This is a genomic window from Kushneria sinocarnis (genome assembly GCF_003633775.1).
Lineage (GTDB): Bacteria > Pseudomonadota > Gammaproteobacteria > Pseudomonadales > Halomonadaceae > Kushneria > Kushneria sinocarnis.
The window spans coordinates 226,089-311,110 of sequence record NZ_RBIN01000006.1 but is presented as its reverse complement, the minus strand read 5'-3'; the positions used below and the strand labels follow the sequence as shown (position 1 = coordinate 311,110).

The window sequence follows — 85,022 nt, the reverse complement described above, 5'->3', positions numbered from 1 at the left end:
CCATGCCGAACTCGGCAGTGAAACCGCTCAGCGCCGAGGGTAGTGTGGGGACTCCCCATGCGAGACTAGGTCATCGTCAGGCACCCCTTCCGAAAAGCCCCGGCCCCATGGTCGGGGCTTTTTACTGTCCGGCTCATGGCCGGGCCGGCCACGCCCGGCGGGCGCTCGTTGCCGGCGCCTGTCCCACATCCGGCCGCGCTGGTACGTGACATGAGAGGACAGGATTATCGGATGATCCGAACATGAGTACTGCCCATGAGTACCACGGTTGCCAGTGAGCTGCTGTTCTATTGTCGCGCCGGTTTCGAGGCTGATCTTGCCGAAGAGCTGAGCGAAAGGATGGCTCTGGCCGGTTGGCCCGGCTATCCCGTGGCACGCTCGGAAAGCGCGTTGGTGCGCTGGTGCCATACCGGCGCCGGGCGGATCAACGAGGCGCAGCGCGCCGTGCCTCTGGTCGATCTGGTCTTTGCCCGTCAGTCCCTGCTGGCATTGGCACCACTGGAAGAGCTGTCACGTGAGGATCGCATCACGACCATCGTGGAGCACGTGGTTGCCAGTGGCTGGAGTTTCGAGCGACTGCAGCAGGAGACGCCCGATACCAATGAGGCGAGGGCGCTGAGCGGACTGATGCGTTCGCTGCAGCAGCCGCTGGAAAACGTACTGAAAAAACGCGGCGCTCTGCGACGCAAGGCCGGCAAGCGCTGGCTCCATCTGTGCTGGACCGAAGGAGACCGGGTGCAGATCGCCATGAGCTTCCCCGGCAATCGTAGCGATCATCCCGGTGGAATACGCCATCTTCGCTTCCCGAGCGGGGCGCCAAGTCGTTCCACACTGAAGCTGGAAGAGGCCTGGCACACCTTTATCCCGACCGAACGCTGGTCACGGGTACTCAATGACAGCTGCTGGGCCGTGGATCTGGGCGCTGCCCCGGGAGGCTGGAGCTGGCAGCTGGTACAGCGCGGGATGTCGATCTATGCCATTGATAACGGTCCGATGGACGCCGGGTTGATGGCCACCGGCCAGGTCGAGCATCTGCGTACGGATGCCTTTCGCTGGCAGCCACCGCATGCAGTGGAGTGGCTGGTGTGTGATATCGTGGAGCAACCTTCCCGGGTGGCGGCCCTGATGGCTGACTGGCTGACTGCCGGCTGGTGCCAGCGGGCCGTATTCAATCTCAAGCTGCCGATGAAGCGGCGCTGGCCGCACGTGCGGGAGGCACTCGGACTGCTTGACCGGCGTTTGCAGCAGTCCGGCATGGCGGCGGTGGTTCGATGCCGTCATCTCTACCATGACCGCGAAGAGGTTACGGTACTGGTCGAGCCGTCATCGGAGCAGCGGGAGTGATTCGAGCACGACACGGAGAGCATCATGAGTGAGCAACCGGTATGCGATGCCACGCTGGATACCTGCGGTCTCTACTGTCCCGAGCCCATCATGATGATGCACAACAAGGTGCGTGACATGAGTGCAGGCCAGATCCTGGAAGTACTGGCCACCGATCCGGCAACCACGCGGGATATTCCGAAGTTCTGCAGTTTTCTCGGTCACGAGCTGATTCATCAGGACGATGACGAGACGCAGTATCGCTATTATATCCGCCTGACCGGATAGCGAGCCGGACGAGTGTGCAGGACTCGTCCGGGTCAGTGGTGAGCGGCTGATTCAGGCACTTTCAACCATCATGGCCAGCGCCTCGAGCGTTTCGGGATCCTGCTCCCGGATGCGGTTGGCAATGGCCCGCTGAAAGAAATAGACAATGCTGTGCCGGTCCTCGGCGGCATAGAGACAGTCGTCACCCGGCAGCACGGGAGTCTGGATCGGCTGTGACTCGTCCAGCAGCAGGGCTTCGATGCGACCGTCACTGCGAAGCTGCCAGCCATGGACCTGCTTGAGCTGCCACGGCGTGTCATCCGTCTCGTGACACAGGGCATGGGTGCCCTGGGTATCGGGCAGCAGCTGGAGCGGAATACCGGCTTCGCAGGGCTCGTAGTCGAAATAGGCTGCGGCATGCTCGAGTTCCAGCAGCTTGTGCGCAGGCGGCGCATCCAGCAGCTCTTCCGTTTCCGGATCACGATAGCCCACAAAGCAGCCGTGCTCGGGATCATCGATCTCATGGCAGGGGCGGAGCGTATCAAGCCACGGCACCATGCCGACCACTTCGCCGTTGCCCCGCATGGCCCATGCCAGTACCGGCATGGTGTAGAAGGCTTCCTCATCGGCAGACAGCCGATAGAGCATTTCCAGTCCATCCAGTTCGGGCGCCAGGCGCACGATTCGTCGAGAAGCTCGGAGGCGTTCGCGCATGGCCGCCATATCGATCACTCTGGCCGGCCGCGAAGAAGACATTACCTGGCTCATGAGAAGCCTCCTTGTCGACTGTCGGAGTTGTGATGACTACCTCGACCGGATGCCTGTCCTTCACCGAAGACCGCAAAAGGAAGTGACAGTCCGGTATTCAGGCAACCCACATCTGCACTATTAGCACAGCGTCGACCGAAAAGTTAAGCGTCTTTGTGCTCCGTGGGGCCGCTCTCCGCAGCAGGCGTCATCCTGGTCATCGTGTGTCGTGCGGTATGCCATAACCGCCAGCCCAGCAGCAGGGCTGCCACACTGAGCCCGGCAATCAGCCCCAGCCAGTAGCCGTAAACCCCCAGTCCGCTGAAATGGCCGGCCCAGCCCCGGCCCAGCAGATGCCCCCCGCCAAGACCGACGATCCAGTAGGCGAACAGGGTAATGGCCATGATGATCCGGGTATCCTTGTAGCCCCGCAGGGCACCCGCCATGCTCACCTGCAGCGCATCGGAGAACTGATAGAGTATCGCCAGCAGGATCAGCTGGCCGGCCAGCGCACGCACCTCCGGATTGGCGCTGTAGAACGCCACGATCCGGGAGCCGCCCAGCAACAGCACGATATCGATCAGCAGGGCGGCGATCAGGGCGCAGCCGACGCCGTTGAAGGCAACGAAACGGGCCTGTTCGGGGGCGTTGCGACCGATGGCATTGCCGACCCTGACGGTCAGGGCCATGCCCAGCGAGAGTGGCAGCATGAACAGCAGCGACGTGAAATTCAGCGCCACCTGATGGGCAGCCACCACGATGCTGCCGAAGCCGGCCACGAACAGGGCGATCAGGGTGAACAGGGTCACTTCGGTAAAGATGGCGACCCCGATCGGCAGGCCGACCCGCAGCAGTTCAGCGATCCGGCCCGGTTGCGGCAGGGCGGGCGCCGTCCAGAGCGTGACGGTGCGATAGGCTCGCGCATGGCGGGTATACCACACCATGCTCAGGCACATGACCCACATGGCGATCGAAGTGGCCACGCCGCAGCCGACCGCCCCCAGCGCCGGCAGCGTCTGCAGCCAGTCCGGGGTCGCCGCGCCGAGCAGTAGCGTGACACCGTCACCGCCATGGATCAGCAGATAATTGCAGGGGATGTTGACCAGCAGTCCGATCAGACTGATCAGCAGCGCCGGGCGGGTGTGGTTCATGCCATCGGAAAAGGCGCGCAGTCCCTGATAGAGCGCCATGCCGGGCAGGCCCGGCGCTACCGCGTAAAGGTAGTGTGTGGCAAGCCCGGCGACCTCGTCCGGAACTGCCATGACGCCGAATACCGGTGCCGCCAATCCATGCAGCAGCAATGCACTGCCCAGCCCGAGTGCCAGAGCGACCCAGAGTGCCTGGTGTACTGCAGGCCGAATGTCGGTATAGCGGGTTGCCCCGAGGTGCTGGGCAACGATGGGCGTAAGGCCCATCAGGGTGCCGGTCATGAACAGCATCAGCGGCACCCAGAGGCTGGCGCCGACCGACACCGCCGCCAGATCGGCAGCGCTGGCCCGGCCGGCCATCAGGACATCCACCGTACTCATGCCTGCCTGAGCCAGCTGGGCGCCCAGGATCGGCAGGGCGAGCTGCAAGAGCCCCTGGCTCTCGACACGGCTGCGTCGAATCAGTGAAGATGACACCACGACAGTTCCCGGCTGAATGGGGACGCAGAGTCTAGCAGAGCGCAGCCTGTCTACCGAGACCATCGAACGCCGCATGAACCCCTTGAGCCACCTCTCCCTGACGTCCGAGCCGATGACTACCGCCGTACTGCCCGAACCGGAAGCCGAGCAGCTGATGGTACTGTTCGATACCCTGTTTGAAGCCCGCTATCACACCAGGCTGATATGTGGTGACGAAGAACCGCTCTATCGCCCGGCTGCAGGCGATAAAGCGGCCGAAATCATTTTCGCCCACGGCTTTTTTGCCAGTGCCCTGCACGAGGTCAGTCACTGGTGCATCGCCGGCCCGCGCCGGCGCCAGCTGGAGGATTACGGCTACTGGTATCTGCCGGATGGACGCGATCAGGCCGCCCAGCAGGCCTTCGAGCAGGCCGAGGTTGCGCCCCAGGCGCTCGAGTCGCTGTTCTGCGAAGCCTGTGAGCGGCGCTTCAACGTCAGCGTGGATAATCTCGATGGCAGTGCCGAGGTGGATCGCGAGGCGTTCGCCGGGCGAGTGCGGGCACGCGCCGAACGCTACCGGCACGAGGGCCTGCCGCTGCGTGCCGGCGCCTTTCACCGGGCGCTGACGGGCTGCTTTGGCGAGGGCGCGCCGCCCACAGAGGCGGCGCGCGAAGCCGGGTGCTGGCTCGATAGCCAGCGCTAGCCCCGGCCGGCGTTACTCCTCGTCCGCATCCGGACCGAAGCCGGCGCCGGGCAGGGCGCCGCTGTCATCCTCGTCCTGAAAGCGCATGTGCAGGGTCAGCATGACCTGCAGTTCATCCTCGGCACGCAGCGGTTCCAGTCCCAGTTCATTGAAGAGCTCGCCGCGCTGTTCGCGCCACTCGTCCTCGGGCAGCTCCTCATAGAGCTGCTCGGCCGGCATCAGCTCGACGAACGGCTCGGTCCCGCAGCTGGCAAACAGGCTGGCCAGGATGGCCTGCTCATCCACGACACCGGGCGTGTGCAGCGTGGCGCCGTGATAGTCCGCTTCCAGCTCGCGAATGACCTCCAGGGTCGTCAGGCCAAGCGTGTTGAGCTGCTCTTCGCTGTAGTCGCCGAAACTGACGCTGTCATCCTCGAGCCAGCCCGGGTCGGGCTGAATCAGGGTCTGCTTGATGCGACCATCCGGCAGTGACCAGGCGATGGCCACCGGCAGCTCGCCGTCGCCGGCTTCAATCGCCAGGAACCCCGGAAGATCGATGTCGGAAGCGCCGGTATCGGCATTCAGGGCAGTGTCATCCATGGGTGCGAACCTCATCGAGTCCGAAAAAGCGTCGGGCCGTGGTGGTGGTGGCATGAGCCAGCTGCGCTTCTTCGATGCCGCGACAGGCGGCAATCTCGCGCACGATCCAGGGCAGCAGCGCGGGCTCATGACGCCGTCCCTTGAGTTTGGCGGGCAGATTGCGCGGCAGCAAATAGGGGCAGTCGGTTTCGACCATCAGCCGATTCAGCGGAATGTCGTTGACCGCCTCGCGCAGATGCTGCCCGCGGCGCTCGTCACAAAGCCAGCCCGTCTGGCCGATGTGCAGGTCAAGATCCAGATAGCCGTGCAGGGTTGCCTGTTCGCCGGTAAAGCAGTGCACCACGGCCGGGCCGATATCATCCCGCCAGTGCCTGAGCATTTCGAGCATGTCATGTCCGGCCTCGCGCTCGTGCAAGAACAGCGGGCGGCCGCTTTCGGCAGCCAGTTCCAGCTGCGCTTCGAAGGCCCGGCGCTGCACGCTGCGCGGGACCAGATCCCGATGATAATCGAGGCCGCACTCGCCGGCTGCCACGGTGGCCGGCTGGGCGAGGGCATGGCGGATGTGATCGGCCAGCTCGGCATTCCACTGGTCGGCGTGATGGGGATGAACACCGGCAGTGGTATGCAGTGCGACGCCATCGGCACCGCGTTCGCACAGTGCCAGCGCGGCATCGATGCTCTCGCGGTCGGCTCCGGTCAGGATCAGGGTGGTAACGCCGGCTTGACGAGCGCGTGCGATGACATCATTCAGATCGGCGCTGAAGCTTTCATGGGTCAGATTGGCACCGATATCGACCAGCGGTGCCGGTGACGTGAATTGCAGGGCGTCGGGCAGCATGGATCCTTCCATCGGGTAAATGGCAACGGTTGTGCGTATAGCGCTCCCAGTCTGGCTGATCATGGCGCCGTCGTCAGATGCGTTTGGCACCAACCCGACCGATCAATACGCTACAATGGGCCGTTCATATTACTGTGACCGTGGACGCAACGCATGCTGCTGAAACTGGAAGGCCTGCAACTCGCCTATGGCACCCAGACCCTGCTGGATGGTGCCGATCTGACCCTGGAGCGGGGCGAGCGACTGGCGCTGGTCGGACGCAACGGTACCGGCAAGTCGACGCTTTTGTCGCTGATTGCCGATACGGCCCAGCCGGATGGAGGCAGTATCTGGCGCATGGCGGGCTTGCGCGTCGGTACGCTCGAGCAGGCGCTGCCCGATGCAGAGGGTCGTCGCATCTTCGATGTGGTCGCCGAAGGCCTGCCGGAAACCGGTCGCCTGCTGACGGAATACCAGCGCCTGATCGAGTCGGACGAGCCCGACATGAATCGTCTGGCCGCCCTGCAGTCGGAGCTCGAGGCGATGGACGGCTGGTCGTATCACCAGCGCATCGATACCGTGCTGACCCGTCTCGGGCTACCGTCCGACATGTCGATGGAGGGCCTGTCCGGTGGCTGGCGTCGACGCGTGGCGCTGGCCCGGGCGCTGGTGGCCGATCCGGATGTACTGCTGCTGGATGAGCCGACCAACCATCTCGACCTCGATACCATCATGTGGCTCGAGGAGCAGCTGTTGCAGTTCAGCGGTGCCGTCCTGTTCATTACCCACGATCGGGCATTTCTGAAGCGGCTGGCCACCGGCATTCTGGAGCTCGACCGCGGACGGCTGGGGCGCTATCCGGGCAACTACGAGCGCTACCAGGAGCAGAAGGATCACGAGCTCGAGGTCGAAGCGCGCGAGCGTCAGGAATTCGACAAGAAGCTGGCCGCCGAGGAGCGCTGGATTCGCCAGGGCATCAAGGCGCGCCGTACCCGTAACGAAGGGCGGGTACGCGCGCTGCAGCAGATGCGCAGCGAACGCAGCGAACGCCGCGAACGCCAGGGCCGGGCGCGCATGCAGCTCGACAGCGGCGAGCGTTCCGGCCAGCGCGTGGTCGAGCTCGAGGGGGTCAGCCAGCGCTTCGATGATGACTGGGTCATCCGCGATCTCTCGCTGGAAATCCAGCGCGGCGACCGGATCGGTCTGATCGGCCGCAACGGTGCCGGCAAGACCACCCTGCTGAAGATCCTGCTGGGAGAGCAGGAGCCGACCGAAGGGCGGGTTCGCATGGGCACCAATCTGCAGGTGGCGTATTTCGATCAGCTGCGTGCCGGGCTCGACATGGAAGCCAGTGTCCTGGATAACGTGGCCGGTGGCCGGGATCATGTCACCGTGGGCGGGCGTGACCGCCATGTCATGGGCTATCTGCAGGATTTCCTGTTTTCGCCGGAGCGGGCGCGCCAGCCGGTCCGGGCGCTCTCCGGCGGTGAAGCCAACCGGCTGCTGCTGGCACGCCTGTTTACCCAGCCGGCCAACGTACTGGTCATGGACGAGCCGACCAACGATCTCGATGTCGAGACCCTGGAGCTGCTCGAGGAACTGCTGCTGCAATTCGAGGGTACCCTGCTGCTGGTCAGCCACGACCGTGACTTCATGGATAACGTGGTGACCAGCGTGCTGGCCTTCGAAGGGGACGGACAGGTCCGGGATTACGTCGGTGGCTACAGCGACTGGGTGCGTCAGGGGGGCCGCCTGCCGCCGGCGCCCGGCGAGCTTGATCGTCGCGTTGCAACTACCGAGGCGACTTCGCAGCCACCCGAGGAGCGTCCGGCTGCAGACAGGACCTCTTCCGATCACGCTTCCGGCAATCGTCGCAGGCGGGGTTCTTCCGGCAAGCTCACCTCCAGGCTGCAGCGCGAGCTCGATCAGCTGCCGGCGACCATCGAGCGGCTGGAAGCCGAGGTCGCCGAGCTGGAGCGTGAAGTCGGCGATCCCGGCTTCTATCAGCAGGAGAGTGAGAGGATCACGACCCGGCTGGCAGCGCTGTCGGAAAACCAGGCGGAACTGGACAGTGCGATGGAGCGCTGGATGGAGCTCGAGGCGCAGCGCGAAGAGGGCTGAACGAAAGCGGCAGCGCCCCGGTCACCGAACCGGGGCGCTGGGAACAACGGCAGGCCGGGCGATTACTCTGCGGTCTCGCCCTCGGCGCCAACCCGCACTGCCAGGACGTCGCAGCAGGCGCCATGCAGCACGCCGGTCGAGGTGGAGCCCAGCAGCAGGGCGAAGCCGGTGCGGCCATGAGAGCCGACCACGATCAGATCGACGCTGTTGGCCTTGGCAAAGCGATGAATCTCGGCATCCGGCATGCCGACCACGACGTGCTGATCCGCACGCGGTATGTCGTAGGGATCGGCAACCTCGGCCAGCCGTTCGCGGGCATGGTCATCCAGCTGGTCCTGGATGCTGGTCAGATCCATCGGGATATCGCCGCCGTAGGCAAAGCCCAGCGGCTCCAGGGTGTGAATGATGGAAATCTTGGCATCACTGTTGCGTCGGGCGACCGGGAGGGCGCGTTCCAGTACCCGTTTCGAATCCGGGGTCAGGTCCACGGCCACCAGAATGTGGTGATAATCCTGACTCATCGCTGTTTCCCCCTTGCTGTCCATCCGTCGGGCCGGGTTCGGCCCTGTCTATATCCGTGAACCCGAAACGGCTCACCGGGCGAGTATCGGATGGATCAGGTCTCAGAGCAATGCGACGATACGTCACCAATGGCGCAGGCCACGGGACTCGTCGCTGTTACTGGGGGCACGAGCGTGTCAGCAGGCGCTGGCCGTTCTGCTCGATTCGATCCAGCAGCTTTTCGAGCTGATCCTGCTCTTCATCGGGAATATCCGCGAGCATGGCGGTCCGGGCCTCGTTGACCACCACCTCGATCCGTTCCAGCAGGGGGGTGGCCTGCTCGGTCAGATAGACCAGCTTGGTGCGCCGATCCTCATCGCATGAGCGGCGCTCGATCAGGCCCTGCTGGGAGAGCTGATCCAGGGTGCGTACCAGAGAGGGCGCTTCCACCCCGATGGTCCGTGCCAGGTCACACTGGGCCTGGCCATCGCCGTGATGACGCAGGTGATACAGCGTAACCCAGCGGGTCTGGGTCATGCCCAGCGGTGCCAGACGCTGATCGATGATGGCTCGCCACACGCGGGGGACCCGCGACAGCTTAAGGCAGAGGGATTCGTGCATCAGGGGTCGGCTGGTTGTTGATAGAAGCCCAATTGTCACGAATCAGGCGGCGGCCTTGCAAGCAGCAGCAGCGATCAGTCGACGAAAAGGGCTCGTTCAGTGTCCGGTCGGCGCGCTGCGGTCGCCTTCCATGCCGGCCGGATGGAGCCAGCCGATGCCGGGCGGTGTGCGCAGATGACCATCTGCCTGTTCGACCCCGGCCTTGCTGGTGCCGACCCGGAAGCGGATAACCCCGATCTGCTGACCGGCGTCGGTAACCACATCGATGCGCCAGTGACCGGCCACATCGCGACCGAAATTCCGCTTGTGCGACCAGGCACGATAACCGTGGCCGGGCACACCACGAATGGTCAGGGCAATGCGGTCCACCACTTCACCATCGTGACGCCAGACATGATAGATGCGCTCATTGAGCCCGCGGGGGGCATGAATGGCGGTATAGGCATAAAGCCCCCGACTGCGCACGGCTTGCGCGGTCAGTGGCATCGTGCCCCGTGGCCTGCGGGCCGATTCGTCGAAGGCGGGTGAGAGCGCGCTGGCGTCGATCCACAGGGTTGCCGGTGGTATCCAGCCACGACTTAGCCAGGTGCCGGCTCCCAGCAGCACGGCCAGGCCGATCAGTGCCAGCCAGCTGATGATGCCTCGCGGATGAAACAGGTTGGCCAGACTGGGCAGGCTGACCACCGGCAGGGCCAGCGCTGCCAGCAGCAGGCTTTCGCCGGTGGTCAGATGGATCAGCAGGGGCAGCGATACCAGCATCAGTACCAGTACGCAGAGACCATGGAAGGCGAAATAGAGCCAGCGGTGGCGCTCGGCGAGGGCGAAGTAGCAGGGGTCGAGGACCGAAACCAGTGCTGCAAGCAGCAAAAGCCCGGTAAACACTGCCTGCGGGCTGGTCCAGACAGTGGTCACCAGAAAGAAGGGCAGGCAGAAGAACAGGGTCTCCTGGTGAGTCATCTGGGTCAGAAAGGTGGTGACCATGCGCGGCAGCTTCGAGCGGGCGTTGCTCGGCTTACGCCACTGCCAGAGCGCTTCGAGGGTCAGAGCAAGCCAGGTGACCAGCAGCGCCACGGCCAGCCAGGCGCCCAGTGTCTGCTGGCGGTTGACCAGCAGGAAGCTGAAGATGCCGCTGCCGAAGCTGATCAGCGGCCACAGCCGCTGATAGCGTCCGAGACGCTGCCAGAGGGTATTCAGCCATTGTGGCAGGGCAGGCGAGGTCAGCATGGCAACGGTGATCGGCTCAGGGGTGGTTCAGGGCTCGACCCGATAGGCATCGGACCATTCGGTCAGCGGTCCACGGCTGCCGGCCAGGGTCAGTGCCAGATCGGTGATCGCCGGCCAGACCGGCAGCCCGGCACTGCCCTTGATCGAAAGATCGAGCCGCTGGGAAAACAGCAGCAGCTTCTGCAGGCGCTTGATCGGCAGTCGCCGCAGGGCCTGCTGGTAGTGCGGGCGGCGCTTGTCGGGAATCATCGGGCGCTGGGACTTGCAGGCGTGCTCGATGCTCTGGCCCTGATCGAGATGCTGGCGGATCGAAATCAGCAGGCGCAGTTCGCGGGTGATCGCCCAGAGAATGACCGGTGGCTCGACGCCTTCGCCCTGCAAGCCGGTAATGATGCGCACGGCGCGCTCCGGTTCACCCTTCAGACAGGCTTCATTGAGCGTGAAGACATCGAAGCGGGCGCTGTCTTCCACACCGCTGGCGACATCATCGGTGGAAAGCCGCGTGCCGGCCGGATGCACCAGTGCCAGCCGCATCAGCGCCTGATCGGCGGCCAGCAGGTTGCCCTCGATGCGATCGGCCAGCAGACGGGCGGCATCCGGGGCCAGCTCGAGCTGATGGCGGCCGGCCCGGTCACGAATCCAGTAGTGCAGCCGATCGTGATCCACCGGCCAGACCGGGACATGCACGCCGACGCGATCCAGCGCCTTGAACCAGCGGCTCTGCTGGGCCTTGCGATCCAGGCGGGCTGCGCTGACCAGCAGTATGTCGTCGCTGTCTTCCGCACGCTGCGCCCACGCCTCGAGTGCCCGGCCGCCCTCCTGGCCGGGCGACTGACTGCCCAGTCGCAGCTCGACAAGCCGGCGTTCCCCGAACAGCGAGAGATTGCTGCCGGTTTCCAGCAGGGCGCTCCAGCTGAAACCGGTCTCGACATGCAGTATTTCCCGCTCCTCGACCCCGGCGGCACGCGCGCTCCGGCGGATCGCATCGCAGGCTTCCATGTGGATCAGCGGCTCGTCGCCGGAAACGAGATAGATCGGTGACAGCGTCTTGCGCAGCTGCTCATCGAGACGGTCGGGATAGACTCGCATGACCGGGGCCGGCGTCAGAGCGTACCGTTGTCATCAAGCGCACGCAGCCGATCGATCAGCCGCTGGGCCGCCTCGCGGCGCAACTGCTGCTCGAGCTGGCGGCGCTGCTCGTCGCGTGCCAGCAGCTGATCCTCGCTGGTGTAATAGGTGCCATCCACCGAGACTTCCTGCTGGCTGACCAGATAGGCGTTGTCCGAGGTGCGCTGGATCGAGTAGGGCAGCGTGAGTGTGACCTGACGCTCCTGATTGCCCGCGTCACCGTAGGTCAGCTCGGTCTCCTGCTGATCCGGGTTGCCCAGGTTGAGCCGGCGCGGCGCCTGGTCGCTGATGGTGACCCCGGCATCGTTCAGCGCCTGGCGCACCTCGCGGGTCAGATGGTCACGCGGACCACTCTCGCTGCTGGACAGGGCAATGCGCTGCATGCCGAGCTCACCGCTGTTGCCGAGCCCGCGCAGCTGAAAGCCGCAGCCGACCATGCCGGCCATGACCGTGCCGGCCAACAGTGCTGCCAGAAGACTTCTTCGATTCACGCCACTCTCCTTGTTGAGACTTGTCGGTCCGCTAGCCGGCGACGATATTGACCAGCTTGCCCGGCACCACGATGACCTTGCGCACGCTCACGCCTTCCAGGTGCCGCTGTACGTTGTCGGCGGCCAGTGCCTGCTGCTCGATGGTGTCGCGGTCGGCGTCGGCGGCCACTTCGATGCGGGCACGCAGCTTGCCGTTGACCTGGACCCCGAGCTCGAGCGTTTCACGCTTGAGCGCCGTGGCATCGACATGCGGCCAGCGGGCATCGATCACGGGCTCGTCGTGACCGAGTTCGAACCAGAGGGCATGCATGGCATGCGGTGTGATCGGCGCCAGGATCAGCACACAGAACTCGATGGCTTCGCGGGCCACGGCGAGTCCTTCGGCACTGGTGTCATCGAAGCGACCGAGGGCGTTGGTCAGCTCCATGACCGCAGCGATGGCGGTATTGAAGGTAGTGCGCCGGCCGAGATCATCGGTTGCCTTTTCCAGGGTCTCGTGGGCCTTGCGGCGCAGTGTCCGCTGCTCATCGGTCAGTCCGGCCGCCTCGAGCCTGCCCGGGGCCCCGGCCGCCAGATGGTCGGCTGCCAGTTTCCAGAAGCGGCGCAGAAAGCGGTGGGCACCTTCGACCCCGGCATCCGACCACTCCAGCGATTGCTCCGGCGGTGCTGCGAACATCATGAACAGGCGCACCGTATCGGCGCCGAAGCGATCGATCATCGCCTGGGGGTCGACCCCGTTGTTCTTGGACTTCGACATCTTCTCGATGCCGCCCATTTCGACCGGCTGACCGTCCGCTTCCAGCCGGGCGCTGACGGGGCGCCCCCGTTCATCGCGTTCGACACTGACTTCCTGCGGATTGAACCAGTCACGACTGCCATCCGACAGCGGCCGGTAGAAGGTCTCGGCCACCACCATGCCCTGGGTCAGCAGGCGCTGGAAGGGTTCGTCGCACTCCACCAGACCGAAGTCACGCATCAGCTTGTGGAAGAAGCGGGCATAGAGCAGATGCAGGATGGCGTGCTCGATGCCGCCGATATAGAGATCGACCGGCAGCCAGTAGCGGGCGCGTTCATCGAGCATGGCATCGTGGTTGTCGGCGCAGCAGAAACGGGCGTAGTACCAGCTCGACTCCATGAAGGTATCGAAGGTGTCGGTCTCCCGTGTCCAGCCATCGCCCAGATCATAAAAGGCGGGCATGCGCTTGAGCGGTGAACCGGTGGCGTCGATCTCGACCTCACGGGGCAGCTCGACCGGCAGCTCGTCATCGGTCAGCGGCACGGTTTCCCCGGCCGGACCGTACTTGACCGGAATCGGCGCGCCCCAGTAGCGCTGGCGGGCCACACCCCAGTCGCGCAGGCGGAAGTTGGTCTTCACCTCGCCCCGGCCCATCGCTTCCAGTCGTCCGGCAATGGTCTCGAAGGCCGCATCGAAATCGAGCCCGTCGAACTCGCCGGAGTTGATCAGCACCCCCGGGTCGGTCCAGGCGCCGGTGCTGATGTCCGGCGCATGGCCGTCACCATCGGCAATCACCGGCTGAATCGGCAGCGCGTAGCGGGTCGCGAATTCCCAGTCGCGCTGATCATGGCCGGGCACCGACATGACCGCGCCGGTGCCGTACTCCATCAGGACGAAATTGGCCACGAAGATCGGCACGGTGTTGCCGGTCAGCGGATGGATCGCCCGGTAGCCGGTATCCAGCCCCTTCTTCTCCATGGTGGCCATATCGGCTTCGGAGGTCATGCCGCGCCGGCATTCGTTGCGAAAGGCCTCCATGCCGTCGACGCGCGCGCTGGCGGCCTCGGCCAGCGGATGGTCGGCGGCCACCGCCATGTAGGTCACCCCCATCAGGGTATCGGGGCGGGTGGTGAAGACAGTGAGGTATTCGCTGCCCTCGGGGGCCTCGGCGACATCGAAGGTCAGCTCCACACCGCGCGACTTGCCGATCCAGTTGCGCTGCATGGTCTTGACCTGCTCGGGCCAGTCGAGATGATCGAGATCGGCCAGCAGCTCCTCGGCGTAATCGGTGATGCGCAAGAACCACAGCGGGATCTCGCGGCGCTCGACCAGCGCGCCGGAGCGCCAGCCGCGCCCCTCGATGACCTGCTCGTTGGCCAGTACGGTCTGATCGACCGGATCCCAGTTGACGGTCGAGAGCTTCTTGTAGACCAGCCCGTGCTCCACCAGGCGGGCGAAGAACCACTGCTCCCAGCGGTAGTAGTCGGCATCACAGGTGGCGAATTCGCGATCCCAGTCATAGGCAAAGCCCAGTGCCCGAAGCTGGGAGCGCATGTAGTCGATGTTCTGCCGGGTCCAGTCACCCGGTGCCACCCCGTTCTTGAGCGCCGCATTCTCTGCCGGCATGCCGAACGCGTCCCAGCCCATCGGCTGCAGCACGTTCCTGCCCTGCATGCGCTGAAAGCGGCTGATCACGTCCCCGATGGTGTAGTTGCGCACGTGCCCCATGTGCAGCTTGCCACTGGGATAGGGGAACATGCTCAGGCAGTAGAACTTCTCGCGATTGGCATCCTCGACGGCCTTGAAACAGCGATTCTTCTCCCAGTACTGCTGGGCACTGCGTTCGATCTCGAAAGGGGAGTACTGTGCGTCCATCGTCCTGATCCAGAAGCTGATAGTGCGGACCGGCCGCCATTTTGGGGCAACCGGCCGTTGAAGATGCCGATTCGCTGCAGATCGCTCGCGAAAGCATGCTACAGGGCACGCTTTCGCGGGCCACCTGGACGGAGGCCGGGGCGCCCGCCATACTCCAGGCATGGGGATCAAGATCGCCATGGCAGCCGCCGGAGTCAACGGGTTCCCAAGGATACCCGAGTCAACCGGTGACAGATAGGTCCGCAGCCGGTATCGCGGGCCGCCGGGCATATCGACAGGAGAGAGTGCAATGAGCGATTCCCGTGAGCATGATTCTCAAGCACCCGAGGAGCGCACCGAGCATCGGGAGGGCGACCGGCTCGGCAGCGCCTATGACCGCATCATCGGTCGTTTCAGTGAGCGGTCGGAACACCTCTCCCGGGAAGGCTTGCAGCGCGAGCTGGATGAGGCGGTACAGTTCGAGGCCGATGTCGAGGAGTTTACCCGGGATGAGCTGGCGCTGCTGCGCGAGTGGGTTGCCCGCGATCTGGGGGAGCTGCGACGCTATCTGGGCAGCGGCGGCAGCACGGTGGCCGAATGGCTGGGCATCGATCTCGGGGTACTCTCCACCCGACTGCGCAACGGCCTGTTCTCGATCGCCGATCGCACCCCGATCGATCAGCTGCGCTTCGAGGAGGATCTCGAAGCGGCACAGGCGGACTACTGCGAGGGTGAGATCGCCGCGCCGGGGCGCATGACCTGCGTGCACTGTGGCGAACAGACCACCCTGGGGCAGCGCCAGCGGCTGGGACCGTGTCCCGCCTGCGGTCATCGCTGGTTTCGCCGTGATACCACGCCAATCCGCTGATTCCGCCTTCTTGCGTCTGTCGTCAACGGGGAGCCGAGCGCTCCCCGTGTTTTCATCCGTCCACGGCTAGCCTCGGCTCATGCCGCCTTGCACCGGCGACATGCCGGGAGCGGTGTCGTCCGCTTCCAGCGCACGGTGGGCGGTTTCAGGCAGCCGTATGCCTCCTGCCAGCGCCAGCAGCGCGATCGCGATCAGATACCAGGCCGGCGCCAGGCTGCTGCCACTGACATCGATCAGCCAGGTGGCGATCAGTGGTGCGGTGCCCCCGAAGACCGTGTAGGCCAGGTTGTAGCACAGCGCTGACGCGGTATAGCGCACCCGGGTGGGAAACTGCTCGGAGAGCAGCACGGCCGTTACCACCCCGCAGATGACCGCACCGACAGCCATCAGTGCCGCCCCGATCAGCGACTCGACGAAACGGCCGCTGCCGGCCAGCCAGTAGGCCGGAAAGACGGCCACGATCAGGCTGAGACAGGCGGTCATGATGGTACGCCGCCGGCCCACCCGGTCGGTATAGACCCCCATGACCGGACACAGCAGGGCAGCAAGGATCAGCGCTCCCAGACTGGCGAGCAGGGCGGTGGTCTCCGAGGCATGGCCGGCGACCTGCATGTAGGTCGCGAAATAGGTGGTGAACATGTAGAACGAGAGGGCCGTGGCCGAGATGAAGGCGCTCAGGCAGAGAATGGTGGCACCGTGGCCCCTGAGGGTTTCCTTCAGGGGGGCATGGGGCACGCCCTCCTGCTGGCGCAGGGCCTTGAAGGCCGGCGACTCATCGAGCCGCAGGCGCATGTAGAGCCCGATCAGCCCCAGGGGAGCGGCAATCAGAAAGGGCACCCGCCATCCCCACTGCTGCATGCTGGCTTCCGTGAGCAGGGCATTCATGGCAAAGCCCAGCGCTGCCGCCAGGGCAAAGGCGGCGAAGGTCGAAACCGGAATGAAGCTCCCATACCGGCCGCGCTGCTCGCGCGGCGCATGCTCCATCACGAAGGCACAGGCCCCGGCGTATTCGCCCCCCGTCGAAAAGCCCTGGATGCAGCGTGCCAGCGCCAGGGCCAGCGGGGCGGCGATGCCGACGCTCTGCCAGGTCGGCAGCAGGCCGATCAGGGTGGTGGCACCGGCCATCAGCAGGACGGTCAGGGAGAGGACCCGCTTGCGGCCGATGCGATCTCCCAGCATGCCGAAGACCACGCCGCCCAGCGGGCGCAGGGCGAAGGAGACGGCAAACACGGCGAAGGTCTGCAGCAGGGCCAGCGAGGGTTCACCGGGCGGAAAGAAGTGCTGCGAAATGGTGACGGCCAGAAAGCCATAGACGGCAAAATCGAACCACTCGATGAAGTTGCCGATGGCCGAGGCAGTGATGACACGACGCAGGATGGCAGGGGCTACCGGGTCATCGGGAGAGCCATTGTTGTTGTTGGCGGCATTGGCCATGACGCTTTCCTCCAGTGAGAAGGGATGGAAAGGTCATACCTTAGTCCCGGTCGGGCGCGTGACGTACCACGGTCGCGACATGTTTCTGGCTGTCGACGACATCGACGGTTTGCCGGCGTTGTCAGTTCAGCGTCCGGCGAGCAGGCCGAGATACTCATGCAGTGCCCAGAAGCTGTAGCGCAGCGCACGCACGTTGGGGATGAAGCTGCTCGGACCATAGCCGGCGCGGGCCGTATAACCGGTCGGTGCAGCCAGCACCTTGAGTCCCTGATGACGGAAATTGCGTGCCGCGCGTGGCATGTGCCAGGCACTGGTGGCGAGGATGACGGTGTCGATGTCGGCCTGTTTCAGGATCCGGGCACTGTATTCGGCATTCTCGATGGTATTGTGACTGCGGATTTCCCGCCAGCGCGTGGGCACGCCGAAGGAGTGTTCCAGCCGCCAGGCCATCAGATCGCCCTCCGGCGGATCATCGGTGCCCCGCTGGCCGCCGCCCCCCGAGGTCAGGATGGGCAGGCCGGTCAGCCGATGAATGCGCGCAGCGTCGGCCAGTCGCTGCAGCGCCATCGGCGCCACATCGTCGCGACCGTTCAGCTGGGGCTGGCCGAACAGTCGCCCGCCGCCCAGTACGACGATTGCGCCAGCACGCTCCCACTGTTGGGTCGAGGCGATCGGCACGCTGTTTTCAAGCGGCTGCATCAGCCAGCTCGAAACACGGTTGGTCGAGAGCAGCCACAGCACCAGGGTGGCGGCCAGGGCGATGTTGCGTCCCGCGACCGGCCAGCGCCGGCACAGCACGATACCTAGCAGGATGGCGACCAGCAGGCCGCCCGGCGGCAGTACCAGGTGCTGAATCCAGTCCGGCATCAGGCCGCTCTCCTGTAGCGCGCCAGCCCGCCGCCGGCCAGCGCCAGCAGCAGGGCGCCGGCGAGGGTGGGCCAGCTGCCGGTACGGGTGAAGGGGGTTTCGCCCTCGATCGGACGCACGCTGCCTTCGAGCACGGCGGTGGTGAAACGGGGTGCCCGGGCCGTAACGCGGCCGTCGGGACCGACAATGGCGGTAACCCCGTTGTTGGTGCCGCGCAGCAGATAGCGATTGTTCTCGAGCGCCCGCAGCCGGGCCATCTGCATGTGCTGCAGCGGGCCGATGGAGTGGCCGAACCAGGTGTCGTTGGAAACGGTCAGCAGCACGTTGGCGTCCTGCGCCCGCTGACGTACCAGATCCGGATAGACGATTTCGTAGCAGATGGCGACCCCCAGGCGCATAGGGTCAACCTGCAGGGGCGACTGCTCGGCGCCGCCGGCAGCCATGTTCGACATCGGCAGATCGAAGAAGCCGACAATGCCGCGCAGCAGCCCGGCGAACGGCAGGTACTCGCCGAAGGGTACCAGGTGCTCCTTGCTATAGCCCTCGCCGGGCCGGTTCAGCGCGATCACGCTGTTGTAGAACTGCTGCCGTTCGCGCTGCAGGATACCGGTGACCAGGGTGGTCTCGGCGGGCAGTGTGGCCTGGATGCGCTCGAGAAAGGGTCGCGCCTGATCGGCGAACATCGGCAGCGCGGTCTCGGGCCAGATCACCAGGCGCGGCGTGTCATCGAGCTGACGCGTGAGCCGGGCGTAGGTATTGGCCGCGCTGCGCTGGCCCTCGCCGGTCCACTTTTCGAGCTGGGGCTGGTCCCCCTGCACCAGCGCGACCGGCACCGGTGTACCTTCGGGCGCAACCCACAGCCGGGGCAGCAGCATGGGGATCATCCACAGGGCGGCCAGTGCCGGTAGCCACCACCAGCGGCGATCGGCCACGAGCTGCCACAGCAGGGCGCCCGACAGTGCCACTACCAGCGAGATCAGATAAACCCCACCCAGTGGTGCCAGTGAGGACAGCGGCGAGTCGACATGGGCACTGCCCAGGTAGAGCCAGGGAAAGCCGGTGAAGGCCCAGCTGCGCAGGGCTTCGCCCAGGGTGTAGAGGCCGGCAAAGGTCAGCATGTCGAGCCGCGAAGGGGCCAGCCGCCGATAGAGTGCAAAGGTGATGGCCTGGAACAGGGCCAGGGTGACCACGAACAGCAGGGTCAGCAGCAGGGCCACCGGAACGGTGGTATAGCCGTAGTCGTGAATCGACACGTAGACCCAGGAGGCGCCGGAACCGAACAGTCCCACGCCGAACAGCCAGCCGCGCAGCGCGCCCCGGCGCATGCTGCACCCCTCGAGCGCCCCGAACAGCAGCGCCATGCTCACGACTCCCAGCCACCACTGGCCGAAGGGGGCAAAGGTCAGCGTCGTCAGCGCACCTGCCAGCAGTGCCATCAGATGGCCCACCCAGGGGCGTTGCACAAAGGACAGCATGGTCTATTCCTTGAGTCGGGTGGGGCAGGGCCGGCGCCGGGGGCAGCCACCGGCCATCAGCGGCGCCTGGACCGGGTCAGGAAGCGACCCGGTCGTGGGTCAGCAGGTTCAGGGTGCCATCGAGCGGGCTGACCTGCAGCCAGCGGATGCGGCGGTTATCGGCGTTCATGACCGTGAAGCGCCAGCTGTCGAGCTCGGTGGACTCGTTGCGCCCGGGCAGATGACCGAAGCGCTGCATGACCAGTCCACCCACGGTATCGAACTCGTCATCGGGGAAGCGGGCGCCGAAGCGTTCGTTGAAATCCTCGATGGGAGTCAGCGCCTTGACGGCATAGCTGCCATCGCCGAGATCGCGGATGTCATCCTCTTCCTCGATATCGTGCTCATCCTCGATATCGCCGACGATCTGCTCGAGAATGTCCTCGATGGTCACGATGCCGGCCGTGCCACCGTATTCGTCGACCACGATCGCCATGTGATTGCGGGTATCGCGAAACTCCTTGAGCAGGCTGTTGAGGCGCTTGGACTCGGGCACGAATACGGCCGGACGCAGTACGTCACGCAGCGAGAACTCGCTGCGCTGGGTTTCGTCCTGCAGGATCAGCGGCAGCATGTCCTTGACCAGCAGCACGCCGAGAATCTCGTCGAGGCTGTCATCGATGACGGGATAGCGGGAGTGGGCCGTTTCATGAATGATCGGCAGGCACTGCTCGGGACGCTGGTCGGCGCGAATGGCGATGACCTGGGAGCGGGGGATCATGATGTCGCGTACCTGCATGGTACCGATATTGAAGGCCCCCTCGATGATCGACAGCTCATCCTGATCGATCTTCAGCCGGGTTGCGGCTTCCCGCAGAAAGGTCAGCAGCTCGTCCCGACTGCTGGGTTCATCGCTGTCGCCATTGAAGGCATTGATAAGTCGGTCCAGCCAGGATCTGCCATTGTGGCTTCCCGATCGGTCATCGCTCATGCGTGTGGTCTCTCGTCCTCGCCAGCCCCGCCTTCTCCGGCCGGGGCATCCGGTGAAACGGTACGCTCCGCGTAGGGATCATCAATCGCCAGTGAGGCCAGCACCTCTCGCTCGAGAGCTTCCATGCATTCGGCCTCGTGCTCCTCGATGTGGTCATAACCAAGCAGATGCAAGGTACCATGGACCACCATGTGGGCGAAGTGATCCTTCAGCGACTTGCCCTGCTCGGCGGCTTCACGCTCGACAACGGCGGCGCAGATCACCAGGTCGCCCAGCAGTGGCAGTTCAATGCCCGGTGGCATTTCGAAGGGAAAGGAGAGGACATTGGTCGGCCTGTCACGATCACGGTAGTCGCGGTTGAGCGTTCGACTCTCCGCTTCATCGACGAAACGGATGGTCAGCTCGGAACGCAACGGTTCGGCTACCCGTTCGAGCACTGCGGTTGTCCAGCGTTCCAGTTCGACCTGGTCGGGCAGGGCAGCAAAATCGACGGCCCGCTGGCAGTCGACGGTCGCGCCGTTCATGAGCTGCGATCCTCTTCACTCTCCCAGGCATCATAGGCCTCGATGATCCGCGCCACCAGCGGATGACGGACCACATCCCGCGAGTCGAAATGCGAGATACCGATACCGGGCACGTCGCGCAGCACCTGCAGCACGTGAATCAGCCCGGACTGGGTGCCGCGCGGCAGGTCGACCTGGGTGATATCGCCGGTAATCACCGCCGTCGAGCCGAACCCGATGCGTGTCAGGAACATCTTCATCTGCTCACGCGTGGTGTTCTGGCTCTCGTCGAGGATCACGAAGGCATTGTTGAGCGTCCGGCCGCGCATATAGGCCAGCGGGGCGATCTCGATCACCTGGCGTTCGATCAGCTTGTTGACCTGCTCGAAGCCGAGCATCTCGTAGAGGGCATCGTAGAGCGGACGCAGATAGGGATCGATCTTCTGGGCCAGATCGCCGGGCAGGAAACCGAGCTTTTCACCGGCCTCGACCGCCGGTCGTACCAGCAGGATGCGACTGACCTGCTGCTGGTTGAGCGCCTCGACGGCGGCGGCAACGGCCAGAAAGGTCTTGCCCGTACCGGCCGGACCGATACCGAAGTTGATGTCGTGCCTGTGAATCGAGCCGACATAGCGCTGCTGGTTGGCACCACGGGGCTTGATCATGACCCGGGGTGTACGGATCACGGCGCCATCGGCGTCGCCGTCCTCCGCGGTCTCCTCCTCGGCAATGGCTTCCAGTCCGGATTCCTGCAGATAGAGGTGCACGGTATCCGGTGACAGCTCGGCCGCCTCGGTTTCGCGATAGAGGTGTTCCAGCACATTGCCGGCGGCCTTGACCTGGGCGCCGGCTCCGGCCAGCTGAAAGGCATTGCCCCGGTTGCGGATGGTGACCCCCAGCCGCTCCTCGATCAGTCGCAGGTGTTCATCCTGCTGACCGCTGAGGCTGGCCAGTCGCATGGGGTCGTTGGGCTCCAGCGTCAGCTGAAGTACGCGGTGCGCATTGGCGGAATGCTGACTCAATGTAATCTGATTCCTGCGTTGACCCTGATGTTCGGTTCAGCTTACTGCGCCGGGGTCGGGCGTCGCAATGCAGCAGCAGCCATGTGCTGCAGGCCCCGGGCCGACAGCCGGTGTGAGGATGTGCCTGTCGGCCCCGCGGCCGAACCAACGGTAACAGCGTGCCTGTCAGGTCGGTTCAGGCGCTTTCGGGCAGCGTTTCATGCAGCCGACCTCGCAGGGAGTTGGGGTAGGCCTCGGTGATTTCAACGTCGACAAAGCTGCCGATCAGGGCAATCGGATCGGCGGCACGGAAGTTGACCACGCGATTGTTCTCGGTGCGCCCGGAGAGTTCGCCCGGATCGCGGGGCGAGAAACCGGACACGAGAATGCGCTGGGTGGTGCCCACCATTCGCCGCGAGATGCGCATGGCATTGTGGCTGATGTGATCCTGGAGGATCTTAAGCCGCTCCTTCTTGACGGCCTCGGGCGTGTCATCCTCCAGCTCGGCGGCCGGGGTGCCGGGGCGCTTCGAATAGATGAAGCTGAACGAGTGATCGAATCCGATGCGTTCGATCAGCTCCATGGTATCGAGGAAATCCTGCTCGGTTTCACCCGGAAAGCCGATGATGAAATCCGAGGAGAAGCTGATGTCCGGGCGGTTGGCGCGGATGCGCTCCATCTTTTCGATGTACTCCTCGCGCCCGTGACCGCGCTTCATGGCCTTGAGGATGCGATCCGAGCCCGATTGCACCGGCAGATGGAGGTGGCTGACCAGCTCCGGAATCTCGGCATAGGCATCGACCAGCGAATCGGTGAACTCCACCGGGTGGGAGGTGGTAAAGCGGATGCGGTCGATGCCCTCGACGGCGGCCACACAGGCAATCAGTTCGGCCAGGTCGATCTCCTCGCCATCCTCGTCATGACCGCGATAGGCGTTGACGTTCTGGCCCAGCAGGTTGACCTCGCGAACCCCCTGCTCGGCAAGATGGGCCACCTCGTCCATGACGCTTTCGAACGGACGGGAGATCTCCTCGCCCCGGGTATAGGGCACCACGCAGAAGCTGCAGTACTTCGAGCACCCCTCCATGATCGAGACGAACGATGTCACGCCATCGGAGCTGGGCGCCGGCAGGCGATCGAACTTCTCGATTTCGGGGAAGGTAACATCGACCATCGAGATGCGGTCGTTGCGGCCACCGCTGTGACGCGACTCCAGCATGTCGGGAATGCGATGCAGGGTCTGCGGGCCGAATACCATGTCCACGTGCGGCGCCCGCTTGCGGATGTTCTCGCCTTCCTGACTGGCCACACAGCCGCCGACGCCGATCACCAGATCGGGGTTGTCGGCCTTGAGCTGTTTCCAGCGGCCGAGCTGATGGAAGACCTTCTCCTGGGCCTTCTCGCGGATCGAGCAGGTGTTGAGCAGGATGACATCGGCATCCTGTTCGTTGTCGGTCAGTTCAAGCTGATGAGACTCGCCGAGCAGATCGGCCATGCGCGCCGAGTCGTACTCGTTCATCTGGCAGCCGTGAGTCTTGATGAAGAGCTTCTTCGCCATGTCCGCCACTCTGAATCGGTGCATGATCGGCCGCGCCCGACAGCCGCCGTGGCGTGCAGGGCAGGCGCGATGAAATGGCGCGTATTATACGGACCACTGGCGGTAACGACCAGCGTTGCGGCGCCCGTGGGCAGGTGCCACGGTTGTGTTAGACTCGCGGGCTGATCGCGCTGCCGCGGCCCTTGCTGCCGGCGGCAGGACCAGTGGATGAATCAATCGGATCGAGTGCATCGATGGCAGCCAGCCCGCTATATCGCGTGATATTCCTGCAGCAGGGGGAGCTCTGGGAGCTTTATGCCCGTGACATCTATCAGAGCGAGCTGTGGGGGTTTCTGGAAATCGAGGGATTTGTCTTCAGTGATGCCTCGAAGGTGGTGGTCGACCCCAGTACCGAGCGGTTGCGCCGTGCCTTCGAGGGCGTCTCGCGCAGCTATCTGCCGATCAATGCGGTGGTGCGCATCGATGAGGTCGAGCGCGAAGGGACGCCGCGGGCCACGAAGGCAGAGGGCAATGTCACGGCCTTTCCCGGCACCACCGCGTGGCCGCCGCGCGATGAGTAGCGCACGTGGTGCAGCGGCGGTCATTTTTTGAACAAAATGTGTGCCTGCCGGTCATGTCGGTGGCCGAATGACATTTTCAAGACAGTTGTCCTCGGAGTTATCCACAGAAGGTGTGGATGAAGCACCGGGGCACGAAAGGGGCGGTTTCGAACCGGAAGCCGGGACCGGGGTCTCATCACCCTGCGGTACACAAGCGATTGGCACCCCATTCATCAACGAACAGCGACACAATCATGCGACGACAATTCGGACGTGTTTTTCTCGGCCTGCTGCTGGGTGCCACCACCAGCATGGTGCAGGCGGCACCTGATCGCTGGGTCAGCGATGACCTCTCGACCTGGGTGCGCAGCGGCCCGAGCGACAGCTATCGCATCGTTGGCACGGTCAGTTCCGGTGACCCGGTGACCCTGCTGGATAGCCAGGGAGACTACAGCCAGATTCGCAGCGCTGACGGCGACGAGGTCTGGATCAAGAGTGCCGACCTGCAGTCCGAGCCCAGTGTTCAGCAGCGTCTGCCGGAACTGAAGAATCGGGTCGGTGAACTTTCGGGTCAGCTGGATGGCATCAACTCGAAGTGGGAAAACCGGGTGGCCAGCATGAAGTCGACGCTCGAAGCACGCCAGAGCCGCATCGACGAGCTGCAAAAGACCAATGACTCGCTCAATACGCAGCTGAGCGAGGCCCAGAGCGAGGCGCGCAAATACCGGGCCCGACTGGATACCGAGCGCAATGACCTGCTGATGCGCTATTTCCTCTATGGCGGCGGCGTCGCCGGGGCGGGGCTGGTGCTCGGTCTGCTGGTGCCGCACCTGCCGCGGCGTCGCAAGCGTCGCGATCGCTGGTTCTGACAGGTCCGGGCGAGGGCCCGGGGTCGTTTGGCCGGGAGGCCGCATGAGTGATCAGCATGAGCAGTGGCTGGCCCGCTGGCGGGAGGGGCGGATCGGCTTTCACCTTGCCGAGCCGCACCCGCGGCTGGTGGAATACTGGTCCTGTCTGGGGCTGGCGCAGGGCTCGCGCATACTGGTGCCGCTGTGTGGAAAAACACCCGACATGCGCTGGCTGGCCGCGCAGGGGCATGAGGTGATCGGTGTAGAGCTGGCCACCGAGGCGCTGGAAGCCTTCGTGGCCGAAAGCGATCAGCCGGCCGCCCACGACAACGACACCCGCTTCGAGCGCTGGCAGCAGGGCGCCATCACGCTCTACGGCGGTGACTTCTTTCATTTCCGTCCGGCGCTGGCCGGAGAGCTGGCAGGGTTTCATGACCGTGCCGCGCTGGTGGCGCTGCCGCCCTCCACCCGTCAGCGTTATGCCCTGCATCTGGCGCATCTGCTGCCGCCCGGCGCGGCGGGACTGCTGATCTCGCTGACCCACGCCGCAGGCCCCGCCGAGGGACCGCCCTATTCGGTGGACGAGCACGAAATCCGCCGGCTGTTCGATGCCAATTTCCGCTGTGAATGGCTGCGCTCGGATGAGGACGCCCGGGGGCAGGGCATGCGTGAGCATCTCTGGCGGCTGGTACGACGCGGCCCCGGTGCGGCCGAGGCCTGACGCCGTCCTCACAGGCCCATTGCCGAAGAGGTCGAGCGGCGCGGGTCGGCACCGCCGGCAAGGGTGCCGTCAGCGCGGATCAGGATCGACTGGCTGGCCCCCATGGCATCCTTCTTCACCACCCGATGTCCCATGCCTTTCAGCAGTCGAACGGTATCGGGGCTGATGCCCTGTTCGATGCGGATCTCGTCGGGCAGCCACTGATCGTGAAAGCGGGGCGCGCTGACGGCGCTCTGCACGTTCATGTGGTGATCGATCACGTTGCTGATCACTTCCAGGGTGGTGGTGATGATGCGCGAGCCTCCCGGGCTGCCCGTGATCAGGAAGTTGCGCCCATCATGCTTGACGATGGTCGGGGACATCGAGGAGAGCATCCGCTTGTTGCCCTCGATGGCATTGGCCTCGCCGCCCATCAGACCATAGGCATTGGGGACGCCGGGTTTGGACGAGAAATCGTCCATCTCGTTGTTGAGCAGGAAGCCGGCGCCGGCGACGGTCAGTCCCGAGCCGTAGCTGAAGTTCAGCGTATAGGTGTTGGAAACGGCCAGCCCGGAGTCGTCGGCCACCGAGAAGTGGGTGGTTTCATTCGACTCGTAGCGTCCCGGATTGCCGGGGCCGATATCGCTGGCCGGGGTGGCGTGGCGCGGATCGATCTGCTCGCGCAGGGCCCGGGCATAGGCCTTCGAGGTCAGCGCCCCGACCGGGACATCGACGAAGTCGGGATCGCCGAGATACTTCGAGCGATCGGCGTAGGCCCGGCTCATGGCCTCGCTCATCAGATGAATGGTGGCCGCCGAGTTGAAGCCCATGGCGCCGATATCGTCGCCCTCGATGGTGTTGAGGATCTGGATGATGTGTACACCGCCCGATGAGGGCGGCCCCATCGAGTAGATGTCGTAACCGCGATAGTTGCCGTGAACCGGTTGCCGGATGACCGGCTGATAGCGGGCCAGATCCTCGCGGGTCATGATGCCGCCATGGGCCTGAATCGTGTTCACCAGCAGATCCGCGGTCCTGCCGCGATAGAACTCCTCGGCCCCGTGATCGGCGATGCGCTGCAGGGTCTCGGCCAGCTCGGGCTGGCGAAAGCGATCGCCGGGCTGATAAAGGCTGCCATCGCTTTTGTAGAATGTTTTGCGGGTGGCCTCCCACTGTTTGAGCCGGTCGGCGGCCTGCCGCAGGCCCTCGCTGAAGCGGGGCACGACCTCGAAGCCGTTGCGGGCCAGGTCGATCGCCGGTTCGAGCGCCTCGGCCAGGCTCAGGGTGCCGTATCGGCGCAGTGCCAGGGCCAGCCCCGCTACCGTGCCGGGCACGCCGGAGGCGTTGGCGGAAAAGCGTGAACGCTGCGCCACCACATTGCCGTCATCGTCCTGAAACATGGTGCGAAAGGCCCCCGACGGGGCCTTTTCGCGGTAGTCGATCGCAATGACGTCGCCGCTTTCTTCATCCGAGATCAGCATGAAGCCGCCGCCGCCGATGTTGCCGGAGCGTGGCTGGGTGACGGCCAGCGCAAAGCCGGCGGTGACGGCGGCATCCACGGCATTGCCACCCTCGGCAAGTACCCGGTGGGCGATACGGGTCGCCTGCCGGTTGCTGGTGGCGACCATGCCGTGCCGGCCGAGCTCGGGGTTGAAGCGTTCGCCTTCGAGGATCGGCGCATTATCGGTGGCCGCCGGGGCGGCAAGGGCGCAAGCGCTGGTCAGCATCAGCAGCAGGGCCTGAAGCAGTCGGGTCATGACGGGGTCCGTTTGTTGTGTGGGGGCCTTCCGGCATCAGTCTGGCAGATCACCATGACGCCGCTCGGGCGGCAGCGCAATGTCGGCGCCTTTGTTAGACTGGCGCTGGATATCGTTGCGCTGCCTGTGGAGGAAGTTTCGTGCCCGCACTTGAACCGAAGATTGCACCGTCGATCCTGTCTGCCGATCTCGCCCGCCTGGGAGAGGAGGTCAGTGATGTACTGGCCAGTGGCGCCGACATGATTCACTTCGATGTGATGGACAACCATTACGTTCCCAACCTGACCTTCGGCGCGCCGGTCTGCAAGGCGCTGCGTGACTACGGCATTACCGCACCGATCGATGTCCATCTGATGGTCAAGCCGGTGGATGAGCTGATTCATGCCTTCATCGATGCCGGCGCCAGTGACATCACCTTTCATCCCGAAGCCAGTGAGCACATCGACCGGTCGCTGTCGCTGATCCGCGATGCCGGACTGCGCTGCGGACTGGTGTTCAATCCTGCCACGCCGCTGACCTGGCTCGACCATGTGATGGACAAGGTCGACATGATCCTGCTGATGAGCGTCAACCCCGGTTTCGGTGGTCAGTCCTTCATTCCGCATACCATGGAAAAGCTGCGTCAGGCGCGTGAGCGGATCGATGCCAGCGGCCGTGACATCCGCCTCGAGGTGGATGGCGGCGTCAATGCCGACAACATTGGTGAGATCGCCGCTGCGGGCGCGGATACCTTCGTCGCCGGCTCCTCGCTCTTCAAGGCGCGTCGCGAGGATGATCCGCACCGCTATGACACCGTCATCGGTGCCATGCGTCGTGGCCTCGGCAGATAACGCCGGAGCCTGCTGGTGGCTCTATATGCTGGAGACGGCCCAGGGGCGGCTTTATACCGGCATCACCACCGATGTCGAGCGGCGGCTGGCCGAACATCGCGCCGGTGGCCGGCGAGGGGCCCGGGCGCTGCGCGGCAAGGGGCCGCTGGTCCTGCGCTATGCGTGCCGGGTGGGTACCCACTCCGAGGCCCTGCGGCTCGAAGCGGCGATCAAGCGCTGGCCGGCCTCGAAAAAGCGCGCCCTGTGTGGTGCGGCGGCCACCGAGCGCCATGAGGCCGATATCAGGGCTGTACTGGCGGCGGCCATGCCCTGAGTGGCCGCGGCCACGGTGCGCCCCGGAAAGGCCGGGGCGCGTGGCTGCGGATGGGCGCCTCAGCGCCCGAGCTGATCGGCGTTGTAGGGCGCCCGGGGCCGCTGCCCGTTGAGCACCGCCAGCAGGTTGTCGACTGCCAGCTCCGCCATGGCATAGCGGGTTTCGTGCGTGGCCGAGCCGATATGCGGCAGGGCCACCACGTTGTCCATCCGGGCCAGCGGCGAGTCGGCCGGCAGCGGTTCGGTGGTGAAGACATCGAGCCCGGCGGCGCGAATGGTGCCGTTGTCGAGCGCTTCGATCAGGGCCGGCTCGTCGACCACGCCGCCGCGTGAAATGTTGACGAAGATGGCCTGATCGCCCATCAGCTCGAACTCGCGCTGGCCGAACATCTCGCGGGTGGCTTCGGACAGCGGTACGGTCACGCAGATGAAGTCGCACTCGCGCAGCAGCTCATCAAGCTCCCGCCAGCTGGCGCCGAGTTCCTGCTCGAAATCCTCATGACGCGAGCGGTTGTGATAGCTGACCGTCATGTTGAAGCCGAATCGGCCGCGTCGTGCAATGGCGGCGCCGATCCGCCCCATGCCGACGATCCCCAGATGCTTGCCCTGGACATCCACACCGAAGTGCGGCTCGGCGATGCTGCTGGTCCACTCGCCATGGCGGACCATGTTGGCCAGCTCGACGGCGCGCCGAGCGCTGGCCAGAATCAGCAAAAAGGCCGTATCGGCGGTGGTTTCGGTCAGCACATCGGGAGTGTGACAGAGCACGATGCCACGCTCGTTGAGATAGTCGATATCGTAGTTGTCGACGCCGACCGAAATGCTGGAAATGACCTCGAGATTGTCCGCCTCGGCCAGCAGTTCGCGATCCATGGGCACGCTGGAGCCGATCAGGCCGTGCGCCCGCTTCAGCGCCTCGCGGAAGTCGGCGTTGTCACGCAGATTATTCTCGCCGCTGAAATCGAGGACCTCGCACTCGCTTGCCAGCCGCTCGTGCAGGGCCGGCTTGAGCGGACGTTGATAGATCAGAACCGTCTTGCGGGACATGCAGCGTTCTCCTGTCTTGCAGGGAGTGGTGAGGTGCGCCCGCGGGCGCACCCTCGACATCAGGAGTGCGCGGCCGCCTGGGTCGGCCGGGATGGCTCCTGTTCGGTAACCGGGCGAACGAAATGGATCAGCAGCGCCGCAAACAGTAACGAACCGCCCATGGCGATGTAGGAAGCCGCGGGCGTCCCGGTCAGGCCATTAAGATAGCCTACGCCATAGGCCCCCAGAAAACCGCCCAGCGCACCGCAGGAGTTGACCAGCGCGATGGCCCCTCCGGCCACGTTGCTCGGCAGCAGTTCCGGAATGATGGCAAAGAAGGGGCCGTAGGGGGCGTAGAGCCCGAAGCCGGCAATCACCAGCAGGGCATAGGACCACCAGAAGTGGTGGGCGCCCAGCAGATAGGAGCCCATGAAGGCGAGACCGGCAATGGCCAGGGGAGGCCAGACGAAATGGCGCCGGTTGAGCTGCTTGTCCGAGGCCCAGGAGACCAGCAGCATGCCGATGACGGCCGCCAGATAGGGCGCGGAGGAGAGCCAGCCGGTTTCGACGATGTCGAGCTGACCGGCCTTCGAGAGGATCGACGGCAGCCAGAGCACGAAGCCGTAGACCCCGATGCTCCAGCAGAAGTATTGCAGGCAGAGCAGCAGCACCTGGGGCGTTCTGAAGGCCGTGGTGTAGTTGGCGACCGGCTTCAGATCGCGCTGCTCCTCCCGGAAGGTATCGGCCAGTGCCTGCTTTTCATCCCGGTTAAGCCATTTCGCCTGCTCGGGGCGATCATCGACCAGAAACCACCAGCATACCGCCCAGAGGATGCCCGGTGCCCCTTCGATGATGAACATCCAGCGCCAGTCGGTCTGCTCGATGAGGTAGCCGGAGAGCACCGACATCCACAGCACCGTGACCGGGTTGCCGAGGATCAGGAAGGTGTTGGCCCGCGAGCGTTCGGCGCGGGTAAACCAATGGCTGAGATAGACCAGCATCGCCGGCATCACGGCGGCCTCGGTGACACCCAGCAGGAACCGGATCACGATCAGGCCGTAGGCATTGGGCACGATGCCGGTCAGCGTGGCCAGCACGCCCCAGGAGAGCAGGCACCAGAAGATCAGTACCCGCGCGCTGCGTCTTTCGGCGTAGATGGTGCCGGGAATCTGACAGAAGAAGTAGCCCAGAAAGAACAGCGAGCCGAGCAGTGACGACATCGCCGAGGTGATATGCAGATCCTCCGCCATGCCGCTGGCGGCGGCGAAGCTGTAATTGGCGCGATCGACGTACGCCAGACTGTAGGTAATGAAGACGATCGGCATCAGGTACCACCAGCGCCGAACGGGCAGACGTGTTGCCATGGTCCATGCTCCTTGCCGGAAAGCGGCCCCGTCGGGGCCCGGCATGTGGTTGAGAAAAGGGCTTGTCAGACGATCGTGCGGGCCGTGAAGGCCCCGACGCCGAGCTCGTCACGTCGGGGCAGGCCTTCCATGTCACCGGCCACGCCGATGGCGCGGGCACCGATGAGATTGGCGCGTTCGAGACAGGCCTGTGGCGCCAGCCCCTCGAGCCGCGCGCTGATGAAGCCGGCAGCGAAGCCATCCCCGGCGCCGACGGTGTCCACGATCCGGGGAACGCGCTGCGCCGGGCAGTGCCGGGCGCCTTCATGGTTCTGCCACCACGCTCCGTCGGCACCGAGCTTGATGACCACTTCGCGCGCGCCCCGCTCGAGATAGAAGCCGGCGATCGCCTCGGCGGTTTCGAGTCCGGTCAACAGCCGGCCCTCTTCCAGCCCCGGCATGACCCAGTCCGCCATGGCAGCCAGCGCATTGAGCTCGGCTCGCATGGTGGCGGTATCCGGCCACAGTGCCGGACGCAGATTGGGGTCGAAGGAGAGGGTGCCGCCGAGTTCGCGCATGGTGCTCATGGCGTGGCGGGTCAGGGCGCCGGCAGAGTTGCCCAGTGCCGGCGGAATACCGGTACAGTGCAGGTGACGGGCGCCCGCGAGCAGTTCGCGGGGCAGGTCCTCCGGGGCGAGTCGGCTGGCGGCCGAGCCACGGCGAAAGTACTCCACTTCAGGGTCGCCGCCGTCGTCGCGTCGGGCCTTGAACTGGAAGCCGGTGGGGTGTTCGGGATCGATCCGGATCCGGCTGCAGTCGATGCCTTCGCCGGCCAGGGTGTCGATGATGAAGCGGCCGAGACTGTCATCGCCCACCCGGCTGATCCAGGCAACGTTGAGGCCGAGCCGGGCAAGTCCGATGGCGACGTTGCTGTCGGCCCCGGCGATGCGTTTGGTAAAGCGGGTCACGTTGCTCAGCGGGCCGGTCTCTTCGGCCACCAGCATGGCCATCGTTTCACCGAAGGCGACGATGTCATGAGTCGGTGCGTGAAGCGGGGCGGTCATCAGCAGAGCTCCTTCAGGGGCAGATGGCGCAGCCGATCGACCTGTCGGCGCAGGGCGGCCGGGTCGTCGGGCGGGACGGGAAATTCCAGCGCTCGTGGCAGGTCGGCTGGCAATGACCGCCAGAGCCGTGACCACGTCTCGAGCGTGGCGTCATCCGGGGCGCAGGCGTGCCAGCCCTCCCCGTCGTTGCAGGCGTGCTTGCAGTGCATGTAGCCGATCCGGGCGGCCAGCGCGTTGATGCCGTCGGCCGTCGGGTGGCCGTTCCAGTAGCCGTTGCCGAGATCGAAGGTGGTGGAGAGGGCCCGTGGCCCTCCGACGCGCGGTGAGTCGGGCGCCAGCTGCCACAGTCTGCGATGCAGCTGCAGATGGCTTTGCGGGTCACCGCCGCGGCTGGTCTGATCATTTTCGATGGTGATGGCCAGCGGAGTGCGCTCGAAACGTGCCAGCAGCATCTGCAGGGCGTTATCCGCAGGCTCGTCATGCGCAGGCCAGTCTCCCAGCGCGAACTTGATGAACGTGGCGCCCAGCGCTTCGGCGCGTGCCAGCGAGCGGCCGAGGGCTTCGCCATCGGTCGCCCCGTGGCGGTCGAACAAGGGGATGGCGGACGAATAGGCGACTCGCAGGGCGCTGTCAGCCAGCCGCCGACGCAGCTCGTCGAGCGGCTGGTCGTGATGACTCAGCAACTCTTCGCGCAGCTCGATGCCGTCGGCACCGGCGCGGCGGATGTGCTCGATCAGTGCGCCCTGACCCTGCCGGGTCACATGGTCGGCACCGAAGGCCGAAGTACAGATCATGACCGGACCCATGGTGGTCTCCCTGTGGTGGTTGGGAACGATCCCAAAAGCAGCGGATTCAATTCGGCGGGACACCTCATCAGCGTGCTCCCGGGGTCGAGCCGCGCTGGTACAGGGTCGCCGGGAAGGTGTAGTCGCGAGCGTCGCGGGCACCGCCCTCGATGTGGTTCAGCAGACGCTCGAAGGCGAGGCGGCCGATCTCGCCGACCGGCTGGGCGATGGTGGTAATGCCCGGGCCGACCAGGGCACACCAGTCCAGCTCGTCGATGCCCATCAGGCCGGTGTGGGCAAAGGGGTCGGCGCAGTGCCGGTAGAGCGCCTGACAGACGGCCAGGGTCACGACCCCGTTGGCGCACAGGATGGCCCGTCGATGGTGTCCGGCATCAGCGAGAAAGGAGGCAAGGCAGCGATCGAGTTCGGTGGTATCGGGTTCCGGGGTGAAGGCCTGCTGATGCACCCGGCCGGTCAGGGCGTGCCGGGTCACTTCGTGCTGAAAGGCGGCCAGGCGGGTTTCGCGGGAGCTGATGGCCGCCGTGGGCTCGCTGATCATGAGTATGTCGTGATAGCCCTGTTCGGCCAGATGGCCCACGGCGAGGGACATGGCCTGCTCGTTGTCGAGTCCGACCATGTCGCACTCCAGGGTCTCCAGCCGGCGATCGACCTGAACCATCGGCAGCCCGGCCTTGAGCATCTCGCTCAGGGCCGCGGCGTTGTGGCCCGGGGTGTGCACGATCAGCCCCTCGATGCTGTAGCCCTGCAGGACTTCCAGATGGCGCTGCTCGAGGGCATCGTCGCTGTCGGTATTGCAGACCACCAGCGAATACCGGTTCTCCCGGCAGGCGAGTTCCGCGCCGTGCACCATGGCCACGGTATAGGGATTGCGCATGTCGGCCACCAGCATGCCGATCAGGCCGGTACGCCGACCGCGCAGACTGCTGGCGATGCGATCGGGGCGAAAGCCCAGCCGTTCGATGGAGGCTTCGATGCGTGTGCGCATCGACTCCGACAGCAGGGCGCGCTCGGCGCCGAAATAGCGCGACACGCTGGTCTTGGAGATGCCGGCATCACGGGCGACGTCATGAATGGTGGGACGTCGCTGACGGCCGGGACGGTGCTGACCGTGATGGGAGTGATCCGGGGACATGCTCTCTCCGCGGTGAAGACGTTTCTGGGAACGGTCCCAGAAATCGGTGCGTTTGATGGACGAAGAGAGTGGAGCAGTGGGGCGGCGCTGCCCATTGGACCTTGGCGGCAGGAGATGTCGTGGTGCTACAGCGGCCTGGACGAAGGGCGAACGGTTATCGGCGTACCCCCACAACAAAAAAAACCGCTGACCCTCGGGTCAGCGGTTTGACAGGTGAGCCGGATGACAGCCGGCTCAGTGCAGCTTGAGGCGCGGTCGCAGCCAGTTGTTGAGTCGATCGACCATGATCTTGAGCATGGTCCGGAAGCTGCCGTGAATGGCGCGCTGATGCATGCGGTAGAGCGAGGCGTAAAAGAGCTTGGCCAGTGCCCCTTCGACGAACAGGCCGCGGGTCGAAGCGCCCCGCATGACATTGCCCACGGCATCGAAATGGGCCAGCGAAATCAGCGAGCCCATGTCACGATAGTGGAAGTTCTTCAGTGGCCGATCATTCATGGCTGCCACCAGGTTGCCATACAGGGTGTTGGCCATCTGATGCGCGGCCTGGGCACGGGGTGGCACCATCTTCTCTTCGCCCTGCGGACAGGCCGCGCAGTCACCGAGTGCGAAGATGCGCTCATCGTCGATGCTCTGCATGGTCTGATGGACGCGAACCTGGTGATTGCGCTGGGTGGAGAGCCCGAGTTCGCTGAGTATTTCGGGCGCGCGCACCCCGGCTGCCCAGACGGTCAGGTCGGCGTCGATGCGTCTGTCATCGGCCGTGTCGAAGCCCCGCTCGTCGGCCGAGGTGATGCGGGTGTCGGTGTGAATCTGCACGCCGAGCTTGTCCAGCTCGCGGCGTGCCGATTCGCCGATCCGCTCCGGCAGCGCCGGCAGGATGCGTGGCGCGGCCTCGATCAGATGAATCTGCAGCTGGTTGCTGTCGATTTCCGAGTAGCCATAGCTGTTGAGCATCCGGGTGGCATTGTGCAGCTCGGCGGAGAGCTCCACGCCGGTGGCTCCGCCACCGACAATGGCGACCGACAGATGCGAGCGGTCGCGATGGGCCGGATCGCTGTAGCGCAGGAAGGTATTGAGCATTGCCCGGCGAAAGGTCTCGGCCTGTTGGGTGCTGTCCAGGAAGTAGCAGTGGTCGGCCACCCCCGGAGTGCCGAAATCGTTGGAGACACTGCCCACCGAGAGCACCAGATAGTCATAATCCAGCGTGCGCTCGCCCAGCACGACCTCGCCCTTTTCATCGTGCAGCGGGGCAAGCGTGATCCGGCGCGAGTCGCGGTCGAGCCCGCTGAGGGTACCCAGCTGATAGCGATAGCCGTGAGTACGGGCGTGCGCCTGATAGGAAACCTCGTCGAGCCCCTGGTCGAGCGCGCCGGTAGCGACCTCGTGCAGCAGCGGTTTCCAGATGTGGGTGGGGTTGCGATCGACCAGGATGATTTCGGCACGGTTGCGGCGTCCGAGCCTGCGACCCAGACGCGTCGCCAGTTCGAAGCCACCGGCGCCGCCGCCGACCACCACGATACGGGGTACTGACATGAAAGGCCTTCCCTGCAGGAGATGAAAAACGAAAGCGAAAGCGGGTGCGCACCAAGCGCTTGTGCCACCGGGCCGGGACCCGGTCGCACAAGCACTCCGAAGGCCGTGCCGGATGAAAAATGCTCATTGACGTCGAACACGCTACTCTAGCAGGCGCGCGCGCGTCATGGATATGCCCGCTGGCGGCAACCGCCGGGCGCGTCATGTGATGACACTTCCCTTTCTACCGGAGCAGCACGATGCATGCACCCCTCAAGGACATGGCACTGGTCTGCTGGGACCTCGATGGCACCCTGATCGATTCGGCACCGGATCTGGCCACGGCGCTGGATGCCGTACTGGCCGAGCGCGGGCTGGCGCCGGCCGGTCTCGCTGGCGTTCGCGACTGGATCGGCAACGGCGCCCGCCGGCTGGTCGAACGGGCGCTGACGGCACGCTCGGGCAATGCGCCGAGTGCGGCAGAGCTGGAAGCAGCCCACGGGGCGTTTCTTGATCACTATCGGCAGGCCCCCTGTGTCGAGACCCGGCTCTATCCCGGTGTGGCCGCATGCCTGCGCTCGCTTGAACAGCGCGGCCTGAAGCAGGTGCTGATTACCAACAAGCCCGGTGATTTCATCGCCCCGATCCTGCAGGCGCTGGGTATCGGGAGCCACTTCGAGCGGACCCTGGGCGGTGATGCGCTGGAGCGCAAAAAGCCCGATCCGGTGCCGCTGCTGCACATCGCCCGCGAGCTGCAGGTGGCGCCCGAGCGGGCCCTGATGATCGGCGATTCGCGCAACGATATCGAAGCCGGTCGGGCAGCCGGATTCCGTACCCTGGCACTGAGCTGGGGCTATAATCACGGTGAGCCGATTGCCGCAAGCGACCCGGACTACCTGCTTGATTCGCTCGAGGGACTCATTTAGGGTTGCCAGGCGTCGGTTGACACCCTGAACACTGACCTGCGAGCCGTTGCCAAGGCGCTCGCCTGATGCTGGACATGCCAATGCCTGCCGATCGGATTTTCCTGCCGTACTGCTGTCGTTCCGTTGCCCCCGGGCAGGGGCGCTGGCGATGGTAACCGCCCTCCTGGCGGACCCTCCATGCCCGTAACGGGTGTTTGCACTGCAGCGCCCTGCCGAATGCCGAACAGGAAATGCCGATCATGATGACCCCCGAGCGTTTTGCCGAACTCAGTGACGCCGGTTACAACCGGATTCCGGTCTCCCGGGAGATCCTGGCCGATCTGGATACGCCGCTGTCGACCTATCTCAAGCTGGCCGATCAGCCCTGGACCTTTCTGCTGGAGTCGGTACAGGGCGGCGAGAAGTGGGGGCGTTATTCGATCATCGGGCTGCCCTGTCGCGAGCGTCTCGAGGTGCGCGGTCATGTGGTCCGTCATTTTCGCGATGACGAGCCGGTCGGGGCTACCGAGGTTGAGGATCCGCTCGACTGGATCGATCAGTTTCGTACCCGTTTCCGGGTGCCGCCGATCGAGCCCGGCATGCGTTTCAACGGCGGCCTGGTGGGCTACTTCGGCTCCGATACCATCCGGCTGATCGAGCCGCGCCTGCGCGGGGTGGAAAAACCCGATCCCATCGACGTGCCCGATATCCTGCTGCTGGTGGCCGATGAGCTGGTGGTGTTCGACAACCTCTCCGGCCGGCTGACCCTGCTGGTACACGCCGATCCCGAAACGCCGCGCGCACTGGAGCTGGCCCATCAGCGCCTCGAAGCGCTGGAGCGGGCACTGCGCGACACGCCGCTGACCCACTACAGCCCCGGAACCGGTCGCGACAACGTGGCCGAGGATGATTTCTTCGCCAGCTTCTCCGAGCAGGGCTACAAGGAAGCGGTCGAGCGCATCAAGGAGTACGTGCGCGCCGGCGATGTCATGCAGTGCGTGCCGTCGCAGCGCATGACCACGCGCTATACGGCGCCGCCGCTGGATCTCTACCGGGCGCTGCGCAGCCTCAACCCGTCGCCCTACATGTTCTTTTTCAACCTCGGGGATCACCACGTGATCGGTGCCTCGCCGGAAATTCTGGCACGCCTGGAAGGCGACGAGGTCACCCTGCGGCCGATCGCCGGGACCCGCCACCGTGGCCGAAGCGAGGAGGAGGACAGGGCGCTCGAGGCGGACCTGCTGAACGATCCCAAGGAGCGGGCAGAGCATGTCATGCTGATCGATCTGGGGCGCAACGATGTCGGCAGGATTTCCGTGGATGGCACCGTGGATCTGACCGATACCATGACCATCGAGCGCTATTCGCATGTCATGCACATCGTCTCCAACGTGACCGGTCGCCTCAAGCCCGGGCTGGGGCCGCTGGATGTGCTGAAGGCCACCTTCCCGGCGGGTACGCTCTCCGGTGCGCCCAAGATCCGGGCGCTGGAGATCATCGACGAGCTCGAGCCGGTCAAGCGCGGGGTCTATTCCGGCGCGGTGGGTTATCTCTCCTGGCAGGGCAACATGGACATGGCGATCGCCATCCGGACCGGCGTGCTCAAGGATGGTGAGCTGCATGTGCAGGCCGGTGGGGGGATCGTGGCCGATTCCGATCCGGAGACCGAATGGCATGAGACCCTCAACAAGCGCCGGGCCCTGTTTCGCGCCGTGGCCATGGCCGAGCGGGGGCTCGACAGGCTGGACTGAACCGGGTCGATGACAGCCGGCTATCGCCTCCATGAAGGCAGCCTGCTCGCCGTCAGCCCCCGGCATCGCTACAATCCGGTCATCACGGCTTGATGAGACGTGAGGGCGTGCCATCTGCCTGACCCGTGTGATGGCGCGCAAAGAGTGACGACCGCTTCGGCTGCCCGGAGCGGTTTTTTCATGTCGGGTGGTCGGCAGTACGGGGCAGGGTATGGGCGTCAGTGATAATGAAAACTCTTATCATTTGGTTTGACTTGTCATTCTCATGCGTATAGGGTTGTCATTGTGGTGATCGCCAGTCACCACATGATCGGATTCGTTGAGGTCAGGCTTCGTCTCCGGTTATCTCCTCATCAAGCTAGTCACGGTCCTTGTGCCGCCCCTTGCCGGGGCGGCTTTTTATTGCCGCTCACTTCCCCGCTTCGGGCAGACTGCGCCAGCAGGGCTTTAGTGTCCGGCATGGCAATGTGCATGAAAATCGGCTCCGGCGCCCCCGGTGGAGCCGATTCGTTCGCATGGCGTGTCACTCCTGCCGATTTTTCTCCCTTGCGTGGCCCGGGGCAATGGTTGCTCTCCGGTGTGTGCTGTCGCGGATCTGCCTCCGGGTACGGCCCTGAGCGCCATCGGACCGGAGTGTTCGAGCGGCTTCTCATCATGCCCCCACGGGCGACGACATGGTCATGGTGGCGAGGCGTAAGGTAAAATGCATGCAGCAGGCAAGGGCTGTTCCCGCCTCAGGAGCGGTCGCTGCAATCAACACGAAGGTCCGGTCCGGCATTTGACGTCGGCAATACCCGTTTCCCGGGTTCAACAGAAGTGGCAGGGTTTATGAGCGCACGTGTGCTGATGATCGACAACTACGACAGCTTTACCTACAACATCGTCCAGTACCTGGGTGAGCTGGGGGCCGAAGTCGATACCATTCGAAACGACACGCTGACGCTTGAGCAGATCGAGCAGCGCGAATTTTCCCATCTGGTGATCTCGCCCGGTCCCTGCAGCCCCGATGATGCGGGCATCTCACTGGCGGTAATCGAGCGGTTCGCCGGTCGGGTGCCGATATTCGGGGTCTGCCTGGGCTTTCAGGCCATTGGTCAGGTTTACGGTGGTCGAGTGGTGCGCGCCGGCATGGTGATGCATGGCAAGACCTCGCTGGTGACCCATCACGAGCAGGGCGTGTTCGAGGGGCTGGACAATCCGCTCGAGGTCACCCGCTATCACTCGCTGATGGTGGAGGACGAGAGCCTGCCGGAGTGTCTTGAAGTGACGGCACGCACTGTCGATGATGACGTCACGCCCGGCATGGTGATGGGCTTTCGTCATCGTCGGCTCGATGTCGAGGGAGTGCTGTTCCATCCCGAGTCGATCCTGTCACGCCAGGGCCATGAGCTGCTGGCCAACTTCATCAGGCGTGTGCCTGCCGAATCGGCGCGAACCGGTGCAACACCGGCCTGACTGCGCTGACCCATCGCTGCTCACGGGAACGCAAACATGGAACTCAAGGATGCCATCCGCGCGGTACATGCGCGCCGGGACCTGACGCTGGACGAGATGCGCTCGGTCATGTCGACCATCATGAGCGGTGAAGCCGATGCCATCCAGATGGGCGGCTTTCTGATGGGGCTGGCCATGAAGGGGGAGACGGCCGACGAGATTACCGCCGCGGTGCAGGTCATGCGCGAGCTGATGCATCCGGTACACGTCAATATCGAGCCGGTGGTGGACATCGTCGGCACCGGCGGCGATGGCATGGGACTGTTCAACGTCTCGAGCGCGGCCAGCTTTGCCGCAGCGGCCTGTGGTGCCCATGTGGCCAAGCACGGTGGCCGGGGGGTGTCGAGTTCCTCGGGCAGCGCCGATCTGCTGGCCCGGGCGGGCGTGTCGCTGGATCTCGATCCCAGTCAGATCGCCCGCTGCATCGAAGAGGTTGGCGTTGGCTTCATGTTTGCCCCCAACCACCATACCGCCATGCGCCATGCCGTGGCCGTACGACGGGCGCTGGGGGTGCGGACCATGTTCAACATTCTGGGCCCACTGACCAATCCGACCGGCGCGACCCGTCAGGTACTGGGTGTCTACGATCGCTCGCTGGTGCCGCTGCTGGCGGAGTCACTGCGCCGGCTGGGCAGCCGTCATGTGCTGGTCGTACACTCCGCGGATGGTCTCGACGAGATCTCGCTGGCGGCGCCGACCCATGTGGCGGAGCTGAAGGGCGGGCACATCGAGGAGTACGTCATCACACCGGAGGCGCTGGGCATCGAGCGTCAGCCGCTCTCGACGCTGCGCGCCGAGGATACCGAACAGAGTCTGGCACTGGTGCAATCGGCGCTTGCCGGCAGGGGGCCTGAAGCCGATATGGTAGCGCTCAATGCCGGGGCTGCGCTCTATACTGCGGATCTGGTGGACTCCATTGCCGAAGGTGTTGCCCGTGTACGCGCCGCCCTCGATCGTGGCGAGGCGCTGGAACGACTGCACAGCCTGGCCCGCTTTTCGGCTTCGCTGCTATCCGGCGAACGGCATTGAGAGTTTCGGATGCATCCGCCACGGCATGGCATCGGGCCGGTATCAGTCCGGCCCCGTTCAAGGAGAGGGCCGATGAGTGAACTGCCAACCATCCTGCAGCGCATCATTACGCGCAAGCATGAAGAAATCGAAGCGCGCAAGCGTGAAACCGACATGGCCTCGATGCGCGCGCGCGCCGAAGGTGCCGAGCGGCCGCGTGGCTTCGTGACATCGCTGGATACCCGAATTCTGGCCGGTGATCCCGCCATCATTGCCGAGATCAAGAAGGCCTCGCCATCGAAGGGCGTGATTCGTCCCGATTTCGATCCGGTGGCGATTGCGCAGAGTTATCAGATGGGGGGAGCCGCCTGCCTGTCGGTGCTGACCGATCGCGACCATTTCCAGGGCGATGACGCCTACCTGATGGCGGCCCGGGAGGCCTGTCATCTGCCGGTGCTGCGCAAGGATTTCATGGTCGATCCATGGCAGGTCTTCGAGGCACGCGCCATCGGCGCCGACTGCATCCTGCTGATCGTGGCGGCACTGGATGATGCGCGCCTGCGTGAGCTTCATCAGCTGGCCCACGAGCTGGGGATGGATGTGCTGGTGGAAGTCCATGATCGGGAAGAGCTCGAGCGGGCGCTGGCGCTGAATCTCACGCTGGTGGGTATCAATAACCGTGATCTGCGTACCTTTGATACCCGGCTGTCGACCACCTTCGATCTGCTGCCTCAGGTGCCGGATGACGTCACGGTAGTGACCGAATCGGGCATTGCAACCCGCCGGGATATCGAGCACATGCAGGAAAACGGCGTCAATGCCTTTCTGGTCGGGGAACGTTTCATGCGTGAAGAGGAGCCGGGGGCAGCCCTGCGCGAACTCTTCTTCGACACGTCAGCCGGTGGCAGCCGCGCTTCGTCCTTCGCCTGACCCGGGATGTGGTCGCCGATCCGGCTCAGGCCGGGTCGGCGGGTTCGGCAGAAGGGGCGAAATCGTCCCCATCGAACAGTTCCGGACGATCGGTAATCACTGTATCCACGCCGTGCGACCACCAGCGATGGAAACGCCTGGGGTCGTTGACCGTGTAGCAGATCAGTCGCCGGCCACGATCACGGATTTCCTCGGCACGGGCGGGGTCGAGACTCTGCCAGTTGGAATGGATGCTGAAGGCTTCGACCTGCTCGGCATCGGTGACCCAGCCACGCGTCGGGCCATCCTCGTAGAGAATGCCGAGGGCGCAGTTGCCGTCGAGCTCCCGTACCCGCGAGAGAGTGGCCACACTGAAGCTCGAGATCAGCAGGCGCTCCCGGGGCAGCATTGCCACGGCCTGTGGCACCACGGTTTCGGCCAGCAGGTTGTCATCATGGCCGGCGCTCAGCTTGAGCTCGAGATTGAGCCCCAGCCCGAGTTCGCTGATCAGTGCCAGGGCCTCCTCCAGGGTAGCCATGCGTTCACCGGCAAAGCGTTCATCGAACCACCGGCCGACATCCAGACGCTTTGCCTGCGCCAGGGAGTAGTCCCGCAGTAGGCCCTGACCATCACTGCAGCGCACCACATGCGCATCGTGCCACAGCACCGGTGTGCCATCGCCGAGACACTGCACATCAAGTTCGAGCCAGTTCAGACCGGCTTCATGAGTTGCCCGAATGGCGGCGAGGGTATTTTCGGGGGCGTGATGGGAGAGACCGCGATGAGCGATCAGGCGGGGAAGCTCCATGTAGATTCGATCCCTGCTGGTGTACGGGACGATCGTAGTATAGATACTTGCGGCCCTGGTAGGGCGATTCGGCCACCTTCGTACGGCCACTGATCGGCCCGGGCCCGCGACGATACGCGAGCACTACCGATGATGCCGCGCCACGGGCGTTATACGGATTCAGGAGAGTACGACCTTGAAACTGACCTATATCAATGACCAGCGACGCGATGGCTGTCTGGCCTGTCTGTGTGCCGCCGTACACGGTCAGCAGGCCGGCCTGACGCCGCTGGTTGAATTTGCCGGCCTTGACCGGCTGCTCGATCAGGAGAGCGCCCGCATCGTGGCGCTGGTGGATGAGGCCGAGTGTCCGCTGTCACTGGCACTGCTGGTGCTGGATGTCGAAGGGCAGGGGCTGTCGCTGCGCCTGCTGGCAACGCCGGAAGCCCTGCGTGGCCATGGCTACGCGCGCGAACTGGTGACCCGGCTGGCCGCTACCACGGCGATGCGGGTCACGACCCGGGAGCCGCATCTCGAGGCCTTCTTCAAGACCTTCGGGTTTACGCGCTGGTGCCATGCCGATGACGGCGCCCGGGTAGGCTTCAATGAGCGTGCCGGGGTTCATCGCCTGATGGAGGCGCCGGAAACCGTCGATTTCAGCGCCGAGGCCGTCACCCGCGCCTTCAAGCGTGACAACGGCTTGTTCGAGGATTACAAGCAGCGTTTTGTCACCGGTCTGGAGTCGCTGCAGACCGGCCAGTCCCGGCAATAGCAGCCTGATGAGCAGTAGCGGCTGCTGAATGCATGATGAATGCATGAAAAACCCCGCTCGGATGAGCGGGGCGAAAGGCATGGCGCAGGCCGCCCGTAGGGGCCTGCAGAGGATCAGAAGTTGATCCCGAAGTGGGTCTGATAGCTGGTGTGCCAGCCATCGTCGACCGGCGAACCGAAATAGTTCAGGCCGTTCTTGTTGGTAATGATGTCAAACCAGGCGTAGTACGGGCCGGCGGTCAGCTTGAAGCCCAGGTCGTTGAGCTGCGGATCGTTCATGCTGCCGTCGCCGCCATTGATAGCCGAGTAGTCGCCGTCCGGGCTGATGTAGCTGTAGTCGTTGAAGAAGTAGACGTTCTCGATCGGCCCCCAGTCGACATCCATGCTGTAGGCGAGACTGACGTTGTACATCTGCCCCTTGGCCGGGATCAGGTAGTTGAAGTCGAAGGCGCCGATCTGAATGACGTTGTCGGAGATGCCGGTCTCTGACTCGGGGGCATTCTTGGCGTGATACTCGTAGTGCGTGCCCTGCAGCTGCACGCTCCAGTTGCCGTAGTTGCCGTTCAGCCCCAGCGCGGCTGCCCAGTTGTCCCCGGAGTCATTGGTTCGCTCGTTGTAGAGCTGACCGCCCTTGGCGGAGGCGTTGATCTCGGTGGTGTAGTCGGTGTCGTAGCCGAAGGTATAGGCCGCACGTGCCGCCAGCTGGTTTTCCGACTGGTTACCCTGATCGCCGACGCTATCGATGGAGCCGTCATCGTTGAAGGTCGGGTCAGCAGTCCCGCCAGGCGGATTGGCGCCATAGCTGGTATTGGAACTGCCCAGCTGATCGTTCTTGAAGTAGGCCAGGTCGGTGGTCCAGGGGCCGTTCTCGTGATGCCACTTGACGCCCAGGTTCTGGTTGTCGTTGAAGCCGGCGAGATAGGGCAGGGTGCCGTACCAGCCGAGATAGCCGTAATCCATGTTGCCGAACGGCGTCTGTACCAGCCCCACCTTGATGGTGTCGCTGTCGCTCAACTCATAGCCCAGCCAGCCGTGGTGCAAAAAGCGGTAGCCGTCATAGAAGCGGTACTGGAAGGAGTAGAGGAAGTCATCCACCTCGCCATCGAAGCCGAGAATCAGCTTGTTGAAGTCGATGTCGCCGCCGGTGTCCTTGTCCGTGTCATCCCAGTCGTTGATGGCATGACCGAATTCCATGGTGGCGCTGAACTCGGTCTGCTGCATCTGCTCGAGCATCGAGCTGTTCTTTTCCGCCAGGCTTTGTTGACTGCTGCTGTTGTACTGCTGGCTCTCCGCACTCTTGCCCGGGGCGGTCTCCCCCTGTGTGGAAGCGCTGGCGGCGCTGCCCCCCTGCATGTTCTGCTGACTTTCCAGTCGCTCCAGGCGCTGCTGCATCTGGTTCAGCTGCTGGCGCAGCTGCTGGATGGTCTGTTGTTCGCTGCTGGTTTCAGCAAAGACATGGGGTGCGGTCAGCGCTGTGCTGGACACACCCAGGGCAATGGCCAGTGTCTGGAAGGTTGTTCTGGTCACGTTGTGTTCCCCGTTCGTTGTATTGGAAGTCTGATATTATTGTGAAGTTTGATGTTTTTTATAATTCTGGCTTATGGATGTCAAGGTGACGTAACAAATTCGTGAACACTGATTGATATCAGTGACGTTGGTTTCAGGCCAGTAGAAACGGTCAGGGCCGGCCCGGGGCAGGGCCGGCGCCGGTGGGGGCAAGCGTTCAGCGCCGACGCAGGCGATCGAGATAAAGATAGACCACCGGCGTGGTGTAGAGCGTCAGCAGCTGACTGACCAGCAGGCCGCCAATGATCGAAATGCCCAGTGGTGCACGCAGCGCGGCGTTCTCATCGGTGCCCAGCGTGAGGGGAATGGCGCCCAGAATGGCGGCAAGTGTCGTCATCATGATCGGTCGGAAACGTACCATGGCGGCCTCGTAGACGGCTTCACGGGCACTCAGCTGGCGTGTGCGCTCGGCATCCAGGGCGAAGTCCACCAGCATGATGGCGTTCTTCTTGACCACCCCGATCAGCAGGATGATGCCGATCATGGCGATCAGCGTGAACGGCTTGTTCAGCAGCATCAGCGCCAGCAGTGCGCCGATACCGGCGGAAGGCAGGGTGGATAGAATCGTCAGCGGATGGATGTAGCTTTCGTAGAGAATCCCCAGCACCAGATAGACCGTCAGCAGGGCAGCCAGGATCAGCCACGGCATGGCGGCCACACCACTCTGGAAGGAGGCCGCGCTGCCGCCGAAGTCGGCCTGGATATCAACCGGCAGATTGAGACTGTCCAGCCGATTGCTGATGGCGGTAGTAGCCTCGTCGAGATTGACCCCGGTGGCGGTGTTGAAGGAAATGGTCGTGGCAGCAAACTGTCCCTCGTGGCTGACACTGACCGGTGTGGTACTGCGCTCGAGATGGGCAATGCTGGCCAGCGGGATACGGTTGCCGTCCCCATCGATGACATGGATCTGCTTCAGGACCTGGGGAGAGTTCTGCCAGGCCTTGCCGACCTCCATGACCACGTAGTACTGATTGGTACCCTGATAGACGCTGGAGACCTTGCGCTGGCTGAAGGAGTTCTGCAGCACATCGTCGATGGCTGCCATGTCTACCCCCAGCCGTGAGGCCCGGTCGCGATCCACCACCAGCATCATTGCCTGGCCCTGGCTGCGGCTGTCACTGTCGACGCCGGTAATGGCATCGACTTCCCGCAGTGCCTCGGTCACCTTCGGCGACCACTGGCCGAGCAGCTCCAGGCTGTCGCTTTTCAGCGTCAGCTCGTACTGACCGCTGCTGCCGCTGCTGCTGCCGGCGCGCAGATCCTGCAGGCCGAACATGAACACATTGAGGCCGGCGGTATCACTGAACATGGCACTCAGGCGGTTGGCAGTCGCGCTGGTATCGGCACTGCGATCATCCTTGAGCGTGATGAACAGGGTGGCCTCGCTGCTGCTGCCATCCCGGCCACCGCCGATGAATCCCAGCACCCGATCGACCTCCGGATCCGCCATCAGTCGCTCGCGCATGTGGTCGAGCTTGCTGCTCATGGCCTGAAACGACAGGCTCTGATCACCGCGGGCAAAACCCAGTAGCCGGCCGGTATCCTGATCGGGCACGAAGCCCTTGTCGATCGCCGTATAGAGATAACCGTTGAGGACGATCACGGCTACCAGCGAGAGCAGGGTCAGGCGACGATGGCGCAGCGAGAAGTCCAGACTGCGGGCATAGGCCCGGGTGATCAGGGTGCCGCTGCGTTCGATGAGGCGCTGCCACAGGGGAGGACGCTCGCGCGCAGCCGGGACACGCAGCCATCGGGCACACAGCATCGGGGTCAGGGTCAGCGATACCAGCAGCGAGACCACGATGGCCGTGGCCAGGGTCATCGAGAACTCGTGGAAGAGCCGGCCGATCAGCCCGCCCAGCAGCAGCAGCGGGATGAATACCGCAATCAGTGACAGGCTCATCGACAGCACCGTGAAGCCGACCTCGCGCGCGCCCTGCAGGGCTGCCCGGAAGGGGGGCTCGCCGCGTTCGAGATGGCGGGCGATGTTCTCGACCACGACGATGGCATCGTCGACGATGAAACCGATGGCCACCACCAGCGCCATCAGTGACAGCGTATCCAGCGAGTAACCCAGCAGATGCATGACGCCGAAGGTGCCGATCAGCGAAACCGGAATGGCGGCACAGGGGATCAGCGTGGCCCGCCCGCTGCGCAGGAACACAAAGACCACCAGCACCACCAGCACCACGGCCAGGATCAGCGTGAACTGGGTCTCGTTGAGCGAGGCGCGTATCCCCGGCGAGCGGTCGAGCACCACGCTGAGACGCGCGTCACCCGGCAGGGCCTGCTCGATGGTGGGCATGCGATCGCGGATGCCCTGGATGGTCTGGATGATGTTGGCCCCAGCCGAGGGGCTGATGACCAGCAGTACCGCGGGCTGATGATTGAGAAAGCCGATGCGCTGCTCATCCTCGACCCCATTGGTCACCCGGGCCACATCGCCGAGACGCAGCACGCTGCCGCTGCCGTCATCGCGCAGCACCAGCGCGCGGTAGTCGGCGGCGTCGAACAGCTGGCTGTTGCTGTCGACCATCAGCCGGTGTTGTTCGCCGTCGATGAAGCCCTTGGGGCGGTTGCTGTTGGCCGCCATGATCGCCTGCCGGACATCGCCCAGTGCCAGCCGGGCGTGCTCCAGCGCGCGCGGATCGAGATCGACCCGCACTGCCGGCGACGAGCTGCCGCCGACATTGACATCACCGACGCCCTCGACCTGGGCAATGCGCGGGGCGATCACCTCGTCGGCCAGGTTGTAGCGCTGCCCCTGGCTGATGGCATCCGAGGTCAGCGCCAGGATCATGATCGGTGCGCTGGAGGGATTGAGCTTGTCGTAGGAGGGCGGACTGGTCATGGCGCTGGGCAGCAGCGGCTCGGCGCGGTTGATGGCGGCCTGCACCTCGCGTGCCGCCTCGTTGACATCCTTGTCGAGATCGAACTGGATCGTGATCCGGGTGGTGCCCCGCGAACTCGACGAGGACATCCGGTTGATGCCGGCAATCTGCCCCAGCGAGCGCTCCAGCGGCGTCGCTACCGTCGAGGCCATGGTCTGCGGATTGGCCCCCGAGAGCTGGGCGCTGACCACGATGGTCGGAAAGGAGACATCGGGCAGCGGCGCGATCGGCAACCGGGCATACGCCAGCATGCCTGACAGCACCACCGCCAGGGTCAGCAGGGCGGTGGCGATCGGGCGCCGGATGAAGGGTTCCGACAGGCTCACGAGGTCGCTTCCTGCCGGTCGGTATCATCCCCCTGGTGCGGCGTGCGCTGCGGCACCAGCCGGTCGAACGCCAGATAGATGACCGGGGTGGTGAACAGGGTCAGCAGCTGGCTGACCAGCAGCCCGCCGACCATCGACAGGCCCAGGGGCTGGCGCAGCTCGGCGCCATAGCCGGAGGCCAGCATCAGCGGTACCGCGCCCAGCAGGGCGGCAAAGGTGGTCATCATGATCGGACGAAAGCGCAGCAGGGCGGCCCGATAGATGGCCTCGCGGGGCGGCATGCCGCCCTCGCGCTGCGCCTGCAGGGCGAAGTCGATCATCATGATGGCGTTTTTCTTGACGATGCCGATCAGCAGGATGATGCCGATGATACCGACCATGCCGAGCTCATGGCCGGTCAGCATCAGTGCCAGCAGGGCGCCGATGGCCGCCGATGGCAGCGTCGACAGGATGGTCAGGGGGTGGATGAAGCTCTCGTAGAGAATGCCCAGCACGATGTACATGGTGACGATGGCCGCCAGAATCAGCCACAGCGTGTTGCTGGTGGAGCCGGCGAAGCTGCGTGCCGAGCCCTGGTAGTCGAGTCGCGTGTCATCGGTGAGCCCTATGTCGCTACGCGCCTGATCAATGGTATCGAAGGCTTCCGACAGCGAGTGTCCGGGGGCGACATCGAAGGAGATCAGCGCCGCCGGAAACTGGTTTTCGCGCTGGATGGAGAGCGCCCGGGGGCGGGTCTCGAGAGAAACCAGCGTCGACAGGGGGACCTGCTCGCCATCCTCGCTGGTGACATAGAGATGCTCGATGGCGGACGGGCCATCCTGCTGTCGGTCTGACACACTCAGGACCACCCGGTACTGGTTGGACTGGGTGAAGATGGTCGAGATCAGTCGCTGCCCGAAGGCGTCATAGAGGGTGGCATCAATATCGGCCATGCTCACGCCGAGCCGGCTGGCCCGGTCGCGATCGACCTTCAGGCGCAGTGCCAGCCCGTTGTTCTGCAGATCGGTCGTGGCGCTGGAGATGGCCGGGGAGTCCCGCAGCTGCCGAAGCATGGCCGGTACCACGCTTTCGAGCTGACTGCGATCGCCGTTGACCAGGCTGAACTGGTACTGGTTGCGGCTGATGGTGTCTTCCAGGGTCAGGTCCTGGATCGGCTGCAGATAGAGGGTGGCGCCGGCCACGCTGCGAGCCCTTTCGGTCAGCCGCTGACTGATCTCGGTAGCGCTGGCATCCCGCTCGTCGATCGGCTTGAGATTGATCTGGAATCGGCCGGTATTGAGGGTGGTGTTGGTCCCGTCGATGCCGATGAAGGAGGAGAGGCTCTCGACGGCCGGATCCTCGAGGATGAGATCGGCCAGCTGCTGCTGGCGATGCGCCATGGCCCTGAACGAGGTCGACTGTTCCGCCTCGGAGATACCACGAATGACCCCGGTATCCTGGGTCGGAAAGAGCCCCTTGGCAATCGAGAGATACAGTACCGCGGTGACGGCAAAGGTGGCAGCGGCCACGATCAGCGTCAGGTACTGATGGTTGAGTACCCAGCGCAGTGCCCGGTCGTAGCCGCCGTGCAGCCGGCCGAAAAGGCCGGAGCGCTGGCGCATCAGCGCTTCGACATCATCCTCGTTGCGGTGGTCCTCGGCCGGCTCAGCGGTGCGGCGACGACGCAGCATGAGCGAGCAGAGCATGGGCGTCAGGGTCAGCGACACAAAGGCCGAAATCACGATCGAGATTGCCAGCGTGATGGCAAACTCCCGGAACAGGCGGCCCACCACGTCTCCCATGAACAATAGCGGGATCAGTACCGCAAGCAGTGAAACCGTCAGCGAGACGATGGTGAAGCCGATCTGCCTCGAGCCCTTGAGCGCTGCCTCACGCGGGGGTTCTCCGCGCTCGACGTGACGCATGATGTTTTCCAGCACCACGATGGCATCGTCGATCACGAAGCCGGTGGCGATGGTGAGGGCCATCAGGGTCAGATTGTTGAGGCTGAAGCCGGCCAGATGCATGACGCCGAAGGTACCCACCAGCGACAGGGGAACTGCCAGACTGGGAATGATGGTGGCCGGAATATTGCGCAGGAACAGGAAGGTCACCATGACGACCAGAGCGACCGCCAGTACCAGCTCGAACTGCACATCATGCACCGAGGCTCGGATGGTAGTGGTGCGATCGGTCAGTACCCGGACATCGACGTTGCCCGGCATCGACCTTTCCAGATTGGGCAGCAGCTGTCGGATGGAGTCGGCGACATCAATCACATTGGCGCCGGGCTGGCGCTGCACGTTGACCACCACCGCCTGCTCGCGATCGGCCCAGGCGGCCAGCCAGGCGTTCTCCGCGCCACTGGTGACTCTTGCAACATCCTGCAGCCGCACCACGGCGCCATCGCCGTTGTCCTTGAGAATCAGGTCGCGATACTCATCGGCGGAAACCAGCTGATCGTTGGCATCAATGCTCAGCGCCCGATAGGGGCCGTTGATGCTGCCCTTGGCCTGATTGACATTGGCACTGGCAATGGCTTCGCGTACCGCTTCCAGATCGAGCCCGCGTGACGCCAGCGCTCGCGGATTGACCCTGACCCGGACCGCCGGCTGGTGACCGCCGGCGAGCGATACCAGACCGACACCGGACACCTGGGCAAGCTTGGGGGCCATGCGGGTGTCGACCAGATCGTAGACCCGGGTCAGCGGCAGCGAGCTGGAGCTGACCGCCAGGGTCATGACCGGCGCATCGGCAGGATTGACCTTGCTGTAGCTGGGCGGCATCGGCAGGTCGTCCGGTAACAGGGTGTCGGCCTGGTTGATGGCTGCCTGCACGCCCTGTTCGGCCACTCCCTGATCAATATCCAGCCCGAAGCGCAGGGTGATGATCGAGGCTCCGCCGGTACTGGTCGAGCGCATGTCCTCCAGCCCGGAGATCTCGCCGAGTTCATCCTCCAGCGGGGCGGTGACGTTGGAAAGCATCACGTCCGGCCCGGCGCCGGGGTAGAGCGTTCTGACCTGGATGGTGGGGTAGTCGACCTGCGGCAGCGACGCTACCGGCAGCAGCCGATAGGCCAGAATGCCGGCGATCAGGATCGCCATCATCACCAGTGAGGTGGCGACCGGGCGGAGTATGAACAGACGCGATGGATTCATGAATTCGCGCTGTGGCCTGTCTGTTCGGGATTCGAACCGGCGTCCGGGGCATCCCCCTGGCCGTGGTTGCTGTCCGCCGTGACGTCACTGTCGGACTCACCGGGCAGGGTATGGCTGACCACCTTGACACTGGCGCCATCGCGCAGTCGATCGACGCCATCGACCACGACCTGCTGGCCGGCTTCGACCCCCGAGCTGACGGCCGCATGAAGATCATCGCTGGCGGCCACCTCGATGGCGTTGCGACTGACCTTGCCGTCGTCACTGACGACATAGACGAAGTTGCCCTGGTCGCTGTTCTGAATCGCGGTCAGCGGAATCACGATGGTGTCAGCGATGGTCCTGAGTTTCAGGCGAACATTGACGAAGGCGCTGGGAAACAGGGTCAGATCGCCATTATCGAAGCCTGCCCGCATGCGCACCGTGCCGGTTGCCGTGTCGACATGACTGTTGATGCTGGTCAGCTGGCCCCGGGCCAGCACGGTGGTCTCATCGCTGTCGAGTGCCTGGACGGTGAGACTGCCGTCGCTGTCGAACTGCTGCTGGATGGGAGCGCGATACTGCGAGGGCATCGAGAAGATGACCGAAATGGGGGAGAGCTGGGTGAGGGTGGCGATGGGGTCCTCGTCACCGAGCTGGATGATGTTGCCCGGGTCGACATTGCGAATCCCGATGCGCCCGGAAACCGGTGCTTCGATGGTGGTATAGTCCAGCTGTACCCTGGCATCCTGCACATTGGCCCGATCGGCGGCCACCGTGCCCTGATACTGCTCGACCAGCTGTTGCTGCTCCTCGAGATCCTGACGCGAAACGTAGTTGGTCTTGATCAGCTTCTGATAGCGCTCGAGGTTCTGGCGAGCCGTCTTCAGCTGGGCCAGGTCCTGTTCAAGCTGTCCTTTGGCCTGATCGAGCTGGGCCTGGTAGGTTCGCGGATCGATGCGGGCCAGCACGTCACCCTTCTCGACCCGGTCTCCCTCCCGGAAGTTGACCGACAGCAGCTCGCCTTCCACGCGTGGACGGATTTCGACCCGGTGCAGGGAGGTGACCGTGCCCAGTGCGGAGAGATAGACCGGGAAATCCTCGCGGCTGGCGGCAATCGCGGCGACCGAGGTAGCACCGCCCCCCCGGCTCTGGCCCCCGTCAGAAGCATTTTCCTGCTCACCGCCACCCCGGTGGATCAGCCACCAGCCAACGGCCAGCCCGATCATCACGATCAACAGCAACAGGAGAATGAACCAGCGCTTGCGGTGTTTCCGGGGTGATTCTGTCATGAGCCTTTCATACTGTATTGGCGAAAGCATACCCGAGTGGGTGACCGCTGCACGAACGGTACGACACCCCGAGGGCTTTCCCAGCATAACCAATTGGCAGGGCTGGAATCATGGAAAGAGTATGCACTCTATGGCGAGCGTGTCACGGCGCTGGCACAAGCGACCCAGCATAGCATTGACACTGCCTGATGCAGAGTATCGTCCGATGCTCTCTTCCGGAAGCCGTGGCCGGGCTGACCGAAAAAGGGCGACCCGAGGGTCGCCCTGTCATGAAGAAGACCACGGCGGGTGCGCCATTCGTTATTCGTGGGCGGCTGCCGGATCGGCCTCGCTGGCATTCTGCTGTTCGCGATGGGCGGTATAGAAGGGCGCCCGAGAGGGGGGCAGCGGTTTGCGGCCGCGCACCCGGTCGGCGATCTTCTCCGCCATCATGATGGTGGTGGCGTTGAGATTACCGGTCACGATGACCGGCATCAGTGAGGCGTCGATCACTCTCAGGCCTGCCATGCCGTGGACCCGGCCCTGGCCGTCGACTACCGTCTCCGGGCCTTCGCCCATGCGGCAGCTGCCACAGGGGTGATAGGCAGTCTCCGCTTCATTGCGGACAAACTCGTCGAGCTGCTCGTCGCTCTGCACTTCGGGGCCCGGCGAGATCTCGCGCCTGCGGTACGGATCCATCGCCGGCTGCTCCATGATCCGTCGGGTAATGCGAATGGCATCACGGAATTCCTGCCAGTCGCGCTCCTCGCTCATGTAGTTGAACAGGATGCTGGGCGCCTCATCGGGATCGCGCGAGCGGATGCGGATGCGACCGCGGCTCTTGGAGCGCATTGAGCCGACGTGTGCCTGAAAGCCGTGTGCCTGAACGGCGCTCTTGCCATTGTAGCTGATGGCACAGGGCAGGAAGTGATACTGCAGGTTCGGCCAGGTCTCGCCCTCACCGGTGCGGATGAAACCGCCTGCCTCGAACTGGTTGCTGGCACCGATTCCCTTGCCCTGGAAGAGCCATTCGGCGCCGATCTGCGGCTGGTTGTACCATTTCAGCGCCGAGTACAGCGTGATCGGCTGCTTGCACTCATACTGGATGTACATCTCCAGATGATCCTGCAGATTGCGGCCGACCGCGGGCAGCTCGTGCACCACCCCGACACCGGCTTCCTGCAGCCAGTCGGGATCGCCCACCCCGGAGCGCTGCAGGATCGCCGGCGAGGCGACGGCACCGGCGCACAGCAGGACCTCGCGACGCGCCCGCACCTCCCGCGCTTCGCCCTTGCGTGAATAGGCCACACCGACGGCGTGCCTGCCCTCGAACAGGATGCGATCGGTCATGGCATGGGTTTCGATGGTCAGGGTGTCACGTTCGCGTGCCATGTCCAGATAGCCACGGGCGGTGGAGGCGCGCCGGCCGTGGGGTGTGGTGGTGCGATCCATCGGCCCGAAGCCTTCCTGCTTGTAGCCGTTGAGATCGTCGGTGGCGCCGTAACCCGCCTGGACCCCGGCCTCGATGAAGGCGCGGTAGAGCGGGTTGTTGCCCGGTTTGGGCGTCGCCACGCTGACCGGCCCGTGATCACCGTGATAGTCGTTGCCCCCGATGTCGCGACTTTCGGCCTTGCGGTAATAGGGCAGGCAGTCGGCATAATGCCAGTCCTCCAGCCCGGGCAGCTCGGCCCAGCCTTCCAGATCCATGGCATTGCCGCGGATATAGGCCATGCCGTTGATCAGTGACGAACCGCCCAGTCCCTTGCCACGACCGCACTCCATGCGACGGTTGTTCATGTGCGGTTCGGGATCGGTTTCGAACGCCCAGTTGTAGCGCTTGCCCTGCAGCGGATAGGCCAGCGCTGCCGGCATCTGGGTACGGAAATCGAAGCGGTAGTCGGGACCGCCGGCTTCCAGCAGCAGTACGCTGACGCCTTCGTCCTCGGTCAGGCGGGCGGCCAGCACATTGCCGGCCGAGCCTGCACCGATGATCACGTAATCGTATTCATGGATCTGAGCCATGGGCCCTCCTGGCTTTACTGTCGGCCATCGGCTTGGCCGCTGTTCATTCGGGAGAGGGGATGCCATCGCTGATGGCATCCATAACGCCCCGGCAGAGGCGTCTCAGAAGGCGGATTCGAACGGTCCCATCTCGATCTGGACCGATTTCACCTGGGTGTAGTGATCCAGCGTCAGCATGCCGTTCTCGCGGCCCACGCCGGAGTGCTTGTAGCCACCCACCGGCATCTCGGCCGGCGAGTCGCCCCAGGTATTGACCCAGCAGATGCCGGCCTCGAGCTGATGCACCACGCGGTGGGCGCGATTGAGTCCCTCGGTGAAGATGCCGGCGGCCAGCCCGTACTCGGTATCATTGGCGCGACGAATGACTTCCTGCTCGTCATCGAAGGCGAGCACCGCCATCACCGGCCCGAAGATCTCCTCGCGCACGATGCGCATGTCGTCGCTGCAGTCGGTGAAGATGGTCGGTGCCACGAAGGCCCCCTTGCCGAAGTCGCCCTCGCTCATGCGCGAGCCCCCGATCAGCAGCCGGGCATTCTCCTGCTTGCCGATCTCCAGATACTCGGTGACCTTCTCGAGATGTTCGAAACTCACCAGCGGACCAAAGTTGGTGGCCATGTCCAGGGGGTCGCCGGCGCGCACGCGTTCGACCCGCTCGAGCAGTCTGGCCTCGAATTCGGCCTTTACCGAGCGCTCGACGAAGACCCGGGTGCCGTTGGTGCAGACCTGACCGGAAGAGTAGAAGTTGGCCATCATGGCACCGTCGGCGGCACGATCGAGATCGGCATCGGCGAACACGAGCAGCGGTGACTTGCCGCCCAGCTCCATGGTGACATCCTTGAGCGACGACGAGGCCGCAGCGCTCATTACCTTCTTGCCGGTGCCGGCCTCACCGGTGAAGGAGATCTTGTCGATTCCCTCATGCTCGGTGAGCATGGCGCCGACGCTGCCGTCACCATGCACGACATTGAACACGCCATCGGGCAGGCCGGCCTCGCTGAGAATCTCGGCCAGCAGCATGGTAGTCAGTGGCGTCACTTCGCTGGGCTTGAACACCACGGCGTTGCCGGTGGCCAGCGCCGGGGCGGACTTCCAGCAGGCGATCTGGATGGGATAGTTCCATGCCCCGATGGCGCCGCACACGCCCAGCGGCTCGCGGCGGGTATAGACGAAGGAGTCCGTGCGCAGCGGGATCTGTTCGCCTTCGACCGACATGGCCAGTCCGGCATAGTATTCGAGCACATCGGCGCCGGTGACGATGTCGACCACGGTGGTTTCGCTCAGCGGCTTGCCGGTGTCGAGGGTTTCCACGCGTGCGAGCTCGTCATTGCGCTCGCGCAGCAGGGCGACGGCCCGGTTGAGAATGCGCGAGCGTTCCATTGCGGTCATGGCCGCCCATGCCTGCTGCCCCTCTCGAGCAGCTTCTACGGCCCGATCGACATCGGCCCGGGCGGCCTGCTGGATTTCGGCCAGCACGCTGCCATCCCAGGGATTGATGGAGTTGAAGGTCTTGCCGGAGGTGGCGTCCACGCGCTTGCCGCCGATGAACAGTTGCTGACGATCGAATTCGGCCATGGCGAGTCTCCTCTTCAAAGGGTATGAAACAGTATGTCGAGACGCCGGGACGTTCTCGTGCTCAGGGCGCCGTGGTGTTGGCCAGCTGCTCTTCCACGTATTCATGGCCCAGCGTCACGGCACGAGTGATATTGATGCCTTCCGGCGCCAGGGCGCCGCGCAGCCACAGGCCATCGATCAGCGCGGCCAGGCCGCTGGCGGCACTCCGGGCCTGCTCATGGTCGAGATGGCGTCGGAACTGGTAGCAGATGTTGGAGTGCAGGCGCCGGTCATTGACATGCTGCAAGCGCTGCAGCGAGGGCTTGTGCATGCTGGTGGCCCAGAAGGCCAGCCAGGTCTTCATGACCGACTGGCTGACCTGACTGCGATCGAAATTACCCTCGACGATGGCCCGCAGATGACCCCGCGCGGTGTCCTGTTCGAGGATGGCCTGGCGCTGTCGAACCGATTCACCGAGATCTCCCAGGATACGGCGCATGGTTGCTTCCAGCAGGCCATCCTTGCCACCGAAGTAATGGCTGATGATACCGGTGGAAACGCCGGCCTTGCGGGCAATCACGGCGACCGTGGTATCGGCCAGTCCCACTTCGTCGATGGCGGTCATGGTGGCCTGGATCAGCTGCTGCCTGCGTATCGGCTCCATTCCGAGCTTTGGCACGCGTCTCTCCTCGAGTTTCGACGCTCGTAATGTATCGCTGCATTGTAGCGTTTTTTATTGAATGGTCAATCAATAAAAAATGGTGTTATGTTTACCAGAGTACGATAATTGGTGATGATAATCATCGTGTTTCGGTCACTGTCGACAAGCGAGGTGCTGCAGTGGCCATTTGTCCAACAATACAAGGAAATGAGCGATGAAAGGGCAGGTCAGAGCAGCCGGAACAGGGGTGGGCAGAGTGGTGGCAGCACTGGTGCTGGCGGGAAGTGCCACCATGGCGACAACCGCCCGCGCGGAGGTGCCGCAGTCCTGTCAGACCGTTCGCTTCGCCGAGGTCGGCTGGACCGATATCACCGCTACCACGGCGCTGGCGCGCACCGTGTTCGAGGCACTGGGATACGCTACCCGTGCGGAAACGGTATCGGTGCCGGTGGCCTATTCGGCACTCAAGAGCGGCGATCTGGATGTCTTTCTGGGCAACTGGATGCCATCCATGGCCTCCATCAGTGACCCCTATATCGACAAGGGGCAGGTCGATCGGCTGACCGCCAATCTGAAGGGCGCCAAGTACACCCTGGCGGTGCCGCAGTATGTCATCGATGCCGGTGTTACCTCGGTTGCGGAGCTCGATGCGAATCGTGACCGTTTCGATGAACGGATCTATGGCATTGAAGCCGGCAATGATGGCAATCAGATCATCCAGCAGATGATCGATAAGGATTTCGACGGCCTCGGGGACTGGAAACTGGTGGCATCCAGTGAGGCCGGCATGCTCTCCCAGGTGCGTACTGCCGTTCGTAACAGGGAGTGGATCGTTTTTCTCGGCTGGGCGCCGCATCCCATGAATACCCGGTTCGAGATCGGCTATCTCAGCGGAGCGGATGACTATTTCGGTCCCAACTTCGGGGGCGCCACGGTCTATACCAATACCCGCGGCGGCTATGTCAACGAGTGTGCCAATGCCGGTCGGCTGCTCGAGCAGATGACCTTTACCCTGCCCATGGAGAACGAGCTGATGGGCGCGATCATGAACGAGGATCGTGAGCCGATGGCGGCTGCACGGGAGTGGCTGGCAGCTCATCCGGGAACACTCGAAGGCTGGCTGCAGGGGGTGACTACCGTGACGGGGCAGCCGGGTGCTGACGCAGTCGCTGCCGCACTGGAATAAATTAAGCGTCTCCTGGCGAAGCGTGCCGGCTTCGCCGGGTTGCGTGGTTGAAGACGGGTTGACGTGTCTTTTTCTGTGCGTATACTACGCCGCGTGTTCAGGGCATTCCCCGATAGCTCAGTTGGTAGAGCAAATGACTGTTAATCATTGGGTCGCAGGTTCGAGTCCTGCTCGGGGAGCCAACTCCTGCCTCTGAACCGACAATCCGGATATTCCCCGATAGCTCAGCTGGTAGAGCAAATGACTGTTAATCATTGGGTCGCAGGTTCGAGTCCTGCTCGGGGAGCCAGATCCGGTCGTCGGTTACCGTTTTAAGCACTGTCGCAGCCGCGTTTCCGGTCCGGAAAAGGCCATTATTTCATTTGAAACGGCCTGCCTGTCTCTTTTGCGTCCCATTGCTGCCTGATGTGCTCAAGGGTGCCTTCTCCCCGCATTGACAGATTCGGACTGCTTTGCTAAAAGAATATGGCTTCTCCCGCCTTTATTCAGGCGTTTATCCCTGTCCGGAATCATTGGCATTTCGGGCGGTATGGGCATGCTCTGCCCATGTATCAACATGGTTCGTCTCTTTCCTGCTATTTCAGTGTTCTGTGTGACATTGATGAACAAGACATGAGTGTCACGCTCGATCAGCTGGAAAGTTCCGACTGTTTCAACCTTCTGGCAAGCGATTGCATCGATTCGGCGACGCCATGTTGCGGATGCCGTATCGCATGGCCGAACGCATCGGATGGCTCAAAAGGAATAACATGGCACGCAATGGTACTTTGTCCATCAAGGAAAAATGGACACTGGACAGTCAGCTGGGGGAAATGTTGCGCGGGCTGGATGATCGGCCCGATTCCGATGAAGCACTCCTTCAGGCACTCAATCGACTATTGTCCGACTATGAGATGAGTGTTGCGGATACCGTTGAGCTGCTGAACTGGATACGTCGGGAGTCTGACGCGGCCTGACGCACCTCGGCGACACCGGTAGCGGCTGCAGCTGCTGTCGAGCAGTCCGGCCTGACGGTTGCCGGTATGCATTGAGTGATAAAACGGCCATGCCCTTTCGGGCATGGCCGTTTTCGTACCCCCATGACAGCGCTCTCGGTCGAGGCTCAGGAGCCGCTGTCCTGCAGCTGCTGCGCATAGTCGAGCACGATATTGGCGCTCTCTCGCAGCTGTGCCTGATCGATGGGGGTCTGATCATCCTCGCCGTCGCGGGCATCCGCCCAGCTGTCGATCGGCTCCTGTCCCAGTGCCTTGCGGCGCTGATTCTCCAGTGACAGCTGTTCGGATTCCTGGGCTTCCATCTCCCGCTTGCGCTGATGGATGTTGAGACTGACGCTGTTGTTCTGTTCGCGCAGCTTGTGGGCCAGTTCCGCTTCGCGCTCGAGGTAGTGGAAGTTGGGGTCCTGACTGGTGCGCTGCTGGTGCGCCTGACGCAGCGGCGGCAGATAGCGATCGGGATTGCCGTACTGCCGATAGCTGACCGGTCGTACCGTATCCCAGGGCAGGGCATTGGGCAGGGCGCTTTCACCAATTTCGTCCGGGTCGACCAGGCTGGGATAGCTGATATCCGGCTTGACGCCGTGCAGCTGGGTACTGGCACCGGTGATCCGGTAGAACTTGGCGCGGGTCAGCTTGAGCTCGCCGTGATCCAGATCATCGAGGGTCTGGACCGTGCCCTTGCCGAAGGTCTGATTGCCGAGGACAAGACCGCGGCCGTAATCCTGGATGGCCCCGGCAAAGATCTCCGAAGCCGAAGCCGACAGGCGATCGACCAGTACCGCCAGCGGTCCCTGGTAGGCAACGCCCCGATCGGTATCGCCCAGCAGGCTGATTCGGCCCTGGGCATCGCGAACCTGCACGGTGGGGCCTCGATCGATGAACAGGCCGATCATCGAATTCGCTTCCTGCAGGGCGCCACCGCCATTGCCACGCAGATCCAGTACGATGCCTTCAACATTCTTCTGCTTGAGCTGGTCGATCAGCTGGTGCACATCCCGGGTCGTGCTGCGGTAGTCCTTCCTGCCCTGCTTCTCGGCCTTGAAGTCCACATAGAACATCGGCACCTTGATGACGCCAATACGGTGCCTCTCGCCATCACGGGTGATGTCGATGACCTGACTGCTGGCCGCCTGATCCTCGAGCTTGACGGTATCCCGCGTGATCCTGACGATCCTGGTCTGAGTGGTATCCACTGCCTTGGCCGGGATGATTTCCAGCCGTACGGTAGAGTCCTTGGGACCGCGAATCAGATCGACGACTTCGTCCAGCCGCATGCCAACCACGCTGGTCATGTCTCCGCTTTCACCCTGACCGACAGCGACGATGCGATCGGCAGGCTTGAGCAGTCCGCTTTTCTCGGCCGGGCCGCCCGGGACCAGGCTGGAAATCTTGACGTACTCGCCATCCTGCTGAAGCAGGGCGCCGATGCCCTCCAGCGAGAGCTTCATCTGGATGTCGAAGGATTCGCTGCGACTGGGTGAAAAATACTCGGTATGCGGGTCGATGGCACTGCCGGCTGCATTGAGAATGACACTGAGCACATCTTCGCTGTTGGTCTGACGTACCCGGTCAAGCTGATTGGAATAACGCTTTTCGAGCTGACTGATGATGGCCTGGTCGTCCATCATTCGCAGGCTGTCTTCGCTCTTGCCGCTCTCCGATTCATCATCGTGCTGCTCCGGATCATCGCTCTGACGCGGATTGCCGGGGATCTCCGGTTCGGGGGTCTCGCCCGGCTGGCGGGTATCGCTGTCTTCGGGAGAGCCGGAAAGGGCCAGCTGCAGTGCAGCGTTCTTCAGCCGCTTGTGCCAGAGCTCATCGAGCCGGGACGGGGAAGACGCCCATTCGCGATCCTCATCATCGGTGGCCAGCCGATCATGACCTTCGAAGTCGAAGTGCTCGGTATGCTCAAGCTGGTCGAGCAGCCACTGCAGGCGATTCTCGATACGCTTCTGATAAAGATTGTAAAACTCATACAGCCGATCGAGATTGCCGTTCTCGAGGGCCTCGCTGAAGTTGCTGCCGAGATCCGAATACTGCCTGACATCCGATTTCAGCAGGTAGGCATGCTGGGGATCGATCATCTTCAGCATGCGTTGCCAGGCCGTTTCGGACCACTGCTGATCCAGACTGACATCTTCATAGTGGCTGTAACGCAGTGACTGGGCGACTTCCTGCGCGGTCTGTTCACCGTTATCGGTAGGGACAATCCTGTCCTGCTCGGCCGCCAGGGTGGGCAGGGCCATCACGACACACAGGGCAAACACCACCGCCTGTCGCACCATAGCAAACGGGCTCATCAATGAGGCTCTCCCGGTTTCATGTAAACTGACACCTGATGAATCAGGTACTTCCGATTTTTCGACCGCATCGGCCATGCTTTATGAGGGATGGGTAACGTACCAGCCTGACATACAAGATCCCGATTGTAGCAGGCCGACGGCGGCATCCACGACAAGCGTTGACAGGGAAAAGCATGTTTCAGTCTCCAAGCAACGAGCGATTGCTGCGCTTTCTCGAGCAATCGCCGACTGCCTGGCACGCCACGGCCAGCATGAGCGAGCGACTCGAAGCGGCCGGTTTCGAGCGTCTCGAGGAAACCGATCACTGGGTACTGCGTCCCGGTGGGCGCTACTACTGCACGCGCAACGACTCGGCACTGATCGCTTTTCAGCTGCCCGAAGCGGCGCCGCTGGCGCTGCGCATCATCGGCGCTCATACCGACAGCCCCATGCTGCGCATCAAGCGGGAAGGCGTGGTGCAGGGTCGTGACTGGCTGCAGCTGGGCATCGAGGTCTACGGGGGTGCACTGCTGGCCCCCTGGTTCGATCGCGATCTGGGCATTGCCGGCCGGGTACATGTGCGCACGCGGGAGGGGCGGCTGGCATCCCGGCTGCTGAACATGGACCGGGCGGTTGCCGTTATTCCCAGCCTGGCCATTCATCTGGACCGCGAAGCCAACCAGGGGCGCGCGATCAATGCCCAGACCCAGATGGCACCGATCCTGCGTCAGACCACGGATAAGGAAACTCCGCCATCGCTGGAAGAGCTGGTCGGCCAGTGGCTGCGCCACCAGCAGGAGGCCGATGACTTCGAAAGCGTGGTCGATTTCGAGCTGGGCTTTTATGACGTGCAGCCCCCGGCGCAGACGGGGCTGGAGGGCGAGCTGCTCAGCAGCGCACGGCTGGACAATCTGCTCTCCTGTTTCTGCGGTCTTGAGGCGCTGATCGCCAGTGACCATCGTCAGGGGGCACTGCTGATTGTCAATGATCACGAAGAGATCGGCAGTGGCACTGCCAGTGGCGCCCAGGGAACCTTCCTCGGTGATGTGCTGGGGCGGCTGGCCGAATACGATGCCGGTCATGACGGCCCCTTCGAGGAGCACCGGGTGCGGCTGATCCAGCGGTCACGTCTGATTTCCTGTGACAATGCCCATGCCCGCCACCCCGCCTGGCCGGACAAGCATGATGCCCAGCACGCACCACAGCTCAATGGTGGTCCGGTAATCAAGGTCAACAGCAGCCAGCGCTACGCGACCAACAGTGCCACCGGGGCGCTGTTCCGGGATATCTGTCGCCAGGTGGATGTGCCGGTACAGACCTTTGTCAGCCGCGCCGACATGCCATGCGGCAGCACCATCGGGCCTTTGACCGCCACCACCACCGGCCTGCCGACGCTGGATATCGGACTGGCGCAGTGGGCCATGCATTCGATTCGTGAAACCAGTGGCGCAGCAGATCCGGGCTACCTGATCCGGGCGCTGACGGCCTTCTGCAACCGTGAGCACCTCGATTGATGCTGCGACATGAAGGTTGAAACTGCAGCATGAAAAAGGCCCCGGCATCATGGATGCCGGGGCCTTCTGCGTTTCGAGAGGCAAGGAAAAAGCCCGGAGCCGAGTGTTTACGGGCTTCCGGGCTTGATCGGAGTCTTTCGGACTCTTCAATCTGGTGGCTACGCCCGCCATCGAACAATGCCCGCCTTTCAACCGGTCCGCCCCGGAATTGCCGACTCATGTACACGGCCGTATACAAGCAAATCAGCGCTGCATCAGCTTCTCGCTGTATGCATAGATGTCTGATAGGCGGAAATATACAGGTGCGCTCCGAGCAGTGCCATCCTTCACGCCCTTCGGGAAGTCCGGGTCGGTCGCGCGCAGCTCGTCAAACTTCTTCAGACTCCGCCCGAGGATCCGGGCAGCTTCTCCCTTCCTGATCTGAACATATCGTGGGTCATGTTTCTCTGCGGTGCCCATGCTTCGTCTCCTTCATCCTCCGCGCAGCCGTTTGCGTTGCTGCCGTTCCCATTCCCGACCTTCCTCGATCCTGCGCTGGCGGTGCGCTTCGACCGCTTCCTGCACGCCGGGCGTCTGCCAGAGCCGCCTCAATCTGTCCCACTGTCGATCCCGCTGGCGGCGCATCATCGGTAATAGCTCTCGGAGCTCGAGCGGCTCGCCATCCTCGCCGACAAGCCCAGTGCCATCGCAATTCGCACAGGGCCCGGTGCTGAACATGCCGGCCCACTCGCCCGATCCGTTGCAGACCGGGCAGGGCGCGGTGACCGGCTCCTGCCAGTGCAATGCCTTACTCTTCATCATCCAGCTGCGTCGCCATCGATGATCTGGCTGGCAATATTGGTAAAGGCCTGCTGTATGGCCGGCTTGTCGAGCCATACAGACAGGTGCTCGATCTCGGTGCGCTTTGGCATTTCGTTCTCCCTGCATAGCCTGTTATTGCCCCGCGCCGGTAAAAGGGCCCGGCCGGTTGACCGGGCAACGCAGGGAACTACCCCGTTGGGGCTGACGCGCCATCACGAACGCATCGGTAGTGGAGACCGGGCGCCCCAGGCGTCCTGCACACTTGGTTGAAAACTGGCGTCGGCCCCCACTCCGATGAGCTCGCATGAGTCCATCGGGCTGCTCTGTCGGCCACGGCGCAGCAACCGTGCATGTGGGGCACTGAGAACCCCTGCCTTGACGTTTACTCACCGGCGCGCGCTCGCCCGAAAGGTTGGCGGGGTCATCGCTGACGCGGCGGCATTGCGAACGCCCACGCTTACGCATCGTCTTGCTGTCTCAGCTGGCGGCGGGCCATCAGGCACGAGGCCTCGCCGAGGCGCATCCCGTCCGGCGTGATTCCGGCTCTCGCTTCGAGTGCGTACGAGGCGGCACTGATCAGCTGATGTGCGTGTCGACGCTCGACTTCGTTGAAGCACTGGAGTGCCGTCTCCGCCTGGCGGTGAAAACCCGTGGCATCGATCACGGTCATGTGGCTGCTGTCGATCAGCATCCGGGCGAGCTGGGCGCCCCGGGCCGCGGTCTGGTGGTCGATGTTCATGCCGCCACCTGCGTGGTCTGGGCGGGACGCTCGACCATGGCGAGCTGTCCACGGATTGATGTAAGACGCCAACCGTACCGCTCGGCTATAGCCGACAGAGCGCTAACTAGCGTCTGGTGATGCAACCTTTTTCTTCCGTATGGCGTCAGGATCACGGTGTCGGTCGGGTAGTTGCGCATGCTCATTCCTCCACCGCGATTAGGTAACTGGATGCCAGAAAGCTCCGGCAACTCACCACTTCGCAGGTGACGCGCTTCGCGTTACGCTTGCTGTTCCCCAACAACGCGCGCAGCGGCGAGAGACGATGTACAACCCGTTTCGTTCTCTGAAAATCGATGAGTGGTACAAAGCCATGCTCGCGCTCAGCACCATCTTTCTGTTGATCTCTCTGACTGTTCCCCTCCAAGCGATCAGCCATGACGCAGTTAACGCTGTCCAGCTGATCTCGTTGGCAGGTGTTTTGATCAGCCTCGGAGAGTGGATTAACCATCCTTTGCAGACTATCGTCGGTGAACACATGGGCCGTATGTGGCATGGGGAAGGACACCTTCGCCGCAATAGCCCCGCTGGATTGGCGTTCGATCTGATCGGCGCCTGTGTGCTGGTGGTCGGCCTTTTCAAAATGCTGTTTTAGGGCTGTCATGCCGCCACCTGCTGGCCAGTCACATGCATGTTCCGCTGGCGCTGTCCGGCTTCTCGCTCACAGCTTCGAGCCAGTTCCCGCTGACGCTTTTGGTGCGCGGCCTGTGCCTTTTCGTGAGCATGCCCGATCAGAATTATCCCGATGACCAGCGCCGAGCCGATGGCGTAAGCAATAAGCGGGCTCATACTTGCACTCCCTGGCGCATGTCATAGAACGCCTGCACTGCGCTGTTCGAGTTTCCGTTCCGGCGATGCCACGCCTCGAACGTTGCAAACATGTCGTAATCGATGTCATTCATGTCCGTGCTATCGACGCTGTGACCTTCGTTCGTCTTCAGGATCAGGCGCATGGCGCCGGAGCGGGTTTCGTACTGGTCGATATGCATCACGCGGTCTCCTTGTTCGAGCGAACCGAGCGAACCAGTTCGTGGCGAGTCGGGCGCGGCTGGCGGACCCGGTAGATGTGCTGCTGTCCGGCCACCACTGTGGTGAGCATGAGCATCAGGCAGAGCGGGGCGATCCAGCCGCGGCGCATGCCCTTCACGATGGCGTCAGCGGCGCGAGCGGCGTTGAGCCGGTAGTAGATGGCCTCGGCGGTGCTCTTCACGGTGGCCGGGCTGATGCCGCGCTCCCGGGCGATCTCTTTCTGGGTCATGCCCTTGGCCAGGCCGGCCAGCACCATCGCCTGCTTGGCGGTGGGCCAGCTCGACCCGCGGCCGCCGACGCGGCAGCGGAAGCCGGCGAACTCGATGGTTTGCGGTTGCGGTGTGTGTTCCATGAGTGGTTCCCCATCCGTGTTGCGATCCGATGGGGTAAAGTAAAGCAACGCTTTCTCTATGAGTCAAGCGTAGCTTTACTTATTGGGCGAGCAGGCACAAAAACCCGCCTCGCGGGCGGGTTCGGTGGTGCGTCAACTGTGTGGCAGGAGAGGATCAGCCGAGCCGGTGTTTTAGCTTGCGCTGGAGATCGGTGACGTTATCCAGGCTGTGCACCATATCGTTGGCGGCATTCATCAATCGCGCACCGTCGACCTTGGGGAGGCTGAAGAAGTCGGAGCAGACCACGAAAGAGTCGAAGTCCTGGTGATGGTGGAGCAGGTGCTGCATCACGATGGTGGAGATCCTGGCCCTATCCGGACTGTTGACGCCAAACAGGTAGAGCGGCCTCCGCTCTGCCCGGATGTAGAAGTCGACGGGATAAAGCTCGGCATCCTCGACCCCCGGCACGACGTAGTCTTCGATGACGTCTTGTGCCCCTACGGCATCGTGGAGAATGCCCCTCAGGTCGTCGCGGAAGGTCGATTCCACCCTGGTGCGCGACCAGAGGCCGAGATCTTCGATGCGGGAAGCACTCTGGCCTAGAGAGAAGAGCCCCCTCAACAGTCCGTCGGTAGGTACCTCCAGAGACAACTCGCCATCATCTTCCTGTATACCTGACTCGCCGATGATCTGCTGGAAGAGCTCGCCACGCGGGCCTGACAGCAAACTGTTCAAGTCGTTCTCGTAGCTGAGGCGCATGAGGGTAGAGCCCATATCGGAGATCCGCCAGCCGCCATCGCCTCGCGACAGGTACACCGTGTGTCGGTCACCGTCTCGCGCCACCAGCGGCAAGGAGACGCGAATGGAATCCTTGCGCGCAGAGACGCTCACGTCCTCACAGAACGCGGAGCAAAGCTGCTTCCTCAAGGCTTCCGTTTCAATCGTCATTGCTGCTGTCGTCTCCCCACATGTCGTCGTGCACTTCCGAGAGAGGCCGTGCGCGGGTCGGGAATTCTATGTGGCAGTCCTCGCAGAGAGCAAGGAGGGCGCCATCGAGGTCTTCGTAGCGGTCAGTCGTCTCGGCATAGTGCTCAGCCTTCCGCCCCGCTGCCATGTAGCGCTGCGTCGCCCAGTGGATATGGCACTGATTATAGATCTTCCCCTTACCGTCCAGGGGGTTCTCGTGCTCGTGGTCACTCCCGTTATAGCGGCATAGCGTGACGTCCTTGTGCTTGCCGTCAGGATGGCAGTACTTGAGGCCGCAGGAGAAGTGTTCCTCGATACGGGAGTTCTGGCGGAGGTAGAGCACAAACTCCTTCCCACAAGTCGACTGCACCTTGTGGTTCTTCTGCTTCGAGCCCCGCTGCTGCTTCCAGCGCGCGCGTGGGTTGGTCACGATCTTGTGCGTGCCGAGCAGTGCGCGGATGTCGTCGTCGGTCAGGATGGGCTGGCTCACAACGCCTCCTTGCCTTATAGCCTGGTCTTCGCCTCCACGGCCACGCCGAGGATCCGGCAGTTGCCGTTGATGGGGATCAGCGGGTAGGCCGGGTTCAGCGCGCGCAGGTAGCGCCTCCCGCCGTCCTCGATCAGCTGCTTGAACGTCGCCTCGTTGCTGTCGTCCAGTTGGGCGGCGACCAGCTTGCCCGGCACGGCCTCGATGCCGGTGTCGAATAGCACCAGGGTGCCCTCTGGGATGCTGGGGCGGCTGCCTGCCGGCGCCGTCATCGAGTCGCCCTGCACCTCGAGCCAGAAGGCGCGGCCCTGGGCGCGGTAGTCGGTGGCCTCCTCGTGGGGCTCTGCGCCGGGCTCATAGGGCGTGACGCACTCCGTCCAGGCGCCGGCCTGTACGCGGCTGATTACCGGGTAACGGTGGTAGCGGATCGGCTGAGGCGCTTCCTGGACATTGCCGGCCTCGCGAACGGTGTCGCCCACCTTGGGACTGGCGCGGTAGGTATCCCCTACTTGCGGCCCGCTTGTCGTTACCTCGCCCACCCTTGGCTGATGATAGAACCAGTCAAGGGTTAGGCCGGCAAGCCTTGCCAGCACCGCCAGGTTGGCAGACGACACCTTGCCTGACCGGGACCATTGCCCTACCGCCTGAGGCGACACGCCGGCCTCCTCGCCGATCTTCGCCTGAGTGTATCCGTTCTCCTTGGCGAGCCTGATCGCCTCCTTCACGCGTGCCTTGAAAACCTCAACGTCTTGCACGGCGTTCGCCTCTGTTAAGCATTGCTTTAATTCTCGCAGGGGTAGGCAGTGCCTGGAAAGCAAGCTATGCTTTCGCAATGGTAAAGCTACGCTTTAGGTTGCGACATGATTGAGAAAGCGATCGACCACTTCCATGGGTCTCGCTCTGCACTTTGCAAAGCCATCGGCATGACCCCGCAGTTCTTGTCTCAAGTCTGTACCGGCAAGCGGCCTCTTCCGCCGCGTTATGCCGTTCTCATTGAAGAGGTCACAGGGGGAGAGGTGACGGCGGCTGATCTGCTGCCTGATGTCTTTTCCCCTCGCTCTACCCCAAAGCTTACCCCCGGCCGGGATACGCCGACGACCGCCTGACCGGGGTGGATAGCCATACAGGACAAGGACAGGGGGACGAGATGACCGCCGCATTGACGCTGCCGAGCTACGGGAATAGCTCACGCACCGACCTGATCCTCGAGGTGGCCAGCCTTGGCCTTGCCGTCGAGGGCGCACTGCATGACCTGGGGCCGGCCGGTGAAGCCCGCGCCCGGGCACAGTTTCATCACGCCATGGCCACGCTGCTGGCGCTGGTGGAAGCCGAACAGGAAGACGACGAGGCCCGGGAGCGGGTCGTCGAGCACTGGAGCCACCACGCGCAGCTGGTCGAGGCCTATCAAGCCGAGCTGGTGGAGCTCGGGGGAGGGGAGTGATGAGCGAACTGAGCTACGAAAACGAGCAACGTGCCGCCGATGTGCTGACGCACTACCTGAAGGAGAGTGTGCAGCTGGGCAATGAAGATGCGGGTGAGGAGGGGGCAAGAGCCGCCCGCAATATCCGGGCGGCCTTCGAGGCGCTCGAGGCTAGTACTGCTCCTCCTCGAGAGAGCGGTAGTACGCCGCAAGGTCCTTGTGGAGATCAATGAGATTTTTTGCGACCGACTTCCCACCCCCGTTTCCCATCAAGTTTGCGGGAACGAAGTCGGTGCTCCTCAGAACCTCTAGGACGGCCTCGTGTGCCGCTTCGTTGGCACGGTCAGCAAGTGACATATCAGCCATGGGTACCTCTGGTTCGGTGTGTGGAAGCTCCAGCCTAGCGGACCCCGCTGTATTAGCGAAGTGGCACACCAGGCCGTCTTTTTATCAAAGGAGAGTGCGCGTTGAGCGTTGAAGCCACCAGCTGGGCCCTGCAGCAGCAGGCCGTCACCGATCCCGGTGCGAGGTCGGTGCTGTTCGGCCTGGCCAACCATGCTAACCACGAAGGCCGCCACGCCTTCCCGAGTGTCGACCTGCTGCGCCGCTACACCGGCCTGGGCCGTCGCACAGTGATCACCAAGCTCAAGCTGCTGCAGGAGAAGGGGCTCGTTCGCCGCGGTAACCAGAAAGTGGCTGCGGCAATCATCGAGCGTGCCGATCGTCGGCCGACCGTTTACGACCTGGCCCTGGGCACGGGGCTGGAGCCGATCGATCTGGGTGACGAGCAGACCCCGGATCAGCCTCAACAACAGGGTGCAGGAAATGCACCCCGTGATAATGAACGGGATGCATCAGATGCACCCCGTTATCACAACGGGGTGCAAATGACGACCGAACGGGGTGCGAGAGTTGCACCCGAACCGTCCGGAACCGTCCCTTACTCTCACTCTGACGCAAGCGCACCCGATGCTGATCAATCCGATTCCGATGGCATCTTCGACCGAGCCCGCCAGTTCGACGACAACGGCGATCGGCTGACGGCCGGATCCCGCCAGTTCCGGATGACCCTCGACTGGCAGCCTGAGCAGGCACTCTGGCAAGCCGAATGCCAGCGCCGCGGTCTGCCCGCCGACACCGAATACAGCGCATCCGAGCTGGCGGACTTCACTGCCCATCACGCCGACACCGGTCGCCGCTACGGCAATCACGCCTGGACCTCGAAGTTTGTCCGCTGGGTGCAGGAAAACCGCAAGCGTGAAGCCGCACGCCAGAAGCCAGCCAACAATCAGACCTCCGGAGGCAGCCATGCACCTCGCAGCCAACGTCCTCGCCAGTATCAATCCGCAGCAGAGGCGCGCCGCGCAGCCGAGTCAGGCGGCCAACGAGTCGGCGACACGTTCGACGGGGACTGGGCGCCGGGTCGCGGCTGAGGACATGGACCACCTGTTCGACGCAATGCGCTCGATGTTCGGCAACCGGTTTGCCAGCCAGTGGGGCGCATATGACGAGGGCGGCGTGTGGCTCGGTGAGCTGACCCACCTGACACCGGGATTGCTGGAACTGGGTATCGGCAAGCTGCGGGCAAGAGTGCGGGATGCCGCCCGGGCCGGCGATGAAGCATGGCCGCCGCAGCCGTTGGAATTTGCCGCGCTCTGCGAACCGACCGCCGAGGATCTGGGAATGCCGAGCGTTGACCGGGCCTGGCGGGAAGCCAACGGCCATGCCCATGACCCCGAAGGACACCGCTGGTCGCATCCGGCGGTCCGCATGGCCGGGCAGTCAATCGGCTGGATCGAGATCCATGGCACGACAGCCGCCAGCCGCCGCGAGCGCCTCGAAAAGCGTTTCGCCCGGGAGTATCAGGCGCTGGTCAATCGCGTCATGGCGGGCGAACAGCTGGAGGCCCGCGGGTTGCTGGAGAACGACAACGATCGGTCACCGGCGGAACTGGCCAAGCGCGCCGGCGAGGATCGGGCGGCAGCAGCCGCCAGTGAGTACGGGCACCGCATGACAGGCGAGCAGGGCATCAGGTCGCTGCGCGCCGCACTGGGGGGACGATAACCATGGCAACACCAATCGGAACGCCCAGCGGGGCGGAGACCAAAAGGGCCGCTTTCGACGCTCACCGGCGTTCGGGCGGCATCAACCGGCAGCAGCTGCGTGTGATGAAGGCGCTGGCCAGCTGCCGGGAGGGTGCTCTGACTCGCCAGCAGCTGTCCGCGCGGATCCCGATGCCGCTGACTTCGGTATGCGGGCGGGTGCGTGAGTTGCTTGATACCGGGCATCTGGAGTTGGGAGAGCAGGAGCGTCGGAAGGATGGCCCGGCGCGGTCGCGGGTGCAGCTGACGAATGCCGGGTATGACGCACTGGAGCTGATGCTCGAAGCGCAGGAGGAGTCATGAGAGTCACGTCGATGGTTCGTGAAGGTCGCACATACTTCTACGCCAATGGCGGGCGCATCTTTGCCAGCCAGATCGCTGCCGAGTATGGCGTTGGCGAGCAGCGCGCTCGGGATCTACTGCACGCGATGGACGGCCAGGGCGAGATTCGCAGCCCGATGCGCTGGTACCGGGAGAACGTGATGCAGGCGCAGATGCGGAGGGCGGGCGTATGAATCCGTTGAAGATGCTTCGGGGCTGGCGCACTGGCGGTCAGGTGCTCGGGCACGATTGCGATGGCAAGCCTTTGAGGGCGGGGGACATTGTAGAGCCTGCCTTGCCGGACGATGAGGTCGTCCCGGAGTTCCGATGCCGGATGACAGTTGAGCGCATCAGCCAAGCCGATGCAGGAAAAATCATCGTTTCGACACCTGATGGCTTGCTTGGGAAAGGGTGGCCGCGCTACCTGCGCAAAATCGAAGGCGATAGCGATGATGCGGGCAGCTGGCAGGCGATTGGGGAGCAAACCGGCTGGCAGCCGAGAGCAGTCGAAGCTCCGGAGGAGGTAGGCGCATGAGGCAACGTCGCACGTCACGCATGCCGAGCCGCATCTGTTTGCATTGTGGCCGATCACTCCCGGTCACCTCATTCGACGGCTCGGCATGCACCTGCCGCCAGTGCGTTACCAGTGGGCTGGAAAGCATCAGTCGCTTTGATGAGCGCAACCGGTACCGAACCAGCTACAGAAAGACAGCGGCACGGCGCGGGAGGTATTCATGAGCACCGCACATCTCAAGGGCGGGCCGTTGAGTAGGCGTGCAGCAGTCATGTGCGCCCACGCCAATTTCCGTCTTTATCTCGATCAGGCTAAGCGCTACCGGTATCGGATTGAAAGCCATGCGCTACCGGACGGGACTCATGATGAGAATGATGCGGCAGAGTTCATTCGCACCGCGTGCGGCGTAACCAGTCGGGCCGAGCTCGATCACGATCGGGAGGCGGCCATGATGTTTGAACGCATCGTCGATGATTACCGCGCATGGCAACGTCGGCAGGCAGCAATGGCGAGGGGCGCATGAGTACTGCATTTCGCAAACCGGCACGCCGGAAGCCGGTCGATCATGAAGGCAGCGAACAGAAGGCGCTGATCAGCTGGCTCCGCGGTGAGTATCTCCGAAAGAGTCAGGTCGGTCAGGCATGGCCAGCCACCTATCACGTTCCCAACGGTGGCCACCGGCACAAGGCCACAGCTGGCGGTCTCAAGGCGCAGGGGGTGAAGGCCGGCGTCTCGGATCTGGTGGTGGCTGTACCGCGTGGTGGATGGCATGGGCTCTATATCGAGTTCAAGGCGACACCGCCGCGCCATGCCGGACTGCAGGATTCTCAGCACGAATGGCTGGCGGGTGTGGAGTCGCACGGGTATTGCGCCGTGCTGGCGCGAGGCCTCGAGGAAGCGCGGGCGGTGCTGCGCGAGTACATGGCACTTCCACCCACTGAAGTCACGATGCCGCCCGAGCAGCTGGCGGCCGGCACCGACTGGAGGCGTTGATGCGATTACCGCCGAGCGTACAACAGATTGCGGATGTGATCGGCAGCGACAAGGCTCTCTGGCTGGTGCGTCAGTTGCCGCCATGCGGTAAGCGTGCCCGCCGGCGCAACCTCTATATACCCCGGCCCGCACGGCTGACGATCAACCACCGGCTGGTAGCTCTGCTGGGGTGGAGTGATGCCTGGGCACTGTGCGAGGTGCTGGGCGGCCAAACCGTGCAGCCGGCCCTCTGCCGTTACATGGAGCGCGCCATGGCCAGCCGGCGGATTCTGGCACTGCGCGATCTGGGTATGTCTCCTCGCGAGATCGCCAGCGAGATGGGGATCTCCGATCGGTGGGCGGAGTCGGTTGTGGATGCCCGGGATATGCATCGCAGCGGCGTGGATGTCGAGATCATCGCGCACTCGGTGAAAATCAGCCCGCTCACCCTGGGCTACATCCTCGACATCGACGTTGACCCCGGGTCTGGACCGATCAAACCCCGCGGGCAGGCGCGGCAGCCGTCTCCGCAATTCGATCTCGGTATTTGATCCACTGCCAGCGGTGCCGGGGATGGCGGCTGGGCAGACTGGCAACAGCAAACATCGAGTCGAGTTGCCATGTCTTCCGCGATTCTCCACGAGGGCGCTCGCGTCGCCCCGGTTCCCGTTGGCTGGGCTGCCATGCTGTCCGCGTCACCCAGTACGCAGCTCACTGTCCTGGCAGGGCTGCTGACCTGTTCCTACCTCATTCTGCAGGGCGTGATGATTCTGCGTCGCATGCGCGCGGATAAGCGTCGACTGGAAATGGATGTGGCTGAGCATGAAAAACGGATGCAGGTAATCGAGGGGCGCAGGGAGCGGGAGCGATGATTCCACCCATTCTCAAGCGACTTGGTCTGCCTGTGGCCGGTACTGCCATCGGGATTGCGGGTGCCACGGTTGGGCACTTCGAAGGCACCAAAAATGAAGCCTACCGGGATCCAGTCGGCATCCCGACGATCTGCACGGGCCATACCGGCCCGAGTGTGCATATGGGGCAAACGAAGACGGACGCCGAATGTCGGGAGTTGCTCGAGGGCGATCTATCGGAGGCCTTCAAGGCACTGAAGCGGAATGTTAATCCCGATGTGCTGGCTGGCATGCCGGATACCCGCAAGGCGGCACTGGCCTCGTTCATCTACAACGTCGGTGCCGGTGCGTTCCGGCGCTCAACGCTGTTGGAGAAGCTGAATCGGGGAAATGTAGCTGGTGCATGCCATGAGCTGGATCGCTGGGTGATGGCGGGTGGCCAGCAGCTTCCCGGACTGGTCCGCCGGCGTGCTGCCGAGCGGGCGTTGTGTCTGATGGGGCTACAAAAGGATGACCGCCGATGATGGGCATCATGAGGTGGGTCGCGGGGCTGATGCCGCTCAAGGCGTGGCTGGGCATTGGCAGCGTGGCATTGCTCGGTGCTGTCGGTTGGTGGGGGATCAGCACTATCACCAGCCAAGCCGACACCATCGGGCAGCAGAGTGCCCAACTGCAGGCCAGGACGCAGCGCATCGAATCGCTGACCCATCGGCTGGATCAGCAGCGGCGGGAACACCAGCGGGAGATCAAGGCGCGTGATGCGGCAGTGACTGCCCAGCGCCAGCAGGCGCAAGAGGCGCAGAAACGGGCCAATGAGCTCGACGAGCGAATCGATCAGGCAAGGGGGCGGGATGGTGACGTGGATGCGTGCATGGGCATGCAGCTGCCTGCTGCTGTCGCTGACAGCCTGCGCCAGTGAGCCGCAGGTGCTGCGCGTGCGGGAGCCGGTGCTGCCGCCCGATGCCTATCTCCAGCCGTGCCCCATCTCGTTGGGCAACGGCACCATACAGGGCGCGCTCACCGGCCTGCACGCCACCATTGAATGTGATCGGGCCGACAAGGCCGCGCTGCGCGCGTGGTCCGAGCGTCAGGCCGGCACAAAAAAGGTACTCCCGGCAGGGGGCTAGCCTGCGGGTAGACCGGCCTCGCGGAAATTGATGTGAGCGAGCGGTTTCGAATCCGGTTGATTGTTGTTGTTTCGGCAGTGAGGGCAGATGGCGTTCAAAGGCAAGGGCAGGGCGGTCAACCGCGATGAGCTGGCCGAGGTCTTTGGCGTCTCGCTCAACACCGTCACCAGCTGGATCCGTAGTGGTTGCCCGTTTGAACAGCAGGGGCGGCAGGGCAAGCCCTGGCGTTTCAATACCCGCGACGTATCCGAGTGGCTGCGCGAGCAGGCGCGTGCGGATGCGGCCAGCGCTGACACCCTCGACGAAAACCTGCTCAAGCTGCGCAAGCTCGCCGCTGAGGCCGAGCAGGCGGAGTTCGATCTGGCCGTGGCTCGTGGCAAGGTCGCGCCGATCGAGGAGTTCGAACGCGCCCGGGCGCTGGAGAACGCTACGGTGCGTGCCAACGTCATGAATGTCAGTGACCGGGTGGTGACCCAGCTACTCGGTGAAACCGACGAGGGCCGGTTCAAGGAGATACTGCGGGCGGAGTTGATCGCAGCATTGGAAACCTCGGCAGACGCGGAAATCGATCTCGAGGAAGAAGCGGACGATGACGACGCAGATGGCTGAGCCCGTTCAGTTCTCGAATACCAGTGGCGTGCTGCGGGCGCTCAAGCGAGCGTCGCAGCACCTGGTGCCACCGGCGCCACTGAAACCGAGCGCATGGGCTGAGCAGAATGTACGAATCCCGTCCGGCAATGCCATTCCCGGTCCCATCCGGTTCGATAATGCCCCTTATCAGCGTGAGCCCATGGACATGGCCACGCGCCCGGGCTGTTATCGCATCAGTCTGATGTGGGGGGCTCAGGTGGGCAAGACCTCGCTGGCTCTCTGCCTGCAGGGTTACGCCATCGCGCACGAGCCGCGCAGCCAGATGATGATGCAGCCCAGTCAGGGCGATCTCACCACATGGCTTGAGACCAAGTTCAATCCCATGATCGACGCCAACCCCCTGCTGCAAGGGCTGCTGGCCAAGCCGCGCAGCCACGAGGGCGTCAACAACCAGCGCATGAAGTCCTACCCGGGCGGCTTCATGATGTTCGCCTGGGCGGGCTCGACCAAGACCATGCGTGGTCGTTCGGCACCGTGGATTGTCGCCGATGAAATCGACGGCTACAGCGGTACCGATGAAGGGGATGAGGTACAGCTGCTCTGGCAGCGTGCGGCCACCTTCGGTGATCAGCGCCTGCTGCTCGAGATCAGTACGCCTACCATCAAGAGTGCCAGCCGTATCGAGTCGTCGTTCGAGCAGGGCGATCAGCGACATTTTTTCGTGGCCTGTCCGCACTGCGATCAGCACCAGACACTGCGCTGGGAAAACGTGATCTGGGACAAGGACGAGGATGGTACCCATCATCCCGAGACCGCGGCCTATGCCTGTGGCCATTGCGGCGCGCTCTGGTCGGATGGCGAGCGTATCGTGGCCATTCGGACCGCCGAACAGGTCGGTGCCGGGTGGAAGGCGTCAAAGCCCTTCCGGGGCCACGCCAGCTATCATCTCAACGAGCTCTATTCATGCTTCCGCCGGCTGCGAGACATCGTCCAGTCATTCCTCGACAAGAAGGCCAGCAACGACCTGCAGTCATTCGTGAACGTATCGCTGGCCCAGACATGGGAGGAGCAGGGCGAGAAGGCTGATGCTCATGCGTTGATGGAGCGCGCCGAATCGTATCGGGCACCGGTACCAGCGAATGGTGTGGTGCTGACGGCCGGTATCGATATGCAGCAGGATCGCCTCGAAATCGAAACGGTGGCCTGGGGCATCGGGGAGGAGTCTTGGTCGATCGACTATACCGTGTTGTGGGGCGATACCCTGCAGGAAGATGTCTGGCAGGAGCTTGATGATTATCTGGCAACGACCTGGACGCACGAAAGCGGTGCCCAGTTGGGCATTGTGGCCTCATGTCTCGATACCGGTGGTACCTCCGGCTACACCCAGCGCGCCTACGAATACGCCCGGGGCAAGACTGGCCGGCGTCTGTTCGCGGTCAAGGGCGTGGGCGGTTGGGATCGGCCGGTGGTTACGGCTCCCTCACGCAAGAAAACCGGCAAGGGGCAGCGCAAGGTGGATCTGTTCTCGGTCGGCGTGGACGAGGCCAAGTTGACGATCATGCGCCGGCTGGCCATCGAGGAAGCCGGCCCCGGCTACTGTCATGTGCCGGCCGATCGTGAGCCCGAATGGTTCCATCAGCTGACGGCCGAGAAGCTGCTCACCAAATACGTGAAGGGGGCCCCGCGGCGTGAATGGCACCAGACACGGCCGCGTAATGAGGCGCTCGACTGTCGCGTCTACGCGTATGCTGCCCTCAAGATCGCCGATCCGAAGATCAAGCGGCATGCCCGGCGGCTGAGCGAGAAAGTCGAAGAAACATCGGCCGAAACCGAGAGTGCGCCACCTCCGACTGCGTCTGAGCAGAGAGTGGATCAGGAGGCACCTCGCCCAAAGGCAAGGCGCCGATTAAATGCGCGCCGGCGTCGAAACCGCAGCTGGATCAACGGCTGGTGATTTATGTCAGATGCGCCACCGTCCGTTCCGCTGAGCACAATGTGCTCCGCAACTCCTGCAGTACATGCTGGTGCTGGTGTGTTTCTTGATTTCGTCAAGGTTATGACGTAGTGCCTTCGCCTCCTTCTGAGCGCCACAGATGTCGCGTACCAGCACTGCTTGGTCATCTCGGGGAGCGGCGTTCAGCTGACCCAGCAGTGCCGATTCTGTGACTTGGTTTTTATAGGAATTTATATTTTATATCGCTAACGTAAATTGAGTGAGAAGAGACAAGCTTTGTCAAAGCTTTTGTTTCAGAGATTGCTTTAGATACGATTGTTTCTTTTTTTGAATTTTTCGTATGGTGGCTTAGAGTTTCTTTAAATTTATCCATATAGTCGTCAGAAAAACAGAAAGTTTGGGTGTCAAATGGCTCAATGATATGCTCTACAACATGATTGGGGGTCTTGAGCAAGTTTTTTGATATTTTTTTTCTGAACAGCGCTAGGTGGAAATAGGTCTTTTTTATAGTGCTCAGGCTTCGATTTTTTATGCGAATCGCAATAGGGGAGGATGGAGGGCATCGCTTGGCTATCCCGTCTCTGTCAATGGAGGCCTCTAGCTTTTGGCCATATAGAAGAGTTGTTAGTGCCAGAAAAGTCGCGGTAATAACTAAAAGTGTAATAATTATTTTCCTCAAAATACTTCTCCTCTTTGAGTGCAAAGTTTTTGGGGTATATGTATTCCGATAACGTTTGCGATTAATTAGATAAAGTAATCATGGAATATCAGCGTGACCACCAAGAAACGTCGATCAATTCATGAGTGCAGTGGCTTCGGTAGTATTAATAAATGTTAAAATTATGTATAAGGTGAGACTTGATGCCCGGGTCTAAATTTTTGGGCAGCCGGGAAATTCCCAGCTGCCGTACTGTTCTGGGGTTGTTATTTTATAGAGATATTTCTGAGGTTTCTTTCTATCTTGATGAAGATTGAAAGAAATACAATTAACAAGAATCCGGCAAAAGATCCTGAAGCAATATATAGGTTGGTGGCTGCATTTGCTTGAGCTTGACGATGTTCAAGTCGTTCTTGAGCTAGCCGATCATCTTCCTCATTTAGTTGGTTTTTAAATTCTTCATGATAAGCACCTAAAGCTTCATTGAGTACTTTAATAGAATCCCCTTTTTTAGCTTTTTCGATTATTTTGTCGTCGCTTAATATGCTCCCAGAATAATTTGACAAGCCTTTTGCATAAGCAGTAGTAAGTCGAGAATTAAAGCTTTCAGCTCTTTGTTTAGTAACTCTGATCACGTTTTGGCGGCTAACAGAATTCGGCGTCGATGTTGAGTTGATAAAGCTTGTTATGTTGTCTGCTGTTTCTTCATAGTAATTTTGGTTGGGATCAGAGGAAGGGTTGTTTTCCTGTTTTTTTGAGTTGACAGAAGATTGTCGGGGTGAGTTGCTGTTTTTTTGAATGATTTCTTTTTTGAGTTCTTCTTTGTCGATTTCAGGAGTAAAATCTTTGGCGTCAGGAGGGCCGCTAAAACCCTGTAGTGAACTAACGGCAAAGAATAAAGAGCTTACAAGGAGTATTCCTGAAACAATAACGACGAATATCCTTAAAATCCCTAAATAGATATTTTCAAGTTTTTGAATCATATCGAATTCACAAGCCTGTAAGATTGATTTTAGCTTGTTTAGCTTAAGAGAATCTGGTGAGCTATGCTCACAAGGATAAGCAAGATTTTTGCCCTCTTTTCAGACTTTAAAGCTGATGATGTTTGAGATTTTGTGTTGAGTTGAACCGCTGCCAGCGGTGCCCATAACCCACCCGCGTAACACTGCCCGGTATCCAATCCCGTGGCTGGTGACGCATGACAGGCATACCCGACAGCATTACCGCCGGCACGACACTCTCGCTGCCCATTACGCTGACCGCGTACCCGGCAGATGACTGGTCACTGACGCTGATTCTGCGCGGTGCCGGATCCATTGATCTGAGCGCAACGCCGGATGGTAACACCCACCGTTTCGCAGCCGACGCCAGCACCACGTCCGAATGGCCTGCAGGCAATTACTGGTACAGCCTGCGTGCCAGCCGGGGTGCTGACGTTCATGAGATCGACAGCGGCACGCTGACCGTTCGGCCGGACATCGCCAACCGCCACGAAGGCTACGATGGCCGGGTGCACGCCGAGCGCGTACTCGAGGCCATCGAGGCGGTCATCGAAGGGCGAGCGACGAAGGATCAGGACAGCTACCGGATCAACAACCGGGAGCTGCGCCGGACTTCCATCGATCAGCTGCTGAAGCTGCGCCACCGGTATCGCCTCGAAGTGCAGCAGCTCAGGGCGAAGCGCAAGGGCCGCAACACCCTGGGCCGCCCGGTGCTGGCGAGGTTCGGCCGTGTTTGATTTCCTGAAACGCCAGCGTCGCGAGACGGGGCAGGTGGCCACGCAGTCAACCGAGTCCGTTGAGCCCACCATTGGTGATGCGTCCGGCAATGATCCGGGCCGCATGGCGGCGCGCATCAGTCGCGCACAGAAGCGGTCGCTGCTCGCCCAGGCGCAGTCCGACCGGCTCAGTTCGGACATGCCGACCATGCCGGTCCCGACCGACGACTTCATCTCCCGCAACCAGCGCTCACTGGTCGCCCGATCGCGCCATCTTCTGCTGACCAATGACTACGCTCGCGGTTTTCTCCGGCAGGCTCGCCAGAACATCGTGGGTCATCAGGGCATCGGGCTGCAGGCGCAGGCCCGGGATCGCGATGGCTCGCTGGACGATGCTGCCAATGATGCCATCGAGGCGGATTGGCGGCGCTGGTCAGGGCGGGAGCACTGCGACATCTCCGGCCGACGTTCCCTGCGTCAGCTTTGCAACCGCGCCGTCGAGGATGCTGCTGCCAATGGCGAGTTCATGTTCCGGGTCGTCATCGGGCGAAACGTCAATGCCTGGGGCATTGCCCTGCAGGTGCTCGATCCTCAGCGTTGCCCGGTCGACTACTCAGTGGACCGTCTATCCGGTGGTCGCTTCATTCGCCACGGCATTGAGTACAACCGTAATGGCCGGGCGATTCACTACCTGTTTTCCACGCTCGACCCCAGCGAATCGGATTACACCGTCGGCGGCCGCCACTTCGTGAAGGTGCCGGCCAGCGAGATGTTGCACGGCTTCCTCGAGGATCTGGTAGGGCAGCGCCGCGGCCTGCCGTGGATGGTGACTGCCGTGATGCGCATGCGCCATCTGGATGGCTTCGAGCAGTCGGCACTGGTCAATGCTCGCATCGGCGCGGCCAAGGGCGGCTTTTTCGAGTGGGACGAGGGGCGCGCTCCGGATCGGGATGACGAGGCGGACGAGGAACCGCTCTACCTGGATGCCGAGCCGGGCTCGTTTCAGGAGCTGCCGGAAGGCCTGCGCTTCAAGGGCTGGGAGCCACAGTTCCCGAATGGCGAGCTGGCACCGTTTTCCAAGCAGATGCTGCGCGGCATCGCCACCGGGCTGGGCGTTTCCTACAACACCCTGGCCAATGACCTCGAGCACGTCTCCTTCTCCAGCATTCGTCAGGGCACGCTCAACGAGCGCGAGCACTGGAAGGACCTGCAGGAGTGGCTGATCGAGTCCCTGATGGATCCGCTATTCGATCTCTGGTTGCCGCGCGCGCTGCTCAAGGGGATTCCGCTACCACTGAGGCCCGGCGCCACGCTGCGACCGGATCGGCTGGAGAAGTATCGGGAGCGGGTCTGGCAGCCGCGCCGGTGGGACTGGGTCGATCCCGACAAGGACAGCAAGACCGCCGAGCGGGATATGCGCAACAAGGTGCGTTCGCCCAGTCAGGTTATCCGGGAGCGCGGCGGCGATCCCCGCAGCGTCTGGCGTCAGTACGCCGCCGATCGGCAGGCGATGCTCGACGCCGGTATCCCCGAGCACATTGTCGACGCCGAGATGGGGTCATCCCATCAGTCCCGGCCGTCGCAGCCCAGTCAGTCCGAATCCGAGGAAAGCGGCAATGAAGGATAAGCACGACACCGACAACCGGCAGCATCAGCCTGTCCGGCCGAACGACCGGGCCGCCGAAAAGGCCCGCGAGCTCGCCGGAACGCACCAGACGCGTCGGGTGACCGAGGCCCAGCTGGCGCAGATCCGCGACCAATCCCTGCAGCGCGACATCATGACCGGTGAGGTGCGCAGCATTGACGAGCAGGCGCGGACGGTCGAGCTGGCCTTTTCCAGCGAAGTCGAGGTTGAGCGCTGGTTCGGTATCGAGGTGCTGGATCATGGCGACGGCGCCATGCGCACCGAGCGGCTCGAAAACGGCGCCGCCGTCCTGGTCGATCACAACTGGCGCGACCAGGTGGGCGTGGTGGAGTCCATCACCATCGGCACAGACCGCGTTGGTCGAGCGAAAGTCCGGTTCGGGCGCGGCACGCGCGCCTCGGAGATCTGGCAGGACGTAGTCGATGGTATCCGCCGCCATGTCTCCGTCGGCTACGCCATCTTTCGGGTCGAGGTCGAGGAGCGCCCCGGCATGCCGGACATGGTGCGCGTCACCGACTGGGAGCCCCATGAGATCAGCATTGTCGCGGTACCGGCGGATACATCCGTCGGCGTGGGGCGCTCACGTGAACCGGCGCCAGCGGAGCCGGGGCAGCAGGGCGGTAACACTGTCGGCAATGGCAAACGATCACGGCAATCATCAGGAAGCGATATGAAAGAGAAGATCCTGCGCGACGGTTCCGGCAATCTGGTTCGGGCCAAGGTCGACGACGACGACAACATCGTCCAGGTGCTCGAGATGATCGAGCGGGCCGGCGAAGCTCAGGATAGTGCCCGCCGGGAAGGGGTGCGTGCCGAGCAGAAGCGCGCCGCCGACATCATGGAAATGGGCCGCACCTACGGCAACACTGATCTGGCAGCCCGATATGTTGCCGACGGCAAGACACCCGAGGAATTCCAGCGTGCCCTGCTTGATGCGATGAATGAAGGCTCCGGCAGTCGCGATGGCAGCGGCGGACAGCGGGGCAGTGGTCAGCGCAACGGTACTCGGTCCGGTAGCGGCGGCGCCGGCGCGGGCAGCAGTACCGGTGGGGCGGGCGGCGGCACCCGCTCGCTCAGTGATAACTCTCCCGGGCAGTTCGGAGACGGTTCCGGCGAGATCGGCATGAACGATGGCGAGATGCGTCAGTATTCGCTGATGCGGGCCATCCGGGCCATGGCCAATCCGCAGGATTCCCGGGCACGGGAAGAAGCCGCCTTCGAGATCGAATGCAGTGAGGAAGCGCAGCGCAAGTTCCAGAAGGAGGCCCGCGGCATCCTGATCCCCGAGGATGTGCTGGGCAGTCGAGCGTTCAACGCCGGCGGTGCGCCCAGCAATCCGAGCGGATCGCAGTCCGGTAGCAACGTGGTGGACAATGTCCTGATGACCGGCTCGTTCATCGAGATGCTGCGCAATCGGACCACCATCATGCGACTGGCGCGCAGCATGAGCGGGCTGGTGGGCAACGTCTCGATCCCGAAGCAGACCAACGGTGCAACTGCCTACTGGGTCGGCGAAGGGGAGGACGCGTCCGAAGGCTCGCCGACCATCGGGCAGATCAACATGACCCCCAAGACGGTAGCGGCCTACACCGACATCACTCGCCGGCTGATGATGCAGTCGACACCGGATGCCGAGGGCATCGTGCGGGGCGATCTGGTGGCGGCGCTGGCGCAGGCCATCGATCTGGCCGGCTACTACGGCAGCGGCACGGAAAATCAGCCGCTGGGCATCGTCAATACGTCCGGCATCAACGCGGTCGAGTTCGCCACGGCCGGCAAACCTACCTATGCCGAGCTGGTGCAGATGGAATCGGAGATCGCCGCAGATAACGCCGATGTCAACTCCATGGCCTATGTGCTCAATGCGCGGATGCGTGGCCACGCCAAGACCACGAGCAAGTTCCAGAACGGTACCGACGCCGGCACGATCTGGGAAACCGGCAACACCATCAACGGCTATACCGCCGAGGTAACCAATCAGATTCAGTCGGGCGACGTGCTCCACGGCAATTTTGCCGACCTGGTAATCGGTCTGTGGGGCGGGCTCGATCTGACGGTTGACCCCTACAGCCTGTCGAAGAGTGGCGGCACCCGACTGGTGGTCTTTCAGGATGTCGATTTCGTGGCACGCCGCGTCGAATCGTTCTGCGTGGGTCGTGCTGCCAGCACTGCCTGATTCCTCCTTTCAGCGGGCCGCCGGCAGGCGGCCCTGATCTCATGAGGTACTCCCATGACCAAGCAGCAGACCGTCACCATCCGGTGTGCCAGTGCCTTCATGCTGGATGGCGACATGATCACCCCCGGCGAGCGGGTTCACGATGTACCGGTGTCGGAGGCCCGATCACTGGTCAGGCGTGGCAAGGCGACACTGCAGGCCGGTGGAAACGAGAGCGATCCGGCTGATGTCGATGATGCAGATTTACAGGACATGACCGTCGAGCAGCTCAAGTCCCTGGCCGAGGAGCAAGGGATCGAAGGTTATTCGAGCCTGAAAAAGGCCGAGCTGATCGAGGCTATCGAAGCGGCTGATGAAGAGGGCGGCGAATAATGCCCGCGCCGGACTGGGAGGATCTCGATGTCTTCCTCGATGAGGACGAGTTCGCATGCCGAGTATTTGTTCAGCGGGCTGATGGTGTCGAGCTATCCCTGTCCGGCCTCTTCGAGGACGCCTATTACGATGCCCAGCTGGGCGAGTACGCCATGGATTCCATTCGGCCACGGGTTTGGTGCCAGCGTGTCGATGTGCCGGGCGTGCAGCGTGGCGATACCTGCCGCATCGAGGGTACGCGTTACGACATCCTGACCGAGCCCCAGGGTGACGGTACCGGGATGGCGATGCTGGAGCTGGCGGTGCGCAATGAGCCTGCTTGATTTCGAGATCGACGATTCTGCTCTCCAGCGCGTTGTCAGCGAGCTGGGGGCAGCGCCCCGGGAGGTCAGGCTTTCCTATAACCGGGCGCTTTCCCGCACCGCCGCGACGCTGCGCAAGATGTCCAGCAAGGGGCTGCAGAGCGAACTCGGGCTGCGTCGTGCCACGGTGTTGCGTCGGCGCATCAAGTCGCTTCGTGCCAAGCAGGGCAAGGGCAGTGAGGTACAGCTCTGGTATGGCCTCAATGATCTGCCCGTTTCCGAGTTCAAGGGCAAGGTGCATACCGGCGAGGGCGGTGCCAGCTACGCCGGCCCGGCGGGCTCGCACCGGTTTCCGAATGCCTTTGCGGCCCGTAGCGAACGGGCTGGGCGGCGCACCATCATGCGTCGCATCCGTCAGTCCCGACTGCCCATCACCGAAGAACGCCTGCCGATCAAGGACCGCGCCGATGTCTATGTCGAGGACGAGATCTTCCATCAGCTCGAGGATATTTTCTGGCGGCATTTCCGTCGGGATCTGGAAGCCCGGGTGCGCTATCTGAGGTCGAAATGAACATTGAAGAAGGCATTAACCTGGATGCACTGCACGAAGCCATCCTGACGTGCATTCGGCACCGGTTCCCGGCTCTGCAAACCGTCGATGACTATCCCGACGATCGTCAGCGCATCGTCGCGCCGGCGGTGCTGGTGGAGCTGACCGAGTTGGCGCCGATTCCGGACGAGGATCCGGGGACCGGCCAGCTGGCGTTGGAGGCGCAGTTCGAAGCGCGCTACATCGTCGGCTTTCGCGGGCTGGAGCAGCAGCGGGAAATTCGACGCAACGTGGCCACCCTGGCGCACTTTGTCCATCAGCAGCGCTGGGGCATGGCGATCGAACCGGCTCGGGTCACCGCCTGTGAGCGTGACGAGTTCTCGCCCGAACTGGATCAGTATCATGTCTGGCGGCTGGAGTGGTCGCAGACCCTCTATGTCGGCGAGAGCGTCTGGCAGGACGAGGGCGTTCCGCCGACCAATATCCATGTTGGCGTCGCACCGGCGATCGGCCCCGAGCGCGAGGATCGCTATCAGCGTCTTGATCCGGCAGAGGAGGGCGCCGGATGAATGACGGTTATCGGCTGACGGATCTGGAGCGTCGACTCCATAACCTGCTGATGGTCGGTACCATCGCGGCGGTGGATACGCAGACGGCCCGCTGCCGGGTCGAGGTCGGCAGCATTACCACCACATGGCTGCCGTGGCTGACCCAGCGAGCCGGGCCGGATCGGACATGGTGGGCACCGGAGCCGGGCGAGCAGGTGCTGATGCTGTCACCCTCGGGCGACACCGCCCAGGCCATCGTGCTCCCTGCGTTATATCGAGCGGCCCATCCAGCCCCCGGCGAGCGCGTCACACACCACGTGACCGAATACGCCGATGGCACCCGAATTGATTATGACCGCGAGGCGGGACATCTGACGGTCGACTGTGTGGGCGATGTAACCATCCGGGGAGGCCGTACACTCCACATCGACTTCGGGGGATCCATCACGCTGGATGCCAGCGATGTCACAATCAACGCCCCGGTGCAGGTCAATGCCTCGGTGACCGCTTCCGGAGACATGGTCGCCGATGGTGTCAGT

88 protein-coding genes, 2 tRNA genes and 1 rRNA gene (1 of these 91 only partly in view) are annotated in these 85,022 nt (G+C 63.2%); 47 read left to right on the top strand and 44 right to left on the bottom strand.

Features of this window, described 5'->3' with window-relative positions; genetic code table 11:
* The 3 genes from rrf to tusA all read left to right on the top strand — a co-directional run.
* Positions 1-82, top strand: a 5S ribosomal RNA gene (gene rrf, locus C7446_RS16920); the annotation flags it as partial.
* 173 nt (positions 83-255) lie between these two features.
* Complete coding sequence (gene rlmM / locus C7446_RS11875) at positions 256-1,344, top strand: 23S rRNA (cytidine(2498)-2'-O)-methyltransferase RlmM (protein ID WP_121173309.1); 1,089 nt, start codon at positions 256-258, stop codon at positions 1,342-1,344.
* Positions 1,345-1,368: 24 nt separating this feature from the next.
* Entirely contained in the window at positions 1,369-1,611 is a 243-nt protein-coding gene (gene tusA, locus C7446_RS11870; protein WP_121173308.1) for a sulfurtransferase TusA, read from the top strand.
* A gap of 51 nt (positions 1,612-1,662) precedes the next feature.
* On the opposite strand, the gene C7446_RS11865 is transcribed toward tusA, so the two are convergent.
* On the bottom strand, positions 1,663-2,358 hold the full coding sequence (locus C7446_RS11865) for a hypothetical protein (protein WP_211327947.1): 696 nt from the start codon (positions 2,356-2,358) through the stop codon (positions 1,663-1,665).
* A gap of 143 nt (positions 2,359-2,501) precedes the next feature.
* Positions 2,502-3,962: an MATE family efflux transporter gene (locus C7446_RS11860; RefSeq protein WP_245977830.1), complete on the bottom strand. Its 1,461-nt coding sequence runs from the start codon at positions 3,960-3,962 to the stop codon at positions 2,502-2,504.
* 115 nt (positions 3,963-4,077) lie between these two features.
* On the opposite strand from C7446_RS11860, the gene C7446_RS11855 reads away from it, so the two are divergent.
* Entirely contained in the window at positions 4,078-4,647 is a 570-nt protein-coding gene (locus C7446_RS11855; RefSeq protein WP_121173307.1) for an elongation factor P hydroxylase, read from the top strand.
* Positions 4,648-4,659: 12 nt separating this feature from the next.
* Here the strand turns inward: C7446_RS11855 and C7446_RS11850 are convergent, their stop codons facing one another.
* Both C7446_RS11850 and C7446_RS11845 read right to left on the bottom strand, forming a co-directional pair.
* The gene (locus tag C7446_RS11850) at positions 4,660-5,226 is read right to left on the bottom strand and encodes a hypothetical protein (protein WP_121173306.1); all 567 of its coding nucleotides are present in this window, start codon (positions 5,224-5,226) and stop codon (positions 4,660-4,662) included.
* Positions 5,219-6,064 carry a TatD family hydrolase gene (locus C7446_RS11845; RefSeq protein WP_121173305.1) on the bottom strand — a complete coding sequence of 282 codons (846 nt, stop codon included), beginning with the start codon at positions 6,062-6,064 and terminating at the stop codon, positions 5,219-5,221. Before C7446_RS11845 ends, C7446_RS11850 begins: the two co-directional genes overlap by 8 nt.
* Before the next feature lie 153 nt (positions 6,065-6,217).
* Here C7446_RS11845 and C7446_RS11840 point away from each other — a divergent pair, with 153 nt between their 5' ends.
* Complete coding sequence (locus C7446_RS11840) at positions 6,218-8,164, top strand: ATP-binding cassette domain-containing protein (protein ID WP_121173304.1); 1,947 nt, start codon at positions 6,218-6,220, stop codon at positions 8,162-8,164.
* Between the two features lie 62 nt (positions 8,165-8,226).
* Here the strand turns inward: C7446_RS11840 and C7446_RS11835 are convergent, their stop codons facing one another.
* From C7446_RS11835 to leuS, 6 genes are all read right to left on the bottom strand, one after another.
* The gene (locus C7446_RS11835) at positions 8,227-8,685 is read right to left on the bottom strand and encodes a universal stress protein (protein ID WP_121173303.1); all 459 of its coding nucleotides are present in this window, start codon (positions 8,683-8,685) and stop codon (positions 8,227-8,229) included.
* Positions 8,686-8,842: 157 nt separating this feature from the next.
* Entirely contained in the window at positions 8,843-9,286 is a 444-nt protein-coding gene (gene slyA, locus C7446_RS11830) for a transcriptional regulator SlyA (RefSeq protein ID WP_121173302.1), read from the bottom strand.
* A 96-nt stretch (positions 9,287-9,382) separates the two neighbouring features.
* On the bottom strand, positions 9,383-10,510 hold the full coding sequence (locus tag C7446_RS11825) for a DUF5924 family protein (protein WP_121173301.1): 1,128 nt from the start codon (positions 10,508-10,510) through the stop codon (positions 9,383-9,385).
* Between the two features lie 27 nt (positions 10,511-10,537).
* Positions 10,538-11,599 carry a DNA polymerase III subunit delta gene (gene holA, locus C7446_RS11820; RefSeq protein ID WP_121173300.1) on the bottom strand — a complete coding sequence of 354 codons (1,062 nt, stop codon included), beginning with the start codon at positions 11,597-11,599 and terminating at the stop codon, positions 10,538-10,540.
* Between the two features lie 14 nt (positions 11,600-11,613).
* The gene (locus tag C7446_RS11815) at positions 11,614-12,129 is read right to left on the bottom strand and encodes an LPS-assembly lipoprotein LptE (protein ID WP_121173299.1); all 516 of its coding nucleotides are present in this window, start codon (positions 12,127-12,129) and stop codon (positions 11,614-11,616) included.
* Between the two features lie 31 nt (positions 12,130-12,160).
* Complete coding sequence (gene leuS, locus C7446_RS11810) at positions 12,161-14,740, bottom strand: leucine--tRNA ligase (protein ID WP_121173298.1); 2,580 nt, start codon at positions 14,738-14,740, stop codon at positions 12,161-12,163.
* 289 nt (positions 14,741-15,029) lie between these two features.
* Here leuS and C7446_RS11805 point away from each other — a divergent pair, with 289 nt between their 5' ends.
* Positions 15,030-15,587: a zinc ribbon-containing protein gene (locus C7446_RS11805; protein WP_121173297.1), complete on the top strand. Its 558-nt coding sequence runs from the start codon at positions 15,030-15,032 to the stop codon at positions 15,585-15,587.
* A 66-nt stretch (positions 15,588-15,653) separates the two neighbouring features.
* Here the strand turns inward: C7446_RS11805 and C7446_RS11800 are convergent, their stop codons facing one another.
* The 7 genes from C7446_RS11800 to miaB form a co-directional block, all read right to left on the bottom strand.
* Positions 15,654-17,021: an MFS transporter gene (locus C7446_RS11800; protein ID WP_121173296.1), complete on the bottom strand. Its 1,368-nt coding sequence runs from the start codon at positions 17,019-17,021 to the stop codon at positions 15,654-15,656.
* A gap of 126 nt (positions 17,022-17,147) precedes the next feature.
* Complete coding sequence (locus C7446_RS11795; RefSeq protein ID WP_121173295.1) at positions 17,148-17,888, bottom strand: YdcF family protein; 741 nt, start codon at positions 17,886-17,888, stop codon at positions 17,148-17,150.
* Positions 17,888-19,363, bottom strand: a complete 1,476-nt coding sequence (gene lnt, locus C7446_RS11790; RefSeq protein WP_121173294.1) for an apolipoprotein N-acyltransferase — start codon at positions 19,361-19,363, stop codon at positions 17,888-17,890. Before lnt ends, C7446_RS11795 begins: the two co-directional genes overlap by 1 nt.
* A gap of 76 nt (positions 19,364-19,439) precedes the next feature.
* Positions 19,440-20,333 carry a CorC family transporter gene (locus C7446_RS11785; protein WP_121173293.1) on the bottom strand — a complete coding sequence of 298 codons (894 nt, stop codon included), beginning with the start codon at positions 20,331-20,333 and terminating at the stop codon, positions 19,440-19,442.
* Entirely contained in the window at positions 20,330-20,857 is a 528-nt protein-coding gene (ybeY, locus tag C7446_RS11780; protein ID WP_121173292.1) for an rRNA maturation RNase YbeY, read from the bottom strand. The genes C7446_RS11785 and ybeY overlap by 4 nt, the downstream gene beginning before the upstream one ends.
* A complete protein-coding gene (locus C7446_RS11775) occupies positions 20,854-21,858 on the bottom strand; it encodes a PhoH family protein (protein WP_121173291.1) in 1,005 nt (334 codons plus the stop codon). Before C7446_RS11775 ends, ybeY begins: the two co-directional genes overlap by 4 nt.
* A 175-nt stretch (positions 21,859-22,033) precedes the next feature.
* Complete coding sequence (gene miaB, locus C7446_RS11770; RefSeq protein WP_121173290.1) at positions 22,034-23,395, bottom strand: tRNA (N6-isopentenyl adenosine(37)-C2)-methylthiotransferase MiaB; 1,362 nt, start codon at positions 23,393-23,395, stop codon at positions 22,034-22,036.
* Positions 23,396-23,628: 233 nt separating this feature from the next.
* Between miaB and C7446_RS11765 the strand changes: the two genes are divergently transcribed.
* The 3 genes from C7446_RS11765 to C7446_RS11755 all read left to right on the top strand — a co-directional run bounded on the left by C7446_RS11765 (position 23,629) and on the right by C7446_RS11755 (position 25,503).
* Entirely contained in the window at positions 23,629-23,955 is a 327-nt protein-coding gene (locus tag C7446_RS11765; protein WP_121173289.1) for a DUF1820 family protein, read from the top strand.
* Between the two features lie 233 nt (positions 23,956-24,188).
* Positions 24,189-24,803, top strand: a complete 615-nt coding sequence (locus C7446_RS11760; protein ID WP_121173288.1) for a TIGR04211 family SH3 domain-containing protein — start codon at positions 24,189-24,191, stop codon at positions 24,801-24,803.
* 43 nt (positions 24,804-24,846) lie between these two features.
* The gene (locus C7446_RS11755) at positions 24,847-25,503 is read left to right on the top strand and encodes a class I SAM-dependent methyltransferase (RefSeq protein WP_121173287.1); all 657 of its coding nucleotides are present in this window, start codon (positions 24,847-24,849) and stop codon (positions 25,501-25,503) included.
* Between the two features lie 8 nt (positions 25,504-25,511).
* Here the strand turns inward: C7446_RS11755 and ggt are convergent, their stop codons facing one another.
* Positions 25,512-27,239, bottom strand: coding sequence for a gamma-glutamyltransferase (gene ggt / locus C7446_RS11750; protein WP_121173286.1), 1,728 nt, complete (start codon positions 27,237-27,239; stop codon positions 25,512-25,514).
* Between the two features lie 140 nt (positions 27,240-27,379).
* Here ggt and rpe point away from each other — a divergent pair, with 140 nt between their 5' ends.
* Positions 27,380-28,069 carry a ribulose-phosphate 3-epimerase gene (gene rpe / locus C7446_RS11745; RefSeq protein ID WP_121173285.1) on the top strand — a complete coding sequence of 230 codons (690 nt, stop codon included), beginning with the start codon at positions 27,380-27,382 and terminating at the stop codon, positions 28,067-28,069.
* Entirely contained in the window at positions 28,053-28,382 is a 330-nt protein-coding gene (locus tag C7446_RS11740) for a GIY-YIG nuclease family protein (protein WP_281272353.1), read from the top strand. The genes rpe and C7446_RS11740 overlap by 17 nt, the downstream gene beginning before the upstream one ends.
* Before the next feature lie 59 nt (positions 28,383-28,441).
* Here C7446_RS11740 and C7446_RS11735 read toward each other — a convergent pair whose 3' ends face one another.
* The 6 genes from C7446_RS11735 to C7446_RS11710 form a co-directional block, all read right to left on the bottom strand.
* Positions 28,442-29,428 (bottom strand): 2-hydroxyacid dehydrogenase, encoded by a 987-nt coding sequence (locus C7446_RS11735; protein WP_121173283.1) that lies wholly within the window; start codon positions 29,426-29,428, stop codon positions 28,442-28,444.
* Positions 29,429-29,487: 59 nt separating this feature from the next.
* On the bottom strand, positions 29,488-30,771 hold the full coding sequence (locus C7446_RS11730; RefSeq protein WP_121173282.1) for an MFS transporter: 1,284 nt from the start codon (positions 30,769-30,771) through the stop codon (positions 29,488-29,490).
* 65 nt (positions 30,772-30,836) lie between these two features.
* The gene (locus C7446_RS11725; RefSeq protein ID WP_121173281.1) at positions 30,837-31,814 is read right to left on the bottom strand and encodes a sugar kinase; all 978 of its coding nucleotides are present in this window, start codon (positions 31,812-31,814) and stop codon (positions 30,837-30,839) included.
* A complete protein-coding gene (locus C7446_RS11720) occupies positions 31,814-32,620 on the bottom strand; it encodes a sugar phosphate isomerase/epimerase family protein (protein ID WP_121173280.1) in 807 nt (268 codons plus the stop codon). The genes C7446_RS11725 and C7446_RS11720 overlap by 1 nt, the downstream gene beginning before the upstream one ends.
* Before the next feature lie 67 nt (positions 32,621-32,687).
* Positions 32,688-33,752 (bottom strand): LacI family DNA-binding transcriptional regulator, encoded by a 1,065-nt coding sequence (locus C7446_RS11715; RefSeq protein WP_121173279.1) that lies wholly within the window; start codon positions 33,750-33,752, stop codon positions 32,688-32,690.
* A 234-nt stretch (positions 33,753-33,986) separates the two neighbouring features.
* Positions 33,987-35,285 carry an NAD(P)/FAD-dependent oxidoreductase gene (locus C7446_RS11710; RefSeq protein ID WP_121173278.1) on the bottom strand — a complete coding sequence of 433 codons (1,299 nt, stop codon included), beginning with the start codon at positions 35,283-35,285 and terminating at the stop codon, positions 33,987-33,989.
* Between the two features lie 239 nt (positions 35,286-35,524).
* Here C7446_RS11710 and C7446_RS11705 point away from each other — a divergent pair, with 239 nt between their 5' ends.
* The 5 genes from C7446_RS11705 to trpC all read left to right on the top strand — a co-directional run bounded on the left by C7446_RS11705 (position 35,525) and on the right by trpC (position 41,352).
* Entirely contained in the window at positions 35,525-36,190 is a 666-nt protein-coding gene (locus tag C7446_RS11705; RefSeq protein ID WP_121173277.1) for a phosphoglycolate phosphatase, read from the top strand.
* 242 nt (positions 36,191-36,432) lie between these two features.
* Positions 36,433-37,920, top strand: coding sequence for an anthranilate synthase component I (gene trpE, locus C7446_RS11700; protein WP_121173335.1), 1,488 nt, complete (start codon positions 36,433-36,435; stop codon positions 37,918-37,920).
* 828 nt (positions 37,921-38,748) lie between these two features.
* The gene (locus tag C7446_RS11695; RefSeq protein ID WP_121173276.1) at positions 38,749-39,375 is read left to right on the top strand and encodes an anthranilate synthase component II; all 627 of its coding nucleotides are present in this window, start codon (positions 38,749-38,751) and stop codon (positions 39,373-39,375) included.
* A gap of 36 nt (positions 39,376-39,411) precedes the next feature.
* Positions 39,412-40,443 carry an anthranilate phosphoribosyltransferase gene (gene trpD, locus C7446_RS11690; protein ID WP_121173275.1) on the top strand — a complete coding sequence of 344 codons (1,032 nt, stop codon included), beginning with the start codon at positions 39,412-39,414 and terminating at the stop codon, positions 40,441-40,443.
* Between the two features lie 72 nt (positions 40,444-40,515).
* Positions 40,516-41,352: an indole-3-glycerol phosphate synthase TrpC gene (gene trpC / locus C7446_RS11685; RefSeq protein WP_121173274.1), complete on the top strand. Its 837-nt coding sequence runs from the start codon at positions 40,516-40,518 to the stop codon at positions 41,350-41,352.
* A gap of 25 nt (positions 41,353-41,377) precedes the next feature.
* On the opposite strand, the gene C7446_RS11680 is transcribed toward trpC, so the two are convergent.
* On the bottom strand, positions 41,378-42,139 hold the full coding sequence (locus tag C7446_RS11680) for a glycerophosphodiester phosphodiesterase family protein (protein ID WP_121173273.1): 762 nt from the start codon (positions 42,137-42,139) through the stop codon (positions 41,378-41,380).
* 175 nt (positions 42,140-42,314) lie between these two features.
* Between C7446_RS11680 and C7446_RS11675 the strand changes: the two genes are divergently transcribed.
* Entirely contained in the window at positions 42,315-42,890 is a 576-nt protein-coding gene (locus C7446_RS11675) for a hypothetical protein (protein ID WP_121173272.1), read from the top strand.
* Between the two features lie 113 nt (positions 42,891-43,003).
* On the opposite strand, the gene C7446_RS11670 is transcribed toward C7446_RS11675, so the two are convergent.
* From C7446_RS11670 to betI, 7 genes are all read right to left on the bottom strand, one after another.
* The gene (locus C7446_RS11670; RefSeq protein ID WP_121173271.1) at positions 43,004-44,416 is read right to left on the bottom strand and encodes a hypothetical protein; all 1,413 of its coding nucleotides are present in this window, start codon (positions 44,414-44,416) and stop codon (positions 43,004-43,006) included.
* A 196-nt stretch (positions 44,417-44,612) separates the two neighbouring features.
* Entirely contained in the window at positions 44,613-47,672 is a 3,060-nt protein-coding gene (locus C7446_RS11665) for an efflux RND transporter permease subunit (protein WP_121173270.1), read from the bottom strand.
* Positions 47,669-50,809, bottom strand: coding sequence for a multidrug efflux RND transporter permease subunit (locus C7446_RS11660; RefSeq protein WP_121173269.1), 3,141 nt, complete (start codon positions 50,807-50,809; stop codon positions 47,669-47,671). Before C7446_RS11660 ends, C7446_RS11665 begins: the two co-directional genes overlap by 4 nt.
* Positions 50,806-52,080 (bottom strand): efflux RND transporter periplasmic adaptor subunit, encoded by a 1,275-nt coding sequence (locus C7446_RS11655; RefSeq protein ID WP_170150069.1) that lies wholly within the window; start codon positions 52,078-52,080, stop codon positions 50,806-50,808. The genes C7446_RS11660 and C7446_RS11655 overlap by 4 nt, the downstream gene beginning before the upstream one ends.
* Before the next feature lie 300 nt (positions 52,081-52,380).
* Positions 52,381-54,081, bottom strand: a complete 1,701-nt coding sequence (betA, locus tag C7446_RS11650; RefSeq protein ID WP_121173267.1) for a choline dehydrogenase — start codon at positions 54,079-54,081, stop codon at positions 52,381-52,383.
* Between the two features lie 102 nt (positions 54,082-54,183).
* On the bottom strand, positions 54,184-55,653 hold the full coding sequence (gene betB, locus C7446_RS11645) for a betaine-aldehyde dehydrogenase (protein WP_121173266.1): 1,470 nt from the start codon (positions 55,651-55,653) through the stop codon (positions 54,184-54,186).
* Positions 55,654-55,714: 61 nt separating this feature from the next.
* Positions 55,715-56,311, bottom strand: a complete 597-nt coding sequence (gene betI / locus C7446_RS11640; protein WP_211327946.1) for a transcriptional regulator BetI — start codon at positions 56,309-56,311, stop codon at positions 55,715-55,717.
* A gap of 196 nt (positions 56,312-56,507) precedes the next feature.
* On the opposite strand from betI, the gene C7446_RS11635 reads away from it, so the two are divergent.
* The 4 genes from C7446_RS11635 to C7446_RS11620 all read left to right on the top strand — a co-directional run bounded on the left by C7446_RS11635 (position 56,508) and on the right by C7446_RS11620 (position 58,435).
* A complete protein-coding gene (locus C7446_RS11635) occupies positions 56,508-57,479 on the top strand; it encodes a choline ABC transporter substrate-binding protein (RefSeq protein WP_425454111.1) in 972 nt (323 codons plus the stop codon).
* Between the two features lie 106 nt (positions 57,480-57,585).
* Positions 57,586-57,661: transfer RNA gene (locus C7446_RS11630), tRNA-Asn, on the top strand.
* A gap of 31 nt (positions 57,662-57,692) precedes the next feature.
* Positions 57,693-57,768, top strand: a tRNA-Asn gene (locus tag C7446_RS11625).
* Positions 57,769-58,192: 424 nt separating this feature from the next.
* Positions 58,193-58,435, top strand: a complete 243-nt coding sequence (locus C7446_RS11620; protein WP_147408764.1) for a hypothetical protein — start codon at positions 58,193-58,195, stop codon at positions 58,433-58,435.
* A 146-nt stretch (positions 58,436-58,581) separates the two neighbouring features.
* Here C7446_RS11620 and C7446_RS11615 read toward each other — a convergent pair whose 3' ends face one another.
* Positions 58,582-60,774, bottom strand: coding sequence for a carboxy terminal-processing peptidase (locus C7446_RS11615; protein WP_121173263.1), 2,193 nt, complete (start codon positions 60,772-60,774; stop codon positions 58,582-58,584).
* 176 nt (positions 60,775-60,950) lie between these two features.
* Between C7446_RS11615 and C7446_RS11610 the strand changes: the two genes are divergently transcribed.
* The gene (locus C7446_RS11610; protein ID WP_121173262.1) at positions 60,951-62,270 is read left to right on the top strand and encodes a M18 family aminopeptidase; all 1,320 of its coding nucleotides are present in this window, start codon (positions 60,951-60,953) and stop codon (positions 62,268-62,270) included.
* Between the two features lie 243 nt (positions 62,271-62,513).
* Here C7446_RS11610 and C7446_RS11605 read toward each other — a convergent pair whose 3' ends face one another.
* The 10 genes from C7446_RS11605 to C7446_RS11555 form a co-directional block, all read right to left on the bottom strand.
* Positions 62,514-62,729 (bottom strand): hypothetical protein, encoded by a 216-nt coding sequence (locus C7446_RS11605; RefSeq protein ID WP_121173261.1) that lies wholly within the window; start codon positions 62,727-62,729, stop codon positions 62,514-62,516.
* Between the two features lie 12 nt (positions 62,730-62,741).
* A complete protein-coding gene (locus C7446_RS11600) occupies positions 62,742-63,068 on the bottom strand; it encodes a hypothetical protein (RefSeq protein WP_121173260.1) in 327 nt (108 codons plus the stop codon).
* A gap of 460 nt (positions 63,069-63,528) precedes the next feature.
* Entirely contained in the window at positions 63,529-63,810 is a 282-nt protein-coding gene (locus tag C7446_RS11595; protein ID WP_121173259.1) for a hypothetical protein, read from the bottom strand.
* 181 nt (positions 63,811-63,991) lie between these two features.
* The gene (locus tag C7446_RS16345) at positions 63,992-64,453 is read right to left on the bottom strand and encodes a hypothetical protein (protein ID WP_147408762.1); all 462 of its coding nucleotides are present in this window, start codon (positions 64,451-64,453) and stop codon (positions 63,992-63,994) included.
* Positions 64,450-64,638 (bottom strand): hypothetical protein, encoded by a 189-nt coding sequence (locus C7446_RS11580; RefSeq protein WP_121173256.1) that lies wholly within the window; start codon positions 64,636-64,638, stop codon positions 64,450-64,452. Before C7446_RS11580 ends, C7446_RS16345 begins: the two co-directional genes overlap by 4 nt.
* The gene (locus C7446_RS11575; protein WP_121173255.1) at positions 64,635-64,838 is read right to left on the bottom strand and encodes a hypothetical protein; all 204 of its coding nucleotides are present in this window, start codon (positions 64,836-64,838) and stop codon (positions 64,635-64,637) included. Before C7446_RS11575 ends, C7446_RS11580 begins: the two co-directional genes overlap by 4 nt.
* Entirely contained in the window at positions 64,838-65,230 is a 393-nt protein-coding gene (locus C7446_RS11570; protein ID WP_121173254.1) for a response regulator transcription factor, read from the bottom strand. The genes C7446_RS11575 and C7446_RS11570 overlap by 1 nt, the downstream gene beginning before the upstream one ends.
* Positions 65,231-65,384: 154 nt before the next feature.
* Complete coding sequence (locus C7446_RS11565) at positions 65,385-66,158, bottom strand: DUF1828 domain-containing protein (RefSeq protein WP_121173253.1); 774 nt, start codon at positions 66,156-66,158, stop codon at positions 65,385-65,387.
* Positions 66,148-66,666 carry a DUF6978 family protein gene (locus C7446_RS11560; protein ID WP_211327945.1) on the bottom strand — a complete coding sequence of 173 codons (519 nt, stop codon included), beginning with the start codon at positions 66,664-66,666 and terminating at the stop codon, positions 66,148-66,150. The genes C7446_RS11565 and C7446_RS11560 overlap by 11 nt, the downstream gene beginning before the upstream one ends.
* Positions 66,667-66,680: 14 nt before the next feature.
* A complete protein-coding gene (locus tag C7446_RS11555) occupies positions 66,681-67,418 on the bottom strand; it encodes a LexA family protein (protein ID WP_121173252.1) in 738 nt (245 codons plus the stop codon).
* 105 nt (positions 67,419-67,523) lie between these two features.
* Between C7446_RS11555 and C7446_RS16915 the strand changes: the two genes are divergently transcribed.
* From C7446_RS16915 to C7446_RS11470, 17 genes are all read left to right on the top strand, one after another.
* Positions 67,524-67,769 carry a transcriptional regulator gene (locus C7446_RS16915; RefSeq protein ID WP_121173251.1) on the top strand — a complete coding sequence of 82 codons (246 nt, stop codon included), beginning with the start codon at positions 67,524-67,526 and terminating at the stop codon, positions 67,767-67,769.
* Positions 67,770-67,810: 41 nt separating this feature from the next.
* Positions 67,811-68,104: a hypothetical protein gene (locus tag C7446_RS11545; RefSeq protein ID WP_121173250.1), complete on the top strand. Its 294-nt coding sequence runs from the start codon at positions 67,811-67,813 to the stop codon at positions 68,102-68,104.
* Entirely contained in the window at positions 68,104-68,316 is a 213-nt protein-coding gene (locus tag C7446_RS16340) for a hypothetical protein (RefSeq protein ID WP_147408761.1), read from the top strand. Before C7446_RS11545 ends, C7446_RS16340 begins: the two co-directional genes overlap by 1 nt.
* 234 nt (positions 68,317-68,550) lie before the next feature.
* Positions 68,551-69,516 carry a DnaT-like ssDNA-binding domain-containing protein gene (locus C7446_RS11535; protein WP_170150068.1) on the top strand — a complete coding sequence of 322 codons (966 nt, stop codon included), beginning with the start codon at positions 68,551-68,553 and terminating at the stop codon, positions 69,514-69,516.
* 4 nt (positions 69,517-69,520) lie between these two features.
* A complete protein-coding gene (locus tag C7446_RS11530) occupies positions 69,521-70,147 on the top strand; it encodes a replication protein P (RefSeq protein WP_121173247.1) in 627 nt (208 codons plus the stop codon).
* Between the two features lie 2 nt (positions 70,148-70,149).
* Positions 70,150-70,488: a hypothetical protein gene (locus C7446_RS11525; protein ID WP_121173246.1), complete on the top strand. Its 339-nt coding sequence runs from the start codon at positions 70,150-70,152 to the stop codon at positions 70,486-70,488.
* Positions 70,485-70,700, top strand: coding sequence for a hypothetical protein (locus tag C7446_RS11520; RefSeq protein ID WP_121173245.1), 216 nt, complete (start codon positions 70,485-70,487; stop codon positions 70,698-70,700). The genes C7446_RS11525 and C7446_RS11520 overlap by 4 nt, the downstream gene beginning before the upstream one ends.
* Entirely contained in the window at positions 70,697-71,041 is a 345-nt protein-coding gene (locus tag C7446_RS11515; RefSeq protein ID WP_121173244.1) for a hypothetical protein, read from the top strand. The genes C7446_RS11520 and C7446_RS11515 overlap by 4 nt, the downstream gene beginning before the upstream one ends.
* 199 nt (positions 71,042-71,240) lie before the next feature.
* On the top strand, positions 71,241-71,543 hold the full coding sequence (locus C7446_RS11510; RefSeq protein WP_121173243.1) for a hypothetical protein: 303 nt from the start codon (positions 71,241-71,243) through the stop codon (positions 71,541-71,543).
* Positions 71,540-72,013, top strand: coding sequence for a VRR-NUC domain-containing protein (locus C7446_RS11505; protein ID WP_121173242.1), 474 nt, complete (start codon positions 71,540-71,542; stop codon positions 72,011-72,013). The genes C7446_RS11510 and C7446_RS11505 overlap by 4 nt, the downstream gene beginning before the upstream one ends.
* Entirely contained in the window at positions 72,013-72,543 is a 531-nt protein-coding gene (locus tag C7446_RS11500) for a hypothetical protein (RefSeq protein WP_121173241.1), read from the top strand. Before C7446_RS11505 ends, C7446_RS11500 begins: the two co-directional genes overlap by 1 nt.
* 69 nt (positions 72,544-72,612) lie before the next feature.
* A complete protein-coding gene (locus tag C7446_RS11495; RefSeq protein WP_121173240.1) occupies positions 72,613-72,864 on the top strand; it encodes a hypothetical protein in 252 nt (83 codons plus the stop codon).
* Positions 72,861-73,367, top strand: a complete 507-nt coding sequence (locus C7446_RS11490) for a lysozyme (RefSeq protein WP_121173239.1) — start codon at positions 72,861-72,863, stop codon at positions 73,365-73,367. Before C7446_RS11495 ends, C7446_RS11490 begins: the two co-directional genes overlap by 4 nt.
* A gap of 8 nt (positions 73,368-73,375) precedes the next feature.
* Complete coding sequence (locus tag C7446_RS11485) at positions 73,376-73,762, top strand: hypothetical protein (protein WP_147408760.1); 387 nt, start codon at positions 73,376-73,378, stop codon at positions 73,760-73,762.
* Positions 73,707-73,970, top strand: a complete 264-nt coding sequence (locus tag C7446_RS11480; RefSeq protein WP_147408759.1) for an Rz1-like lysis system protein LysC — start codon at positions 73,707-73,709, stop codon at positions 73,968-73,970. The genes C7446_RS11485 and C7446_RS11480 overlap by 56 nt, the downstream gene beginning before the upstream one ends.
* An 87-nt stretch (positions 73,971-74,057) precedes the next feature.
* Complete coding sequence (locus tag C7446_RS11475; protein ID WP_121173236.1) at positions 74,058-74,579, top strand: helix-turn-helix domain-containing protein; 522 nt, start codon at positions 74,058-74,060, stop codon at positions 74,577-74,579.
* Positions 74,572-76,515, top strand: coding sequence for a phage terminase large subunit family protein (locus C7446_RS11470; RefSeq protein WP_121173333.1), 1,944 nt, complete (start codon positions 74,572-74,574; stop codon positions 76,513-76,515). The genes C7446_RS11475 and C7446_RS11470 overlap by 8 nt, the downstream gene beginning before the upstream one ends.
* 924 nt (positions 76,516-77,439) lie before the next feature.
* On the opposite strand, the gene C7446_RS16335 is transcribed toward C7446_RS11470, so the two are convergent.
* Complete coding sequence (locus C7446_RS16335; RefSeq protein ID WP_147408758.1) at positions 77,440-78,156, bottom strand: hypothetical protein; 717 nt, start codon at positions 78,154-78,156, stop codon at positions 77,440-77,442.
* 215 nt (positions 78,157-78,371) lie between these two features.
* Between C7446_RS16335 and C7446_RS11465 the strand changes: the two genes are divergently transcribed.
* The 8 genes in view from C7446_RS11465 to C7446_RS11430 are tightly spaced (at most 54 nt apart) and all read left to right on the top strand, a layout consistent with a single transcriptional unit that may run on beyond the window.
* Positions 78,372-78,911 (top strand): hypothetical protein, encoded by a 540-nt coding sequence (locus C7446_RS11465; RefSeq protein WP_211327943.1) that lies wholly within the window; start codon positions 78,372-78,374, stop codon positions 78,909-78,911.
* The gene (locus C7446_RS11460) at positions 78,904-80,517 is read left to right on the top strand and encodes a phage portal protein (RefSeq protein WP_121173235.1); all 1,614 of its coding nucleotides are present in this window, start codon (positions 78,904-78,906) and stop codon (positions 80,515-80,517) included. The genes C7446_RS11465 and C7446_RS11460 overlap by 8 nt, the downstream gene beginning before the upstream one ends.
* Entirely contained in the window at positions 80,507-82,711 is a 2,205-nt protein-coding gene (locus tag C7446_RS16600) for a phage major capsid protein (protein ID WP_211327942.1), read from the top strand. The genes C7446_RS11460 and C7446_RS16600 overlap by 11 nt, the downstream gene beginning before the upstream one ends.
* A 54-nt stretch (positions 82,712-82,765) precedes the next feature.
* Positions 82,766-83,083: a Rho termination factor N-terminal domain-containing protein gene (locus C7446_RS11450; RefSeq protein WP_121173234.1), complete on the top strand. Its 318-nt coding sequence runs from the start codon at positions 82,766-82,768 to the stop codon at positions 83,081-83,083.
* Positions 83,083-83,406 carry a head-tail joining protein gene (locus tag C7446_RS11445; protein WP_121173233.1) on the top strand — a complete coding sequence of 108 codons (324 nt, stop codon included), beginning with the start codon at positions 83,083-83,085 and terminating at the stop codon, positions 83,404-83,406. The genes C7446_RS11450 and C7446_RS11445 overlap by 1 nt, the downstream gene beginning before the upstream one ends.
* Positions 83,393-83,956: a phage tail protein gene (locus C7446_RS11440; protein ID WP_121173232.1), complete on the top strand. Its 564-nt coding sequence runs from the start codon at positions 83,393-83,395 to the stop codon at positions 83,954-83,956. The genes C7446_RS11445 and C7446_RS11440 overlap by 14 nt, the downstream gene beginning before the upstream one ends.
* The gene (locus C7446_RS11435) at positions 83,953-84,504 is read left to right on the top strand and encodes a hypothetical protein (protein WP_121173231.1); all 552 of its coding nucleotides are present in this window, start codon (positions 83,953-83,955) and stop codon (positions 84,502-84,504) included. The genes C7446_RS11440 and C7446_RS11435 overlap by 4 nt, the downstream gene beginning before the upstream one ends.
* On the top strand, positions 84,501-85,022 hold the 5' portion of the coding sequence (locus C7446_RS11430; protein WP_121173230.1) for a phage baseplate assembly protein V. The gene runs 60 nt beyond the window's last position; the window shows 522 of its 582 coding nt (coding positions 1-522); it begins with the start codon at positions 84,501-84,503; its stop codon lies off the right edge, out of view. Before C7446_RS11435 ends, C7446_RS11430 begins: the two co-directional genes overlap by 4 nt.

What these genes read in the sequence shown, in the direction of transcription:
- holA (WP_121173300.1), bottom strand. Translation starts at nt 11,599, where the DNA reads ATGCGAGTCTATCCCGACCGTCTCGATGAGCAGCTGCGCAAGACGCTG.
- C7446_RS16340 (WP_147408761.1), top strand. Translation starts at nt 68,104, where the DNA reads ATGAGCGAACTGAGCTACGAAAACGAGCAACGTGCCGCCGATGTGCTG.
- C7446_RS16915 (WP_121173251.1), top strand. Translation starts at nt 67,524, where the DNA reads ATGATTGAGAAAGCGATCGACCACTTCCATGGGTCTCGCTCTGCACTT.
- C7446_RS11485 (WP_147408760.1), top strand. Translation starts at nt 73,376, where the DNA reads ATGAGGTGGGTCGCGGGGCTGATGCCGCTCAAGGCGTGGCTGGGCATT.
- C7446_RS11530 (WP_121173247.1), top strand. Translation starts at nt 69,521, where the DNA reads ATGGACCACCTGTTCGACGCAATGCGCTCGATGTTCGGCAACCGGTTT.
- C7446_RS11500 (WP_121173241.1), top strand. Translation starts at nt 72,013, where the DNA reads ATGCGATTACCGCCGAGCGTACAACAGATTGCGGATGTGATCGGCAGC.
- C7446_RS11865 (WP_211327947.1), bottom strand. Translation starts at nt 2,358, where the DNA reads ATGAGCCAGGTAATGTCTTCTTCGCGGCCGGCCAGAGTGATCGATATG.
- C7446_RS11515 (WP_121173244.1), top strand. Translation starts at nt 70,697, where the DNA reads ATGAATCCGTTGAAGATGCTTCGGGGCTGGCGCACTGGCGGTCAGGTG.
- C7446_RS11605 (WP_121173261.1), bottom strand. Translation starts at nt 62,729, where the DNA reads ATGGGCACCGCAGAGAAACATGACCCACGATATGTTCAGATCAGGAAG.
- trpE (WP_121173335.1), top strand. Translation starts at nt 36,433, where the DNA reads ATGACCCCCGAGCGTTTTGCCGAACTCAGTGACGCCGGTTACAACCGG.
- C7446_RS11660 (WP_121173269.1), bottom strand. Translation starts at nt 50,809, where the DNA reads ATGAATCCATCGCGTCTGTTCATACTCCGCCCGGTCGCCACCTCACTG.
- C7446_RS11445 (WP_121173233.1), top strand. Translation starts at nt 83,083, where the DNA reads ATGCCCGCGCCGGACTGGGAGGATCTCGATGTCTTCCTCGATGAGGAC.
- C7446_RS11565 (WP_121173253.1), bottom strand. Translation starts at nt 66,158, where the DNA reads ATGACGATTGAAACGGAAGCCTTGAGGAAGCAGCTTTGCTCCGCGTTC.
- C7446_RS11840 (WP_121173304.1), top strand. Translation starts at nt 6,218, where the DNA reads ATGCTGCTGAAACTGGAAGGCCTGCAACTCGCCTATGGCACCCAGACC.
- ggt (WP_121173286.1), bottom strand. Translation starts at nt 27,239, where the DNA reads ATGACCCGACTGCTTCAGGCCCTGCTGCTGATGCTGACCAGCGCTTGC.
- C7446_RS11620 (WP_147408764.1), top strand. Translation starts at nt 58,193, where the DNA reads ATGGCCGAACGCATCGGATGGCTCAAAAGGAATAACATGGCACGCAAT.
- C7446_RS11835 (WP_121173303.1), bottom strand. Translation starts at nt 8,685, where the DNA reads ATGAGTCAGGATTATCACCACATTCTGGTGGCCGTGGACCTGACCCCG.
- C7446_RS11765 (WP_121173289.1), top strand. Translation starts at nt 23,629, where the DNA reads ATGGCAGCCAGCCCGCTATATCGCGTGATATTCCTGCAGCAGGGGGAG.
- slyA (WP_121173302.1), bottom strand. Translation starts at nt 9,286, where the DNA reads ATGCACGAATCCCTCTGCCTTAAGCTGTCGCGGGTCCCCCGCGTGTGG.
- C7446_RS11725 (WP_121173281.1), bottom strand. Translation starts at nt 31,814, where the DNA reads ATGACCGCCCCGCTTCACGCACCGACTCATGACATCGTCGCCTTCGGT.
- C7446_RS11600 (WP_121173260.1), bottom strand. Translation starts at nt 63,068, where the DNA reads ATGAAGAGTAAGGCATTGCACTGGCAGGAGCCGGTCACCGCGCCCTGC.
- C7446_RS11490 (WP_121173239.1), top strand. Translation starts at nt 72,861, where the DNA reads ATGATTCCACCCATTCTCAAGCGACTTGGTCTGCCTGTGGCCGGTACT.
- trpC (WP_121173274.1), top strand. Translation starts at nt 40,516, where the DNA reads ATGAGTGAACTGCCAACCATCCTGCAGCGCATCATTACGCGCAAGCAT.
- trpD (WP_121173275.1), top strand. Translation starts at nt 39,412, where the DNA reads ATGGAACTCAAGGATGCCATCCGCGCGGTACATGCGCGCCGGGACCTG.
- C7446_RS11735 (WP_121173283.1), bottom strand. Translation starts at nt 29,428, where the DNA reads ATGTCCCGCAAGACGGTTCTGATCTATCAACGTCCGCTCAAGCCGGCC.
- betB (WP_121173266.1), bottom strand. Translation starts at nt 55,653, where the DNA reads ATGGCCGAATTCGATCGTCAGCAACTGTTCATCGGCGGCAAGCGCGTG.
- C7446_RS11715 (WP_121173279.1), bottom strand. Translation starts at nt 33,752, where the DNA reads ATGTCCCCGGATCACTCCCATCACGGTCAGCACCGTCCCGGCCGTCAG.
- C7446_RS11520 (WP_121173245.1), top strand. Translation starts at nt 70,485, where the DNA reads ATGAGAGTCACGTCGATGGTTCGTGAAGGTCGCACATACTTCTACGCC.
- C7446_RS11495 (WP_121173240.1), top strand. Translation starts at nt 72,613, where the DNA reads ATGTCTTCCGCGATTCTCCACGAGGGCGCTCGCGTCGCCCCGGTTCCC.
- lnt (WP_121173294.1), bottom strand. Translation starts at nt 19,363, where the DNA reads ATGCTGTCCTTTGTGCAACGCCCCTGGGTGGGCCATCTGATGGCACTG.
- C7446_RS11855 (WP_121173307.1), top strand. Translation starts at nt 4,078, where the DNA reads ATGACTACCGCCGTACTGCCCGAACCGGAAGCCGAGCAGCTGATGGTA.
- C7446_RS16335 (WP_147408758.1), bottom strand. Translation starts at nt 78,156, where the DNA reads ATGATTCAAAAACTTGAAAATATCTATTTAGGGATTTTAAGGATATTC.
- C7446_RS11470 (WP_121173333.1), top strand. Translation starts at nt 74,572, where the DNA reads ATGGCTGAGCCCGTTCAGTTCTCGAATACCAGTGGCGTGCTGCGGGCG.
- C7446_RS11450 (WP_121173234.1), top strand. Translation starts at nt 82,766, where the DNA reads ATGACCAAGCAGCAGACCGTCACCATCCGGTGTGCCAGTGCCTTCATG.
- C7446_RS11805 (WP_121173297.1), top strand. Translation starts at nt 15,030, where the DNA reads ATGAGCGATTCCCGTGAGCATGATTCTCAAGCACCCGAGGAGCGCACC.
- C7446_RS11580 (WP_121173256.1), bottom strand. Translation starts at nt 64,638, where the DNA reads ATGAGCCCGCTTATTGCTTACGCCATCGGCTCGGCGCTGGTCATCGGG.
- C7446_RS11465 (WP_211327943.1), top strand. Translation starts at nt 78,372, where the DNA reads ATGACAGGCATACCCGACAGCATTACCGCCGGCACGACACTCTCGCTG.
- C7446_RS11845 (WP_121173305.1), bottom strand. Translation starts at nt 6,064, where the DNA reads ATGCTGCCCGACGCCCTGCAATTCACGTCACCGGCACCGCTGGTCGAT.
- C7446_RS11570 (WP_121173254.1), bottom strand. Translation starts at nt 65,230, where the DNA reads ATGGAACACACACCGCAACCGCAAACCATCGAGTTCGCCGGCTTCCGC.
- ybeY (WP_121173292.1), bottom strand. Translation starts at nt 20,857, where the DNA reads ATGAACGGCGCGACCGTCGACTGCCAGCGGGCCGTCGATTTTGCTGCC.
- C7446_RS16345 (WP_147408762.1), bottom strand. Translation starts at nt 64,453, where the DNA reads ATGACAGCCCTAAAACAGCATTTTGAAAAGGCCGACCACCAGCACACA.
- C7446_RS11795 (WP_121173295.1), bottom strand. Translation starts at nt 17,888, where the DNA reads ATGCCGGACTGGATTCAGCACCTGGTACTGCCGCCGGGCGGCCTGCTG.
- C7446_RS11610 (WP_121173262.1), top strand. Translation starts at nt 60,951, where the DNA reads ATGTTTCAGTCTCCAAGCAACGAGCGATTGCTGCGCTTTCTCGAGCAA.
- C7446_RS11510 (WP_121173243.1), top strand. Translation starts at nt 71,241, where the DNA reads ATGAGCACCGCACATCTCAAGGGCGGGCCGTTGAGTAGGCGTGCAGCA.
- C7446_RS11800 (WP_121173296.1), bottom strand. Translation starts at nt 17,021, where the DNA reads ATGGCCAATGCCGCCAACAACAACAATGGCTCTCCCGATGACCCGGTA.
- tusA (WP_121173308.1), top strand. Translation starts at nt 1,369, where the DNA reads ATGAGTGAGCAACCGGTATGCGATGCCACGCTGGATACCTGCGGTCTC.
- C7446_RS11615 (WP_121173263.1), bottom strand. Translation starts at nt 60,774, where the DNA reads ATGAGCCCGTTTGCTATGGTGCGACAGGCGGTGGTGTTTGCCCTGTGT.
- C7446_RS11720 (WP_121173280.1), bottom strand. Translation starts at nt 32,620, where the DNA reads ATGGGTCCGGTCATGATCTGTACTTCGGCCTTCGGTGCCGACCATGTG.
- C7446_RS11480 (WP_147408759.1), top strand. Translation starts at nt 73,707, where the DNA reads ATGCGTGCATGGGCATGCAGCTGCCTGCTGCTGTCGCTGACAGCCTGC.
- C7446_RS16600 (WP_211327942.1), top strand. Translation starts at nt 80,507, where the DNA reads ATGAAGGATAAGCACGACACCGACAACCGGCAGCATCAGCCTGTCCGG.
- C7446_RS11505 (WP_121173242.1), top strand. Translation starts at nt 71,540, where the DNA reads ATGAGTACTGCATTTCGCAAACCGGCACGCCGGAAGCCGGTCGATCAT.
- C7446_RS11575 (WP_121173255.1), bottom strand. Translation starts at nt 64,838, where the DNA reads ATGCATATCGACCAGTACGAAACCCGCTCCGGCGCCATGCGCCTGATC.
- C7446_RS11760 (WP_121173288.1), top strand. Translation starts at nt 24,189, where the DNA reads ATGCGACGACAATTCGGACGTGTTTTTCTCGGCCTGCTGCTGGGTGCC.
- C7446_RS11545 (WP_121173250.1), top strand. Translation starts at nt 67,811, where the DNA reads ATGACCGCCGCATTGACGCTGCCGAGCTACGGGAATAGCTCACGCACC.
- C7446_RS11850 (WP_121173306.1), bottom strand. Translation starts at nt 5,226, where the DNA reads ATGGATGACACTGCCCTGAATGCCGATACCGGCGCTTCCGACATCGAT.
- C7446_RS11680 (WP_121173273.1), bottom strand. Translation starts at nt 42,139, where the DNA reads ATGGAGCTTCCCCGCCTGATCGCTCATCGCGGTCTCTCCCATCACGCC.
- C7446_RS11785 (WP_121173293.1), bottom strand. Translation starts at nt 20,333, where the DNA reads ATGAGCGATGACCGATCGGGAAGCCACAATGGCAGATCCTGGCTGGAC.
- C7446_RS11695 (WP_121173276.1), top strand. Translation starts at nt 38,749, where the DNA reads ATGAGCGCACGTGTGCTGATGATCGACAACTACGACAGCTTTACCTAC.
- C7446_RS11475 (WP_121173236.1), top strand. Translation starts at nt 74,058, where the DNA reads ATGGCGTTCAAAGGCAAGGGCAGGGCGGTCAACCGCGATGAGCTGGCC.
- C7446_RS11525 (WP_121173246.1), top strand. Translation starts at nt 70,150, where the DNA reads ATGGCAACACCAATCGGAACGCCCAGCGGGGCGGAGACCAAAAGGGCC.
- C7446_RS11705 (WP_121173277.1), top strand. Translation starts at nt 35,525, where the DNA reads ATGCATGCACCCCTCAAGGACATGGCACTGGTCTGCTGGGACCTCGAT.
- rlmM (WP_121173309.1), top strand. Translation starts at nt 256, where the DNA reads ATGAGTACCACGGTTGCCAGTGAGCTGCTGTTCTATTGTCGCGCCGGT.
- C7446_RS11825 (WP_121173301.1), bottom strand. Translation starts at nt 10,510, where the DNA reads ATGCTGACCTCGCCTGCCCTGCCACAATGGCTGAATACCCTCTGGCAG.
- leuS (WP_121173298.1), bottom strand. Translation starts at nt 14,740, where the DNA reads ATGGACGCACAGTACTCCCCTTTCGAGATCGAACGCAGTGCCCAGCAG.
- C7446_RS11440 (WP_121173232.1), top strand. Translation starts at nt 83,393, where the DNA reads ATGAGCCTGCTTGATTTCGAGATCGACGATTCTGCTCTCCAGCGCGTT.
- betA (WP_121173267.1), bottom strand. Translation starts at nt 54,081, where the DNA reads ATGGCTCAGATCCATGAATACGATTACGTGATCATCGGTGCAGGCTCG.
- C7446_RS11435 (WP_121173231.1), top strand. Translation starts at nt 83,953, where the DNA reads ATGAACATTGAAGAAGGCATTAACCTGGATGCACTGCACGAAGCCATC.
- C7446_RS11730 (WP_121173282.1), bottom strand. Translation starts at nt 30,771, where the DNA reads ATGGCAACACGTCTGCCCGTTCGGCGCTGGTGGTACCTGATGCCGATC.
- C7446_RS11755 (WP_121173287.1), top strand. Translation starts at nt 24,847, where the DNA reads ATGAGTGATCAGCATGAGCAGTGGCTGGCCCGCTGGCGGGAGGGGCGG.
- C7446_RS11655 (WP_170150069.1), bottom strand. Translation starts at nt 52,080, where the DNA reads ATGACAGAATCACCCCGGAAACACCGCAAGCGCTGGTTCATTCTCCTG.
- miaB (WP_121173290.1), bottom strand. Translation starts at nt 23,395, where the DNA reads ATGGCGAAGAAGCTCTTCATCAAGACTCACGGCTGCCAGATGAACGAG.
- C7446_RS11595 (WP_121173259.1), bottom strand. Translation starts at nt 63,810, where the DNA reads ATGAACATCGACCACCAGACCGCGGCCCGGGGCGCCCAGCTCGCCCGG.
- C7446_RS11710 (WP_121173278.1), bottom strand. Translation starts at nt 35,285, where the DNA reads ATGTCAGTACCCCGTATCGTGGTGGTCGGCGGCGGCGCCGGTGGCTTC.
- C7446_RS11635 (WP_425454111.1), top strand. Translation starts at nt 56,508, where the DNA reads ATGAAAGGGCAGGTCAGAGCAGCCGGAACAGGGGTGGGCAGAGTGGTG.